Raw genomic sequence first — 115,343 nt, forward strand, 5'->3', positions numbered from 1 at the left:
CACTTGTTTTTACTCCTGTGCATGGCTTGCTCCATGGCTCAGGCCGCAGAAAAAACCAGCGCAAACGACGCTCATGACCTGGCGTACAGCCTGGGGGCAAGCCTGGGTGAACGTCTGCGCCAGGATGTGCCCGACCTGCAGATCCAGGCTTTGGTCGAGGGTCTGCAACAGGCCTATCTGGGCAAACCGCTGGCCCTGAAAGATCAGCGCATCGAACAGATACTGGCCGACCATCAGGCACAGTTGACGTCGTCACCGGCGACGCCGCAGATCGAAGCTGCACTGAAAAAGGAGCAGAAATTCCTTGATGAGGAAAAAGCCCGGCCCGGCGCACAGCAACTGGCAGATGGCATCCTGCTGACCGAACTCAAGCCCGGCAATGGCGCCAAGGCCGGGCAACACGGCAAGGTCCAGGTGTTGTATGTCGGTCGATTGCCGGACGGCAGCGTATTTGATTCCAACGGGCAGGCCCAATGGTTCAGTCTCGACAGCGTGATTGACGGCTGGCGCAGTGCGTTGCCGCAAATGCCGGTTGGCGCGAAGTGGCGGCTGGTGATTCCGTCGACCCTGGCCTACGGTGCCGAGGGAGCCGGGGATGTCATCCCACCGTTCACCCCGCTGGTGTTTGAAATCGAGTTGTTGGGCGCGACAACCTGAGTCCGACCCAACGAAAAACGGTGCGCAATGCGCACCGTTTTTTATGCCGGAAAGTCCTTCACGCCTGGACTGCAGTGACTTCCTTGTGGGCGTTGTGCAGCACCTCGATCAGGCAGTCTTCCAGCTCGAAACGCTCGTGCAGCAAGCCACCCAGCTCCTTGAATTTTTCTGCTACGCATTTGCCTTCATCGCACAGATCGTTGAAGGCCAGCAGCTTTTCGGTGATGACATCGATACGCGGATAGATTTGCTCGGCAAGCTCCAGGCCGCGTTTGTCGTTGAAGGCCTTGGCCTCGCTCGTCAGTTGTTCGTATATCTCGAAATGGCCGGCAGACACATAGTCGACCAGCACACCGCAGAACTCTTGCAATGGCTTGCGGCTTTCACTCAGCGCTTCAGGCTTGTCACCGAGAGCATCATAGGCCCGAACCAGTTCGTGACGCTCCTGCAACCAGCGGTCGATCAGCAGATGCACCCCACCCCAGCGTTCCTGAGCATTCTGACAACTTTCGAGCATGGTGATTTCTTCCCTTGTGAGTCATGCCCCTCGCAGCCTGTGCACCGCCTGAAATGATCAGGGACAAGCCAGACACAACATGATCGAGCGGCATAATTCCAATAACACGTGCGGGCCAGATTATGCCCGCACGACAACCGCTTCAAGGTACGCAGGAGATAAAGTTCATACAAGTGTTTAATCCATGACCCGGACCAGCTGCGACGTTGTGCCGCTGAGCGGTCGTATCAGGGCGTTCCAGACAAGGCGCAACAGCAGATAGGACATCACAATAGACACGGCAAGAAAAAACAGCAGGCTCCATTCGGGCAGACTCAGGTCGAACAGCGTCCAGGTGACACTCGCGCAGTCGATTGCACCGTCGAGCACACGATGTACGGCACCCCACCACGAATCAGCTCCCTTCAGGTGAGCGATACAATCGGGTAACTGCTCGAGCGAATTGCTTTGCACCAGAACCTGACGCCATGCCAGCGTCAATCCTGCCGACGCGAAAACCAGCCCCATCGCTCCGTAGAAGATGCTGCCCTTCTGGCCAGGACCCTGCAGACATGCAGCGAGACAGTTCATCAAGAACAGCGTCAGGCACAGACGCTGCAAAACACACAGGCTGCAAGGCGTCAGACCTACCGTGTATTCCAGATAACTGGCGATGCCCAAAACCAGGGCGGAGGCGACGAAAGCCATGAAAAACAAGAAGCGTGAGCAGGCCAAAGACATGGCAGTTCCGTAACAGAAGAGACAGGCAGTTACGGTAGAGGAAAGCCCTTGAGCCTTTCAAGGCGGGCCCGTGCAGACACTTCACCAGGGGTGTAGGGAATTCCCGACAGACAAGAGCAGATTAAGCGCGGTTTGCTGTAGGACTTTACCGAAGGCATTGCTAAAGCCTTTAGGGGCGTCAATAAACACGTGGCGAGGGAGCTTGCTCCCGCTGGGTGGCGCAGCCGCCCCCCAAACCATTCAGCCCGGTCCATCGAGAGGGAAACAGCCGGCAGGTTTACGACTGCTGCGCAGCCGAGCGGGAGCAAGCTCCCTCGCCACGATGATTCATATCGAACTCAAGAACGATTTCCTTCTCTCAGGTGGCCAAGACCTGAGCCGGGGCCGGCAGCGGCGCGGCAAGCAAACGCTCGTCCAGCAACCCCAACCCTTCCTGGAAGAGCTGATTGCTGCGCTCGGCATCCCCCAGTTGCGCCAGCAATCGCGCCAGTTCGGCGCAGGCCTCGGGATTGCGCTGCAGGCGCAAACTGCTTTCCAGATAATCCCGTGCCTTGCCCCACAAACTGTTTTGCAGGCACAGGCGCCCCAACGTCAGCAGCAGACCAGGGTCGCTCGGATGATCCTTGAGCCAACCTTCGGCCGCTTGTAGTTGACGGCCTGGATCATTGCCGCGGACCAACCCGTACAAGCGCGCCAGGTGACTGTCATAGTGACGCTTGAGCGCAGCCCGCAGCACCTCTTCGGCCTCGGCCTGCGCTCCGAGTTGGCGCAGTTGCTCGGCATAGGCCAGCACCAGAGCCGATTCCTGACGCTGCGCAGATGTCAGTTGCTGCCAGGCACGGTTAAGCGATTGCAACCCGACACTGCCGTCTTCGTCACGGTGGGCCGCCAGGGTAAGGTTTTCGCCCCAGGCCCGACGCTCCAGTTCAGCCAGCTCAGCCGGCGGCAGGACCTTGTCCTTGCGCAGCTCCGGCAACAGCCGAACCACCGCCGACCAATCACCGCGCTGCTGGTGCAGGCGCTGCAACTGGCGCAGGGTCTGGGCGTTATGTGGGTGGCGCTCATGCATGGTCTGCAGCGTACTCAACGCACCGTCGGTGTCGCCGCGGTCCATCTGCAGTTGTGCGTGCGTCAGGGCAATTGCCAGTTCAGCCTGGGGCTGACGCTCAAGGGCACGTTCCAACAGGCCGTCGCTCTGTTCGTAAAGACCCTGCTCATTGGCCGCCCGGGCCGCGCCGAGGTAATACAGCAATGGTTGGCGCTCGGCTTCGGCGGCACGATGCAGGTGCCGTTGGGCACTGGCCCAGCGACCTTCGGCCAGGTCCAATTGACCGTGCTCAATTGCCACTTGCACACGACGACTGCGGTTGCGTCGCGACCACGGGTTGACCACGCCAGTGGAGGTCGTCACCAGCCCGATCAAGGCGCTAAGGCCCCGCCACACCAGCCAGAGCACCGCCACCAATGCCAGGGTGACCCATAGGCCGGCTTCGTAACGGAAGTTCTTATATGCCACCAACACGTAACCCGAATGCTCGGCGATCGCCACGCCCAGCAAAGCAGCAACAGCGATGACCACGAACACAATCACGTAGAGCCGCTTCATGGCGCGGTCTCCTGCCCATCAGGTTTGGCCAGCGGCTTGACCGACTCTTCGGCGTTCAGGTTGCGGCGCTCCAGATAGGCCTGAACGCTGCTCAGGGTTCCTGTGAGGTCTGGGGTCACCACCGTCACCGGTTGTTCGGCCAGCTCGACCACGCGCTCGAGCATGACTTTGCTTTGCGGGTTGTCCTGGTTGAAGTTGTTCTTGAGCACGTCACGCGCTTGAGCCAGCGCCTGGGTGTACACCGGAGCCTGGCCGTTGAGAGCCGCCCATTGCGCCTGCTCCAGGGCCAGGCTCAAGGCCAGGCGCACCTGCACCAGACTCTGTCCGGCCAGGAGCGGACGGACGTTCTCATCCGCGTTGAAGTCGATACGGATATAGCGCGATATCTGGTCCCACCACTGTGCCCAGCGGCTGGCGCCATCGCCATCGGCGGTCAAACCCAGCAACGACTCACCACGATCCTTGTATTCGGGTGCCAGCTCCGTGAGTTGCAGCACCTGGTCACGCAAAGCCCCCAACTGCAGGAAAAGCCCGGTGCGATCTGGCTGTTCGGTGCTGCGCAGCGCAGCAAGGGTCTTGGCCAGTTGCTCACGAGCGGCGAACGAGCCAGGGTCGTTCTGCTCACGCAGGATTTCGTCAGCCCCCTGGACCAGCGCCTGGGCACTGCTGATGTCTTGCAGGGCGGAAAGACGCAGGCTGGCCAGGCGCAGCAGATGTTCAGCTTCAGCCAGGCGCCAGTCCTTGCGGCTGGCCCCGAGCACGGTTTCCAGGCGCTGGTTCAGCCGCTGCTGATCACCCTGCAACTGGGCGACCTGACGCCGACGCTCTTCCAGCTCTTGCGCCGCCGGCAATTGAGCCAGGCGTTCACTCAGGCGTTGCTCATTGAGCTTGAGGGCCTGGGCCTGATCGTTAAGCGCCTGAACCTGGGTGGACTGCTGCTGGTTATTGGCTTGCAGGTGACGTACCTGCCACACGCCCCAACCACCCACGGCCACGCCGGCGGCTCCCAATAACAATGCGACAATGGCCAGCCCGTTGCCGCGACGCGGCGCCTTCGCAGCCGGGGTTTCAACCGGCGTATCGATCGCGGGTTGGTCTTGATCTTTTGGCAAGGCTGTTTCGCTCACGTATCCATCCTTTGCATTAGAAAACGGCACGGACTGATCCCGTAACGCCGCCAGCAAAGCCGCGGCACTGGCACCACGGCAATCCACAACTGTCAGGGCCCCGGCGGCACGGGCCATCTCGGCGACCCTTGGGCTTGGAACAAACAACGGCAACCGCGCCAACGCGGGCCACGCGTCGCCAGCCAGCCGCTGCAGATGCTCGAAACTCTGCCCACTGCTGACCACCAGCGCGTTCAAGCGTTCCGCTTTGACTCTTGCCGCCAACTCACCTTCTCGGTAATGCGGCAGGCTGCGCCGGTACAGTTCCAGATAATCGACACTAGCACCTTGCTCGCGCAAGCGCTCCGCCAGCAAGCCGCGCCCGCCCTCGCCGCGCACAATCAAAACCTTGGGATTGGGTCGGGTGATCGCCTGGCGTAGCACCAGATGCTCCAGCAAGGCTTCGCTGTCATCGCCGTTGTCGGGATAAAACACAGTGAGGCCGGCGTCGACAAGGATCTGCCCGGTCGCCGCCCCCACGCTGAACCATGGCTGGTCTGGCGGCTGGGGCCAATATTGGCGCAGCAACTCCACACACAATCGTGCGGCGGGCTTGCTGACCACAATCACGGCACAGTACTGGTCCAGCCGTTGAAAAGTCTCCCGCATGGCGTCGGACATAGCGACCGGCTCGATATCCAGCAACGGCAGGCTGCTGCTGTACACCCCTGCCTCTGCCAGGACAGCCGCCAGGGCCGACGACTCGTCAACCGGTCGGGTCAGCAGCAGCCGCCAGCCCGTCACGCGTGGCCCGCCTCGCCGTAGACCTTCTTGAGAATGTCGTCAGCGCCCTGACGGAGGAGGTCTTCGGCTACCCGCACACCCAGCGCCTCGGCATCACGGCGCGGCGCCCGGGCCTCGGCGCTGAGCAGTCGGCCACCGTTCGGATCACCCACCAAGCCGCGCAACCAGACCTGCTCGCCTTCGAGCACGGCGTAACAGGCGATCGGCACCTGGCAACCGCCATTGAGGTGTTTGTTGAGGGCGCGTTCGGCGAAGACCCGGGTGGCCGTGTCGTCGTGATGCAGCGGTGCCAACAGGGCATGGATTTCGCTGTCGGCGCTGCGACATTCAATGCCCACCGCTCCTTGACCACCGGCTGGCAGGCTGTCATCGACGCTGATGGCCGCAGTGATGCGATCTTCAAAGCCGAGGCGGATCAGGCCGGCGGCGGCAAGGATAATTGCGTCGTACTCACCGGCATCGAGTTTGGCCAGGCGCGTGTTGACGTTGCCCCGCAGGAAACGGATTTGCAGGTCTGGGCGGCGGGTCAGTAACTGCGCCTGGCGACGCAGGCTGGAGGTGCCGACCACGCTCCCGGCAGGCAGCGCATCAAGGCTTGCAAACGTGTTGGATACGAACGCATCACGCGGATCTTCACGCTCGCAGATGCAAAACAGGCCCAGGCCTTCAGGAAAGTCCATGGGCACATCTTTCATCGAGTGCACGGCGATATCGGCTTCGTTGTCCAGCAGCGCGGTTTCCAGCTCCTTGACGAACAGACCCTTGCCGCCGATTTTCGACAGCGGCGAGTCCAGCAGCTTGTCGCCGCGACTGACCATGGGCACCAGCGTCACGATCAGGCCGGAATGAGCCTCCTCCAAACGGGCTTTGACGTATTCGGCCTGCCAGAGGGCCAGGGCACTTTTACGGGTGGCGATGCGGATCTCGCGAGGGGACATGGATCAATCCGTACTTAAAAGATACGGCGGATAATAACAGCTCAGCCAAATTCGCTTTGACTTGAATCACGACCCCAAGGCCTCCCTGGCCGCCAGTGTCCTGGTAATGGAACGCGCTGAACGGGGTGAACGCCTTGGAGCTTCGAGCTAAAGCTGTTGCATCATCTTCCGTACGCCGGCCACATGCCGCCGGCTGACAATCAGCGCATCGCCATTGAGGCCTTTGAGAAACAGCTGGAAATGCCCAAGCGGTGTGCGCTGCAAACGCTCAATACGCTCGCGAGCCACGAGGGCGTTGCGGTGGATGCGCACGAAGCGTTCACCGAACTCGTCTTCAAGGGCCTTGAGTGGCTCGTCCAGCAGCACCTCGCCGCTCTCGTGACGCAAGGTCACGTATTTATGGTCGGCGATAAAATAGACCACCTGATTCAACGGGATCAGTTCGATGCCTTTGCGTGTACGCGCACTGATGTGGCTGCGCGGGCCGCTGCCGCTTTCGGCAGCCGGACGGGTCAACGCCGCCAGTTGCACCCGGTTGGGCCGCTCGGCCTTGCGCAACGCCTCGACCAGCGCCTCGGCAGAGACTGGCTTGATCAGATAGCCCACGGCGCCGGCCTGCAACACCTCGGGCGGGAAGTCGTCTCGCGTGGTGCAGAACACCACCGCAGGCGGTGACTCGCGCTCGCACAACTTCGCCGCGACCTGCAAACCGTCCAGGCCAGGCATGCGTATGTCGAGCAGCACGATATCCGGCTTGTGGCTGTCAATAAGGGCCAACGCCTCTTCGCCATTGGTGGCGCTCGGCTCCAGGACACTGTAACCCTCAAGTTCGCCAACCATTCGGCTCAGGCGCTCACGGGCCAGTGGTTCGTCATCAACGATCAGGACATTCATATTGCGCTGGATTCCTGCGTGAGTCTCGCACAAGGATAGCGTAGACAGGGGAAGTGACATCCGTCACCGCGATCCACGCTAAGACTCGCTCGAGGGCCAAAAAGTGCCGCGAGGCAGTTGCCTATCTTTACCAGCGCCTGCCGATCAATGCTCGAGGCCTGTTGTCGCACGGCGTCGCCGTAGGAATTGTTAACACTCCATCTGACCAATACGAGCCCCCCTCTTCTGTTCGTCCAATGCTCCATGGATGGAAAAGTAAAAGTCCTACAGTCCACTGTAGACGGTTGCCACGCCGATATTGCTCAATCGAAAAATATCGTTGAGCACAAACCCTGTGAAATGCTCGGGTTGTGTGCAAAAAAACCTGCCGACCAGTGCCAGCGCCAGCCCCGGCAACCCTGTTATCATCCGTCGCAGCCTTTAACCGCTACTTTTTCCACAGCCGATCACGAGCGAATTCATGAGCACTGACAAGACCAATCAGTCCTGGGGCGGCCGCTTCAGTGAACCCGTCGACGCCTTCGTCGCCCGCTTCACCGCCTCCGTCAACTTCGACCAGCGCCTGTATCGCCACGACATCATGGGCTCGATCGCCCACGCCACCATGCTGGCCAAGGTCGGCGTTCTGACCGATGCCGAGCGCGACAACATCATCGATGGCCTGAAAACCATCCAGGGTGAAATCGAGGCCGGCCAGTTCGACTGGCGCGTCGATCTCGAAGACGTGCACATGAACATCGAAGCGCGCCTGACCGACCGCATCGGCGTGACCGGCAAGAAGCTGCACACCGGCCGCAGCCGAAACGACCAGGTGGCCACCGACATTCGCTTGTGGCTGCGCGATGAAATCGACCTGATCCTGGGCGAAATCACCCGCCTGCAAAAAGGCTTGCTGGAGCAGGCCGAGCGCGAGGCCGAGAGCATCATGCCGGGCTTCACACACCTGCAAACCGCTCAACCGGTGACCTTCGGGCACCACATGCTGGCGTGGTTCGAAATGCTCAGCCGCGACTACGAGCGCCTGGTCGATTGCCGTAAACGCACCAACCGTATGCCCTTGGGCAGCGCCGCGCTGGCCGGCACCACGTACCCGATCGATCGTGAATATACCGCGCAGTTGCTGGGCTTCGACGCCGTGGGCGGCAACTCGCTGGATAACGTCTCGGACCGCGATTTCGCCATCGAATTCTGCGCCGCCGCGAGCATCGCGATGATGCATCTGTCGCGCTTCTCCGAAGAGCTGGTGCTATGGACCAGCGCGCAATTCCAGTTCATTGACCTGCCGGACCGTTTCTGCACGGGTAGCTCGATCATGCCGCAAAAGAAAAACCCTGACGTGCCAGAACTGGTACGCGGCAAGAGTGGCCGGGTATTCGGTGCGCTGATGGGCCTGCTGACCCTGATGAAAGGCCAGCCGCTGGCCTACAACAAGGACAACCAGGAAGACAAGGAACCGCTGTTCGACGCCGCCGACACCCTGCGTGATTCGCTGCGGGCCTTTGCCGACATGATCCCGGCGATCAAGCCCAAGCATGCAGTGATGCGCGAAGCGGCCTTGCGCGGCTTTTCCACTGCCACCGACCTCGCTGATTACCTGGTACGCCGTGGCCTGCCGTTTCGTGACTGCCACGAAATCGTCGGCCATGCCGTGAAGTACGGTGTGGACAACGGCAAGGACCTGGCGGAGATGAGCCTGGAAGAACTGCGCAAGTTCAGCGAGCAGATCGAGCAGGACGTATTTGCAGTGCTGACCCTGGAAGGTTCGGTCAATGCCCGTGACCACATCGGCGGCACAGCCCCTGCCCAGGTCAAGGCAGCCGTGGTGCGCGGCCAGGCGTTGCTCGCCAGCCGCTAAAAGCATCGCGAGCAAGCCCGCTCCCACATTGGATCTCCATGCCCAAAAGATTTTGAGTTCACTGAAGATCTAGTGTGGGAGCGGGCTTGCTCGCGAAGGCGTCCTCAAAGCGCTGAAAAACTCACTTCTTGGCCGCGATCATCGCCAAAAACCCCGGCATCGCCGCATCTCTGTCGGCCGCAATCCGCTGCACGTGCGGGTTCTGCTCCAGGCGCTCCATCAGCCCCTTGGCCGCCGGCATGTCCGCCAGCAAGTCGATATCGAACACCTTCCGGCCCACTTGGCACGCCAGCGACACACTGTAGAGAAAATACAGATCGGCCAGGCTCAGGCTGTCGCCCGCCACGTAGGGTGAGAATTTGCCGTGTCTGTGGAGAGAGGCGAAGCCCAAGAGCAATTCGCTCTTGGTTTTTTCCTTGATGGCGTCGGGTACCGACATGCCGAAAAACGCCTCAGCGTAGCAGGCTCGTCCCGGCAGCTCGATGTACAACTCGATCTCCCGGCACAAAGCCAGGACCTGGGCACGCTCGAACGGATCGCTGGGCAACAGGGCTTTGCCCGGCTGGGTTTGCTCGATGTATTCGAGGATCACGCTGGTTTCGTTGATAAACCCTTGCTCGGTTTTCAACACCGGTACCTTGCCCCGTGGACTGATGGCCAGCGCATCGGGGGTCTGACTGCCGTAGAACGGCACTTCTTCGAAGGGCAGACCCTTCTCCAGCAGCGCCAGCTTGACCATATTGTAATAATTGCTGACGGAAAAACCATAAAGCTTGAGCATGACAAAGCCTCCAGGCCGTGCAGGGTTGGCAGCCTTGCGTTATAGACCGTCGAGCCGTTTCTTGCCAGACGCATCACTGCGCTGAATGCAGGTAAACTGGCGACCTTTCTCCAAGGAGCCTGCCATGAGCGAGCCAACCGACATCGACAACGACGAAGAAGAGTTCGTCGAGAACACGCTGATCCAGGCCATCGAAAACCAGATCGAAAATGACAACCCGCCAGCGGCCAAGGCCATTTTCAATAAATTGACCCTGGTGGGTTACGAGCGCGAAGAAATTCTCAACCTGATGGCCCATGTGCTGGCAGTGGAAATCGACGCGATCCTGGAAGAGGACCGTGCGTTCGATACCCAGTGGTACGAAACGGCGTTGCGCGCTCTTCCCGAGTTGCCGCCAGAAAAGAAATAAGGTCTCACCGACTGTGGCGAGGGAGCTTGCTCCCGCTCGGCTGCGCAACAGCCGTCAAGCTATCGGGACCGCTTCGCGCTCCAGCGGGAGCAAGCTCCCTCGCCACAACGAATTACGCCTGCGGTCACCCAAAACAAAAAAAGCATGACACTGACACTGGACAGCTCGGCCGAGTGCGCTCACTTTAGTGGCGCTGTCGTCCAAATTCCTAGAAAGTCTGGAGTCCTTATGTCGCTTACCCCTGAGCTGGTTGCCGAACTGGAAATCCTTGCACTCTTCAACCTGGACAGTTCCCAGGAAGGTCTGAAAATCCATCAGACCGCTGCCCCCTCTGCCATCGCTGCCGCTAAACGCCTGTTCGAAAAAAGACCTGATTACCCAGTCCGACGGTGGTTATCTGACCAGCCTGGGCCGGGATGCCGCCGAGCATGTGCAAAGCCTGCTGACCATTCTCAACGTCGTAAAAGAAGCCGCCTGATTCCTCCTGTCGCCCACGGAAATCTCCTTCATCGAGGTTTCCGCAGGCGCCTTGGCGCACCGTGTAAATATTCTGACGCCAAAATTATACTCAGCTTAAGAAATCCGGGGTTCGGGCGCTAAACTGCCACCACCTGTGATCTCCCACGTTCGACGCCGCGAGCCGGTTTGAGCTGACATGACCCGCAATCACGAAATACGCCCCGATCTGGACGAGGGAATCGACCGCAAGGTCCTGAGCCAGTTGCGCGCACGTTTTCTCAAACTCAACACCGTACGGATGGATCGTGCCCTGGAAGGTCTGTCGACCCGCCAGCAAAGCGTGCTGACGCTGTTGCCGCTGTTTTTCCACGTCAACCATCCGCTCCTGCCCGGCTATGTCTCGGGCAGCACGCCTGCCGGGTTGTCCAACTACGAGCCCGACGCCAGCGTCCTCGTCGAAGCACAGCGGCTGACCCGCTCGTTCTCCTACAAGCCGCGCCACGGCAGCAATCCGCCGCGACCGATTCTGGGGCTGTTCCTGATGGGCAGCCTCGGCACCCTCGCCCAAGCTGATCAAAGCGACATGGATGTGTGGGTCTGCCATGGTCCGGACCTGAGCGAGGACGAACTGGCCGAACTGCGCAAAAAATGTCTGCTGCTGGAAACCTGGGCGGCGACCCAGGGCGCTGAAGCGCATTTTTTCCTGATCGACCCGGCACGGTTTGTCCGCGGCGACCGGGACACTCAGCTCAGTTCCGACGATTGCGGCACAACCCAGCATTACCTGCTGCTGGACGAGTTCTACCGCACGGCGATCTGGCTGGCCGGACGCACGCCGATCTGGTGGCTGGTGCCGGTCTATGAGGAAGAAAACTATGAGCAGTACACCCACACGCTGATTTCCAAACGCTTCATCCGCGCCGATGAAACGCTCAACCTGGGGCATCTGGCCTATATCCCGCCGGGAGAATTCATCGGCGCCGGCCTCTGGCAATTGTTCAAGGGCATCGAGTCGCCCTACAAGTCAGTGCTCAAGCTGCTACTGATCGAAGTCTATGCCAGCGAACATCCGAACGTGCGCTGCCTGAGCCTGCGCTTCAAACAGGCGGTGTTCGCCAACCGCCTGGACCTGGAAGAGCTAGACCCATACATGGTGGTTTACCGTCGTATCGAGGAGTACCTCAACGCCCGGGGTGAATCCGAACGCCTGGAGCTGGTGCGAAGAGCGCTTTACCTGAAGGTCAATCGCAAGCTGACCGGCCAGGGGCGCAGCACTGGCTGGCAACGGGTTCTGCTTGAGCGTCTGGCCCGGGAATGGGGCTGGGACCCACGGCAATTGGCGCTGCTGGACAGCCGTAGCCAGTGGAAAGTGCGTCAGGTCAGCAACGAACGGCGTGCGCTGGTCAACGAGCTGACCTACAGCTACCGCTTCCTGACCCAGTTCGCCCGCACCGAAAAAACCGTCAGCCTGATCAACAAGCGCGACCTCAACGTCCTGGGCCGGCGGTTATATGCCGCATTCGAACGCAAGGCCGACAAAGTCGAGTTCATCAACCCCGGCATCGCCCCGGACCTGGCCGAAGACACCCTGACGCTGGTGCAGTCACCGAACAAGAAAGAACCCGGGCAAAACCAGTGGGGCCTGTATAACGGCAGCCTCAACGCCCTGGAATGGGAAAACTTCGCACCGATCAAACGCTGCCGCGAGTTGTTGGAATTGCTGACTTGGTGCCATCGCAACGGCGTGATCGACAGCAGTACGCGCCTGGCGCTGCACCCAGGTAGCAGCGATCTGAGTGAGTTCGAACTGTTCAACTTGCTGGGCAGTCTGCAACAGTCCATCGCCCTGCCGCTGACCACGGTGGATGAAGAACAGCTGTTACGCGCCAGCGTGCCCAGCGAAGTGCTGATTCTGGTGAACGTCGGTGTCGACCCGCTCAAGCATCACCGCGACCTCAATATCCTGATGACCACCGAGCGTACCGATTCCCTGAGCTACGCCGGGGTTCGAGAGAATCTGGTGCTGACCCTGGATCAGGTCACACTCAACAGTTGGAACGAAGTGCTCGTCAACCGCTTCGACGGCGAGCACGCCCTGCTCGACTGCCTGCGCGATTACCTCAACGACCTGCCCGTTACGCAGCGCCAGCCGCGTTTGCAGGTACGCTGTTTCTGCCACAACCGCGCGCAGTTCATTGCCCGACGGGTGGAGGAAGTCATCGAAACGGCTCAGACCTTGCTATTAAGCAGGCTCAACCACCGCTATCTGCTTCAGGTCCAGCAGCACTACCACGTGCTGGAGCTGGTGCCGGGCCAGGTCAATCACGTGGCGCTGGGCAGCCTGTCGGCGCTGATGGATTACCTGGGCGAGGAGCTGACGGCCTACAGTCCGCTGCATCTGGACCCGATGGCTCTGGAGGACCACGACCTGGCGCTGATCCTGCCCATGGGGCAGCCCGAGTGCATTCAGGTGTTCTACCGAGTCAACGAGAACGACGCTGAGCTATACGTGCTCGATGAGCTCAATGCCCTGTGGCAACAACGCTTGCCTTATCACGACGAGCACAGCCTGCTGGTGCCCTTGCAGCGCTTCCTGCAATCGGTGCTGTACCGTCGTGACGCACTGCTGCCGATGGATGCCACCCAACCATTGCCCGTGGAAACCCTGTACTACCAACTCCTGCCCTCGGGTAGCGGGCGGGCACGGCGGATCGAGGCGCGGCAGGCGCCGCAAACGCCAGTGAACAAGCCATTCTATGACGTGCAGGCAATCATCGGCAAAGCGACCCATGGGCAGGTACACGTCACCCTGTATTGCGATCAGCGGGAGTTTTCGGAGCTGGAACATGGCGACCAGCTGTTCCGCGTGGTCGCCAGGGAGATCGTCGAACAGCGCCGCGAGGCCGAACGCTATCGCTGCTACATCACCGACCTGGACCTCTCGGGTCTTGTGGGTGATGGGGCCTGCTCAAGTAATTTGTACCTGCGTTACAAGGCTGACCTGGAACGCGCCCTGAACGAGGCGCTGGCCTTGGTCTGAAGCGCTTAGAGGTGGAAATCGCCGCCCGCTTCCGGCTGGTATTCCACGGCCAGCAACGTCAGTTTCAGCGTCTTGCCACCTGGCGCCGGCCAGTCGATGTGCTGGCCGACCTTCAGGCCCAACAGTGCGCTGCCCACCGGGGCGAGGATTGATATCTTGCCTTCGTCGGCATTCGCGTCCTGTGGATAAACCAGGGTCAGGTGATAGTCCTTGCCGCTGCTTTCTTCGCGGCAGTGCACACGCGAGTTCATGGTCACGACATCAGCGGGCACGTCATCGTGGCTTACCAGGGTGTCGGCACGATCCAGTTCGGTTTGCAACGCAATCACGCCCGGCAGCGTTTCATCAAGGCTATCTATCAGGCGCTCCAGACGTTGTACGTCCAGGCGTGTAAGGGTGATGGAAGGTACGGTCATGATTCAGGCAGACTCCTTTGTTCTGCACGAAAAAAGCAAAACCCCGCCACAAAAAGACGGGGTTTTCACGGGCCTCGATGAGTTGAGGCGTATCCGGACACTATCACAGCTCAATAAATAAACAACCCGGGCCAAATCTACCCATTGTCATGGGGAGCATAATTACTGTGGCGCGGGGATTGTGGGAGCAAGGCTTGTGTGGGAGCAAGGCTTGCCCGCGATGAATACAGCGAGGTCTCTCTGGAACCGAGGCGCTTGTATCGCGAGCAAGCTTTACTCCCACAGGGTTGCTAGGCAAGCCTTGCTCCCACACAGTGGGCGATTACACCAGAGATTTGCGTTTAGCCGCCTCGGCGCAGATGACCCGCCGCCGCTCGTCGTCGGCCGAGCGCCACTCACGGATGTCTTCCACATGTCGGAAACAGCCGAGGCAGACCTTTTGCTCGTCAAGCCGGCACACGCTGGTACATGGCGACGACACCGCAGGGCTGACATTGCTGTAGAGCGGTTTGGGCGGCCGCGCCGGGGTGTTCTGGCTCACGCTGTCAAAGGCCCTCGAAATCCAGTTCCGCCCCGGCCTGCTGCAACACGATGCGCTCAAGCATCTCGCCCAATTGCTCTTCGCTCTTGTCGCACATCCAGCGCTCGCTTTCCTCGTCGTAGTCGAAGTGGAAACCGCCGGACACCGCCGCCAGCCACAACTGCCGCAACGGCTCCTGGCGGCTGAAAATCAACTGGCTGCCATTTTCGAACTTGACGGTCAGTACACCGGCGGAGCTTTCCAGGTCGATGTCCAGCTCGCTTTCGTCGAATACATCCTCCAGCGTTTGCTGGGTCGCATCGACCAGATCGTGGAAACGGGCTTCAGTCAAACTCATTGCGGCAACCTCGAAAATGTCTGCTCATGCTCAAGCGCCGCAAGATACGGGCGCTTCCCGGCGATTGCAAAGGATATACCGACCGACGACAGCCGGCCTTGCGAAATGCCCCCCCTGCGCCGGACGGGGGGGCCCGTTGCATAGGCAAGCTGTCGGGTGGCCGGTATACTCCGGCGCAATTAACGCATTTTCAAGGATTTCGCCATGAAGCGCCTGATCTCTTCCCTCGCTGCGCTCGTCGCGGTTGCTTGCCTTGTGACAGCCTGTGGTCAAAAAGGTCCGCTGTACCTGCCCGATGACAGCAAATCCCCTGAAGAACAGGCCAAGTCGTCGCAATCCAAGTCCCACGCGCACGATACCCACACCACTTATTAAGGGAACGCCATGGACGCTTTTAACTACCGTGGCGGGGAGCTGTTCGCGGAAGGGGTTGCCCTGTCCGCGCTCGCGGAACGTTTCGGCACGCCAACCTACGTTTATTCCCGTGCACATATCGAAGCTCAATATCTGGCCTTCGCCGATGCGCTCGTCGGCATGCCGCACCTGGTGTGTTTCGCCGTAAAAGCCAACTCCAACCTCGGTGTGCTCAACGTCCTGGCCCGCCTGGGCGCCGGTTTTGACATCGTGTCCGGTGGTGAACTCGAACGCGTGCTGGCCGCCGGCGGCAGCGCCGACAAGATCGTTTTTTCCGGCGTCGGCAAGACCCGTGAAGACATGCGCCGCGCCCTGGAAGTGGGGGTGCACTGCTTCAACATCGAATCGACCGATGAGCTGGAGCGCCTGCAACTGGTCGCCGCCGAACTGGGTGTCCGCGCGCCGATCTCCCTGCGCGTGAACCCGGACGTCGACGCCGGCACCCACCCGTACATTTCCACCGGCCTCAAGGAAAACAAGTTCGGCATCGCCATTGCCGACGCCGAGGATGTGTACGTACGCGCCGCCCAACTGCCAAATCTGGAAGTGCTGGGCGTGGATTGCCACATCGGCTCGCAACTGACCACCCTCGAACCTTTCATCGATGCCCTCGACCGCCTGCTGGCGCTGGTCGACCGCCTCGGCGACTGCGGCATCTACCTGCGTCACATCGACCTGGGCGGCGGCGTTGGCGTGCGCTACCGCGACGAAGAGCCACCACTGGTGGCCGACTACATCAAGACTGTGCGCGAACGCCTCGACGGTCGCGACCTGGCCCTGATGTTCGAACCGGGCCGCTACATCGTTGCCAATGCCGGCGTACTGTTGACCCAGGTCGAATACCTCAAGCACACCGAGCACAAGGATTTCGCCATCGTCGATGCGGCGATGAACGACCTGATCCGCCCGGCGCTGTACCAGGCCTGGATGGACGTCACCGCAGTGCGCCCTCGTGATACCACCGCCCGCAGCTACGACATTGTCGGCCCTATCTGCGAAACCGGTGACTTCCTGGCCAAGGGCCGGGAACTGGCGCTGGAAGAGGGCGATCTGCTGGCCGTGCATTCGGCCGGTGCCTACGGGTTTGTCATGAGTTCCAACTACAACACCCGCGGCCGCTGTGCCGAGGTGCTGGTGGACGGTGATCAGGCGTTCGAAGTGCGTCGCCGCGAGACGGTAGCCGAGTTGTTTGCCGGCGAAAGCCTGCTACCGGAGTAAAACCATGCTGCTGCGTTTTACCAAGATGCACGGCCTGGGCAATGACTTCATGGTCCTCGACCTGGTCAGCCAGCACGCGCACATCCTGCCCAAGCATGCCAAACAATGGGGCGACCGGCACACCGGTATCGGTTTCGACCAATTGCTGATCGTCGAAGCGCCCAATAACCCGGACGTGGACTTCCGTTACCGGATCTTCAACGCCGATGGTTCGGAAGTCGAGCAGTGCGGCAACGGCGCGCGCTGCTTCGCCCGCTTTGTGCTGGACAAGCGCCTGACCGCCAAACGGCAGATTCGCGTCGAGACTAAAAGCGGCATCATCGAACTGGATGTACGCAGCGACGGCCAGATCGGCGTCAACATGGGTGCCCCGCGCTTGATACCGGCGGACATTCCGTTCGAAGCGCCGGCCCAGGCCTTGAGCTATCAGTTGGAGGTCGACGACACCACAGTGGACTTGGCGGCCGTGTCCATGGGCAACCCCCATGCCGTCTTGCGAGTCAGCGATATCAACAACGCGCCGGTGCATGAGCTGGGACCGAAGATCGAAAATCATCCGCGCTTCCCCGCGCGGGTGAATGTCGGTTTCCTGCAGGTCATCGACCGTCACCGTGCGCAATTGCGTGTCTGGGAGCGCGGTGCCGGGGAAACCCAGGCGTGCGGCACCGGCGCCTGCGCGGCGGCAGTCGCCGCGATCAGCCAGGGGTGGATGGATTCGCCTTTGCTGATCGACCTGCCCGGCGGACGCCTGTCCATCGAATGGGCAGGCCCCGGTCAACCGGTGCTGATGACCGGACCGGCAGTACGTGTATACGAAGGACAAGTTCGTCTTTGAGTGAGTCAAACCCATGACCGACAAGCCACAGGTTCCAGCCCCACAGCCCGACGAATCCTCCAGCCATCCGGATGCCGCAGCGGTGGCCGTTTATCTGGAGGCTCACCCGGACTTCTTCGTCGAGCATGAAGAACTGCTGGCGACGATGCGCATCCCCCATCGACGCGGCGACACCGTGTCGCTGGTCGAGCATCAGATGAAGATCCTGCGCGAGCGCAACATCGAAATGCGCCATCGTCTTTCGCACCTGATGGACGTGGCCCGGGATAACGATCGGCTCTTCGACAAGACCCGTCGGTTGATCCTGGCGCTAATGGATGCCAGCACCCTCGAAGACCTGGTGATGAGTGTCGAAGACAGCCTGCGCCAGGATTTCCAGGTGCCTTTTGTCAGCCTGATCCTGTTTGGCGATAACGCCATGCCAGTGGGGCGCTGGGTAACCCACGCCGATGCACAGACAGCCATCGGCGGCTTGCTCACGGAAGACAAGAGCGTCAGCGGCAGCCTGCGCGAACATGAGCTGGACTTCCTCTTCGGCGAAGAACAGCGCAAGCAGATCGGCTCCACCGCTGTCGTCGCCATCGCCCACCAGGGCGTACATGGCGTGCTGGCCATTGCCAGCCGTGACCCGCAACACTACAAAAGCTCGGTGGGCACATTGTTTTTAAGCTACATCGCCGAAGTCACCGGCCGGGTCCTGCCGCGCATGACTGGTTCACTGCGCTCGGTACGCTGATGATGGAACGACAGCTGGACGCCTACTGCGAACACCTGCGCAGTGAGCGCCAGGTGTCGCCTCACACGCTGTCGGCCTATCGCCGCGACCTGGAAAAAGTCTTGGCCTGGTGCCAGAAGCAAAACATCGCCAGTTGGGCAGCCCTGGACATCCAGCGCCTGCGTAGTCTGGTCGCCCGCCTTCATCAACAAGGGCAATCTTCCCGCAGCCTGGCGCGACTGTTGTCAGCAGTGCGAGGGCTATACCACTACCTCAACCGCGAAGGGCTGTGCGATCACGACCCGGCTACCGGCCTGGCACCGCCCAAGGGCGAACGCCGGTTGCCCAAGACGCTGGACACCGACCGGGCCCTGCAATTGCTGGAAGGCGCCGTCGAGGATGACTTCCTGGCGCGACGGGACCAGGCGATTCTCGAATTGTTCTATTCCTCCGGCCTGCGGCTTTCCGAACTGACGGGGCTTAACCTGGATCAACTGGACCTGGCCGATGGCATGGTCCAGGTGCTGGGCAAGGGTAGCAAGACACGTTTGCTGCCCGTTGGCCGCAAAGCCCGTGAGGCCCTGGAGCTGTGGCTGCCGTTGCGAGCGCTGACCAACCCGGCCGACGACGCGGTATTTGTCAGCCAACAAGGCCGGCGCCTCGGCCCGCGGGCGATCCAGGTGCGGGTCAAAGCCGCTGGTGAACGCGAGCTGGGACAAAACCTGCATCCCCACATGCTCAGGCATTCCTTTGCCAGCCACCTGCTGGAGTCTTCCCAGGACCTGCGCGCCGTCCAGGAGCTGCTCGGTCACTCGGACATCAAGACCACACAGATCTATACCCACCTGGACTTCCAGCACCTGGCGACGGTCTATGACAATGCCCATCCCAGGGCCAAACGCATCAAGGGCGACGAATCATGACCATCGAGCTCATCACTTTCGACCTCGACGACACCCTGTGGGACACAGCCCCGGTGATCGCCAGCGCCGAAGCCGTATTACGCCAATGGCTGACCGATAACGCCCCTACCCTGGGCAGCGTGCCGGTGGAGCACCTTTTTACCATTCGCGAGCAAGTGCTGCGCGAAGAACCCGGCCTGAAACACCGCATCAGCGCACTGCGCCGACGGGTGCTGTTCCGTGCATTGCAGGACGCCGGTTATGACCAGTGGCAAGCCTCGGAACTGGCGGACGAAGCGTTCGAAACGTTCCTGCACGCCCGTCACCAACTGGAAATCTTTCCCGAGGTGCAGCCTACCCTGGAAGTTCTGGCCAACCATTTCGCCCTCGGCGTTGTCACCAATGGCAACGCCGATGTACGTCGCCTGGGACTGGCGGATTATTTCAAGTTCGCCCTGTGCGCCGAGGACATCGGCATCGCCAAGCCTGACGCCAGGCTGTTCCATGAAGCCTTGCAACGCGGCGGCGCCACGGCGCAAACCGCCGTACACATTGGCGATCATCCGGGTGACGACATCGCCGGCGCCCAACAGGCTGGCTTGCGGGCAATCTGGTTCAATCCGGCGGGTAAAGTCTGGGATGCAGAGCATGCACCGGATGCAGAGATTCGCAGCCTGACCGAGCTGCCGGGGTTGCTTACGGGGTGGCATAGCCAACCCTGAACCGCCTGCTTTGTGGCCACCGGAGCCCAAATTGTGGGAGCGAGCCTGCTCGCGATAGCAATGGCACATCCAGCATCGATGTGACAGATAGATCGCTATCGCGAGCAGGCTCGCTCCCACAAGGGGTGTGCCTGGCTTGGAAATAGAATCACGCCCATGAAAAAGCCCGCAGCGACGGCGGGCTTTTTCAGCAAGCAAGAAGCAGATGCTCAGATCGGGCGGCTGCCGTACTTGTTGTCCGGTTTCTTGGGCGGATCCGCAACAACGTTGGCCTCCACTTCCTGCACCTTGCCGCCTCTGGCCAGGAACTCTTCCATGGCCTTGGCGAGTGCATCACGCTCCTTGTTCTTGGCCTCTACGCTCGGCAACTCGTCGACCGAAACCGCCGCCTTGGCCTTGCCTTTAGCGGCTGGCGCCGGTACATCGGCCCCGTCATCGTCAGCAACGTCTTCAGCCGCCGCTTCCAGGCCTTCTTCGGCCTCGTCTTCGTCACCTACTTCGAGGTCGTCGTTTTCCAGATCATCGTCGCTCATGTTCTACCTCATGACTTGCGAAAAGCAGATTAGTTATAGCCCAGCTTCGCCGTCTGTCGAAGGCTGCCAGAAAAAATTCAACATCCGCCGGCAATCAGCGGTTACGCCCCATCACCGTACAAAGTGGCGAGGACTTTACGAGCACCGCCATGATCACGGTGCTCGCCCAGATAAACACCTTGCCAGGTACCCAATGCCAACCGTCCCGCCGTGACCGGCAAACTAAGCTGACACCCCAGCACGCTGGCCTTGAAGTGCGCCGGGAGGTCGTCCAGGCCTTCGTCGTTGTGTTCATAATCGGCGCTTCCTTGTGGGATCAGCCGATTGAAAAATCGTTCGAAGTCTCGACGCACCGCCGGGTCGGCGTTCTCGTTGATGGTCAACGAGGCCGAGGTATGCTGCAGCCACAGATGCAACAGACCGACACGACATGCCCGGAGTTCAGGCAGGCCGGCGAGCAACTCGTCCGTTACCAGGATGAAAGCCCCGAGGCCTTGCCCGCAGGGTTATCAGCGTCTGTTGCCACATACAGATCTCCGCACGTTCGGCGCGCATTCTAGCGCGCTCTGGGAAAAAACAAAGGGCCTAATACCCCTGCTTTGGTGTAAGCCGATAGCGGTAGAAAAACCCATGTCGCGTCCATAACAAAAGACGTCGGAAAAACCGGCACATCCTGTGAGCAATGACAAACTCCAGACAAAAAAATGCCCGGCGAACCGGGCATTTTTTATTGCGTGTGCTTACAGATTGTAGCCACGTTCGTTGTGCTGGGCCAGGTCCAGGCCGACCGCTTCTTCTTCCTCGGAGACGCGCAGACCCATCACGGCGTCCAGGACCTTGAGGATGATGAAGGTGACGATCGCGGTGTAGATCACCGTGAAGCCTACACCCTTGAGCTGAATCCACACTTGTGCGCCGATATCGGTCACGGTGCCGAAGCCACCCAGGGCCGGGGCTGCGAATACACCGGTGAGGATCGCGCCCAGGATACCGCCGATACCATGCACGCCGAAGGCGTCCAGGGAGTCGTCATAGCCCATTTTGCGCTTGAGGGTAGTGGCGCAGAAGAAGCACACCACACCCGCCGCCAGACCGATCACCAGGGCGCCCATCGGGCCCACGGTGCCGGCAGCCGGAGTAATTGCAACCAGACCCGCCACTACACCCGAGGCAATGCCCAGTGCGCTTGGCTTGCCGTGGGTGATCCACTCGGCGAACATCCAGCCCAACGCCGCAGCGGCGGTTGCAATCTGGGTGACCAGCATTGCCATGCCGGCGGTGCCGTTGGCCGCGATGGCAGAACCTGCGTTGAAGCCGAACCAGCCAACCCACAGCATGGCCGCGCCCATCAGGGTGTAACCCAGGTTATGCGGCGCCATCGGGGTAGTCGGGAAGCCCTTGCGCTTGCCCAGTACCAGGCACGCCACCAGGCCTGCGATACCGGCGTTGATATGCACCACGGTGCCGCCAGCGAAGTCCAGCACGCCCCAATCCCACATCAGGCCGCCGTTACCGGACCAGACCATGTGCGCAATCGGTGCATACACCAGGGTGAACCACACGGCCATGAAGATCAGCATCGCGGAGAACTTCATCCGCTCGGCAAACGCACCGACGATCAGGGCCGGGGTGATGATGGCGAACGTCATCTGGAAGGTAATGAACACCGCTTCAGGGAACAGGCCAGTCAGGCTATCGGGCGTGAGGCCCGCCAGGAATGCCTTGTTCAGACCGCCGACGAACGAATTGAAGTTGACGACGCCCTGCTCCATCCCCGTGGTGTCGAACGCAATGCTGTAGCCGTAAATGACCCACAGAATGCTGATCAGCCCGGTAATGGCAAAGCATTGCATCATCACCGAAAGAATGTTTTTCGACCGAACCATACCGCCATAGAACAGCGCCAGGCCGGGAATGGTCATGAACAGTACAAGAATTGTGGCAGTGAGCATCCAGGCGGTGTCGCCGGAGTTCAGGACTGGGGCTGCCGCTTCTTCTGCCATGGCCAGGCCAGGCGTTACGAAGGACAACAGGGCTCCTAGCCCTGCGAATTTACGCAGAGTCATATTGTTTTCTCCTGGGGCGTTGGGTTTGGCGGCTTAGATTGCGTCGGTATCGGTTTCGCCGGTACGGATGCGAATAGCCTGTTCCAGATTGACCACGAAGATCTTGCCGTCACCAATCTTGCCGGTGTTGGCGGCTTTGGTGATCGCCTCGATAACCCGGTCCAGATCCTTGTCGTCAATGGCGACATCGATCTTCACCTTGGGCAGGAAATCAACCACGTATTCCGCGCCGCGATACAGCTCGGTGTGACCTTTCTGCCGACCGAAGCCTTTGACCTCAGTAACGGTAATGCCCTGCACGCCGATTTCGGACAGCGACTCGCGCACGTCGTCCAACTTGAACGGCTTGATGATGGCAGTGACTAGCTTCATGAAACTTTCTCCCGAATTGGTGGACTTGCCCCAGGAAAACAAACCCGACTCAAGTCTAAGCGCAGTGCCTGGCTTTGTAACGCATCGTCGGCCCAAGTTGCCCGACCGGTGCCAGCTAACCACTCTGACGAAGCTCCCCGCTCCGCCGGCTGCACTGCATTCGTCACAGCGACTGCATCAGTGCATGGGTCATCAGCCACTAAGCAGAAACCTTGCCATCTGTGCCCAAACCTTCTGATTTCAGTCTCTTACCCACTGTGCCGGCTTACGCCGCACCCCAATCCGGAACAATACGCACAACAACAGTGCGACGATGCCCGATCCGGTGCGCGAAAAGCGTGCACTCCTTGCTCGCCAATTGAATATAGACGCTGCGTGTTACACTGCCCCCATCGTTTTCAGGACACCTGCCATGCTTGCGCCCAAAGACCTCCTCGACGCCCTGAGTGGCCACGCCTCCCGCCTCTTGAGCGGCGATACCCCCCTGCCCAAAAGCGAAATCGAAAGCCAGTTCAAGGCGCTTCTGCAAAGCGGGTTCAGCAAGCTGGATCTGGTGAGCCGGGAAGAATTCGACAGTCAGATGGTCGTACTGGCCCGGACCCGGGCGCGGTTGGAGAGTCTGGAGGCGAAGGTGGCGGAGTTGGAGGCGAAGGTAAGTCCACCGAGCGAATAACGTCCCCTGGAGCTGCTGAAGGCTGGGATTTTTTGACTCGCCGCATTGCCCCCCCCCTATTGCCTCGCAAAGTTGGCGTTCCAGTATACAAGGCCGTGCGTATTCTAATGGTGCCGGGGAGGCCCCCATCACCCGTGCAAATGATCACGCCCGGCAGGCTAAACCAAATGCTTTCTAGTGGCCCATCGCCATTGCATTTTTACACCGCCGTGCTATACAACGCTGGCTAACGTGCTGTTTGCTGTTGAAACTAGGTTTACGATCATGCTTAAAACCACATGAAAACGCGGCTAGTGGGCTAATACTAGTCAACCCTATAAGTTTGGTAGTGCCTGGAACGTCAAAAAAGTAACCACGGAGATTCAATGACTCTACCTGACGATTTTTCCCCTGATAAGTATTTAGAGTTACACCCCGATGTGCTTAAGGCAGGATTAAATCCAGCGCTGCATTACTTGAAATTCGGCATACCGGAAGGACGAGCTTACAAGGGTGCCGCACGTTACGTTGAAAAAAAATACAATCCATTACACCCAAAAATTGATGAAACCTATCATCACGATGGTTTAGCGTCCCGACACAACCATGACTTCATGATTGACCCCGCTTTCAGGGCCGCCTATGGTCGGGGCGTAGCTGCCGCGGGCATGGATTACAATTGGTTCTGGAGAGTTCATGTTGGGCTTTGGGCCGCGAGATCTGCTGCGAAACTCACAGGTGATTTCGTGGAGTGCGGTGTGAATCGTGGATTTTTAAGTTCCGCAATTATGCATGACTTGGACTGGAACAAAACCAACCGAGTCTTTTATCTCTTAGACACTTTTGCCGGTCTCGATGAGCGTTATCTATCAGATGAAGAACGGGAGGGCGGTGTGTCTGAGCGTAACCGCAGAGAGATAACCTCCGGTTTCTATACAACCAATCTCGAGTCAGTGAAACAAAATTTTGCAGAGTGGCCAAGAGCAACCATTATTCAGGGCAGCATTCCGGACACGCTCCCCCAAATTGATTCGACCCAAATCGCATTCCTGCACATTGACTTGAACTGCACGATACCTGAAGTGGCGGCCATTGATTACTTGTGGGATCGCTTGGTACCTAATGCGTTTGTTTTGTTAGATGATTACGCCTACTTTGGCTATCAGCCGCAAAAAGAAGGCATGGATCAATGGGCAGAAAAAATGAATTTGTCGATTTTGAGTTTACCTACCGGTCAAGGTCTGTTGATCAAGCCTTGAGCTCGTATGAGGGAGATACGTCCAAGCATATGAGTAACAAAACTCTCGGTATCTATTGAGCGTTCAGGTAGCGGCGGTCCGAGAGACTGCCCTCCCTTATACCTTCCCCCTGCAACGTTTCCACGCCAGGGTTAGGGTGGGACAATTTCTTCTACGCGTCATTCATTTGCAACATCCGGTCCATATTTGACGGCTACATCCTCACGCTAACTCGCCATATCGCTACTACCCTTCCCAAACCGCAGGACGCGGTTTTTGCCCCCACCAAAGGAACTATCCATGTCTCTGGCCATTGTCCATAGCCGCGCCCAAGTGGGTGTGGAAGCGCCCGCCGTTACCGTTGAAGTCCATCTGGCCAATGGCTTGCCGTCGCTGACGATGGTCGGTTTGCCTGAAGCGGCGGTGAAGGAAAGCAAGGACAGGGTACGTAGCGCGATCATCAATTCGGGGCTGAATTTCCCGGCGCGGCGCATCACCCTGAACGTCTAAAGGTCATCAATGAGGGGTATGGACACGGTTTTGAGCCCGCACTCAGGGGCCGTAGCATCTTAGGTATGGACGTCAATGGCTGCGGCGACGTCCACGCTGATTTCTGTAATATTGAGATAGCCAATCTCACTAGCTCGCTGCGTAGGCAGGCGCGTCAACACATCCTTCAGGTAGGCATAGCCGGGCACGCCTGCTCCAAGTGGCTACTTCGATCTTGATGTAGCAGTGAGCTGCTATCTCTCGGGCGACCTCCAGCGTAGGCTTCAGGTTATGCAGGACGCAATCAGGCAACCGCCAAGGAGTTCACATGTACCTCACGATCATGAAGCCACAAGCGCTTCAGCAAATCGCTGTATTAGCCCGTGGATTATGGATCGTTGAAGGCCCTGAGGGCTCCGTGCTGGTAATCAAGGCAGGGAAAGAGCTGATCCTGGCCGCTCAGCAAAGGCGTGAACTGAAGCTTTACCTCGCGCCATACAAGGCAGACGAAACGACGGGACTTACGCTTCTCACTGCCTGCTTTGATGACCCACAAAGCCCGCTATTGATCAAAACCCCACTCATCCCTGGTGACCCTCTCACCGAGGCACTGCAGAGCCTCCCTGACGAGTTCAGTGTGTGCTTTTTCGACGAGCACAACCGTGAGCTGTTCAGTTGTAAGGCCCAGGCGAAGCTTGGTCAGCTCCGCAAGGAGCTCGGTACACTCAGCCCCATTGGTGCAGATCACTGGCCCAAGATGTATGAGCAGGCGGACAGATGGTTCAGCCTCACGACCTATGAGGACGACGCTCATGCCACAACGGTGTTCCTAGAGGAGGATCTGTTCCCTTCGGACTATTTGATCACCGACCTTACCCGCCAGGACTTTCGAGGCTCCAAAGGCTTCTCCAATACACAGTTGGAGCGCACTGAGCCGGGTACGTTTCAGGAGCTAGATATCATCTATCTGCTCCAGCGGGCATATACCTCCAAGCGGATCATCCATGGCCCCTTGAAGGTCTCCGATGGCGAGGAGCTGGCTGACGTAGTGGTGATGGGCGATGAAGTGACTTTACTGCTGCAGGCGAAAGACAGTCCCAATACGCCAGCGATGATGAACACAACGCTTGAGAGAAAGCGGAAGAAGGCCATAGGTCAGTTGAAGAACGGCCTTCAGCAACTACGCGGTGCTATCTCAACGATCAGGCGAGAAGGCAATCCAGCCTTGGCGCTTGTGGACGGCACGCCCTTGGACATTGATCTTGCTGCACGCCCCCTAGTGGGGGTTGTCGTGGTCAGAGAGTTTTTTATCGACAACTACGATGAATACAGCACCATGATTTTGAAGTTCATGGATGAGGTCGGTGTCCGCGTCCTAGCGTTCGATTACAACGAGTTCGAGGTCATGACCCGCCACTGCCCTTCGGAAGATGCACTGCTGTCAGCGTTCTTCCAGATTTCCAAATGCGCTGAGGAAAGGCGGATCTATCCTAGGCTGCGCTTCACTGATCTGCCGCCGCGCTAAATCGAATCGGACAAGTGGAGAGCTTCTCTGCTCGTACCCCACAACTCCCTTTCTAGCCAGGCAGGTCTTTGAGCCAGTAACGCCTGACAGTCGCTTCAGGCAAACCCAGCGCTCGACTCACCTCCGCCTTCGACATGCCACTGGCCTTGAGCTCTAGCACAGCTCGGATTCGGTCTGGACTGCTGGGTTTGCCTCGCGTGCGCTTTACCAGCCCTTCACCCGCGTCCCAGTGCCTCTTCAGGCCCTGCAAGCCTCCCTCGGCTATGAAGCCCTCCAAATCCTTCGAAGCCTTCGCCATGACATCGATAGGTGATGACCCATCCTGGAGGGCCTGACACAGTGCGACCAGAGCCACGAGGTCGAAATCTAGGCTCAGCGCGATCTTGCTCAGCTTGACCAAAGATACCTGCGTTTTCCCTTGCTCCAATCGCGACAGATTGGCTTGGGAACTGATCTCGGCGAGCTCCTCCTGGGCCGATCCTCTAAGGTCGCGCAGAGCTCGGACTATTGCTGCTATCTCGTTCTGCATGCTGAGCGCTCAAAACGAAGAATAGGGCCACAGCGCTACGCGTCGATAAATATCGAAAACTGGCAATAATGGCGATCATCGTTTATCGTGGGCCTACAGATGACAGCCTCGCCGCGTCCGGGCGACCGGGCCAGGGAATGATCAATTTATTAGAAAGTCGACGTCAGCAGGTTGGGATGAAGCTTCATATACTGTCTGATCTACATTGTGAGTTTGCCGATTTCGTCCCCCCTGTGGTGGACTGTGACGTGGTCGTATTAGCCGGCGACATCCACGTGAAGTCCAGGGGGGCCAGATGGGCCAGCCTGACCTTCAGCACGCCTGTCGTATATGCCATGGGCAATCATGAGCACTACAGCGGGAATATAGATCGAACCCACAGCAAGCTGCTTGACGCTGCTGAGGAGCACGTCCACGTCTTGGAAAATCAGGTTTTAGAGTACGGTGATGTGCAGTTTCTCTGTGCTACGGCTTGGACAAGTCTGGCCGCAACCGGAGACCCAGTAGCTGCTTCTTGGTGTGCTCGTGACTCACTGAATGACTTTCGCGCCATCCGTGTCGGTGAACAGTATCGGCGTTTGCGCCCTGATGACCTGATCGCGAGAAATCGAGAGACGAAGGAGTGGTTAGAGGCTCAGCTGTCGCTGCCATTCAACGGTAAGCGTGTAGTTGTGACTCACCATCCGCCTCTTATGAAGTTCGTGAGTGACCAAGGAGCCGATCCTCACTTGCGAGCAGCCTATGGCAACAATTGGGATGGCCTGATGAATTTTAAGATCGATCTATGGATCTTTGGCCATACCCACGAAGCCGTGGATGAGGTGGTTAACGGCATCCGGTTTGTGAGTAATCCTCGTGGTTATCCCAATGAAGAAACTGGCTTTCGGCCAGACCTAGTTGTCAGTGTATGAAGATTGACAGGGCTGCCGGCGTTTAGCTTTTTTCAGTAAGTGAGTAGGTTTCAAATTCGAACGTGATGGAGAATCCATGAGTTGTCTGAATTCCCAGGACTGGACGGCTGAGGGCGGAATACGACTGCCCAGTCTGGTGTCAGCCAAGTTGGCGATTGCGCAGGCCCATGATTGGGGTGCACTAGTGGACGCGTACCTGGTAGATGCAGCTGAAGTTGGCGATCGTTTCGTTGCGTATGTGTATGGCGATCTTTCTGGGCAACTGGTTGATGGGATGACAATTGTCACACCCCCCCTAGCGAGGTGATAGCAGAGGTCGCAGGCATGGCGTTATTGCGGACAGTGTCAGGCAACGATCATTACGTCATGGTCAGCCGATTGCCTGCCGCCGCTTGAGTGCCCCCGCGTTGTCGAGGCCGCTGTCTCAGCCTGCTTCATTAGGCCCCACCGTCATCTAATTCATTAATAGTTAATGTGTGTTTAAGGGAAGAAGCATGTCCGAGTTAAAGAAACTGACATTGACTGTTAAGAACTATGATGCTCAAAGCGAGCGGTGATCTAGACGCTCTCTATCGACGTGTTAGATATGAAGATGAGCACGGCGCTACGCTCTATTTCAAAGAGGTTGTGATGCTGAAGTATCTTGCGAAGCATGGTGCTTTGGCGACTGATGTTCCGCGAACTTGGTACTATAAGCATGCCTCAAAGAAATCGATAATTGTTGTCGCTTTTGAGAAGGCTGGTGGGAAAGTTGAGTGCGACTTGGATGATCTGCGAATTATTGCAAGGTCGACTTTGATAAAGGGTGTGGTTATTTCGCTAGTAGCGGTTCCAGCTGGGATTATTGCTGCAACGGCCACCTTTGGAATTGGGCTTGTCATTATTCCTATGTTTTTGTGGCATGGGTACAGGAACGTCTTCAAGCTTCCGAAAATGCTGGGTCGAAAAACGCTGGTGGATGAATTTTCAAAGTTTGGCGTTACTCTTCGGTAGCTTGGTTATTTGGTTGTTGAGCTTGATTCTCGTTAGAGTGGCTGGCTGTCTTGCGGACGGTGACCAGCGAAGGAAACTCAGATGAAGACCAGTGCCGTAATCTTTGATGCCTTCGGAACGCTGGTAGAGATACAGCAGCCGACACATCCGTTTCGACAGTTGCTTCGAGAGGGGCGACGCCAAGGCCGCTTGCCTCGCGCTGATGACATTCGAACGATCATGACCCGTTGCCTTTCTCTAAGCGAGGCTGCGCTGGCCTTTGGTATCAAGATCTCGCCCTCCCAACTCGCATTTCTTGATCAATGCTTGGAGGAAGAGCTGGCAAGCATTCAGCCTTATCCAGACGCGGTTGAGGCCGTTGGGCTACTGCAAGCTGCAGGGGTGAGACTGGCCGTATGTTCAAACCTGGCAATGGCCTACGGCCCCGTAGTGGAAAGGATTTTCCCGCACCTTGGGGCCTATGGTTTCAGCTATCGTATTGGTGTTATGAAACCGCAAGCCGCCATCTACCAGCACACCTGCGATCTGCTCAATGTCCGGCCAGAAAATGAGCTCAGCGGTCAGAGGCGGATCGTCATGATTGGCGACTCAGAAAGGTGTGATCGGGATGGGCCTGGCCATGTTGGTATCAAGGGTTACCTGTTGCGCAGGAATGGAGACGGGGCTTCCAATCTTTCCCATTTTGCACGATCAGTGCTGAGTGATAGGTAGCTGCGAGCAGATCTTCAATTCGATGGTAAGCGTTGCGTCTGAGCTAAAGGGCCGCGCCACGAGTTGGCCCTGCCGGGATGCCCCCTGCACAGAGTACGAGGGGCGACCAGACCAGTATCACCAGAGGGTGAAGCATGAATGAGCTTAGGATTGTCGGGCGATGCGTTCGCCCCCCGATTGGCTGCTGGAGTGCTACGCATCGCTGTTTTGAGACGCGTTACGAGCAGGTCTTCTCAATCGCACTTGAAGTATTTGGAAGCCGAAAGAAGGCGCAGCGATGGCTTGTAAGATCTGTGGTAGGTGTAGGCCGTCAGACACCCTGCAGGGTGCTGTGCACACCTATGGGATTCACAATTATCCATGACGAGATTATGCGGCTTGAACACGGCATACGTGCCTAATCCCGTTTAGCCTGTCGTTGCTCTCTATCGAGTTAGTGGTCGCCATCCCAGAAGCTGTGCGATCCGTGGTCTTGTGTGCCTATCCTCACTGCCGCTTTTTCCTATCTGGTTTAAGTACCTGCTGAGTGGGGTCGTAGGCGATCCAAATTCGCACTTGGTAAACCGAAATTCACCAGCTCTGGCATTTTGTCCTCGTTCAATGGCCTGTTTCATAGGTTTTCGAAGATTTTTGAGTAATAAATCAAATTGCCAAAGGGGCAATTCTTTTACCGTTCGTCGGCGATCACCAATTTATTCCCCCCCCCCTCTTGAAAATTTTTAAGCGAGACGGAGTTCTTTTATTTGAGAGCAAGAGAAAAGCTGCAGTGGCCCAGGCACCGCTTTTCTCACAGGATCCCACCGGCTTTTACGTCTGATATTTACGGCTTCTAGATCACACGGTTTGAGGGTCTGGTGTGAAGCTGAGGTTGGAATGGGTGGGCTGGGGGCCAGGGGGAAATCGCTTTCCTTTGCAGCCGCAGGCTGCTGCTTACGCTTTGACGTCAAACCAATAAGGCTCTTTTGTTGGGATCAGTCCGTCTGAAATTCCACCCCTCTCGGACAACAGGCTCGGCTGGCGTCCGTCGCCTTCAATGTTCCAGCAAGACGCACTCGGTGACCTACCAGGCGCTTCGAAAATTCGGATCTGTAAACTAAATTTTTGATCTGTAAACCTCGGCGGTTAACACGTCAAAAAATTGGTTTACAGGTGGATATGGATTCTGGTCGCGCTTGGGGCTATTTTGCCAATTTATTGATAAGGCGAGCCCGATGCCCCTACTGTCTGATGGTCAGCTCTGGTCTCTTGCTTGCAAAGCCTATGGGGATGATCTTCTTGGAATCCTTGGGTCGATTGTGAGCGCCTACGAGCGTCGTCCGGGGCTGAACAATCCTATCCGTGTTCCACAGTCGGTTATCGGCGTTGATGGCTTTACAGCGCTCCGAGAAACCCTTACTACGCAGCGCTCTAGCTTCCATCAGCTCGAAGGTTGCTTGGAGATCCGCGAGCCTCTGGCGTGGCATCTCGTACGCCATCTGCAGCATAAGCTGATAATCGATGGGCATGCCTCTGCTTCAATCCGAGATCAGTGTTTTGCGGGAGACCTGGGACTTTAATCTTGACCCGGTTAGGCTGCTAGTCGTGCATTTGGTGGAGACGAGCCTGATCGTGTTCGGTTGTATCGCTTTATTTTCCCGATTTCGATTGAAGCTATGCAGACATCCACTCGCCCGCTTCGCTGAAGTCTTGCATCATTCCTGCGAGCTCCGGAGGCGTCAGCAGCCCAGAGCCTTTCTGATCTTGCATGGCGCTTCCTTGTAGGCTCGGCAGCGCCTCAGATCGTCATCGGTTAATCTCCACTGACCACAGAACGGAGTCGACCTCGTGACTAGAAATCCAGTTGAGCGGGCCCTTATGGCACGAGGGGTAGACAGTGCGTTGGCCAGGAAGCTGAGGGAGGAGAAGTGGACGCTTGCGAAGCTCCAACTACAGCGTCCGGAGAAACTGCTCGAACTGGGGTTCACAGAATCCGTCGTGCCCAAGATCCTCGGCAAAAGCAGGCCGCCAATACCACCGGATGTCCTCATCAAGACGCTTTATGACAACCGCTGGGTTTGCTGTGTCTGTCGAGATGCTGAGCGCCCGGTAGTCGTGCATCACATCAAGTCATGGGCGGAAAGTCGCGATCACTCTCCGGCCAACCTCGCAGTGCTTTGCTCTATCCATCATGGGGAGGCGCACTCCACGCATGCTCTGGAGCTTACGCTCACCGCTGACCGGCTCAAGGCGGAAAAGGCGGTGTGGGAACAGGATGTGAGCCGGCTCGATCCTTTGGCCATATTCAAAGCCACTCAGCTAATGAGTTGCCAGTGGTGGTACTTCAATCACCTCAGGGTTTTCGAAATTGCCGAACACGTCGGAGTGGAGATCACCCAGCTCAAGGGGTTCCAGGGCGCCCTGCGCAATGGCGCGTGTGACGACGAAGGTTACCTTTGTTCCAGTGAGGGCCTCGTGTACGTCGGCCAGGCTCGGTCACTCTCGCTGTACCGGTATATGAGCAACATGCTGAAGGCCGCCATAGAGCATACCTGCGTCCGTAACATTTCGGATGACCTAGATCGGGGCACACTCGATATTCTGGTTACACCTGGCGATCTGGTGTTCGTACAGGGTTCGTATCACTTCGCAGATATGCCTCCTGACGGTTCCGGCGCTGACATGGTTCGGGGGCGGCGAAGCGTCAACAAAGTCGAAATCACGTTCGTCTTCGACAGGAACGAAGGTACGTCCGGCTCAGCACGTTCGGAGTGGCTTCTTGGAGTACGCTCTTTGGGCTGTTTGCTACGTGCGAACAAGCTAGAAAGAGACCTCAAGGGCACCTTGCATATCGAAGCTACAGTGCTGGCGATTCGCAGCGCCCATGAGGAATTGAAGACAAGAATGTATGAAATTGGCCTCTATCAAAGCGGCCTGATAGGTCATGAGGTGGAGGATGAGGAATTGGAAGATTTCGATCCTGATTACGATGAGGACGATGGTCGAATTGATGACTCACTTTACTCGTAGCTCGGGCATGACTTGAGCTCACTCCTTTATAATTTGATTCGATCACTGCGCGTTGAACGTCCCGGCCTCAAGTCAGGCGAGCGTTGATTCCACTGTTCTATCCCAGGCCAGGGATGTCAGGCATTATCGAACTGGCTCGCTATGGCGATGTGCCGGTGGACTAGGTCAGGCGGAGACTAAGGATGAAGGATTCATTTTCAAGGCGTCACGGTTTCTCGCAGGTCGATGAGGCCGAGATCACCGTACGAGAGGATGCACCGCAAGCGCTGCAGGAATATCTGATTCAATTGAGCTACGAATGTGGTCTCAAACCATCAGGACTGCGCGAAATCATCTGCCAGACTTTGAAGGTATTGCCTGACAGGGGGAACTGGAGCGAGACGCCCAATATCCACGAGGAGAATGTCCAGCGCCTTGAGCAATGCAAGTGGTTCAAAGTGTATGACGTCATCGAGCGGCTTGATGCCTATTTCGGCAACCGAAATTACGACGGCGACGTTTATGAGCACTTCACGACTGAGCTGAACGAGTTCTTCATCGAGCACGGCATAGGCTGGAAGCTGCTCGGTGGCCGCATCGAAATGCGTGGCTCTGAATCCTTTGAGCAGGTTTTGACTTCTGCGAAAGAAACTGAGCATCAACACGGTCACGTCACGGCCAGCAAGGAATTGCACCAGGCGATAGCTGACCTCTCACGCCGGCCATCCCCAGACCCGACGGGAGCAATTCAACACGCCATGGCCTCGCTGGAGTGCGTTGCTCGACAGGTCACTGGGGATCAACAGGCAACCCTGGGCAGGATCATGAACGATTGCCGAACGCTAATTCCAGCACCATTAGATCAGGCAGTTATCAAAACTTGGGCGTACGCGTCGGAGTTCGGACGGCACATCCAAGAGGGTCGCGAACCGTCCTTCGAAGACGCTGAACTCATTGTTGGCCTGTGCGCCTCGGTCAGCAGCTACCTGATCAAAAAATCGAAGTGACTGAAATCGTCGTTTGGCCCTCGGCAGGGGCTAGCCATTAGTGCAGGGTCGCTCGGATGTTGGATGACGGTGGCCGCTAGTATCTCCGGTCGCAGCTAGCCCGGCATCGGTTGTCCATATGGTAGAAGGGGGCAGTGGCCAAAGAGGTCGTCCAAGCGATCACTTCACTTCGGTAGACGCTGTGTGCCTGTTCAGCGACGCTTTCGGCTTTACGAGGAAAATCCCTCTTCGAGCGCTGCCATATCCAAACATTCGCTGCGCGCGGGCTCGATGAGAGCTATTGGCATCCCTTCCAAGAGGGGCTTCCGCCGCCCTGCAGCCATGCTATATGATGTCATTACGCCATCATCCTATCGCTGGATGAGACGAGCCGGGCCCCTTTCACAAGGATAGTTTTGGTCATGACGTACATTAACCTGCCCAGTAATCAGCAATCAGCAATCTGCAATCTGCAATCAGCAATCAGCAATCAGCAATCAGCAATCAGCAATCAGCAATCAGCGACGTTGATGAGACAGCGCTTCGGGCGCAGTGCGCAAGTGCCTCGATGAAGAGCGTATAGGGCCTATTCATGGCCTTGGGCTCAGTGACTGTGGCCCCTACGTGAGTACCAAGCTCCATGGGTTTCAGCAAGCGATCACTGAGTACAGCAAGGCCAAGGCCCACGCCAAGCGTGAACGCACTCGGCAGGATGCTCTGTATGCCGGCAATGATCTCATTCATGCTTTGCAGCAGATGAAAGGGCGGCTCGAAACTGAGCGTAAAGAGGGCGAGCTGTTCTTCATTGATGATCAGATCACGCCGCCTTTCCATCTCAGCAAGCGGCTATCGGTGCCTGTGTCGTTTCGCTGGCGAGCGTCGCCATCTGCGGACTGGAAGCACGGCTATGTGACGTTCGTCTACGATTTCTCCCCTCAGCCGAGTTACACTTCGTTGCCCAAGCGTAAACCCAGCGCGGCACAGGTAGAGAGGGATCTTGAAGACAGTCGCTACCGAGAGTGGGAGGGTTTGAAGGCCCAGGCACTCTTCTCGATGAGGGAGTTCTTCCGCGATGGCGGCGATGGCGATGCTGTGCCGGAGGTGTTCGCGGTGAGGCCTAGTCCCTACGGTGGGGGCCTTAATAACTTCAGCTGTAATTTCTGGCAGCCCGAGAGGCCGGCACCATAAATCTGGCAAGCCATCAGCCCCGGTAACTGGGGCCGATGTGTACAACCTTTGGCGTACCAAGTCTGCGTGGGCCGGGGAGCGCTAGGCAATTTTTGTCTCAACTGGAGTGGTTTTTGCCCCGGTTTTGTTGGCATACGCTTCATCTGAAATAGCCGATCCTCACTTCCCATCATGGGATTTCACCTTGTGTAACGCAGGTCGTGACGCTATAGTGGGTGTGCGGGAAATAAGAGCAGGGCTCCGAGATCATCAGGCGAAATTGGATCTGGAGTGTGGATTGCACGGAGACGCCATCCGTGTGGTAGCGGCATCAGACTTCGGTCTGTTGGCATGTGACCCAACCCCTAGGGGTTAGCTAAGCAAGCGCTGCGACTACCATCCCGCATATCTTCTTCAGTCAAGGGCGCCAAATCTGGCGCCTTTGGCGTTTCTGGGATTTGAAAACCCTCAATCATCCCGACAGCTTTCCCGTTCGGCGTGCGGTTGCGATAAGCCGTCACCACGCTGTAATAGAGCTGGTCATCGCCGATAGGCCAAGCTGCTAATACTGCACACCCTTTGCGACCCCGGAGCACGATCAGTCGCTCGTTCCCCTTCATCGAGTCAAACTCACAAACGATGTTTGTGCCATGCACGATGATGTCGGACACAAAACGCGGTACATCATAGACCGTTGGGTAGCCCCACTTTACCAGGTCATGCCCACGCTCTTGCCAGATGTGGCGTACACCGAAGCCTTTGTGGGGCCCGATGTGCTTGCCCGCCCTGAGGTAGATATCCCCGCCGGGCTGTTGCAATAACTGGCTGGTGACCTTCACCAATCCCCAGGATTCCAGGCCTGTGGTGGGGTGAGCAATGTTGAAATCTTCGTGATGGTCGAACTCGACCGGTATCGCCTGAGGCGGCGGCGCCTTAAAACGTGACATGCCAGCAATCCTTAACTACCTGATGGCTCCATTCTCACGTCACGACTGGCCGTGTCAGAACCGCACTCTCCCATTTTATAGAATTTAGCGATGCTGGTGGTCACTAAGTGTCTGCGGCGAGGGCTCCAGATGAAGAAGCTAAGCCGGGGGATTCTTAGAATCGTGCAGGTGGCTCGACGACTCAATAGGTTTGGGTTACGGACTTGCAGAGGCTTGTAGCGGACGAGCTCATTTGTGATAGCCCAAGCGCTGAGGTTTACGGGTATAGCTTGAAGTCACTGCCCTCATGCCACTGGCTAAGATCGATCTCAGTGATTTCTAGCCCGTAGGTACGTAGCAGCCAGCGTGTTTGCTCGCCGTATTCACTTCCAGGCTCACTGCGACCATGTAGCGCAATGCGATTGTTCACCAAGGCGATATCACCTGGCTGCAAAGGAACAGCGATCGCGCAATCAGCGCATGCGTGCTTCAAGGCGTCCATCGCTTCCTGCGCCGATTTGTGGCCGATGTCAGCAATCTGCGTGTTGCTGTGGCTGAACCTGATCCACCAGCTCCCATTCATTTGGAAGAGAAGCTGTGCATCATCGACATCGAGCTCGTCGCCCAGGATGTCTACCATTCCATCCCGGAAGGTCAGCTGTGAACCGATGATGTACTGAGGCTTCTGGAGCTCCTCAATATGCTCTTCGCTCAAGCGCGCCATAAGGTGGTCGAGAGGCATAACCGTGGTCGGCACTTGCTTTGGGTTACGCAGGGCCGACAAGCACACGAAGTCTGGAGAGGGGGCAATGCGTTCATTCAGGGGGTCGCGGTATCCCCGCAACGGGAAGGTCACGCCATCCGTGTGCCCACTCATCTTGTCCGCCGATTTGACTGTGTATTTTCCTCGGCCAGGCGGGAACACCACCAAGTTAACGAACAGGTCGCCTCCGTTCTCGGAGCCGTAGGAAACCGTGGCGGAATTGATAGCCGCAAGGCACGCGATCGCAGTTACTCGGGCAATGACCGTGCCTTCTGCTTCAGGCACCGGGCAAAAATCAATGGGGGTATCGGGTAGGTCATCTGGCCGGAAGATACCCTCCAGCGTCAGGCAAGGCTGTGCCCATGCAAAGGCTTGCACCTCTGCACAGCTGCTCCCCCGGATATTGAGCTCGCGTTCGATCGCAGGCTGCAGCTCACGCCCCAGATCGCCAGGGCGCGCCAGGTACTCAAGCACTTGCTCATAGGTCACGTTCGCTCGCCATTCGCTGACTGCGACACGCACTGCTTCTGTAAAGATTGCCTGGATCAATTGTATCCCTACACGCGCGAGTGATATAAAAGTGATGTACGTCAGCGTGATTATCACGCACGATCCCACCAGCGACTAAATTCGTCTATGAAAATGCCCAAGCTTCAGCCTGCCGATTATCTCCAAGGGTGCGCTAGTTTCCTAGCCTGCCTTAAGCCATTCATGCACTTGCGGGAGACCTCCCAGGGCATTGAGTGTGAGATGACTCTGGCTAATGGCCAGCCTGTAGTGGTCACCGGCAAGGACGAGCCGCACCTGCTGCTTGGCTTGATGTCCGTACTCGTCGAACTGATTCCAGCTGACGAACGGTCAGCGATGCCACCTGTCTCACGCACAGTGCCTGCGGATAAGCAGACTTTGGAGGCGACCATGCAACCTACCGCTACTACCAAAATCACCGATGAACGAACCCAAGCTGCCCGCTTGCAAATTGGTTTAACTACCAAGGTCTCGCTTCACGAATTGGTAAGACGCGTAGCAAAACGCCGTGGGGTATCGCTGTCGATCGCTGCGCGAGATCTGGTGCAGGACGGGCTGACCCGGTTCGATAAAGAATCAAGGACAGTAGACCCTTCGGAACTGCTGACTGATTACGAGCGCACTGCCAATGATTACGAAGGTGCCGATTCGGAGAGTTGGATTATCCGGGCTGACAGGCGTCTGGTGATGAGAACGCGTTTACGCGCAGGTGAATATGAGCGCTCGTTGTCATCATTCACCAACTTCCTTCTCGCCAACGCGTTGAGCCATTGCCCTCACGCTGCCGCTGTGCGTGAGGCAACGACTAGTTCGATTACCAGTGATGAGGCTGTCGTAGAGGCTATCAAGGCGATCGAGCGGGTCAGTGGGGTCAAAGCCCGTGCTCTCGCTCCTCAGATCGATCTAGGTGAGCAACGCGGCCTGACCAACATGATCCTTGGTGGTTCGGTACTGGCGCCTGCGCGAGTCCTGGCGAAGCTGGCCGTCGTTCTGAAAAAGCCTTTGGACGTTGTGTCGGTAGCCTTGGAGCGTCGGTTCGCCACCCAATGCGTTCCAGCTTTCAAAGCGACTGATGGAAAACCCACCGTGCAAGCGGAACGCAAGGCGTGGAGTGTCGCAGTCAAAGAGCTTCAGCTGCCGGCTGAGGAACAAGAGCGTCTCCTGAACCTAGAGGGCTAAGTGTGAATCCGTTCGACCGGGCACGTCGGCAAGCATTCGAAACCCGAGAAGCCCTGGTCGGATTGGCCGCTTCTCTAGGTGGCGTCAGCTCCTCTGAGCTCTTGGCTCATGTTGAGGACACGCTCGAAATCGCGATTGAGCGCTTACCTTTCGGGCACCCAGAGTTGGGTGGCGGCAGCGGGGTGCTCAAGCGAGAAATTCAAACTATCTACATCCGCAACGACGTGTCTCCAGGAGAAACGGCCTATCTCATCGCCCATGAGTTGGGTCACTGGTATCTCGACGGCGATCGCCCCGCACAGACGGTCGCTCATCTGACCAGCATGACGGATTCCTATGGGAGCCAGGCTACGGTGGCGGTAGAAGCATACGGTGCTCGTGAACGCTTGGAGCTTCAAGCCAACGTTTTTGCCCGTGAGCTTCTGCTACCCCGTGGTGTCGCAAGCCAACTGTTCCATGGCGGTAATGGTGCCACGGTCATCGCGGTCACTCTGGAGGTACCGCTGGAGATCGTTCGTCTTCAGCTATTCGACGGCATTTTGCTCCCCATATTGCCTCCTGCTCCACCTCCTCCTCTGCCGCTTATGACGCAGGGACAGCACGACGCTGCTACCGCGTCCGAAACCTTCGTCAACGTTGTTGCCGGGCCGGGTACTGGTAAAACGACGACACTGATCCATCGCATCAAGCACCTGGTCGAGCGCGGTATCCCTCCCAGCCAAATCTTGGTGCTGACCTTCACGAACAAGGCGGCTCATGAATTGGTGGAGCGCCTGAAGGTATCTGGCATCGCCGGAGCCGCCGACGTGTGGGCCGGAACTTTCCATGCATTCGGGCTCGAATTCCTTCGCAAATACCATCAGATTTTCGGACTGGAGTCCGACGTTCGGCTCGCAGATCCGCTGATGCAAGTTCGCCTGATGGTGAGCACGCTGCCCAAGGTGCGGCTCAAGTATTACCTGAGACTACAGAACCCGTACGATTGGTTACCTGGCGTTCTTGGCCATATCAAACGTCTCAAGGAAGAATGCCTCACGGTTGCCGACTACCGAGCACGTCTGGCTGCACTGCCGCCCTGCGAGCCCGATGTAGCCAATGAGCGCGAAGACATCGCCACCCTGTTTGAAGCCTACGAAACAGCAATGCGAGCTGAGCATCTGGTCGACTACGTTGACCTCATTGCCCTCCCTGCATCCCAGGCCAAGCGGGATCGGACAAGCGTTGCTCAGTACATCGACCATTTCTCGCACGTACTAGTGGACGAATATCAGGATGTCACCGAGGTGATGGTCGACCTCCTTCGGCAATTGGCTCTCAATGCTCAATCGTTCTGGGTCGTTGGTGACGTGCGCCAAGCCATCCACCATTGGCGAGGCGCATCGATCCGTAGCTTGATGCACTTCGACGCCACGTTCCTGAGCACCATTCCAGGAGCAACGGTGCGCCGCTACGCCCTCGACCTGAATCGGCGAAGCACCCCTGAGATCTTGGAGCTATTTTCCTGCGCAGGCATCCATCATGCACTGAATGACCGGATGCCTCTGGAACCAGTCACGGCGTATCGTCCCTCGATCGGGGTCATACCTACCCTCTATGAATGCGACTCCAAGCCCTCCCAAGCCGTCACCATCGCTCAGCGCATTGATGGGCTGGTGCAGAGGGGTGTCCCGTACAGGGATCAAGTCGTGATCAGCCGCAAATCGGCAAACGTTGAGCAAATTGTTGAAGCGCTTGAAAACCTGAATGTGCCAGTGCTGCACATCGGCGATGTCTGCCAGCGCCCTGAAATAAAGAAGCTGCTGTGCCTTATGGAACTGCTGTGCATGCGACAGCCGCGCTCACTGGTCGGGCTGATCTCTGAGCCAGCGTTTCGAATGCCACCCCAAGATATTGAGCACCTCATATTCCTGACCCGCAAAGGCGCAGGATTGAGCATGCAGCGAGGCCGGTGGCTATGGCTGCCTACGCCAGGCCTCTCGCCCGCTGGCCAGCAAGCTAAGTCAAATTTGGCGTTGCTGTTGAGAGGGCTCAAGCGGAATTCAAGGCCTTGGGATTTTGTCGCCAAAGTACTGCTCGATCAGCGCTACGGTCTTCCAAACCCTGCTGATCAAACCATTCAGGCCCATACTCAGCGCTTGGCAACATGGCTGTTCGTCTATGCCGTACGCAATGGTGACGGAGATATCCGCCAGGCACGGCTTTCCCAGTTCCTACTTCGCGAGGAGCTACGCCGTAGGATCGGAGAAAAGCTAGGGGATCGTGGTTTACCGCCTGAAGCGCGAGTCCTGGATGCGGTGAGCGTTATGACCGTGCATTCCAGCAAGGGGGCTTGAGTACCCAGCAGTTCACGTCACCGATGTTGACGACGCGTCATACGGCGCCAATCGACCCTATGCATACGATGTGCGGGGGTTAGATCTCATCCCTCCCGAAGTTTTGAACAGCACTGGATCAGAGTTCATGTTTGAAGAACGGGTGGAGCGCAATAACCTGCTCTACGTCGCTCTGTCTCGGGCCCGTGATTACCTGTATCTCTATGAGATCAGCGGGTGGCCACGTCCAGTTCCGCTCAATCGCGCTGCTGCCACGAGTCTGGTTAAGCGCTCAGGGGTGAAGGTACCGCCCGCACCCATCATGCCGGTGCCGTTGGCTAGCAGCACCGTGGTACCCACTGTGAGCTATGAGGCGTTCCAGGCCTACATGAGCTGTCCCCTCCAGTACCACTATCGCCATGAGCTAGCGCTCACTGCCGAGCAGGAAATCGATGTCTCGATCCGTGCCCGCTGGGCGATTACGGACATGCTGTTGGCCGTGGCGAGGGATGGCACTGACCCCAACACGGCATTCCAAGCCGCATGGGCGTTACACGGACTTCCAGATAGGGCAGAAGACCCTGGCTTGATGGATGATGCGATTGCTGCCGCCAAGCGTGGGCTGGTGGTGGTTAACAGCGTCGGCGGTGCCGTCGAAGAAGGGATGGTTTCCGAAGTCAACGGTGTGCGCATTGAGCTCCCTTGGATGCTCGTCGATAAAGGGCAGCTGCACTGGATTCGAGCTCAGACGGGAATCCAGTACACCCTCAGTCACCTACGGCCCATGATGCTTGATATCAATGGCTCTCGAAGGCCGAGTGCGAAGATCTACTCCATTATCACTGACCAGCACGTGATGGATGGCCCTTCCAAGCAGGCCGCGAGCACGTCCGTTTACAAGATGGCTCAACGTTTTGCTGCAGGTGATCGATCTGCTTCCAGGGGCCGGCATTGTGGGCGCTGCGCGTATCTGAGCATCTGTGCCAATATCCCCTGATTGACCTCCGCGGCCCCGATTTTGAGTGGCTGGCTTGAACTTGAATAGGCTGTTCTCCTGTTTACCTGGCAATAGGATGACTATGTGATAGGCAACATTTTCAACGTTTTTTCTCGAAGGAAGGAAAACAAGTCGGTGGCTAGAAAACCACTGACAGACGGATTCAGGCGTCGGACGCTCATGTTGCTGCGCGACGCAAATGGTGGAAGCTTGTATGAAACCCTTGAGTTTCTTCACGGAAAGCTGACCTATTTAGTTGGGCGAGTCCCGCTCACTCAGACCAAGGTTGACTCAATTGTGGAGGACGCCATGCAGTTCCTCCGAACGTGCAGTGACGCTCACTTTCTCGATGCTGTGGAATACATTGTCCACTCAGACGCACACCGTTGCTTGGGCGGCCAGCAAGAGAAGGTCGTGGAAAGGCTCAATGAATTTTTGAGTGTTGACGATCTGCCTTATTTCATCACCAAGCAGATTTGGGAGTCGTGGCAGAGTGACGACTTTGGCGGCCAATCCATTCGGTTGCTCGAAGAGTCCAAGGTGATTCCGAAAGACAGCCAGGTGATTCATGAGACAGCCATCGAGCCAGCTCTTGAGCTGCTTCGGCAGCCCGCCTTCCGCCATGCCAATGCTGAATTCATGGCTGCGCTAGAGGACTACAGGCACCAGAAATTCGGAGACTGTGTCACCAAGTGCAACTCCAGTTACGAAAGCGTGATGAAGGTGATTTGTGGCCAGAAGGGCTTCGGGTATACCCAGGGCGATACCACCTCGAAGCTCTTGAGAACGATCATGGGGCAGACTCAAATGGATAGCTTTTGGGAGTCGCCACTGCTGATCGTGGGCACTCTCCGTAACAAGCTTGGCTCTGCCCACGGAGCAGGAGAAAAGGCGAAGGTAGTGCCCGAGCATGTGGCAAAGTACGCGCTCAACGTGACAGCATCCGCCATGGTGTTCCTAAATGACCAGGCTTATAAGTAGGATCTGATTTTTCCAATACACAAACCCGAAATATCACTTGCGCAAAGGATTGTTATGCAAAGTTATAAAGATGTTGTTGAGGATTACATCAAGCGGCAGATTTTCTCGGAAACTGGCGAAGCGTTTCTCGATCTTTCGATCCAAGAGGATGTAATCTATTCTGAGTTTGATTTTCTCGGTCGAATGCTGTGTCAGAAATATATAGAGGGTGATTCGAGCTTCTATCTATTAGACAGCGTGCAAGTCCAAGCCGCAGCTGTTCATGGTCATCAAGCGGTTTTAGTTTGTAAGGGCATGCTTGATCTTATATTTCGCACCTCAGCTATGATGGTGGGGGCAGAGCGGCGTCAGAAATCCCCAGAGGATGAATTCTACGAGCCCTGGGTAAACAATTTAAGCTACTGGTTTAAGAGCGCTGAATTCGATTGGTCGGATGAAAGGTATTGGTGGCTTTATCAGGACGATTATAGGAAAGCTTTCGAAATGCTTGCCGAAGGCTTGTTTGTATTTCTTGTGTTGCATGAAATAGGACATCTCCATAATTTGCACGGGGACAGACGAGCCGGAAATTCAAAATCTGCACCCCCTTCCTCATCATCAAGCACTGATGAAGTCTTTGTGCATGAGGCGATGAGTGGAGGTGAGGCGATGAGTGAGGCCGATAGGCTGGCTGCACACACTCGTGAAATCATCGCAGATACTTATGCATTTCAGTTCATGCTTGTCGAGCTTAGAGAAAGCTTGCTTCCGGAGTCGGAGTATATTGGCTATGACGAAGGAGCGCTCCGCTCAGTGCATTTTGGCGTATGTATTTACATGGTAGCTTCCTTGTTCTGGGCGTTCAGCTTCCAGCGGCCAATGCGGAATGACACCCAAGAAGATGATTACCCCTCTCATCTTTTCAGACTGCAAAGCATTGAGGCTACCTCTCTTGAGCATCAACTGGCTGGTGGTAATAAAGAAACTTATGACGGTATGGCGCTCGGAATACAAACTTACACCCAAAAATTAATTTGTGCTGCTGGAGATGAGGGCTTTGTTTCTTGGCGTATGGCGGCTAATCTCCCAGCGAATCACGAGCACTACAAGAAGGTTTGTGAAATGACGGATGAGTGGTCAAATATTAAGTTTGGTGTGCGCAATGAGGATTGGCTTCGCTGGCCATTCTGAAGTTTTGAGCAGGTAAACCTAAATAACCTCACCGTGCGGTGGCATCTCAAACGGCCACCTTCTGGGGTGAGGGATAGGCGGAAAGTTGCCAGTGGCTTTAGCCCAAGATGAGGCGGTGGCTAGACCTCTTACAAGGAAAGTTGTGGTTATGACGTACATTAACCTGCCGAGTGATCAGCAAGCTGCAATCAGCGACGTGGATGCTGTGCCTGAGGTGTTCGCGGTGAGACCTAGTCCCCACGGTGGGGGGTTGAATAACTTCAGCTGCAATTTTTGGCAGCCCGAGAGGCCGACACCCTAAATTCGAGCGAGCATCAGCCTAGGTTGCTATGGCCGATGTGAGCAATCGCTCGCGTACCGAGTCTGCGTGGGTCGGGGATCACTAGGGAATTCGAGCCTCAACTGAGAATGCCTTGCTATGCATTCCTTCTCCGAGTAACCGGGAAGACAAATGGCTTTTCTTGAGTTAAATTTATTTCGTTTAGCTTATATTTAAACCTAATATCACTACAACTAAATCGTCGAATTAGATTTTTCACTTCAGTATCATTTAGCTCGTAATTCCAAGGCTGAATTATAGATCCACCCCTAACTTTATCGAAACCATACTTTTGCCCCAAGGCTACGGTGATAGTATTTTCAATTTCCGTAACCCAGAAACAATCGCCAATTGATCTAAAAACTGCATGTAAATGAGTTGCTTTTCTCTTTCCCGTGAGGCCACTCTCCATATATTCGACGGCGCCCTTTTTCTTTAATTTAGAGTAAGGGCTTTTCTTACCATGGCTTCGCAGCCTTGATCTCAACCCCTTAGCTGTGCCCACGTACCATGAGTTCAGTTCAAGCTTCAAAATATAGATATACCAATTTCTAATTTCTTCACTCATTTTCCGGGATCAAATTATGCATAACGATTAAGCTAATTCGTCTGAGACACTACCCGATTCGCACTGAGCGTGTCTATTGCAAGTGGGTTACGCCGCACGGCAGGAATAGGTTTGCTGAGGTCGAAGCGTCACATGCAGATATCTACCGGAGCGAGGGGTAGCCCAAAAACGTCCGCTCTTGGCCGATCAGGGTCGGCCAGCGGACTGGTCAAATCCGACGCAAACGACTGGTCAAGTCAAATGCAAATGGTGGTCAAGTCCATGCAATTACTCAGCGGCGGCAGTTGGATACCAATAGGGGATCTGTGAGGCCCCTGGCTTATCCAAGACAATCGCCACGCTTTGCTCGGCCCGTGTGACCGCTACATAAAAATCGGCTGCGGATAGGGGCAAGAGATACTCCCCTTTGCTGATGAACTTGCCGATAGGTTCGGTTGGATAAATCAGCACGCGGTTGAAGGTTTGCCCTTTGGACACCCCAAAATTCATGTAGTTGAGGTCGAACTCTGTGCCCGAGCGAATGCTGTTGCGCAGGCACTGGGGCTGGAATGTCTCAACGTACTGACGTACGTGAGTCTTCTTCACGAGGAAAACGCCGTCGTGGGGTGTGATCGCGTGATTCTGTGAGGTCGTTTTCGGAAACTCCCAGATCGCCTCAAAGATGGTGTCGGAAAAGGTAGCTATTGTCTGGCAGCACCTCCACGTGACAGAGCTGTAGTTGATTTCCAGACGGCCAGCTTTCTGCTGTTTTTTGAACCATGCAATGGATTTCGAGTAGGCAAAGGCTTTCTTCATCTGACCACGAGGATTGGTGGACAAGACTGCCTGACGGACATCTCCGACGAGCCGTATCTCAATGCGTGTGCCGAACAGCGCCTCCAGGATGTCCCAGTCGTAACCCGAAAGATCCTGAACCTCGTCGATGAGTATTTCGTCGTAAAGGCATTCGAGGCGTTGAATCAAGGCCCCGCCGCTTTGGCCAATCAGTTGGTGGGCCAAGCGTGCTAATTCTTTCCCATACACACTGTCCGACGAATCGAAAAAACGATTCTCACCGCTGGCATATCGCCCTGGATCACCTTCGAAATTGAAGCCCTTGCAGCGCTTGCCGGGAAATGCAAACGGGACGAAGGGTTTGACGAAATGACGTATTAGGAAGCTGAACCAGCCAGAGACCTCCAAGCCTGGTCGCTCGCCGGCGTACCGCCTTACACGCTCGCGCAACTCGATCTGATTGGTCTGTGCGAATGTGATGAGCAGAACTTTACGATCGGCTGGTAATGCCTTGCAATGCTCCACTAGGCCTTGTGTCTTGCGAGCGCCCGCAACTGCCAGGGTCAGGTAATTTTTAGCCATGAATGAACGCCGCTGCCGCTGCCATATAAGGTGGCGGAGTGATCGCCTCCTTGGATTTGGCGATGAGAAGTGCTGCTTCCGTTTTCTCTCTCGACATCCATTTCTCAAGGCTGGCCCGATCAGTGACTCCAAGAATCTTGCGCAGAGACTCTTCGCTGTTGCACGCCCGCAATTGTGGCTCCAATGTCCTGCCAGCTTCCTTTGCGCCAATGAAGAGCTCTCGCTTTCCTGTTTCTAGTAGTTCGTTGACGGTTTCCTTAAGGATTTCTGGGTCTTCCCCATCGTTGTCTCGAAGCACTGCAACTGGGCGATCGATGGCAGTACACAGTTCCAGGCAGCGCCTCAACGTCAGCCCATGCATGCTCATCACATCAATCCCCAGCTCCATCGGGTGCTTACCGTAGAGGTCGCTGAAGAATCGCTCAAACAGAATCTCGTCCGAAGGGCCCTCCACTAGGACGAGCTTGTGAGCCAGCACCATCCGCAACGTGTCGAAGCCTGGGAGCTTTTGGAAATAGCCGACGGTGTCCGGATCAAGCGTTTCTATGTGAGATGCCTTGCCGCGATGCAGGAGGAGCAAGGAGCTCAGGCCGAGGCGATTCAGCACATAGGCACTGTGGGTCGAGATGAACAGTTGACGCTCACCTGCAGCCTCCTCGATGCGCGACAGCAGCGTGGTCAAGCTCGTATGCGACAGATGATTCTCTGGCTCTTCAATCATCACGATGCTGGTCTGCTCGGACAAGCGCTGCATGGCCAGCGAAATCTTGATCGAAGCCTGCTGTCCCTGGCCAGCCAAGGCGAACGGCACATGATCCACGTGTGGTGTGACCGACCCTTCCCAGGAGGATTGAGCACTTTGATCCATGGCCAAGGCCATCACCTGATTATCCAGTGGCGCTCGAATATTCTTGAGGCGATCATTCACGCCTCCCAGGGAGTTAGATGTCATGGACTCTTTGATCTCGCGGTAATGCTGGGAGATCTTGGCTTTCTCGACCGGCTCCAAATGGTCACTTAGGATTTGACGCAGGTGGTAGTCAACGCCTGAGGTCGAGCGGACGGTACGGGAATCGATAGTCGCAACGGCGAGCTGCCGGGGGCGCCTAGTCAGTACCTCATCCCCAAAGGTACGCCATTCAATCTTGTAGTACTCGACGGGGATCAGCGCGCTGGGGTTGATACGCCATTGGGTGAGTTCCTCGTCATACTCAGGGTTGGGAATGACCTTGAATGAGATGCCAGGGCAGGCATTTGTCTTCCTGTCGCTATTGATCGCGCCACAGAGAAATTGCAGCTCAGGTCGATTTTCAAGAAATAGCTCAATCAGGATTTCTGGCAGTGCTGGGTTATCATCCCAATCGCAGTCCTCCAGGAATTGATTAACGAGCTCTTTGTTGAACCAATAGGGGTTTAACTCCTCCTGAGCGGAGCGGCCACCGATACGTCCGTTTAATGCCAGACCAATCGCCTCCATCAGGGTCGATTTTCCCGCGTCATTACCGCCCACAAGGATGTTGAGATCTTTGTTTGGCAGCAGCGTGAAGTCGCCGTAGATCCGATAACCCTGGATTTTGATCTTCGTGATCATCTGCTGTCCTTAGGTGGTGGGTGGAGACATGGTAGTTGTGGTGTTTTGATTTCGGATCTCTAATGTTCCCATGCGCTTTGCAGGAGGTTTAAAAACCAGTGTCAAGAAACAGTTGCTTGAACAACCAAGTTTGCAGGACTGAAGAAGTACAACACTGCAAAAACAGCTAGAGCACCGCCAGCTCGTAGCCATTTTTGGAAGCGAACTTCCATAAAGCCTGGGATCACTGCGCCTATACCTGCGCCTGCCAAGGCTAGAATAGTCCTAAAGACGTTGTATTGGAAATCTGTCGGTGACGGGACAAATAGTGCGATTACCAGAATGGCAGTTAGGAAAATAGCGCCAAAAACAAACGCCAAAATTTTATCTACCATAATAAAGTTTTTTGCCTTCTGTTGAAAACCGTATACCGGGAGTTGGTTGTCTTTAAACTTATTATAAAGTGCTTCTTTTCTGTCGGGCGTAAGGTACAGGCAAACCATTCTTTGCATGTTAGCATAAGCTGTTGGTGTTGGCTCTATGCTGGAAAGATCATTCAGTCCAAGGTTTTTAAATTCAGTTCTAAGAAGCTCTAGGTGCTGTGGTATCGATTCGAGTATCGCAAAGCAATCTTCCGCAAAGCCCTGCGCCCAGTGTTTGCTTTCCCTTGCACCTAATAGTTCGCTATCGCCTACGAAAGTTTCAGCGCTGTTGAAGTAGGCTGTAGCTTTTCTCTGATAGGCTAGAAGAGCATCGCGTTTTTTAGTCTTGTTGGTTCTGTCTTCAGATAGAAAGCTATGTAGTGAAGTGATTAGATCGCTTCGAAACTCGCTGAGTTTTGCACGAATCCCAACTACCTCTAGCTCTTTGATCATCTTGAGGCTGCCTTGGCATCGGCAAGTGCCAAAGTTAGTAGTGTGTTGTAGTCCGAATTGTCGGCTCCACCAAGGGCTAAGAATTTGTGGGCAGGAAAATGCCGTTGAAAGATGATTAAAGCTTGTGTCTGTGTTTTAGGGGCCTTTTGAGAAAAATCTGCTGCCAGACGGGCCAGTTGATCTGGAGTCGGATTCCATTGCCACGGATGGAGAATTCTTTCGATCTTGGCTTTGAACGCCGCCAGGTTGTTGGCTTCCATGGCTAGCCCCTCCTCGCGTCGGCCAGTGCCAGCGCGAGCAACGTGTTAAGGTCTGAGTTATCCGCTCCCTTATATACCCATTCACCGAACCCAGGGCAGTAGCTCTTAACCACTTCAGCCCAATCCGTCTGATTGGCTGTCCGGCCTAGATCCCTGATCCGCTTGATTGCAGCTTTGATGCTGGCAAGCTGAGAGTCTGTAGGCTGGGTAGGTGGAAGGCCGAATCGCATACGCAGGGCGTGTGCTAGTTCTTGGTTTGCAGTCATAAAGCGTCCTTGTTCGATGTCATTCCCTAGATGCAAAAAACGGCAGCGAGGGATAGGTAGTGGGCTTCTACAGCGAGCAAAAGCAGACCTTTGGGCTTTTCCCGCAGCTAGTGCCATTATGATGGCAAATAATTTCGAATCAATGGCTACTATGAGTCCAGCAATTTCGGCGCGAGCGTTCCATGCCTAGCGGTGCGCAGCATGACGGAGTAAGGTCGGCCAGGGATGAGCAGGTGAGGATAGTAAACACTGGCCCAAGCTTCTATCGGGCGCATCCCCAGCCTCTGGCAAGATGGTCATGATGCAGGTACGGGCTTGTGGCCGTCGACGACCGGATGCTTTTTCGCGTGAGAAGCTTCAACTGTCTGTCTATAATCCGCGCATGTTGAATCCAACCGAAATCCGCCCAATACTCAAGCAGTGGGTCGCGAAAGCGATGCCCCATGAAGAGAGTGACGTCTTCATCGAGGAGTTGTGCTTCATCGATAAGGCCAGACGCGCCGATCTCGTTCATGCTAATGGGAAGCTAACCGCTTTCGAGATCAAGTCCCATGCTGACACCTTGACACGCTGGGAGGGTCAGCAGCGGGCCTATATGGCGTGCTTTGACGAAGTCTGGCTATGCTGCCATTCAAAGCACTTGGTAAAGGCTCTTGAGTCATGTCTGCCGCATGTTGGCGTACTCGTCGTCGATGACTATTCCGGCATGGCGATGATTCGAAAGGCGAAGCCCAACAAGCTCCAGGATAAATTCCACCTTACGGGGTTTTTGTGGCGTAGTGAGTTGGATGCACTCGCGAACCAGCATGGGGTGCCAACGAAAAGTCGCGACCTCATAAAAGAAGTGCGCCGCCAGCTCAGCGACGCCCTTCCCATGAATGTGATCAGGTCACATGTATTGGTCAGCCTGAAACAACGTTACCGTTAGAGCAAGTCATCGGCATCGAGGTCATCGATGTCGTCAGTATCTACGATGGACTGGATCATGGCGCAGATATGCTGATTGATCCTGTATCCATTCCATGTTCCGTTGTTCCCGTAGCCGGTAGATGTGGCGACAATTCTGCTGTACTCACGAGTAGCCCAGCAAAAATCATCACCGTGGTAACCCGGCAGCCCTCTGATTTCTTGGGCGATTTCAATGTACCGCACAAATTCCTTGTCCGAACCTTTGCGTCGTTGCCACCATTCTGTTGGTGTGTAATAGCAGGCGAAAGGAAGCACAGGCATGCCTCGTATGTATTCCATCGAGGCGGTTGGATTAGTGGCGGCGTAATCCCCATAGACAATATCCGACGCTATGCCGCTGGTATCGACCCTTGCTTGCCACGCAACGTCGTAACAGGCGGAGGAACGTGAAGTGTTTGAGGCCGGCTTATCGATAGGGAAGGAGGTGCTCATCAGCACCAGATTCGGTATCTGATAGGTATTCAGTTGACGCAGCGATACATTGAAATCCGAACCTGAGGCAGTATTGGCCGGGGCTGTGGCGCCGAAATCCAAAATCACCGTCGCGGTGTCTGGGCTTTCAAGAGCATCAAGGATTGATAGTAATCTGTTCCACGAAGTCGCAGTCGGGTTTTCCGGACAGGTAACCCTGATAGCTATATGTGGGAAATCGCGTTGAAGAGCGAGTGCACTTTGGATGACTGCTCGTTGGGGGTCATCATCAACCCAGGAAACCACTGGTATAACGTTCTGGTTGATGCCTGCCACATCTGAGAAGAATCGACGTTTGTTCTCAAACGCACCATGAGGATTATGCAGGTCATTCGTAGTAATGAAGGCCTCAGCAACGTCCTTCGCTACTCTTGAAACGTCCAGAAAAAAAGGATGCTCAGTCCAATTCGCCAGGAATGTTTGTAGGTGTCTGTCCTCGTCGCCTCGCATGTCCAACAGCGGAGCTACGACGTCCCGCCTGTGGTCTTCCAGATTTATCAGCGCCTTAACGTCATTCTGACCAACTCGTAAACAAGCCACGTATTGCATCTTGCACTCCTTGCATGCTGTGAAAAACGGCTTCGCCGTGACGCTGATTGCATAACGAGTAAAGGGCCCCGGCGATCAGCGAGCGTCGACATGCGGAACATATCGGTTTTGCTCACTGCCACTGGCCGACGTCATGCTTCCAGCGGGACGGCAGGTGGAGATTGGTAAGATATCACTTGGCCACTCAATAAAAGCTTTAATGCGCTGTTTTGGGATATGGGGTGCGCCTATGTCCGATAAGTCGGTGCGTTACTCGTAGTGGAGTTCACCAAACAGTCCGATCATGAGGTCACCATCCAGGATCTCAAAAGGGAGGGTGACGTACTGGTCAGGATGACGAGGCAGCGTTTGGGTGCTGATCGCGACCCTCACGGTTACAGCCACCTTCTCGGGGCCCCCGCCTTTCCTGCCTGAAGGCTTCGGCGCCGGCGAACGCTACTTAAGCGACCACATGCAGTTGCTCGCGGTGGTGTTCCTGGGGCTCTCGCGTTTGGCTGCCTTGTCAAAGCGGCCTCAGAAGTAGCTGATCAAACGACTGAAGCGTGAGCATGGCCTCAAGGTGAAGCCTACGTGGAAGGCAGGCATCGCGGCTGGGAGATATCTGAATGGCGCGGCCTTGCTGATCCTCGCCTCCTACCACACACAAGCCCTGGAGGCTCTTGCCTGGCTGGTACAGATGACGCTGCCTGTTTGACCTCTGAGTCTATCGGGAAAAGCTTCCTGTCCGGTATATGGCAGGACGCTCGGACGGCTCAGCCAGATGAATCAGGCCTGACGGCCACAAGTGCCGTCAGCTGGCCTTGCTGCGAAACTCTCTGCGCCTCCTTCGAGCGGCACAGCTGGACGGATCTGGACGGCAAGTCGGTATCACTCACCTTGTCGGTTGGCGCACTCGACATAACCTAGGTGAACACAATAGGAGCCGAGCCTTTGCCTGCATTGCCGTCTTCTTTGATTTTTGATGTCAGAAGTAGGATTCTGTCATTTGCTATCAAAAGCTTGGACAGCAGTAGGTCGCGTTCTTCTCGAAGGGAGTCCAGTTGGAGCATTGCATCCGCTAGCTGGGATTCAAAATGTGGATCCTTCTCCTCCGCAATCACCACCTTTGTGGACGTGCCCGTCGTTGTGGAGGCCTTCATTACAATCCAAGCCTGGATGTCTGCGACAAGCTTAGGATATCGAGACTTCCTCAAGGCAGAAGGGTCTCTACCGGCCTCCCTAGCAACGTTATTCTGAGAGACCGGGCTGCCGGGTGGAAGGATCAGGGTGTTTCCATACTTAAGCCTCTCGAAGGACGCACTGAAACCAAGCTCCGCCTTACCCATTATCATCACTCCGGAGAGTTTTGAGGGCTGCATCTATAGCCTTAATTTGGAACTCCATGGAAATATAATCCAAATCACCTGACTTGAAATCAACGAGGCGAGAAGTTAGTTCATCTTTAAGAGCGACTAATACAGCAACTTTACGTTTATCCCCCAGACCCTCTGCGCAGGTACCGCAATCGCCTACAAAAGTAATTCCACCTGATGAACAATAGCCTTTTTTCAAACATATACCGAAGAATGTTTCTCGGATCGAAAAAGACCTTGTGTCGGCAGTCTCGCCCAGGTCTTTGATGTCGGTCAAATCTACGAATTCGATGAGCTTCGCTTTATGCTCCTGACCATAGACAGAAACAAAATGATTTTCTTTAAGGCCCACAGCAGTTCTTGATAAACTTGCAACAATTTCAGCCATTAAGCCCTTACGCATTTCAGCGCTAAGATTGCTCTGAAAATTTGATATATAATAGCGAGTCATCGATGTATCCCGGTGTTTCGCTTGATACTGAGTTGATGACCTGCTTACCCCAGATTCAGTGGCGTCTATCAGTAGCGTACGTCTCAGCTGATGAAGAGCAAAAGGCCAAATATTGCCAACGGCAAATTCTTGTATGTCCAATGACGGGGTATACTTTTTGGCCAACAGGAAGTCTTCTTCAGTAATAGTGAGCACTCTTGTATCAAAAAGGTTAGGGCATACCCCCTGCCAGCCATTGTAGGAAAAATCCTTACAGAGTTCGACGCTCTTATCTAATGCTTCACCCCTAGCACGGCCCCAAGGCTCATAAGCACGTAGGAGCAGAAGAGGGTTGAGCATATCGGCGCCTACGACATCGCCCCGATTAAAAATTTTTGCGCACCTCAATCTCATTGCTGAAACGGCACCCAGCGCCTTTACGACCTCACCACTATATTCATCAGTTACCCAAAGAGCATTGGGGTCATTGATTGTCTTTGATGTGCCGCCACAAAGAAAGTAAGCCTTACCTAGAACTTCATCATCATCTGAAATAAAGCAGTTTGCTCTCAACTTAGAAAGCTCGCCTCTTCGCATGCCGGAATAGTTAGCAAGATAGAGCAAGCCCACATAAGAAACAGCGGTCAAATACGATGAAAAAATTCTCGCCCCATCTTGAGAGATAATCGTATCAAGATCTCTCCCAAAAGGCACCATCCACTTTCTCAATAACGGAGACAATCTATAGAAAGTAGAATAATGGTGAAAGGTTAAATACCTATGGCCATCTTTACCCAATGGCTTGATATTATGCGTGTCGCTGGTGACGCGCCCCTTAACCCGCTTTCGCTTATAATCAGACCCTTCGTAAAGATCGATCAAACGGTTTTGGAGCCTATCTAGCCGCTCTGATGATGAGATGAAATCATCCATAAACTCCTTAAGCCGATCTTTCTGGTAATTCCAAATCCGCCATGGAATACATGGCGTTTGTTGAAACTCTACTGGCTCAAGCATTCGCTGCACCAAGGTGCTCTCCCACGGCGCCAAAAAATAAAAGCCTAAGCGACCACGTCCAACATACAAAACGGCAATGAGCTGAAGCATAACGCTAGCGCGACGGTGAAGCCCGAACACCTTGCAGGCCTGATCCTCATTCATTGGGGCTTTAAGCACATCCACGTTATGCGAAGTCATTATGACGAAAAGGGCACGAAACTGCTTGTAGTAGTAGCTGTAAGTCTCAATCGAGATCGAGTGCCCACGGTTAATCCACAAGTACGCCATAACCATCTTAAACGCTTTCCATCCCGAAGCAGAAATTTCCCCCTTCGCTGAATTTGAAAGCCTATAAAAATAGAAGTTTTTTATTGTTCCAGACACACTTGAAAAATCCCATCGATCTTGACTATAAGTGACAAGCACCTGATCCTGTCCCGTGGACTCGTCCTTTTTGACCAAAATAGGATAGTCGTTATCTAGCGGAAACTTGAGCCCTGCCCCCAAGCCTTGTAATGCTTCCAGACTCTCCAGACCTTCCGAGCTTTCTGGGCTCTCTAGGCTTTCTAGGCTTTCTAGGCTTTCAAGACCATTGAACAACTCAGGATCCAACGCGCTCATAAACTGGCCACGTCTAACAAATGAATAAAGCCGCTCCACCGAGGGTGGTAATTTCCCATCTGCGTCTGCTGCGCAGCTTTTGTTAACCATCCCGCACATTTCTTTCCAGCGGTCTCAAACGCGCCAATGATTTGGTCAAGGCGACTTATTGCAGAATCCAACCCAGAAACATCCGCATTACTGCGCAGGGAAACTAACTTTTCACGCTCGCGTAAAATCTTATAAGAAAGAATAGACCATATATAAGAATATGTTTTTATGCCTTTGTAACTAATACAGAAAATGCAAAGATTCGGATTGACGCAATTTGGCTTCTCAAAAGCCGCAGGTAACTCTTTTACAGGAATAGGCTGGCCAGTACATTCTCCCACGAGTGCAGCGCGCTTAGCCTTTGCACTATTTCTATAGTAGTTCGACCACTCAGTGGTCGCTGCCTGGTGGTTTGGGCGCTCATAATATCTACCGAAAGTTTCCAAATCATGCTGGCCTATCTCAGCGGCGAGGGCGGGATCACCTGCTTTTCGGGCTAACCAGTTCTGCCGGGTTTTCCGGAGCTCTCCCGCTATAACAAACGGACGCTCCAGCTTCTTCATCAAACGAATTAGTGAACGAGGGTTAGGATTGTCGCTAACAGTTCTTCCGGCCTGTGGCAACTTACCGAATAACAGGTTGGTATGTTCGCTGATGCCCAGCGCTTTTCTGAACGCAAGAAAATCCAAGAAATAAGGCTTATACTCACCGTAAGCCGTGAATATAACTTCGCCTTGTTTTCGGCCTTTGTATGTGCGCGCTTCAAAACTGGCACCAACTGTGTAGAACTTTAGCTCCTGAAATTTGAGCCCTGCAGCGTCCGACAAGTTCATGGACGTCTGACTTATAAATAACATCAATTCAGTTTCCACTCGGACATTATATAAGGCATACCGAACTCTTAAACTTACATTTGCAAGCTTATCAGCCAGTAATTGTTCATGCTGAGTTAGGCCACTGTACAGCATTATCTCCTGACCATTTGACATCTTAAGCTGCGCTGGCAGAGGTCGCTGAAATGCTTCGATTCCTAAGCAGTTACGAATATCCATCAAGTCATCGATAAAGCGCTTAGCACTGCCAAGGTTTTGCTTATCTATTTGGGGGAATGCATTTTTTTTGCTAGGGGCCGTTAGCCCAGCATTTAATACAAAAAATTCCCGGCCCAGGCCTGTAGCGTTTCCGAGCAACGTCGCCATGCCACTAGCTTTCCCGTAACAGCCGTCCTCTTTAGCATCACCGCTATTAACACTTTTATAGAGGCTTTTGACCCATCCACAATATAGGCTGCAAGCATTTGCCTTGGTTGGGTCGATACCTAGTCCGTCACTGTACATATAAAAAGCCCGTACACGAGACACACCGCCTTCCAAAGTTCTGGGACTACCCCCTGATGAAACAATCCCGTTCAATTCCGAGTGAAGGGCGTAGACGAGCGGGATGCGTGCAGTCACCACGAGCCCAAGGACGTTACCCAGACGATATTCTTCAAATTTCTTTGTATGGCAGCCAGCGCCATTCACGTAAAGGCAAGACCTCAACGTCAGTGGGATTCGCTCCTCCCCATAAACCACACCGTCAAATTCAAGATCGTCTATCATTTACTGCGCTCGTTATATCTGCCCATCATTGCTGCAGTGTATTCATTGGCATATTTGGCTTTGATTTTTGAATTTTGCAGAAACCTAACGTATTTCATTGTGGTTTCGACGTCTTTATGGAGAAGACAGTCCCTTGCGAAGCTCAAGATATCTGACAGTGGTATGCTGGGTTCGCATTCCATCCCACACTGAACTATCGCCACACCGAAGGTTGCACGAGCTCGATGAAAGTGAAAATCATCGAAGTTCAAACCCATCTTCCTCGCCTTTTCTTTTGCCGCAAAAACAAGAGAGTTTATGGCGCTGCGATCAGTATCCGAACGACGACCGTAGGAGTTTCCATTTTTTGTTATGAATAACAGCTCGCCACAATCCTCAGATGCTCTATTTTCTCTAGTGATTCGCCGTATGGATTTGCAATATTCTTTCAGCTCATCTAAAAGCGCTGTGCCAATCATGACGGCCCCCTGCACCCCGAACTTAGTTGCAACAGGCGCGCCATCCACATTGGGCCCCACCTGTAACCAAGACAGCTCCGCATCAAAAAAATCAGGAGTGCCCCAGTTGACAGTATTGACTTTTAAATTACAGATCGACTCAATCCGTAGACCAGATTCAAACGCAATTCTAAGCATTAGATATAGGTCATAACTTAGATGATCGCGTGCAAAATCAATCAGCTCATTTCTATAGTCTATCGAAACTGGCATCAGCCCGCCTTCAACTCGATCTGCCGAGGCTTTGCGATTAGGAATAGCCAAGTTCGAAAAACTTACACTTACGGCTAACTCCCGGCCATATTGGTCAGGAACCTTAACTACCTTAACTCCGGTTACCTCAAAAGCAACGGCGCTAATGATCTTGTTTATCTGGGCCCATCTAAACAAGCGCAGCACGACAGACATTTTTGCGGAGACAGTTGATGGTGCTAGCTCACCGCTCTCTCTGGCGTCGATCAGGTGCTTTCTGTACCTGTTTATTGTCCTATCTGCAGGAATCAAGGGAAGATAATTCCATGGGCGCCCTTCGCTCTCTACAAATCGCATAAAAGTTATCAGGGCATAGGCCAAAGACCTTATAGACTTAATTCGTATGCCCTGAGTAGGGATGCTTTGGGCAAGAGCACCTAGCCAAAGATTCGCCTCATCCCATAACGCGCCTGTCGACCACCGCAGGATCGGGAACCCTAGGACGACGTAATTCTTCTGCCGCTTGAGGTCATGCGCGAATGGAAGGGCGTAGGAGGCGACACCTGGAGCCACTGTGATGTGAAAAAGGGTGAGGGTAATGAACTCCACGTAAGCCACGCATTTCGAACCTTTAGCCATATATTGACAACGCCATACCCTTACCGTACCATTAGATTATCCGGTCTATTCTGGAGATATCTGCTCGACCAAAGAAACGTATATTTTACGCCAGATTCACTCCTCGTCAATCTTGTAATTACCTTGACTTCTATATCAAAATCAAGGGTTTGGCTTGAGAAAAGCCTGATATGCCGCTCCGCATTCCCATCTCGCATTCCCATCTTGCTGCCTTAGTACAGTAGCCATCCAAGATTCAAGTACGCGGATTTCGCTAGGCTGCTCGTCGATCCTGACGATATTTGCCCTCCACACCCCCGACCCATCTACAGAACTTCTTAGATCTGCTTGCTGGCTCATCTCGATCCTCATCTCCAGCAAAAGCCGCCAGTTATCGCAGCGACAACACTTCAGTTTGGGTCACTGGAAATCCCTTGGGATCATCGAAACTTTATTGGTTAATTAGGGCTGGGCTGGAAGGTGTCCATATGGACATTTGTACTCTAGATGTCCATACCCCGGTATTGACCTGTAAACCTGGCGCCGGCGGATCTGCCGAAGGACGGCGGGCGGTTTGACCTGGCGATTGCCTTGGGGATCCTGGCGGCCAGCGTGCAGGTGCCGACCCTGATGCTGGACGATGTGGAATGCCTCGGTGAGTTGGCGTTGTCCGGCGCGGTGCGCCCGGTGCGCGGTGTGTTGCCCGCGGCGCTGGCGGCGCGCAAAGCCGGGCGTACGCTGCTGGTGCCGCGAGCGAATGCCGAGGAAGCCTGCCTGGCGTCGGGGTTGAAGGTGATCGCGGTGGATCATTTGCTCGAAGCGGTGGCGCACTTCAACGGCCACACCCCGGTGGAACCTTATGTTTCCAACGGGTTGCTCTCGGCGAGCAAGCCCTACCCCGACCTGAATGAAGTACAAGGCCAGGTCGGGGCCAAGCGGGCATTGCTGATCGCCGCCGCGGGGGCCCATAACCTGCTGTTCAGCGGGCCACCGGGCACCGGCAAGACCTTGCTGGCGAGTCGTTTACCGGGGTTGTTGCCGCCACTGGCTGAAAGTGAAGCCCTGGAGGTCGCCGCAATTCAGTCGGTCGCCAGTTGCGTGCCGTTGAGTCATTGGCCGCAGCGCCCGTTTCGCCAGCCGCATCACTCGGCGTCCGGCCCGGCGTTGGTGGGTGGCGGCTCAAAACCGCAACCTGGGGAAATCACCCTAGCCCACCATGGCGTGCTGTTTCTCGATGAACTGCCGGAGTTCGACCGCAAGGTCCTGGAAGTCTTGAGGGAACCGCTGGAGTCCGGACACATCGTGGTTTCGCGCGCTCGTGACCGGGTGCGCTTTCCGGCGCGCTTCCAGTTGGTGGCGGCGATGAATCCCTGCCCCTGTGGATATCTTGGCGAGGCCAGCGGCCGATGCTCGTGTACGCCTGACATGGTGCAGCGCTACCGCAATAAACTCTCAGGCCCTTTACTGGACCGCATCGACCTGCACCTGACCGTCGCCCGGGAAGCCACGGCGTTGAGCCCCAAAAGCAAACCCGGTGACAATACAGCTACCGTAGCCGAGCAGGTGGCCGAGGCCCGCGAACGCCAGCAAAAGCGCCAGGGTTGTGCCAACGCGTTCCTGGATCTGCCGGGGTTGCGTCGGCATTGCAAGTTATCCACAACCGATGAAACCTGGCTGGAAACCGCCTGCGAACGACTGACCCTTTCGCTGCGAGCGGCCCACCGCCTGCTCAAGGTCGCCCGCACGCTGGCTGACCTTGAGCGGGTGGATCGAATCAGCCGAGAGCACTTGGCCGAAGCATTGCAGTACCGGCCCGCGACGCCCTGAAGGGCATCATGGCTTGCTCAGGTCCACCAGCGGCGTATTTCGCACCTCGGTTTCCTGGGCGCCCTGGATTTCATCGATACGTTTGAGGGCTTTATCCACGGCGCCTTTATCCGCTAACAGGCTGTAGTGGATCTGGAACTGTTTCTGCTCTTTTGGCGCGATGGTGGGTACCAGGCCCAATGGCCGTTGATACCGGCGGTTATAAGAGAAACTGGTGCCCGGCTCCAGCCCGGTCACGTAACCCTGACCTTGGGTATCGGTGTTTTTCCACAGGGAGAACACGGGGAGCGTGCCGGTGTTGAAGCCCACCGATACACCGAGGCTACCGGCCTTGTTGTGCAGCACGGTGAGCGTGTCGCCCTTGGCATCGGCATAAGGCACGACGTTGTAGACGGTTTCGTCGTAGTCCTTGGTTGGTGCCCGGTAGGTTTGCCAATCCGCCAGATCGCCCTTGGCCTTGTCGTTGAACGGCGAGACCTGCTTGACCGGTGCCGCGAAGCGAGCCCCCTGCTCCAGGAACGGCGTACTGAAATTGCTGTGGTAGAGCGCCTGGTATTCCTTCGGATAGTCACCGTTGTTGGTCAGCGTGTCCTTGAGCGCGAAGGTCACGCTGCCGGGCTCGGTCAGCAGTTCGGTTTGTACCGAGAAATCGACTTTCTTGAAGGCTTGCTCCTTCAACTCGCCCCGCAGAGTAATCGCATAGGGCGGTTTTTCATCGATGTGCAGAGTCACTTTGTTGGCCGGGATGTTGGCGGCGCGGCCATGCAGGGTCAGCAGTTCGCCGTTGTCCATGCCGGGATGGCCGACCCATTCGTAGCCACAGCGGGTCACCAGTTCATTGAAGCCTTCGAGCCAACCCAACCCGCCGCGACCGTTGAGCTCGATGAACGACGGATTGACCACTTCCTTGACCGGCGAATCCCAGCCCATACGCACAGTCCCGACCGACGCTTGCAGCACGTTCATGCCCCGCGTCGGGACGACCGAGAGCTTCATGGTGCCGTTGTCGATATCGACGATGCTGACGCCTTCCTGTCGACCACCATGCAGAGTGCGCATCGTCACGGAAAAGGGCTTGTCGGTTTTCACGCCTAGCTGCTGGCTGGTGATTTTCCAGGGCTGAGCGGCTTTATCGGTGTCGAGCAGGACGTAATCCCAGGCCATGGCGTGGGACGTAGCGCTCAGGGCGCTGAGGGCAATGACAAGTTTGAGCGGAGTCATAGGAGCAGCCTTTTCTTGGAGTTGTGCGGTTTTTATAGACTTGAAGAAACGTTTCAGCAAGCTTAAAAACAGCGATAACCTTGAAAAAGGCAATGCTTGAACAAATTGCTTTTGCGGGGGGACGGGCTTGCTTTGCGATAGCGATAGGTCAGTTGCGCTGATGTTGGCTATGCCGCCGCCTTCGCGAGCAAGCCCGCTCCCACACTGATCGAGGATGACCGCAAAATGTTTGTCCACCGCCAAGCCCTATGAGAGCGCGCCTGCTCACGATAGCGGTAGGTCAATTGCGCTGATGTTGGCTATGCCGCCGCCTTCGCGAGCAAGCCCGCTGCCACACTGATCGAGGATGACCGCAAAATGTTTGGCCGCCGCCAAGCCCCTGTGGGAGCGAGCCTGCTCGCGATAGCGGTAGGTCAGTGGCGCTGATGCTGGCTATGCCGCCGCCTTCGCGAGCAAGCCCGCTCCCACATTGATCGAGGATGACCGCAAAATGTTTGGCCGCCGCCAAGCCCCTGCGGGAGCGAGCCTGCTCGCGATAGCGGTAGGTCAGTGGCGCTGATGTTGGCTATGCCGCCGCCTTCGCGAGCAAGCCCGCTCCCCTATGGATCCCGGGTGAACTTGCTCGCGACAGGACCAGCAGGACGCCTCAGCGGAACCGGTCAACCTCTTTGCGCAGGTCCTGCGCCAGTTTTTCCAGTTCCTTGGCGGTGATCGCCAGATTAGAGACCACTTCGCGCTGTTCGCTGTTGGCCATGGCGATGCTTTGCAGGTTGCTGCTGAGCAGGGTCGCGGTGCTGCTCTGCTCCTGGGTGGCGGTGGTGATCGCCGCAAATTGCTGGCCGGCCGAACGGCTTTGCTCGTCGATGCGCGCCAAGGCCGAGGCCACGTTGGCATTGCGCGACAAGCCTTCTTGCATCAACAAGTTGCCTTTTTCCATCGTGCTGATGGCGTTACCGGTTTCCTGCTGGATGCTGTTGATCATGCCGGAAATTTCGTCAGTGGCCTCACGGGTACGAGACGCCAGGCTACGGACTTCGTCAGCCACCACGGCAAAACCCCGGCCCTGTTCGCCCGCACGGGCGGCTTCGATGGCAGCGTTGAGCGCCAGCAGGTTGGTCTGCTCAGCGATCGAAGTGATGACACCGACGATGCCGCCGATTTCCTGGGACCGCTGGCCCAAGGTGTTGATGACCGTAGCGGTGCTGTTCAGGGCGCCAGCAATTTGCTCCAGCGACGAGGACGCTTCATCCATCGACGTACGACCGATGCGGGTTTGCTGGGCATTATCCTGGGCCAGACGCTCGGTGTTACCCATGTTATCGGCGATGTTCAACGAGGTAGCGCTGAATTCTTCCACTGCGCCGGCCATGCTGGTGATTTCGCCGGACTGCTGCTCCATCCCCTCATACGCCCCACTGGACAATCCGGACAGGGCCTGCGCGCGGCTGTTGACCTCTTGAGAGGCCTTGCGGATATGTTCGACCATGGTCGACAAGGCCTGGCTCATCTGGTTGAAGGCACGAGCCAGTTGACCGATTTCGTCGTGGCTCGACACGTTCAGACGCACGCTCAGGTCGCCGGCGCCCAGCGCCTCGGCCTGGCGCACCAGATCGCCCAGCGGTGCCAGTTTGCTGCGCAGTAGCCACACCGCCGAGCCAACGGCCAACAACATCGCCAGCAAGCTGCCGATAGCCAGTTGTGTACCGACACTCCAAGTCACGGCGCGAATCTCGGCTTTCGGCATGCTCGCCACCACCGCCCACGGACCGTCCTCGAACGGCACGGCGACGCTGTAAAAGTCTTCGGCGGTATCGCTCCAGAACGCACCTTTGCCCGGCTTCTTGACCAGCTCCTTGATGGTCGTGGTCGCCTTCTCCAGCGCCTGCACACCCGCTGGAGGAACCAACCATTTGTTTTGTTCATCCAGCACGGCCAGCGAACCGGTCTGACCGATACGGAAGCGCTTGAGGTTCTCGAACTGGGCGTTCTGTGCGTCGGTGTAATCGAATCCCACATACAACACGGCAATGATCTTACCGCTGCTATCGCGTACGGGTGTGTACTGCGACATGTAGAAGCGCCCGAAAAGCAGGGCGCGACCAATGTAGCTCTGCCCACTCATCACCGGGGCATAAGCCGGGCCGGCACGGTCGAGCAAGGTACCGATCGCCCGCGTACCATCCTGCTTGGTCAACGAAGTGCTCACGCGAATGAAATCATCGCCGCTGCGCACAAACACCGTCGCCACCCCGGCGGTTGTCTGCTTGAAGTCATCAACTTCCTTGAAGTTGTTGTTCAGCACTTCGCTGCCCAGCCTCAGGCTTGGAGCCTGCACGCCTGCTACCGCGACCGGCTCGTCCGGGTGCACGCTCAGGCCCACGCTGAAGCGCTTATCGAATAGCCCGCTCAATCGCTGCGTGCTTTCACGCAGGGTGCCATGGAAGGTATTGAGCTGGTCGGCCATCAGGCGCGCTTCGCTGGCCAGGTGTTCTTCACGGGTCGCGAGGTTGGCGGAGTCCAGCGAGCGCAAGGCAAAGACGGTGCTGCCGGAGATCACGATCGCCAGTATCACGGCAAGGGCGAGGCCCAGCTGTGAGGCGATTCGGGCACGAGGTTGAGACATGACGGCTCCTGGCCAAGTGACCGGATCATCCTGATCACGTCGCACACTCGGCAATTTTATTCGGGTGATGTGTAGGCAGTCCCTTTCTAATACGAAAGTACTACTTCCACACATTCGGCGGCGAAACCGAATACTTGAGCGGTTTGGAAGGAATAATGCCGGGTGGCTGGCACGCAAGCTTCAACGATTCAGCCAAGACGCTTTACGTCGGGCAATTGCATGGCCTTGACTTCACTCTGGAGAAAATCGCTCAAACGGCGCAAACGTTCACCTCCTGGCCGGGTTTTCGGCCAGACGAGGTAATAGTGCTCGCCGCTGGCGACGGCGGTAGGCCATGGCAGGCTCAAGCGCCCCTGGGCCACGTCCTCGGCCACCATCAACAGATCCCCCATGGACACGCCGTAGCCGCGCGCGGCTGCGATCATGCCCAGCTCCAGCGTATCGAACACCTGCCCGCCCTTGAGCGAGACCTGATCGGACAAGCCCATGCGCAAAAGCCAGTTGCGCCAGTCACGACGGTCCGGCGTGGGGTGCAGCAGTTCTGCGCTGGCCAACCGCGCCACATCCCAGGGCTGGTCGTTCAGCAGGTTCGGCGCACCTACCGGGATCAGTTCCTCGGGAAACAGCAAACTGGCCTCCCAGTCGGTAGGAAAATGCCCATTGCCCAGTAATACCGCGCAATCGAAAGGTTCGGTGTTGAAGTCCACCGAATCGACGTCCATCCAGGCACTGGTCAGTTGCACCTCATTGCCGGGTTGCAGATGCCGGAAGCGACTCAGGCGCGCCAACAGCCAGCGCATGGTCAGTGTGGACGGCGCCTTCATGCGCAGGATGCCATCTTCGCCATGCAAGGTATGACAAGCCCGTTCCAGCGCCATGAACCCCTCACGCACGCCCGGCAGCAGCAACCGCGCCGCTTCGGTCAACTGCAGGTTACGGCCACTGCGCTGGAACAGCCGACAGGCAAAGTGCTCTTCGAGTGTACGAATATGCCGGCTGACGGCACTTTGAGTAATCGACAGTTCTTCGGCGGCCCGGGTGAACGAGCTGTATCGCGCTGCCGCTTCGAATGCCCGCAACGCATAAAGAGGAGGGAGACGACGAGACATCGGGAAAGCTCCTATGGCGATATTACGCACCCTATCAGAAAGCTCTCAGCATGAGTTTTAATCATGCCAGTGATCGCTTTTATCCTTTTGTGCAAATCGCTGAGAGCGCCGAGAATCGCCGTTTTACAGCCTTGTTTGAACATGGAGTGTGATGATCATGCGGCATCCGGTGCGAATCGAACTGTGGGCTATCCTGCGGCTGGCAGGGCCGTTGATTGCCTCGCAGTTGGCGCACATGCTGATGGTCCTGACCGACACCCTGATGATGGCGCGCCTGAGCCCCGAAGCATTGGCCGGCGGCGGGCTCGGGGCAGCGACCTATTCGTTCGTCTCGATTTTCTGCATCGGGGTGATCGCCGCGGTGGGCACGCTGGTGGCGATCCGTCAGGGCGCCGGAGATGTCGAAGGCGCCACCCGACTGACTCAAGCCGGGTTGTGGCTGGCCTGGTTGATGGCGTTGGTGGCCGGACTCCTGCTGTGGAACCTCAAGCCGGTACTGTTGCTGTTCGGCCAGACCGAAACCAACGTCCTCGCTGCCGGCCAGTTCCTGCTGGTGCTGCCATTCGCCCTGCCCGGCTATCTGAGCTTCATGGCCTTGCGCGGCTTCACCAGCGCCATCGGCCGGGCCACGCCAGTGATGGTGATCAGTCTCGGCGGCACGGTGGCTAATTTCCTGCTCAATTACGCGCTGATCACCGGCATGTTCGGCCTGCCAAAATTGGGCCTGATGGGGATCGGCCTGGTCACGGCCATCGTCGCCAACTGCATGGCACTGGCGCTGGCCTGGCATATTCACCGACATCAAGCCTACCGCGCTTATCCGTTGCTCAATGGTCTGTCGCGACCCAATCGTCAGTACCTCAAGGAACTGTGGCGCCTGGGCCTGCCAATTGGCGGGACTTACGCGGTGGAAGTCGGGCTGTTCGCGTTCGCCGCGCTGTGCATCGGCACCATGGGCAGCACGCCATTGGCGGCGCACCAGATCGCTCTGCAGATTGTCTCGGTGGCGTTCATGGTCCCGGCGGGGATGTCGTATGCGATCACCATGCGCATCGGCCAGCACTACGGCGCCGGGCAACTGCTGATGGCGCGGCTGGCCGGTCGGGTCGGAATTGGCTTCGGCGCAGCGGTCATGCTGGCGTTCGCCATGGTGTTCTGGCTGTTGCCACACCCGTTGATCGGCTTGTTCCTGGACCACGACGACCCGGCGTTTCGCGGGGTGATCGACCTGGCGGTGAGCCTGTTGGCGGTAGCGGCGTGGTTCGAACTGTTCGACGGCGCGCAAACCATTGCCATGGGCTGCATCCGAGGGCTCAAGGACGCCAAGACCACCTTCCTGGTGGGCCTGGGTTGTTATTGGCTGATTGGTGCACCGGCGGCATGGTGGATGGCCTTTCACCTGAACTGGGGGCCGACCGGCGTCTGGTGGGGCCTGGCCCTGGGACTGGCCTGCGCGGCGGTGAGCCTGACGCTGGCATTCGAGTGGAAGATGAAGCGGATGATCCGCAGTGAGCCTGGGCTCCGGCGTTTCGAAAGCATCCAGGCCGAATGAGACTCCCTATGTGGGAGCGAGCAAGCCCGCTCCCACAAGGGGTTGTGTTAGACCACGAGGACCTGCGTCGACTGGCTGCCGTCAAGCGTCAAGTATTCAACCAACTCAGGCAACGGCAACGGCTTGCTGATCAAAAAACCCTGCACCTGATCGCAACCGTAACTTCGCAGCAAATCCAGTTGCTCCCGGGTTTCCACACCTTCGGCCACTACTTCCAGGTTGAGGTTGTGGGCCAGGTTGATCATCGCGTGGACCAACTTGCGATTCTCTTCGCGCTGTTCCATGCCACCGACGAAGCTCTTGTCGATCTTGAGCAAGGCGATGGGCAGGCTGTTGAGGTGCACGAACGAGGAGAAGCCGGTGCCGAAGTCATCCAGGGAAAAGCGTACCCCCAGGCGACCCAGGGCATCCATGGTCTGTTTGACCAGTTCGCTGCGGCGCATGACGGCGGTTTCGGTGAGTTCGAATTCCAGCCATTGAGCCTCAACCCCCCGCTCAGCGATCAAACGGCTCAGGGTCGGCAACAACTGACTGTCCTGAAACTGCCGGAACGACAGGTTGACCGCCATGTGTAACGGCGCCAATCCCCGCTCGCGCAGCGATTGCATGTCCCGTAGCGCCCGGGAAATCACCCAATAGCCCAGCGGCACGATCAGGCCGCTTTGTTCGGCCAGCGGCACGAACTCACTGGGGGGCAACAGCCCGCGTTCGCTATGACGCCAGCGCACCAGGGCTTCGAGGCCGACGATGGTGCCGCCATCCAGGCTCAGCCGGGGCTGGTAATGCAATTCCAGCTCGTCGCGACGCAGCGCCCGGCGCAGTTCGCTTTCCAGGTCAGCGAGACTGCGGGCATTGCGATTGATGCGTTCGTTGAAGATATGAAAGGTGCAGCCCTGTGTGCTCTTGGCTTGCTGCATGGCGATATGGGCGTGCCACATCAGCGGGTCCGCGCCGGCCTGGGCCCGGGCATGGGCGATCCCCAGGCTGCAACCGATCAGCAGGCTTTCGCCGTCTACCCAATAGGGTTCGGCCATGGCTTCGGTGATGCGCTCGGCCATCCATTCAGCCCGCTGAGGCGCCCGGCGGGTGTCGATCAACAGCGCGAATTCGTCGCTGCCCAAGCGCGCCAGTTGATCGCCGGCCTCAAGCGAACCTTTGAGCCTCGACACTACTTGCAGGATCAAACGGTCACCGGCCTGGTGGCCAAGGGAGTCGTTGGCGTGGCGGAAGTTATCCAGATCCAGATGACCGAGCGCCAGGCCACGGCCTTCGTTTTCAGCCAGGCGCGCCGTCAGCAGGGTCTGGAAGCCCTGGCGATTGGCGATGCCGGTCAGCGGATCCTGTTCGGCGAGACGCTGCAGTGTGTTTTCCAGCACGCCACGTTCGCGCACATGGCGCAGGCAACGGCGCAGAGTAGCCCCATCGAGTACATCACGTACCAGCCAATCGCTGACGCCATCAGGCGGGATCGTAGGCTCGTGCTCGAGCAACAGGACAGTCGGCAAACGGCAACGACCGGGTGCCGGTTGCAGCGCCGCAACAGTCAGCAGTACCGCGTTGTGGGTGTCTTCGAACAGGCTGCTGACCGACTCCCAGTTCGGGGCACTGATCAACACGACCGACGGCCCCATGGGGGTCAGGCACTCGCGCAAAATCGCTGACCATACCGGCTCTTCGGCCAATAGCAGCAAACGCAAGGGTTCGACAGACGTTGACAAGCTGACTCCCTAGACTCTGCAAGGTAATAGGCGCGGGGCATTATGACCTGCTGACCGCTAATGACCAATGCCAGTGGTTCTCAAACACTTGCTTTAGACGGCTTTTTTTACGTTCAAAGTCGAACGTTAGACGCAAATTCGCCCCACATCCTGCGTGAAAGTAGCAAAAGCGGCAAATGACAATACTGTGTTACGTCACAAGTCGGACAGAGCAGCACAATTCTCTGAGCCTGTTAAAATGCCGGCCCATTTCGCAAACGACTCCCTGACCCTGTCATGTCCCGACTCAATCCCCGGCAGCAAGAAGCCGTGAACTATGTCGGCGGCCCTCTTTTGGTGCTCGCCGGTGCAGGCTCCGGCAAGACCAGTGTGATCACCCGCAAGATCGCGCACCTGATCCAGAACTGCGGTATCCGCGCCCAGTACATCGTCGCCATGACCTTCACCAACAAGGCCGCCCGGGAAATGAAGGAACGGGTCGGAGGCCTGCTGCGCGCCGGTGAAGGTCGTGGCCTGACGGTCTGCACTTTCCACAACCTGGGCCTGAACATCATCCGCAAGGAACATGCACGGCTGGGCTACAAGCCGGGTTTCTCGATTTTCGACGAGACCGATGTCAAGGCGCTGATGACCGACATCATGCAAAAGGAATATTCGGGCGACGACGGCGTCGACGAAATCAAGAACATGATCGGCGCCTGGAAAAACGATCTGATCCTGCCGCCCCAAGCCCTGGAAAACGCCCGCAATCCCAAGGAACAGACCGCCGCGATCGTGTACGCCCATTACCAGCGCACGCTCAAGGCGTTCAACGCGGTGGACTTCGACGACCTGATCCTGCTGCCGGTCAAGCTGTTCCAGGACCACGCCGACATCCTCGAAAAATGGCAGAACAAGGTCCGCTACCTGCTGGTGGACGAATACCAGGACACCAACGCCAGCCAGTATTTACTGGTGAAGCTGCTGATCGGCATCCGTAACCAGTTCACCGTGGTGGGCGACGACGACCAGTCGATCTACGCCTGGCGCGGCGCGCGGCCGGAAAACCTGATGTTGCTCAAGGAAGACTACCCGTCGCTCAAAGTGGTGATGCTGGAGCAGAACTACCGCTCCACCAGCCGCATCCTGCGTTGCGCCAACGTACTGATCTCCAACAACCCCCACGAGTTCGAAAAGCAACTGTGGAGCGAGATGGGTCACGGCGACGAGATCCGCGTGATTCGCTGCCGCAACGAAGACGCCGAAGCCGAGCGCGTGGCCATGGAAATCCTCAGCCTGCACCTGCGCACCGACCGGCCGTACAGCGATTTTGCCATCCTGTATCGCGGCAACTACCAGGCCAAGCTGATCGAGCTGAAGTTGCAGCATCACCAGATCCCCTATCGCCTGTCGGGGGGCAACAGCTTCTTCGGCCGCCAGGAAGTGAAGGACCTGATGGCCTATTTCCGCCTGATCGTGAACCCGGACGACGACAACGCCTTCTTGCGGGTGATCAACGTTCCGCGTCGGGAAATCGGCTCGACCACTCTGGAAAAACTTGGCAACTACGCCACCGAGCGCAAAATTTCGATGTACGCCGCCACCGACGAAATCGGCCTGGGCGAGCATCTGGACAGCCGCTTCACCGACCGTTTGGCGCGCTTCAAGCGCTTCATGGACAAGGTGCGCGAACAGTGCGCCGGCGAAGACCCGATCTCGGCGCTGCGCAGCATGGTCATGGACATCGACTACGAGAACTGGCTGCGTACCAACAGCTCCAGCGACAAGGCAGCGGACTACCGCATGGGCAACGTCTGGTTCTTGATCGAGGCGTTGAAAAACACCCTGGAAAAGGACGAAGACGGCGACATGACCGTCGAGGACGCCATCGGCAAACTCGTGCTGCGGGACATGCTTGAACGCCAGCAAGAAGAGGAAGACGGCGCCGAAGGCGTGCAGATGATGACTCTTCACGCCTCCAAGGGTCTGGAATTCCCCTACGTGTTCATCATGGGCATGGAAGAAGAAATCCTGCCCCACCGCTCCAGCATTGAAGCCGACACCATCGAAGAAGAGCGACGCCTGGCCTACGTCGGTATTACCCGCGCCCGTCAGACGTTGGCCTTTACCTTCGCCGCCAAACGCAAGCAATACGGCGAGGTGATCGACTGCGCCCCGAGCCGCTTCCTCGATGAGCTGCCGCCGGACGACCTGGCCTGGGAAGGCAATGACGACACACCGACCGAGGTCAAGGCCGTTCGCGGCAACAGCGCCCTGGCCGATATACGAGCGATGCTCAAGCGTTAGAATCGACTACTTTTTACCGAACTTTTTTCCAAATCCAGGGGCGCCGAAGGCGTCATTAAAGGAGGCTTGATGGAAGCCCTGCACCAGAAAATTCGTGAACACGGCATCGTACTTTCCGACCAGGTTCTGAAAGTCGATGCTTTTCTGAACCATCAGATCGACCCGCAATTGATGAAGCTGATCGGCGACGAATTTGCCGCGCTGTTCAAGGATTCGGGCATCACCAAGATCGTCACCATCGAAGCCTCGGGCATTGCCCCGGCGATCATGACCGGCCTGAATCTGGGCGTTCCGGTGATTTTCGCCCGCAAGCAACACTCCCTGACCCTGACGGAGAACCTGTTGTCCGCGACCGTGTATTCGTTCACCAAAAAGACCGAAAGCACCGTGGCCATCAGTCCGCGCCACCTGACCAGCAGTGACCGGGTGCTGATCATTGATGACTTCCTGGCCAACGGCAAAGCGTCCCAGGCGCTGATCTCCATCATCAAGCAGGCCGGCGCCACCGTGGCCGGCTTGGGGATCGTGATCGAGAAGTCGTTCCAGGGTGGACGTGCGGAGCTGGATGCCCAGGGGTATCGGGTTGAATCCCTGGCCCGCGTGCAATCGCTGGCCGGTGGGGTCGTGACCTTCATCGAATAATCGCCCTGCATCCGGCCTGTGGGAGCAAAGCTTGCTCGCGAGGCGGCCTGACAGCCGGCCTGGTTCTTTCGGCTGTATACCCATCGGACCTGCTTGAGCAGAACCTGCATCCCTGTGGGAGCGAGCAAGCCCGCTCCCACAAGGGATCTGTGGCGGTCATTGGATAGCGGTGATCTTGAGACCGGCGAGCAACAAGCGCTGGCCCAGCTCTTCTTTCAGCCCTTCAGGGCTCGCCAGCTGCATCCGCTCCAAATGCTCGGGAAATTCCGATGGCGGCGGCGCATCCAGCGCCGCCTTGCCCAGCTCCAGCATTTCGGTGAGCTTGAACTTGCTCTTGAGCCAGTTGAGCGCCCGCAGCAGGTCCCGTTCTACACCGTCAAAATCGCAACCCAGGGGGTATTCCGGAAACAGATTCGGATGCCGCGCCTCGATGGCGTGCAAGCGCTCCGAGGTGTTGTCAGTGAACCTTGGATCAAGGCGGAAATCCTTCGGCAACTTGCCGGCATTTTGCGCCTGCTCGATCAGCTCCGGCTGGAAGCGTGAGTCGCTGATGTTCAGCAGCGCCTCGATCACTGCGGCATCAGTCTTGCCTCGCAGGTCAGCGATACCGTATTCAGTCACCACGATGTCTCGCAGGTGCCGGGGAATGGTGCAATGGCCGTATTCCCAGACGATGTTCGAACTGATCTCGCCCCCCGCTTCACGCCAACTGCGCAGGAGCAGAATGGAACGTCCACCCTCAAGCGCATGGCCCTGGGCAACGAAGTTGTACTGCCCGCCCACGCCGCTGAGTACCCGACCATCTTCCAGTTGATCCGCCACCCCGGCGCCCAGCAAGGTCATGGTGAAAACCGTGTTGATGAAGCGTGCGTCGAGTCGCTGCAGGCGCTTGAGTCGTTCCTGGCCGTACAGCTCGTTGATGTAACTGATGCGGGTCATGTTGAATTCGAGGCGCCGACTCTGGGGCAGCTCGCGCAAGCGCTGGTAAAAACTGCGCGGGCCGAGGAAGAATCCACCGTGGATGCAAATGCCGTCGGGTTGGGCCGCCTCGTCGAGGGTGCCGGCATTGGCCTGTTCCTGGGTCGGCTCGTCGGGATAGACCTTACGCCGGATGATCCCGGCCTCCGCCAGCACCAGCAAGCCGTTGACGAACATTTCGCTGCAGCCGTACAACCCTTTGGCAAAGGGCTCGACCCCGCCCTCGCGCTCGATCAACTGCGCCCACTGGCTGAGATTCAGCTCCGCCAGCAACGCCTGATAAGCGGCATTGTCGGCTTGACGCGCCAGCAGCGCCGCCGTCAACGCATCGCCCATTGAGCCGATGCCGATCTGCAACGTACCGCCGTCTCGCACCAGAGTACTGGCGTGCAAGCCGATCATATGATCCTGAAACCCCACCGGCATGTTCGGCGTGGAAAAAAGCGTGTGGCTGTCCTTTTCATCGATCAGCAGGTCGAACGTGTCGATGCCAACTTCCGCATCACCGGGCATGTAGGGCAGATCGCTGTGCACCTGGCCCACCATGAGGATGGTCTCCCCCGCCGCACGCCGCTTGGCGATCATCGGCAACAGGTCGAGGGTGATGTCCGGATTGCAACTCAGGCTCAGGCGGTCCGGATGCTGCGGATCGCTCGCTACCAGTTGCGCGATCAGGTTCAAGCCGGCGGCATTGATGTCCCGCGCGGCGTGGCTGTAGTTGCTGCTGACGTAATCCTGCTGGGCCGACGCGCTGTGTAACAGGCTGCCCGGTTGCAGGAAAAATTGCTGGACGTGGATGTTGGCCGGCAGGCTGTCGCGGTGCAGATCGGCGAGGTAATCCAGTTCCGGATAATCGCCAAAGACCCGTTCGATAAAGGGTTCGAGAAAACGCTTCTGCAACCCATCACCCAGGTTTGGTCGGCCCAGGCTCAGGGCCGTGTAGATGGTCAGGCGTCGCTCGGGCAATTGCGCGATACGCCGGTACAGGGCGTTGGCGAACAGATTGGGTTTGCCCAACCCCAAGGGCATCCCCAGATGAATGTGCGCTGGCAGGCGCGCGAGTACGTCATCCACCGCCTGTTCGATTGAACACAACTGCACCATCCGACCCTCCGGGACATTCCATGAATGTGGGTTGGACCGAGCTTGCCGGGTCTTGGTTGCGATGAACAGTCTTTGTAAAACCACCGGGCACAAAAAAGCCGCTCGTAAGCGGCTTTCTTGTGGAAGATGCGGGTTATTACAGACCCGACATCTCTTTGATGGCGCCCTTGAGTTCGTCATCCGAGCAATCGGCGCAAGTACCTTTAGGCGGCATGGCATTGATGCCAGAGATCGCTTTGGCAAGCAGCCCGTCAAGGCCACCCTCTTTCTTGGCACGTTCACCCCACGCTGCTGCATCGCCGATCTTCGGAGCATCCAGCAGGCCGGTGCCGTGGCAAGCGTTGCAGTGTTTTGCAATAACATCCTTCGGCGTCTTGGCTCCACCGCCGCCAGCCGAAGCCACGACTTCCATGCCCTTGCATTCCTGCCCCTGAACGCAGACCTGGCCGACCGGTTCAAGGCGCTTGGCGATTTCGTCGTTGGGCGCCGCTTGGGCGCTGGCTGCCCATAGGGCCAATACGGTTGCTGGTACAGCCAGCATTTTCATAATTAGATTCACGCGTACACCCTCAATGGTGGCTAGTCACGCCTGCGGCCACGGTTTGCAGGCGGGCGCAAGTATAGCGGTAAGGCCGTCACACTGAAACAACCCCAAAGTCGCAAGGGTCTTGTTTGTCATGACAGCTTATCTTTCGGGCGCCTTTGCCGTGCAGGCCCGGCGCCTCTTTTCCTAGAAATTGGCCGGTGTGGCTGCGCTGATCAGTCGCGCCGGCGCATCGAACGGATTACGGAAACGATGTGGCTTGGTGCTCTCGAAATAGTAGCTGTCGCCCGCTTCGAGTACGAATGTTTCGACGCCGACCACCAATTCCAGCCGCCCTTCCACCAGGATCCCGGTTTCCTCACCCTCATGGGTAAGCATCTCGTCACCGGTATCGGCGCCAGGTGGGTAGATTTCGTTCAGAAAGGCAATCGCCCGACTCGGGTGCGCCCTGCCCACCAGCTTCATGGTGACGGCGCCGTCGGAAATGTCGATCAGTTCATTGGCTTTGTAGACGATCTGGGTCGGTTTCTCCTGAAGGATTTCTTCGGAGAAAAACTCGACCATGGACATGGGAATCCCGCCAAGAACCTTACGCAGCGAGCTGATCGAGGGGCTGACACTGTTTTTCTCGATCATCGAAATGGTGCTGTTGGTGACGCCCGCGCGCTTGGCGAGTTCACGCTGGGAAAGGCCTTTGAGTTTACGAATGGATTGCAGTCGTTCACCGACGTCCAATGCTGGAGCCTCCAGGGAATCAGGTTGTGTGGAAAGTGAGCGTTATCATGGCGACAGCGTTCAGTATTTACAACACTTTGACCCCAATCCCGTGCGGTGAAGCGACTTTCGGTAGATTGCGCTGTGCGTCAGCCCCCGCAATAGAGCCGTGGCACCCGTCGCAGGTTGCAGAAAATCTGATAAGGAATCGTGCCGGCCGCTTTCGCCACATCGCTGGCCAGGATCGTCTTGCCCCACAGTTCCACGGTCGAACCGAGCCCGGCCTGGGGGATATGCGTCAAGTCGACACACAGCATGTCCATGGAGACCCGACCGACCAGTTGACTGCGCTGCCCGTGCACCAGCACCGGCGTACCGTTCGGCGCCTGGCGCGGGTAACCGTCGGCGTACCCCATGGCAACCACGCCGACCCGCGTCGGTTGCGCGGTGACAAAACGGGCGCCATACCCCACCGGCTCGCCGGCGGGCAATTCACGCACGCTGATGATCTTCGACTCCAGCGTCATGACCGGCTGCAGGCGCGCAGCGACGGCGTTGGCTTCCTCGAAGGGTGTCGCACCGTACAGCATGATGCCCGGCCGCACCCAGTCGCTTGGCATTTGCGGCCAGCCCAGCACTGCTGGGGAGTTACGCAAACTGATCTGCGCCACCAATCCCTGGCGCGCCGCCTCGAACACCGCCAGTTGCTCGGTGCTGCTGGGATCGTGCAGTTCATCGGCGCGGGCGAAGTGACTCATCAACACGATCTTCGCCACCTTGCCGCTGGCCAGCAGTCGACGATAGGCCGCCTGATAATCCGCTGGATGCAGCCCCACCCGATGCATCCCCGAATCGAGCTTGAGCCAGACCGTGATCGGCTTGTTCAGGGTCGCGTTTTCAATCGCTTCGAGCTGCCACAACGAATGCACCACACACCAGAAATCGTGCTCGACGATCAGCGACAGTTCATCGGCCTCGAAGAAACCCTCCAGCAGCAAGACCGGCCCACGAATCCCGCCGGTGCGCAGTTCCAGCGCTTCTTCGATGCACGCCACGGCAAACCCATCGGCCGTGTCCTGCAAAGCCTCGGCGCAGCGCACCGCGCCGTGCCCGTAAGCGTCAGCCTTGATCACCGCAAGAGCTTTGGCCCCCGTGACTTCGCGGGCCAATTGGTAGTTGTGACGCAAGGCTTGAAGGTCGATCAGGGCACGGGCAGGACGCATGGCGGCAGGCTTCTAGGCGGTCTAGGTAAAAAAACCGGCGCCGGCTGACGGCTTGAACCACCAACGGCACCGAAAGAGGGATCGTTTTCCGGATTCAGGGCAGCGCCGCCACGACGGACAGTTCCACCAGGATTTCCGGTTCGCACAGCTTGGCTTGCACAGTGGCCCGGGCCGGCGCGACGCCGTTGGGCAGCCATTTGTCCCAGATCGCGTTCATGCCTTCGAAATGGGCGTCGATGTCTTTCAGGTAAATCGTCACCGACAGCAGATGGTTTTTGTCGGTCCCGGCCGAGTCCAGCAAACGCTCGATATTGGCCAGGGTTTCACGAGTCTGCTGCTCGATACCGGCACTCATGTCCTTGCCAACCTGCCCGGCCAGGTAAACGGTGCCGTTGTGCAGGACGACCTGACTCATGCGGTCATTGGTGAGCTGGCGCTGGATTGACATGTTTTGCAGACTCCTGGTGTTTACTGCCATAACGGGAAATATCGAGGCCTTCGGCGCTGATCTGTGGTTTTTTCTTCGCCATCAGGTCCGCCAGCAAGCGCCCGGAACCACAGGCCATGGTCCAACCGAGGGTGCCGTGGCCGGTGTTCAGGAACAGGTTCCTGAACGGGGTGGCGCCCACGATCGGCGTGCCATCCGGGGTGGTCGGGCGCAGACCGGTCCAGAAACTGGCCTGGGCCAGATCGCCGCCCTGAGGATAAAGGTCGTTGACGATCATCTCCAGGGTTTCACGTCGACGGGGGTTGAGAGACAGGTCAAAACCGGCGATTTCCGCCATGCCGCCGACGCGGATGCGGTTGTCGAACCGGGTAATCGCGACTTTGTAGGTTTCGTCGAGAATGGTCGAGGTCGGTGCCATCGCCGGGTTGGTGATCGGCACGGTCAGGGAATAGCCCTTGAGCGGATACACCGGCGCACGAATGCCCAGCGGCTTGAGCAATTGCGGCGAATAGCTGCCCAGGGCCAGGACGTAGCGGTCGGCGGTTTCCAGCTTGCCGTCGATCCAGACGCCGTTGATACGATCACCGGCGTAGTCCAGGCGCTGGATATCCTGGCCAAAGCGGAATTGCACTCCGAGTTTCACGGCCATTTGCGCCAGACGCGTGGTAAACATCTGACAGTCGCCAGTCTGGTCATTGGGCAGACGCAAGGCTCCAGCCAGGATGTCGGTGACATTGGCCAACGCCGGCTCGACGCGGGCAATGCCTTCACGGTCTAGCACTTCGAAAGGCACACCCGACTCTTTCAGCACGGCGATGTCTTTGGCCGCACCATCAACCTGAGCCTGGGTACGGAACAATTGGGTAGTCCCCAGACTGCGGCCTTCGTAAGCAATCCCGGTTTCGGCGCGCAGTTCGTCGAGGCAGTCGCGGCTGTACTCAGACAGGCGCACCATGCGTTCCTTGTTGACGGCATAACGATTGGCGGTGCAGTTGCGCAGCATCTGCGCCATCCACAGATACTGGTCGATGTCGGCGGTGGCTTTGATCGCCAGCGGTGCGTGGCGCTGCAGCAGCCACTTGATGGCCTTGAGTGGCACACCTGGCGCGGCCCACGGCGAGGCATAACCCGGCGACACCTGGCCGGCGTTGGCAAAACTGGTTTCCATGGCTGGCGCCGGCTGACGATCAACCACCACGACTTCAAACCCGGCACGGGCCAGGTAGTAAGCACTGACGGTACCGATGACGCCGCTACCCAAGACCAGAACGCGCATGTTGAAGCCCTCATCGCGGATAGCCGCTGACGTTTTGTTGTACAGACCCTAATGTGCGCAGTTTAGAAAAGATCAGGCAGTGCTTTTCACTATATAAATGCCTATATTTGGCGAGAATTCTCGGCAAAAACCCTTTTCACGGAGGCGCATCACCTGTGCGAACCAACACTCAGACCAAACGCGAGCTGGACAAGATCGATCGCAACATCCTGCGCATCCTCCAGGCGGATGGACGGATATCCTTTACGGAGCTTGGGGAAAAGGTCGGCCTCTCCACCACGCCCTGTACCGAGCGGGTGCGCCGCCTGGAGCGCGAGGGCATCATCATGGGCTACAACGCCCGGCTCAATCCGCAGCATTTGAAGGGTAGTCTGCTGGTGTTTGTCGAAATCAGCCTCGACTACAAGTCCGGCGACACCTTTGAAGAATTCCGGCGCGCGGTGTTGAAATTGCCTCACGTGCTCGAATGCCATCTGGTGTCAGGGGATTTTGACTATCTGGTGAAGGCGCGGATTTCCGAGATGGCTTCGTACCGCAAGCTGTTGGGCGACATCCTGCTCAAGCTGCCCCACGTGCGCGAATCCAAAAGCTACATCGTGATGGAAGAAGTGAAGGAGAGCTTGAACCTGCCGATTCCGGATTGACGGCAGCCTTCTGGCAATGGTCGTCTGGATGGCCGCTTCGCGAGCAGGCTCGCTCCCACATCGGGCGGTGAGCAACGGAGATCCATTGTGGGAGCGAGCCTGCTCGCGAAAGCTCCGACTCGGTATCCCTGCTTGCTAAACCAACACCTGCCGGGTGCTGGCCATATATTCGTGAATTTGCTTCTCGACCCGGGGATGGATCAACTCCACCGGCCGTCGTCCGTTGGGGCACGGCAGGGTTGCGGTGGTGCCGAACAACCGGCAGATCAGCGGTCGCTCGTCATAGACAGTGCAGCCATTGGGCCCCAGGTGTACGCAGTCGAGCGCCTCCATGGCCGCGTCCTGTTCGGCACGGGTCTTGCGCGGCAAGCGGGCCATTTCCTCGGGCGAGGTGGTCACTGGCCCGCAGCAGTCATGACAACCCGGTACGCACTCGAACGAGGGAATCTGTTGGCGTAGCGTGCGGATTTTTTGACTGTTGCAGCTCATCGAGGCGGCTACCAAGGCGGGACAATCCAGGATTTTGCACGAAAAGCCCTATCCCAGACAGCGCCAACCGACCGGTGTTGCCCCTGGATGAATCCCCGGCTTATGCTCCGTAAAATTTCTCAAACACAATAATCAGGATTACGCACATGAACGCCCGTGTTCAGCAACCTGTCCCGAGCCATTCGCACGCCGCCTCTTACTATGCCGCCAGCAGCCTGCCGCAACCGGACCATCCGCGGCTGCAAGGCGAACTGGTGGCGGATGTCTGCGTGGTAGGTGGCGGGTTCTCGGGGTTGAATACGGCGATCGAACTGGCCGAGCGCGGCATGAGTGTAGTGCTGCTGGAAGCGCACAAGATCGGTTGGGGGGCCAGCGGGCGCAATGGCGGCCAACTGATTCGCGGCGTCGGTCATGGCCTCGATCAGTTCGCCCCGGTCATCGGTGCCGACGGCGTACGCCAGATGAAGCTCATGGGCCTTGAGGCGGTGGAAATCGTCCGACAACGGGTCGAGCGTTTTCAGATCCACTGCGACCTCACCTGGGGTTATTGCGACCTCGCTAACAAGCCGGGCGACCTGGAAGGCTTCGCTGAGGATGCCGAGGAGCTGCGCAGTCTGGGTTATCGCCATCAAACCCGGCTGCTGCAAGCCCACGAAATGCACAGTGTGGTGGGTTCGGATCGCTACGTCGGCGGCCTGATCGACATGGGCTCGGGCCATCTGCATCCGCTGAACCTGGCCCTTGGCGAAGCCAGCGCCGCGCAGCAACTGGGGGTCAGGCTGTTTGAACAATCAGCGGTCACACGCATTGATTACGGTCCTGAAGTGAAGGTGCATACCCAACAGGGCGCGGTCCGGGCCAAGACCCTGGTGCTGGGCTGCAACGCTTACCTCAACGGACTGAACAACGAACTCAGCGGCAAAGTACTGCCCGCCGGCAGCTACATCATCGCCACCGAACCCTTGAGCCAGACTCAGGCCCAGGCATTATTGCCGCAGAACATGGCGGTCTGTGATCAACGGGTGGCGCTGGATTACTACCGGCTTTCAGCGGATCGGCGCTTGCTGTTCGGCGGGGCCTGCCACTATTCCGGGCGCGACCCGCAAGACATTGGCGCGTATATGCGTCCAAAAATGCTCAAGGTGTTCCCGCAACTGGCGCAGGTGAAAATCGACTATCAATGGGGCGGGATGATCGGCATCGGCGCCAACCGCTTGCCGCAGATCGGCCGACTCAAGGATCAGCCCAACGTGTACTACGCCCAGGCCTACTCTGGCCACGGCGTGAATGCCACGCACTTGGCCGGCAAGCTATTGGCCGAGACCATCAGCGGGCAGCAAGGCGGTGGCTTCGATCTGTTCGCCCAGGTGCCGCACATGACCTTTCCCGGCGGGAAACATTTGCGTTCGCCTCTGCTGGCGCTGGGGATGTTGTGGCATCGGTTGAAAGAGTTGGCCTAAAGAACTTCAGCACTACGGATGACGCTATCGCGGGCAAGCCTTGCTCCCACAGGTCAATTTCAAATCTGTGGGAGCAAGCATATCTGTGGGAGCAAGGCTTGCCCGCGATAGCAATCTCAGGACCCACACCGCTTTAAAGCCGCCAGAACGGCTTCAAACCCTCCTCCCGCGCCTGCTCCCGGCTGAGCCCGATATCACGCAACTGTTCGGGTGTCAGCTCCAACAAGGCCTTGCGTGTATGCAGGCGACGCCAGAACAGGGCCCAGCGGCTCAGACCGGACGGGGCATTGTGCAACATCGCATTGCGCAGCTCCTTTTCCTGCCCCGCCGCCAGTTCCTGGCTGTGTAACGTCAGCCGCACATCGCTCAAGCCGTTCATTTTGATCGCTCCTGTTTACTTGGGTAGCCAGAGCTTTCATGATGCGCGGACGGCCATAATCAATACAGATTCAAATAATGTGTTTTCCATGCATACAGATTGCGGCTTTTCGACACTGAATTGTCTTTTTCCGTCGCAACTGTATTGGTTGCCGTTGTCCACTTCATCGAGAGCGCGCCATGACCCTTTATGTGAACCTCGCCGAATTGCTCGGCACCCGCATCGAACAGGGCTTCTACCGTCCCGGCGACCGGCTGCCGTCAGTGCGCGCACTGAGCATGGAACACGGCGTCAGCCTGAGTACGGTGCAGCAGGCCTACCGCGTGCTGGAAGACAGTGGGCTGGCGATGCCAAAACCCAAATCAGGCTATTTCGTCCCGGCCAGCCGTGAATTGCCGGACCTGCCGGTAGTGGGTCGCCCGGCCCAACGGCCGGTGGACATTTCCCAATGGGACCAAGTGCTGGAGCTGATACGCGCGGTGCCACGCAAGGACGTGGTGCAACTGGGCCGTGGCATGCCGGATATCAACTCGCCGACCATGAAACCGCTGCTGCGCAGCCTGGCGCAGATCAGCCGCCGGCAAGACATGCCGGGCCTGTATTACGACAACATCTACGGCAACCTCGCGTTGCGCGAACAGATTGCTCGCCTGTCGCTGGACTCCGGTTGCAAACTGGGCGCCGGCGACCTGATCGTCACCACGGGCTGTCACGAAGCGCTGTCGGTCAGCATTCGCGCCACCTGTGAACAGGGCGATATCGTCGCGGTGGACTCACCCAGCTTTCACGGTGCCATGCAAACCCTCAAGGGCCTGGGCATGAAGGCCCTGGAAATCCCTACCGACCCGCTCACCGGCATCAGCCTGGAGGCACTGGAGTTGGCGCTGGAGCAGTGGCCCATCAAGGCCATGCAGTTGACGCCCAGTTGCAACAACCCGCTGGGCTACATCATGCCCGAGGCCAATAAGCGCGCCTTGCTGACCTTGGCGCAGCGCTTCGATGTGGCGATTATCGAGGACGATGTGTACGGGGAACTGGCCTACACCTATCCACGGCCCCGCACGATCAAATCCTTCGACGACGATGGTCGCGTCCTGCTCTGCAGTTCTTTTTCCAAGACATTGGCTCCGGGCTTGCGAGTTGGCTGGGTCGCACCGGGCCGCTATCTGGAACGGGTGCTGCACATGAAATACATCAGCACCGGCTCCACCGCACCACAACCGCAGATTGCCATTGCGGAGTTTCTCAAGGGCGGACATTTCGAACCGCATTTGCGCCGGATGCGCAGCCAATACCAACGCAACCGCGACGTCATGATCGACTGGGTCAGCCGCTATTTTCCAGCGGGTACCCGCGCCAGCCGCCCGCGGGGCAGCTTTATGCTCTGGGTCGAGTTACCCGAAGGCTTCGACACACTCAAGCTCAATCGGGTCCTGCATGACCAGGGCGTGCAGGTCGCGGTCGGCAGCATATTTTCAGCCTCCGGCAAGTACCGCAATTGCCTGCGCATGAACTACGCTGCCAAACCAACGGCACAGATCGAGGACGCCGTACGCAAGGTCGGCGCCGCGGCCATTGCGTTGTTGAACGAAACCCGACTCGACGCCGTCTGAGCTTTACTCAGGGAAGCAGCACCCACAAGCCGATCAACGCAAACAAGCGGAACGAGCCTACGTGAGACCCAGACCCATCCTGCCTGTGCTCCTGCTAGTTGCCTCGTTACTGGGCGGCTGCGCCAGTTTTGACATCACCCGCGAACCCTCCCAAGCGCTACCGGCAACCGAATCTTCGTTTGGCCGCTCGGTACAGGCCCAGGCCGCTCCACACGAGGGACGCTCGGGCTTTCGCCTGCTATCTGACAGTACCGACGCCTTCTCCGCCCGGGCCGAGTTGATCCGCAACGCCCAAAGCAGCCTGGATTTGCAGTACTACATCGTTCATGACGGCATCAGCACGCGAATGCTAGTGGATGAATTGCTCAAGGCCGCTGACCGGGGCGTGCGCGTGCGCATCCTGCTGGATGACACCACCAGCGATGGCCAGGATCAGACCATCGCAACCCTCGCCGCTCATCCGCGGATCCAGATCCGCCTGTTCAACCCACTCCATCTGGGGCGCGCCACCGGGGTAACCCGCAACCTGGGACGGCTGCTCAACCTGTCACTGCAACACCGACGCATGCACAACAAACTCTGGCTGGCGGACAACAGCATGGCCATCGTCGGCGGTCGCAATCTGGGGGATGAATATTTCGATGCCGAACCCAACCTGAACTTCACCGACATCGACCTGCTTGGCGTTGGACCGGTGGCCGAACAATTGGGGCACAGTTTCGACCAATACTGGAACAGCGCCCTGAGCAAACCCATCGAACAATTCCTGTCCCGTCGGCCAACCCCCCAGGACCTGGCCAACAGCCGCCTGCGCCTGCAAGAGTCTCTTGAGCAGACGCACAAGGAAAATCACACGCTTTACCAGCAGTTGACTTCCTACCGGACCCAACCGCGCCTGGACACCTGGCGCAGTCAGTTGATCTGGGCCTGGAACCAGGCGTTGTGGGATGCACCCAGCAAAGTACTGGCCAATGATGAGCCGGACCCGCAGTTGTTGCTGACCACACAATTGGGCCCGGAGCTGACGGGGGTCAAGGAAGAACTGATCATGATTTCGGCCTACTTCGTGCCCGGCCAGCCTGGGCTGGTGTACCTGACCAGCCGCGCCGACGCCGGGGTGGCGGTGAGTCTTTTGACCAACTCCCTGGAAGCCACCGACGTACCGGCGGTGCACGGCGGGTACGCGCCGTATCGCAAGGCTTTGCTGCAACATGGCGTACGGCTGTACGAACTGCGCCGCCAGCCCGGGGATACGGGTGGCAGCAGCCCACACTTGTTCTACAGCAAGTCCTACGGCGAATCGGACTCCAGCCTGCATAGCAAGGCGATCATCTTCGACCGGCAGAAATCCTTCATCGGCTCGTTCAATTTCGACCCGCGTTCAGTGCTGTGGAACACTGAAGTCGGTGTGCTGGTCGACAGCACGGAACTCGCAGGCCAGGTCCGCGAACTGGCCTTGCAGGGTATGGCGCCGGCCCTCAGTTACCAGGCCCGCCTGAAGGACGGGAAGCTGGTATGGACCACCGAAGACAACGGCCAACTGCATGACCTGGAACGCGAACCCGGCAGCTGGTGGCGCCGCTTCAACGCCTGGTTCGCCATGACCGTTGGGTTGGAGCGAATGCTGTAGGAGCCACAGGTTCACCACGCCCCCCAAGGCTCCACGTTGTTCAAGCAGGTTGCGTGGCCCCAAACGCCCCTTGGCGCAACAACAGAATCACCAACCCGAACGCCCCCGCCGCCATGAACAAGGGCAGCGCATGCCCACTGACCCATTGACTGCCCGCCCCTGCAGCCAGCGGACCAATCAGGCAACCGATCCCCCACAACTGCGCAATATGGGCGTTGGCCCGCACCAGTGCATCGTCGCGATAACGCTCGCCGATCAGGATCAGTGACAAGGTGAACAACCCGCCTGCGCTGGCGCCAAACAGCACCCACAGTGGCCAGATCAGCAAGGTATCAATCAGCAGAGGAACCGCCAGGCTCGACAGCATCAGCGCCACCGCGCAGCCAGTGAACAAGGACCGGCGCGACAAGCGGTCAGCAAGGGCGCCAATGGGCAACTGCAACAAGGCATCACCGACCACTACCGTACTGACCATCGCCAGCGCGATGTCGGCGCTGAAGCCCTGACGCAGACAGTAAACCGGCAGCAAGGTCAGGATCATTGCCTCGAACGCCGCGAACAAGGACACCGCCCAGGCGATTGCCGGCAACCCCCGACAAAACGCCCATAGATCCTTGAAAGTAACGCTGCAGGCTTCACTGGTGGGCGCGCCGCTACGTCCCAGCAACAGCAATGGCGAGACCAGCAGCAGACCGACACCCACCCAGAAGCCGTAATCGTGATCAGTCCCCAGCGCGCCCAGCAGCAAAGGGCCGGACAACTGACTCAAGGCGTAGCTGCTGCCGTACAGCGCCACCAACCGTCCGCGCCATTGCTCGATCACCAGTTGGTTGATCCAGCTTTCGCCAAGAATGAACACCAGGGTCAGGACTACACCGATCATCAGCCGCAGCGCCAACCAGACCGGATAACTGGGCAACAGCGCCAGCAACCCGATGGATAGCGCCCCACCCCATAGGCACAAGCGCATCAACGCCGCCGTGCCAAAACGCGCCGCGAGCCGGCTCGACACCTTGGCCCCGACCAGCACCCCCACGGCCGGCATGGCAGCCATCACCCCGATGGCAAACGAACCATAACCCCAACCCTCCAGACGCAGCGACACCAGCGGCATGCTCACGCCCAGGGCCAGGCCGACACTCAGGACAGATGCCAACACGGCGAAATAGGTCGCCCAACGCATTTCCACGCTCCTGTGGATGGTTATTGATTTTCAGGCATCACCACAAAACACTGTGGGAGCGAGCCTGCTCGCGATAGCGGAGCAACATTCAACAGAGTCGTCGACTGTCACACCACTATCGCGAGCAGGCTCGCTCCCACAGGGGACCAGCACTGCATGCAGCCCCGAACAGGATCCGGGGCCGTCCCTGTCAGAGTTTGATCCAGGTCGCCTTCAGTTCGGTGTACTTGTCGAATGCATGCAGCGACTTGTCGCGGCCGTTACCCGACTGCTTGAAGCCCCCGAACGGTGCGGTCATGTCACCGCCGTCATACTGGTTGACCCATACGCTGCCAGCACGCAGCGCCTTGGCGGTCAGGTGAGCCTTGGAAATATCCTTGGTCCATACCGCTGCGGCCAGGCCGTACGGCGTGTCGTTGGCGATCTGGATGGCCTCTTCGGCGGTGTCGAAAGCGATGACCGACAACACCGGACCGAAAATCTCTTCCTGGGCGATTTTCATGGCGTTGCTCACACCGTCGAAAATCGTCGGCTCAACATAGGTACCGCCGGTTTCTTCGAGGATCCGCTTGCCGCCGGCCACCAACTTGGCGCCGTCGCTGTGACCGGCCTCGATGTAGGACAACACGGTGTTCATCTGCTGGGTATCCACCAGAGCGCCGACATTGGTAGCCGGATCCAGGGGGTTGCCAGGTTTCCAGCCTTTGAGGGCTTCAATCACCAGCGGCAGGAAGGTGTCCTTGATGGAACGCTCCACCAACAGCCGCGAGCCGGCGGTGCAGACTTCGCCCTGATTGAAGGCGATGGCGCTGGCCGCGGATTCGGCGGCGGCTTGCAGGTCCGGGGCATCGGCGAAGACGATGTTCGGGCTCTTGCCGCCGGCTTCCAGCCAGACACGCTTCATGTTGGATTCGCCCGAGTAAACCATCAATTGCTTGGCGATTTTGGTGGAGCCGGTGAACACCAGAGTATCGACGTCCATGTGCAAGGCCAGGGCCTTGCCGACGGTATGACCGTAGCCAGGCAGCACGTTAAGCACGCCTTTGGGAATACCGGCCTCGACGGCCAGTGCGGCAATACGGATGGCAGTGAGCGGGGATTTTTCCGAGGGCTTGAGCACCACCGAATTACCGGTGGACAGCGCCGGGCCGAGTTTCCAGCAGGCCATCATCAAAGGGAAATTCCACGGCACGATAGCGCCGACGACGCCAACCGGTTCGCGGGTCACCAGGCCCAATTGATCGTGTGGGGTCGCGGCCACCTCGTCGTAGATCTTGTCGATGGCTTCACCGCTCCAACTGAGCGCTTGAGCCGCACCGGGGACGTCGATGTTCAGGGAGTCGCTGATCGGCTTGCCCATGTCCAGGGTTTCGAGCAGGGCCAGTTCTTCGGCGTTCTGCTTGAGCAGGCCGGCGAAACGGATCATCGTCGCTTTGCGCTTGCTCGGCGCCAGGCGCGACCAGACGCCGGAATTGAAGGTCGCGCGGGCGTTTTCGACGGCGCGCTGGGCGTCGGCGACGTCGCAACTGGCGATCTTGCCCAGCACACGGCCGTCCACCGGGCTGAGGCAGTCAAAGGTTTCGCCAGACACCGCATCGGTGTATTCGCCGTTGATGAAGGCACGGCCTTCGATGGTCAGGTCGCGGGCGCGTTGTTCCCAGTCGGCACGAGTCAGGGTGGTCATGCGAGTGTCCTCCTCTTATTGAGTACGAACGCCACGCTAGGCGCAGCGCTCCAAGAATTCTGCCCAGCCAGCCTGTTTTCAGCGCTGTTTTCGGCGCGGGGCACCCGCCACCCTAAACCAGCGGCTGGTAATGTTTCAATATATTTGACACAACGCTGGCAAACGGCCTTGCGATGTTCGTTTTAATAAACATAGACTTTGACTCCTACAGCCATTCGCGCCGTCATTACCGGGGTATTACCGCATGAGCATCCAGGACATCGTCGATTTCAGTCAGGCCAGTACTACCGCTGAACGCTATCGCCCGGACCCGGCCAAGGTGCTCAAGGGCGACCCCGAGCAAGCGGTGTTCAACCACTACAACAGCCCTTGCGGGCAAATGAATGCAGGTGTGTGGGAAGGTGCGGTCGGCCAGTGGACAGTCAACTACACCGAACATGAATACTGCGAAATCGTCCAGGGCGTTTCCGTGCTGCGCGACAGCGAGGGCAATGCCAAGACCCTGCGGGCCGGCGACCGCTTTGTGATCCCGGCGGGGTTCAAGGGCACTTGGGAAGTGCTGGAGCCGTGCCGCAAAATTTATGTGGTGTTTGAACAGAAGGCTTGAGGATTTGATCGTCAGACCTGGCCACATCGCGAGCAGGCTCGCTCCCACAGGGAATTGTGTTTGCCTAAAACTCAGGCATTACACAGCTGCAATGTGGGAGCGAGCCTGCTCGCGATGAGGCCCTGACAGGCAACAAAAATCCGGCAACAAAAAAGGCCCGTATCTCGCGATACGGGCCTTTTTCGTAAGAAGGGAAAAATCAATTACTTGATTTTGCCTTCCTTGTAGATCACGTGCTTGCGAACAACCGGATCATATTTCTTGATCTCGATTTTGTCCGGGGTAGTACGCTTGTTCTTGTCGGTAGTGTAGAAGTGACCAGTACCGGCGCTCGAGATCAAACGAATCAATTCACGCATGATTAGCTCCCTTAAATCTTGCCATCGCGGCGAAGTTCGGCGAGCACGACACTGATGCCACGCTTGTCGATGATACGCATGCCTTTGGCAGATACGCGCAGACGCACAAAACGTTTCTCTTCTTCAACCCAGAAGCGGTGATGCTGCAGGTTCGGCAGGAAACGACGACGGGTTTTGTTGTTTGCGTGGGAAATGTTATTCCCAGTCACCGGACCCTTACCGGTAACTTGACAGACTCTCGACATGCCTCAGCCCTCTAAAACCACATGCCCAACCCGGCATGGGTTGGCCGCTTAATCTCTCAGTCATTTGGCGCCAGGCGCCGCGTTTCTTTAAGGGTCTTACCGGCTACACCTACAGTGAAGGAACCGGGCCCCTAGAAAAGAGCGCTGCTTTATACCAGAAAGACCACAGCGCAACAACAGGCGGTGTGATTTGTCTTCGTTGGAAAGCGCCGAGCAACGCCCCCGAGCGGCTGGGGCACAGGCTGGCGCCGCCTTTGACCGCTCGTCGCTGCCGGCCGGTTTTTTTAACCGATGCCGAGCTAGAGCCGTTAATACTGCGGCGCAGGGTGCCGGAAAATGCAAAAAGGGGATAGTCATTTTCCAACGGGGCCACTAGGGTAGGTCTTTTCCAGACTGCACATGCAGATGGGCCTTCGACTTGCACAGGAAACCGACCATGCGCCTCGCTGCCCTCCCACTGTTGCTCGCCCCTCTGCTGATCAGCCCGCTGGCTCAGGCAGCCGCCCTGAGCGTTTGTACCGAGGCCAGCCCGGAAGGATTCGATGTAGTTCAATATAATTCGCTGACCACCACCAACGCATCCGCCGACGTGCTGATGAACCGCCTGGTGGATTTCGACACCGCCAGCGGCAAGGTCATCCCCAGCCTCGCCGAGAGCTGGGAAGTCTCGTCCGATGGACTGACCTATGTGTTCAAGCTGCGCCCGCAGGTCAAATTCCACCGGACCGAATACTTCACGCCGCGCCGCGATCTGACCGCCGAGGACGTGAAGTTCAGCTTCGAGCGCATGCTTGACCCGGCGAACCCCTGGCACAAGGTCGCCCAGAGCGGTTTCCCCCACGCCCAGTCCATGCAGCTACCGAGCCTGATCAAGAAAATCGACGCGCTGGACCCGCTGACCGTGCGTTTCATCCTCGATCATGCGGATTCGACCTTCCTGGCCACCTTGAGCATGGGCTTTGCCTCCATCTATTCGGCTGAGTACGCCGACCAATTGATGAAAGCCGGCACGCCAGAAGTACTCAACAACCAGCCCATCGGCACCGGCCCGTTCATTTTCAGCCGGTTCCAGAAAGACGCTTCGATTCGCTACAAAGCCAACCGCGACTATTTCGGCGGTAAGCCCCAAGTGGATCCACTGATCTTCGCCATCACGCCGGACGCGAATGTGCGCCTGCAAAAACTGCGGCGCAACGAATGCCAGATCGCTCTGTCCCCCAAGCCCCAGGACGTACAGGCCGCCAGGCAGGAGCCTACGTTGAAAGTGGCGCAGACCGACGCCTTCATGACCGCATTCGTGGCGATTAACAGCCAGCACCCGCCCTTCGACAAGCCCGAGGTTCGACAAGCCGTCAACCTGGCCTTCGACAAGGCCAGCTACCTCAAGGCCGTTTTCGAAGGCACCGCCGAAGCGGCCAAGGGCCCCTACCCACCGAACACCTGGAGCTATGCCAAAAACTTGCCCGGCTACGCCTATGATCCGGCCAAGGCCCGCGACCTTCTGGCCAGGGCGGGCTTGAAGGAAGGCTTTCAGACCACCATCTGGACCCGTCCTTCCGGCAGCCTGCTGAACCCCAACCCCAGCCTGGGCGCGCAACTGTTGCAGGCCGACCTGGCGCAGATCGGCATTCAGGCCGAGATCCGGGTGATCGAATGGGGCGAACTGATCCGTCGCGCCAAAGCCGGCGAACATGATTTGCTGTTCATGGGTTGGGCCGGCGACAACGGTGACCCGGACAACTTCCTCACGCCGCAGTTTTCCTGCGCGGCGGTCAAGTCCGGCACCAACTTCGCCCGTTACTGCAACCCGGAACTGGATAAAGTGATCAGCGCCGGCAAGACCACGAGCGAACAGGGTGTGCGCACCAAACTCTATGAGCAGGCCCAGGCGCAGATTCAGCAACAGGCCCTGTGGCTGCCCCTGGCGCACCCAACCGCCTTCGCCCTGACCCGCAAGGATGTGCAGGGTTATGCGGTGAGCCCGTTTGGGCGCCAGGATTACTCCAAGGTCAGCCTCAAGTAACCACAGCCCCACAGAGCCCCCCTGCGGGAGCCTGTGAGAGCCTGTGAGAGCCTGTGGGAGCAAAGCTTGCTCGCGATGCCGTCGTCACATACAACACCTCTGTTGGCTGTAAAACCGCTATCGCGAGCAAGCTTTGCTCCCACAAGGGATTATTCAAGCCTGACCGTGCCTACATCCACCCATACTCCGCCATGGACAGCGGCTCACCATCGCCGACGATGAAGTGGTCGAGCACCCGCACATCAATCAGCTCCAGCGCCTCCTGAAGCCGCTCAGTGAGTGCCCGGTCGGCCTGGCTGGGCTCGGTGTTGCCGGAGGGGTGGTTGTGGCACAGGATCAACGCTGCGGCGTTATGGGCCAGGGCGCGCTTGACCACCTGCCGGGGATAGACACTCGCGCTGTCGATGGACCCGCGAAACAACGCCTCATACGCCAGCACCCGATGCCGGGAATCGAGGAACAGGCATCCAAACACTTCATGAGGCTCATGACGCAACATGGCCTTGAGGTAGTCCCGCACGGCCAGCGGGCTCTCCAGCACCGAATCCCGCCGTAAATGTTCGGCCAGATGCCGACGGCCCATTTCCAGCACCGCCTGCAACTGCGCGAATTTCGCCGGTCCCAGCCCCAGTTGCGCGTTGAAGGTGCGCAGATCAGCCTCGAGCAAAACCCGCAGGCCACCAAATTGATGCAGCAGGTGTCGCGCCAAGTCCACCGCACTTTTACCGGACACGCCGGTTCGTAAGAAAATTGCCAGCAACTCGGCGTCTGAAAGACTTCCCGCCCCCAATGCCAGCAACCTCTCCCTTGGCCGCTCGGCCAGCGGCCAATCGCGAATACTCATAGCATCTCCCTGATTGTGGGCGCCGCTGTTCCGTAGCGGTCGCTGTGATATCGTAGCCCATCTTTTTTGCAGGCGATTTGCACCCAGGCAGGCTGCTGCCCCGGGGTTCGCCCTGCACTGACCACTGAAATCGAAAGGCAGGCCTATGCAGCGGCTGTATCGGAAACGCATCGTTCTGGGCGTCGGCGGCGGCATTGCCGCCTACAAGAGCGCCGAGCTGGTCCGCAGGCTTATCGACCAGGGCGCGGAAGTGCGGGTCGTCATGACCCGTGGCGGCAGTGAATTCATCACCCCGCTGACCATGCAGGCCCTGTCCGGGCACCCGGTCCACCTGGACCTGCTCGATCCGGCGGCTGAAGCCGCCATGGGTCATATCGAACTGGCCAAGTGGGCCGACCTGGTGCTGATCGCCCCGGCCACGGCCGACCTGATCGCCCGCCTGGCCCAAGGCATCGCTGATGACTTGCTGACCACCCTGGTGCTCGCCACCGACGCCGTGGTTGCCATCGCGCCGGCCATGAACCAGGCCATGTGGCGCGACCCGGCCACCCAGGCCAACCTGCAATTGCTTCAGAGCCGCGACCTGAAAGTCTTTGGCCCGGCTTCCGGCAGCCAGGCCTGCGGCGATGTCGGCATGGGTCGCATGCTCGAAGCCAATGACCTGGCCCAGTGCGCCGCCGACTGCTTCCAGCGCCAGGCGCTGACCGGCAAGCATGTGCTGATCACCGCCGGACCGACCCAGGAAAACATCGACCCGGTGCGCTACATCACCAACCACAGCTCCGGGAAAATGGGCTTCGCCCTGGCCGAAGCCGCCGTGGAAGCCGGTGCCCGGGTCACGCTGATCACCGGCCCCGTGCATTTGCCCACCCCTGATCGGGTGACCCGCATCGACGTGGTCAGCGCCCGGGACATGCTGGCGGCCTGCGAAGCGGCCATCCCGTGCGACCTGTTCATCGCCTCGGCGGCGGTGGCGGACTACCGCCCCGAAGTCGTCGCCCCGCAAAAATTGAAGAAAGACCCTACAAGCGGCGACGGCCTGTTGCTACAAATGGTGCGTAACCCGGACATCCTCGCTACCATTGCTACCCGTCCCGACCGTCCGTTCAGTGTCGGCTTCGCCGCCGAAACCGAGCACTTGCTCGATTACGCCGCGCGCAAGCTCAAGGACAAGAACCTGGACTTGATCGTCGCCAACGACGTCGCCAACCCGAGCATCGGTTTCAACAGCGAAGAAAACGCCTGCAGCGTGATCGACCGCCAGTTGCACGCCACCCTTTTCGCCCAGACCAGCAAGAGCAAGATTGCCCGCCAGCTGATCACTTTTATCGCCGAACGGCTGAACCAGGTTTAATTGACATGCACGCCCTACAAGCCAAAATCCTCGACCCTCGCATCGGCACCGAATTCCCCCTGCCGCAATACGCCACGCCGGGCTCCGCCGGCCTCGACCTGCGAGCGATGCTCAAGCAGGACACGATCCTCGAACCGGGCCAGACCTTGCTGATTCCAACCGGCCTGTCGGTGTACATCGGCGACCCGGGCCTGGCTGCCCTGATTCTGCCGCGCTCGGGCCTGGGCCATAAACACGGCATCGTACTGGGCAACCTGGTGGGCCTGATCGACTCCGATTACCAGGGCGAACTGATGGTGTCGTGCTGGAACCGCGGTCATACGACATTCAATATCGCCGTGGGCGAGCGCATCGCCCAACTGATGCTGGTACCGGTGGTCCAGGCCCACTTCGAACTGGTAGAAGAGTTCGACGAGAGCCAGCGCGGCGCTGGCGGCTTCGGACATTCCGGCAGCCACTGATCCTGCTGTTTCAGGCCGGGCGCCCTTCCCGGCCCGTTTATTAAGCTTCTGTTTCAGGACGAAAAATGCATCAAGGCTTGCTGCAAGGTTTCCCGCCCGGAATCAACGTATTAGGCGATGGACGTCGAGGTAACGCTGTCTCATGGCACTTTCCCACCACGAACTCTCTGTCAAAAACGCCGTCATACCCTTCAGTTTGAGCCTGCCGACGCGAACCGCCGGCCTCTCCAGTCATCTTCCTGATAGAGCACCTCGCCCATGAACACCCCAGCCGCAATCGCACCGATCTTCCCTGACAGCATCTTCCGCGCCTACGACATCCGTGGCGTGGTGCCGGAGACCCTCACCGCCGAAACCGCCTATTGGATCGGCCGCGCCATCGGCTCCCAGAGCCTGGCCCAGGGTGAACCGAACGTGTGCGTTGGTCGCGATGGCCGCTTGTCCGGCCCCGAGCTGGTTGAACAATTGATCAAAGGGGTTGCCGACAGCGGGTGCCATGTCAGCGACGTGGGCCTGGTGCCGACGCCAGCGCTCTACTACGCCGCCAACGTGCTGGCCGGTAAATCCGGTGTGATGCTCACCGGCAGCCACAACCCGTCGAACTACAACGGCTTCAAGATCGTCATCGCCGGCGACACCCTCGCCAACGAGCAGATCCAGGCCCTGCACACCCGCCTCAAGACCAATGACCTGAGCAGCGGCCAGGGCAGCGTCACCAAGGTGGATATCCTCGAGCGCTACAACGATGAAATCGTCAAGGACGTGAAGCTCGCCCGCCGCCTGAAAGTGGTGGTTGATTGCGGCAACGGCGCGGCCGGCGTGATCGCCCCACAACTGATCGAAGCCCTGAACTGCGAAGTCATCCCGCTGTTCTGCGAAGTGGACGGCAACTTCCCCAACCATCACCCGGACCCGGGCAAGCTGGAAAACCTGCAAGACCTGATCGCCAAGGTCGAGGAAACCAACGCCGACCTGGGCCTGGCCTTCGACGGCGACGGCGACCGCGTGGGCGTGGTCACCAACACCGGCAGCGTCGTGTTCCCGGACCGCTTGCTGATGCTGTTCGCACGTGACGTGGTGGCGCGCAATCCGAACGCCGAGATCATTTTCGACGTTAAATGCACCCGCCGCCTGGTGCCACTGATCAAGGAATATGGTGGTCGCCCGCTAATGTGGAAAACCGGCCATTCGTTGATCAAGAAGAAAATGAAGCAAAGCGGCGCCCTGCTGGCCGGCGAGATGAGCGGCCACATCTTCTTCAAAGAGCGCTGGTTCGGTTTCGACGACGGCATCTACAGCGCCGCGCGCCTGCTGGAGATCCTCAGCAAAGAGAAATCCACGGCCGAAGAGCTCTTCGCGACCTTCCCGAACGATATTTCTACGCCGGAAATCAATATCCATGTGACCGAAGAGAGCAAATTCAGCATCATTGATGCACTGCATGACGCTCAATGGGGCGAAGGGGCCGAACTGACCACCATCGACGGTGTGCGAGTCGACTATCCCCAAGGCTGGGGCCTGGTTCGCGCATCCAACACCACACCGGTGCTGGTGCTGCGTTTCGAAGCCGACAACGAAGCCGAACTGCAGCGCATCAAGGATGTGTTCCACACCCAACTCAAACGTGTTGCACCCGATCTTCAACTACCGTTCTGATTTTTGAAGCACCACCGGAGCCCTGAATGACCCTCGAACGCGAAGCCGCCGCCAATACCGCCAAGGTCCTGTCCGAAGCGTTGCCTTATATCCGACGCTATGTCGGCAAGACCCTGGTGATCAAATACGGCGGCAACGCGATGGAAAGCGAGGAGCTGAAAACCGGCTTCGCCCGCGACATCGTGCTGATGAAGGCCGTGGGCATCAACCCGGTGGTCGTTCACGGTGGCGGCCCGCAGATCGGTGACCTGCTCAAGCGCCTGTCGATCGAGAGCCACTTCATCGACGGCATGCGCGTCACCGACTCGCAGACCATGGATGTGGTGGAAATGGTCCTCGGCGGCCAGGTCAACAAGGACATCGTCAACCTGATCAACCGTCATGGCGGCAGCGCCATCGGCCTGACAGGTAAAGACGCCGAGCTGATCCGGGCGAAGAAACTCACCGTCACCCGCCAGACGCCGGAGATGACCCAGCCGGAAATCATCGACATCGGCCATGTGGGCGAAGTGGTCGGCATCAACACCGACTTGCTGAACCTGCTGGTCAAGGGCGACTTCATCCCGGTGATCGCGCCCATCGGCGTGGGCGCCAACGGTGAGTCGTACAACATTAACGCCGACCTGGTGGCGGGCAAGGTTGCCGAAGCACTGAAAGCCGAAAAGCTGATGCTGCTGACCAACATCGCCGGCCTGATGGACAAGACCGGCAAGGTCCTGACCGGATTGTCGACTCAACAGGTCGATGAACTGATCGCCGACGGCACCATCTACGGCGGCATGCTGCCGAAGATCCGCTGCGCACTGGAAGCAGTCCAGGGCGGCGTTGGCAGCTCCTTGATCATCGACGGCCGGGTACCGAATGCAATTCTGCTGGAGATCTTCACCGATACCGGCGTGGGTACGTTGATCAGCAATCGCAAACGTCCGTAAGCGACACCCATAAAAAAGACCCCGTTCAGCCAGACTGAGCGGGGTCTTTTTTACCCACCGATTCCCTGTGGGAGCGAGCCTGCTCGCGATAGCGGTGGATCAGCCAACATGAATGTTGAATGGAAAATGGCTATCGCGAGCAGGCTCGCTCCCACAAGGGAATGTGCAAATCTTTAAACGCCGAACTGCGCCCGATACGCCTCAACCGCCGGCAAATGCTGCTTGAGCTGCGGATCGTCGGCCAAAAACTCCAGCACCTGGGTCAGCGACACGATGCTGACCACCGGAATGTTGAAGTCACGCTCCACTTCCTGGATCGCCGACAACTCACCATTGCCGCGCTCCTGACGGTTCAGGGCGATCAGCACACCGGCGGCCTTGGCGCCTTCCTGGGAGCCGATGATCTGCATCACTTCACGAATGGCGGTGCCGGCGGTGATCACATCGTCGATGATCAGCACTTCACCGGTCAGCGGCGCGCCCACCAGGCTGCCCCCTTCGCCATGGGCCTTGGCTTCCTTGCGGTTGAAGCACCAAGGCAGGTCGCGGTCGTGGTGTTCGGCCAAGGCGACGGCGGTGGTGGCGGCCAGAGGAATGCCTTTGTAGGCCGGGCCAAACAGCACGTCGAACGGGATCGCGCTCTCGACAATGGCCGCCGCGTAGAAACGGCCCAGTTGCGCCAGGGCGGAACCGGTGTTGAACAGGCCGGCATTGAAGAAGTACGGGCTCGTGCGTCCGGACTTGAGGGTGAACTCACCGAAGCGCAAAACGCCGCGATCGATGGCAAAACGAATGAAATCGCGCTGATACGCCTGCATGAAAAAAGCCCCAAATACCACGGATTTAGCTAAATAGGTACACGCCGTGTATCATACACGCACGTGATTTTTGGGGCCATTTATGCGGATCATCAGTGTGAACGTCAATGGTATTCAGGCTGCAGTGGAGCGAGGGTTGCTCAGTTGGCTGCAAGCACAGAATGCCGACGTCATCTGCCTGCAGGACACCCGCGCCTCCGCCTTTGAACTGGACGATGCAGCCTTCCAACTGGATGGTTACTTCCTTTATGCCTGCGATGCCGAAGTCCCCGCCCAGGGTGGCGTGGCTTTGTACTCGCGGCTGCAACCGAAGGCTGTCATCAACGGTCTCGGTTTCGAGACGGCGGACCGCTACGGGCGCTACCTGCAAGCCGATTTCGACAAGGTCAGCATCGCGACCTTACTGCTTCCTTCGGGGCAGAACGGCGATGAAGATTTGAATCAGAAATTCAAGTTGATGGACGATTTCGCCCGTTATCTGGATAAACAGCGACGCAAACGTCGCGAGTACATTTATTGTGGCTCGCTGTACGTGGCGCAACAGAAGCTGGACATCAAGAACTGGCGCGACAGCCAGCAATCCCCGGGTTTCCTGGCGCCGGAACGGGCCTGGATGGACGAGATTGTCGGCAACATGGGCTATGTTGACGCCCTGCGGGAAGTCAGCCGTGAAGGCGACCAATACAGCTGGTGGCCGGATAACGAACAGGCCGAGATGCTCAACCTCGGCTGGCGTTTCGACTACCAGTTGCTGACGCCTGGTCTGCGCCGTTTCGTACGAAGCGCTCGCCTGCCGCGCCAGCCACGGTTCTCGCAGCACGCGCCACTGATCGTGGATTACGACTGGACGCTGACAATCTGAGTGTCGTTTCGCAGCCACAAAAAAACCGACAGCCATGTCGGTTTTTTACAGGCGCTGAAAAAACCAACTGTGGGAGCAACTGTCTTGGATGGTTTATTTAGCCATCTTTTTCAGAGGCAGCGAGCCTCCCACAGCTCTGGGCTATGCAATTGTCTGAGGGAACCGGAATCACAATCTACGCGACGTCTCCCTTCCACTCAGAACCATCCCGGATCATTGCGTTTAGACGTATCAACAAGATCCGCATACATGCGATGAGCGCAACCTTCGCGCATTTGCCTTTCTCGCGCAGCGCCTTGTAGCGTGCATTGAAGTCAGGCTGATACCTGATCACTGACCAGCAGGCCATGTACAGAGCGCGCCTGGCGGAGAACCTACCGCCGCTGATATGGCGTTGGCCTTTGTGCGTGCCGCTATCGTCGTTGTAGGGGGCGATGCCTGCTAATGCGGCTATCTGATGTCGCCCAACCTCGCCGAGCTCTGGAAGATAGGCCATTACGCTGGCTGCCGTGACGAGACCGATCCCCTTGACCGAGCACAGGCGAGTGACTTTTTCACTGTCCAGGCTTTCAGCGCTTTGACGGATCATCTTTTCTATCAACTTAATGGCTTCGCACAGGTAGTCGATATGACTCTGCAACGCGGGTTTAACGGCCTCAGATGAGGCCGTTTTAAATCTGCGTTTGTCGTCATCTCTCTGCTGAGTAAAGTTTTCCCGTTGCTGGACCAGTGCGCGCAAGTCGTCCTGTTCGGCACTTGTGATCCGGCTGTTAGCCGATTTGATGACCGCTGCAAATTGCGCCAGGAGGCGCGCATCTATCGGGTCGGTTTTAGCTTGTTGTCCCATTGCTTTGGCAAAGCTCTTGGCTCGGCAGGGGTTGATCCGAATGACCTCAAAACCTGCAGCCTGAAGCGCTTTCATGACGTTTCGCTCGTAACCGCCAGTGGCTTCCAACAACACACGGGTGACCTGATGGAGCAGCAGCCAACCAATTAATCCAGGAAAATCATCTTCAGCGTTAGGGCAACTCACCCCAACATCTAAGAGATCAACCTGAACCTGAAGACTGTCTTTTGAAACATCAATACCTGCTGGATAGGAAAACATGGCCAAACCCTCTTACACTCAAGGTGAGAGCGCTCTGGCTTGGCCCACGCTTGTAACTGTTCGAGGTGGGCTCGTTCAACTGTTCGGGCTCAATGACCAGAGTGGAGAGGTGAGTGGCAGCATGGGCTCCCACACGTGCTTTAAGCACTCCGGGCATTCAGCTTGCCACCCACCGCTCTCACCTTCAGTCTAAACGTAGCGCAAGACACAAGCGGGCTTGCTCGCGAAGGCGGAGTGTCAGGCACCTCAACGCGGACTGACCCACCCCATTCGCGAGCAAGCCCGCTCCCACAGGGGAGTACTCATCGATCGTTATTTGACCAGCCGCCAGGTAAACGGATACCGATACGGCAGCCCTTCATTGGCCTTCACTCCACCGATGATGGTCAGCACCAGCGCACCGATAGCCACCAGCCCGAACAGGAAGAAGCCGATCACCACGATCATCAATAGCAGGCTGATAGCCGAGGCAATTGCCACAGTGATCTGGAAGTTCAGCGCTTCCTTGCCTTGTGCATCGATGAGCGGGTCAGTTTCGCGCTTGAGCTGCCAGAGCACCAGCGGACCGATCAGCGTACCGAACGGAATCCAGATGCCCAACAAGGCGGACAAGTGACAGAACATCGCCCATTGGCGCGCCTCCTTGCTGGGCTGGGGCAGTAGGGTTTGCTCATCACTCATGACGTTCTCCTTGTCTGAAGCGCGAAACGATCAGTCAGCCAATGCGGCTTTTTGCAGTTCGAAAATCTCGTTCATGCCTTTCTTTGCCAATTCCAGCATAGCGCTCAACTCTTCCGGCTGGAACGGCGCGCCTTCGGCGGTGCCCTGGATTTCGATGAAGCCGCCGGCGCTGGTCATGACCACGTTCAGGTCAGTCTCGGCGGCGGAGTCTTCCAGGTAGTCCAGGTCCAGCACCGGCTCGCCCTGGTACATGCCCACGGAGACCGCGGCGATCATCTGCTTGAGCGGATCGCCGCCCTTGAGGCCGCCACGCTTCTTGATCACTTTCAAGGCATCGGCCAGCGCGACCATGGCGCCGGTGATGGACGCGGTGCGGGTGCCGCCGTCGGCCTGGATCACGTCGCAATCGACATACAGCGTCACGTCACCGAGCTTGGACATGTCCAGCGCGGCACGCAGCGAACGGCCGATCAGGCGCTGGATTTCCAGGGTACGCCCGCCCTGCTTGCCGCGGCTGGCCTCGCGCTGGTTGCGCTCACCGGTGGAGCGCGGCAGCATGCCGTATTCGGCGGTCAGCCAGCCTTGACCCTGGCCCTTGAGGAACCGTGGCACACCGTTTTCGACGCTGACGGTGCAGATGACTTTGGTATCACCGAATTCGACCAGTACAGATCCCTCGGCGTGTTTGGTGTAGTTGCGGGTAATGCGGATCGAGCGAAGCTGATCGGCAACGCGACCACTTGGACGTTTCATAGGGAACACCTGTACAAAGGACGGAAAACTGCCGAGCATTATAGAGCCGTGGGCCGCCATAGGGCAGTTTAAACGTCGCGCAGTTCTAAAAAACCGTTGCGCCAAGCCAAGCCCCTTTGACCCCAGACCGACGAGCCGCAGCGCTTTGTCACATGCACGGTTTGGGGGCGTGCGCCTCACTGCGCTACAATCCCGCGCCTTTGCTGCCCTTCGGCTTTTATCCACAGATACTAGGTGCTACGACTACCCGTTGCGAGCGCCTGCATTGCGAGGAATCTCCATGGTGCACAGCATGACCGCCTTCGCCCGCGTCGAGAAAGCCGGCATCCAAGGCACGCTGAGCTGGGAACTGCGCTCGGTCAACAGCCGCTACCTGGAGCCGCACCTGCGCCTGCCCGAATCCTTTCGTGACCTTGAAGGCAGCGTCCGTGAAGCCCTGCGCCAGGGCCTGTCCCGGGGCAAACTGGAATGCACCCTGCGCTTCACCGAAGAAAGCACCGGCAAGGCCTTGCAGGTGGACCGTGAGCGCGCCACGCAACTGGTGGCTGCCGCCGAAACCGTCGCCAGCCTGATCAAGCACCCTGCCGCCCTGAACCCGCTGGAAGTCCTGGCCTGGCCCGGCGTGCTGGTAGGTGATGCGAGCGACCCGCAGGCCCTGAATGCCGAAGCGCTGGCGCTGTTCAACCAAGGCCTGAAAGAACTCAAGGCCGGCCGCGAGCGTGAAGGCGCGGAGCTGGCCCGGTTGATCAACGAGCGTCTGACCTCCATAGAGGAAGACGTCGTCACCCTGCGCGAGCTGGTCCCGCAAATGCTCGCCACCCAACGCCAGAAAGTGCTCGACCGCTTCGCCGACATGAAGGCCGAGCTGGACCCGCAGCGCCTGGAACAGGAAATGGTCATGCTCGCGCAAAAGAGCGACGTGGCCGAAGAACTGGATCGCCTGAGCACCCACATCATCGAAGTTCGCCGGGTGCTCAAATCCGGTGGTGCGGCCGGTCGCCGCCTGGACTTCCTGATGCAGGAACTCAACCGCGAAGCCAACACACTGGGCTCCAAAGCCTTCGACCCGCGCAGCACCCAGGCTGCGGTCAACCTCAAGGTGTTGATCGAGCAAATGCGCGAACAAGTGCAGAACATTGAGTAAGGCTAACCCGACATGACCCACAGCACCGGCACTCTCTACATCATTTCCGCGCCTTCGGGCGCCGGCAAGACCAGCCTGGTCAAGGCGCTGATCGACGCCGAGCCGCAGATCCGCGTCTCGGTCTCGCACACCACCCGCGCCATGCGCCCGGGCGAAGTGGACGGGGTGAACTATCACTTCGTCGACCGCGAACAGTTCGTAAAAATGGCCGAGCACGGGGACTTCCTGGAGCGCGCCGAAGTCTTCGGCAACCTCTACGGCACCTCGCAAAGCTATCTGCAGCAAACCCTGGATGAAGGCCATGACCTGATCCTGGAAATCGACTGGCAGGGTGCCGAGCAGGTGCGCAAGCTGATGCCCCAGGCCCGTTCGATCTTTATCCTGCCGCCGAGCCAGCAGGCCTTGCGCCAGCGCCTGACCAATCGCGGCCAGGACAGCGACGACATCATCGAAGGCCGGATGCGCGAAGCGGTTAGCGAAATGAGCCACTACGTCGACTACGATTACCTGATCATCAACGACGATTTCGCCCACGCGCTGGACGATCTGAAGGCGATTTTCCGTGCCAGCCAGCTGCAGCAGAAACGCCAGCAGCAACGTTTCGGTAAGTTATTGGCCGAACTGCTGGGCTGAACAGCCCTTCCCAAAACCGCTGCGACGGCTTTACATTGGAGCTTGCAGCGGGTCGAGGGGCTGGTTAAAAAATCAGCGCTTCCCTAAACGCTGGCGTTTTTTTAAACTGTTGAGTCCGCTCGCCCAACCGGGCAGCGCGCATATTGCATTCGCTCCGAGGAATACCATGGCCCGCGTAACCGTTGAAGACTGCCTAGAACACGTGGAAAACCGCTTTGAGCTGGTCATGCTCTCTACCAAGCGTGCCCGTCAACTGGCCACCGGTGGCAAAGAGCCGTTGGTCCAGTGGGAAAACGACAAGCCTACCGTGGTAGCGCTGCGTGAAATCGCCGAAGGCCTGATGAGCTACGAGTTCATCGCCAACGCTGAAATCGTTGAAGACGAACCGCTGTTCGCAGCGTTCGAGGACGAGTCCAACGAGGCGGTCTAAGCCTATGCCTGGTCGACGTAGCACGGCGCGGGGTCACAGCAAACGGCAGGAGTCATTATCATGCCGAGCATAGACGCCCTCGCCGATCGCTTATCGGCCTACCTCGGCACGGACCAGGTCAACCTGGTCCGCCGAGCCTATTTCTACGCCGAACAAGCCCACGACGGCCAGCGCCGCCGCAGCGGCGAGGCGTACGTCACGCACCCGCTTGCGGTGGCGAACATTCTTGCCGACATGCACATGGACCATCAGAGCCTGATGGCGGCGATGCTGCATGACGTGATCGAAGACACCGGGATCGCCAAGGAAGCGCTGCAAGCGCAGTTCGGCGAAACCGTGGCCGAACTGGTCGACGGGGTCAGCAAACTGACCCAGATGAACTTCGAGACCAAGGCCGAGGCCCAGGCCGAAAACTTCCAGAAAATGGCCATGGCCATGGCACGCGACATTCGCGTGATCCTGGTCAAGCTCGCCGACCGCCTGCACAACATGCGCACGCTGGAAGTGTTGTCCGGTGAGAAACGCCGGCGAATCGCCAAGGAAACCCTGGAAATCTATGCGCCCATCGCCAATCGCCTGGGCATGCACGCGATCCGCATCGAGTTCGAAGACCTCGGCTTCAAGGCCATGCACCCGATGCGTTCGGCGCGGATCAACCAGGCCGTCAAGCGCGCCCGGGGCAACCGCAAGGAAATCGTCAACAAGATCGAAGAATCCTTGAGCCACTGCCTGACCATCGACGGCATCGAAGGCGAGGTCAGTGGCCGACAGAAACACCTCTATGGCATCTACAAGAAGATGCGCGGCAAGCGTCGGGCCTTCAACGAGATCATGGACGTCTATGCGTTCCGGATCATCGTCGACAAGGTCGATACCTGCTACCGCGTATTGGGTGCTGTACATAATTTGTACAAACCTTTGCCAGGGCGTTTCAAGGACTACATCGCGATCCCCAAGGCCAACGGCTACCAGTCGCTGCACACCACGCTGTTCGGCATGCACGGCGTACCGATCGAAATCCAGATCCGCACCCGTGAAATGGAAGAGATGGCCAACAACGGCATCGCCGCGCACTGGCTGTACAAATCCAGCGGTGACGAACAACCCAAGAGCACCCACGCCCGGGCCCGCCAGTGGGTCAAAGGCGTGCTGGAAATGCAGCAGCGGGCCGGCAACTCCCTGGAGTTCATCGAAAGCGTGAAGATCGACCTGTTCCCGGACGAGGTCTACGTTTTCACCCCCAAAGGCCGGATCATGGAGCTGCCTAAAGGCTCCACGGCGGTGGACTTTGCCTATGCGGTACACACCGATGTTGGCAACAGCTGCATCGCCTGCCGGATCAACCGCCGCCTGGCGCCGTTGTCCGAACCGCTGCAAAGCGGTTCCACGGTGGAAATCGTCAGCGCCGCCGGCGCGCGGCCAAACCCGGCATGGCTCAACTTCGTGGTCACCGGCAAGGCCCGCACGCACATCCGCCACGCCCTGAAGCTACAACGCCGCTCTGAATCCATCAGCCTGGGCGAACGCCTGCTCAATAAAGTACTGAACGGCTTCGACAGCTCCCTGGACAAGATCCCGGCCGAACGCGTGCAGATCATGCTCAGCGAATACCGCCTGGAACTGATCGAAGACCTGCTGGAAGACATCGGCCTGGGCAATCGCATGGCCTACGTCGTCGCCCGCCGCCTGCTCGGCGAAGGCGAACAGTTGCCAAGCCCCGAAGGCCCCCTGGCCATTCGCGGTACCGAAGGCCTGGTGCTCAGTTATGCCAAGTGCTGCACGCCGATCCCTGGCGATCCGATTGTCGGCCATTTGTCCGCCGGCAAAGGGATGGTGGTGCACCTGGACAACTGCCGCAACATCAGCGAAATCCGCCACAACCCGGAAAAATGCATCCAGCTCTCCTGGGCCAAGGATGTCACCGGCGAATTCAATGTCGAGCTGCGGGTCGAACTGGAGCACCAGCGTGGCCTGATCGCCTTGCTGGCCAGCAGCGTCAACGCCGCCGACGGCAATATCGAAAAAATCAGCATGGACGAGCGCGATGGCCGCATCAGCGTCGTCCAACTGGTGGTCAGCGTGCACGACCGCGTACACCTGGCCCGCGTGATCAAGAAGCTGCGCGCCCTGACTGGCGTCATCCGCATCACTCGCATGCGCGCATAGCTCCCCATCCATTACAAGGAGTCATAAATGACCAAGACCGTTATCACCAGCGACAAAGCCCCGGCCGCCATCGGTACGTATTCCCAGGCAATCAAGGCGGGCAACACCGTGTACATGTCGGGCCAGATCCCGCTGGACCCGAAAACCATGGAACTGGTAGAAGGCTTCGAAGCCCAGACCGTGCAGGTGTTCGAGAACCTCAAGGCCGTGGCCGAGGCTGCCGGCGGTTCGTTCAAGGACATCGTCAAGCTCAACATCTTCCTCACCGACCTGAGCCACTTCGCCAAGGTCAACGAGATCATGGGCAAGTACTTCGACCAGCCTTACCCTGCCCGCGCCGCCATCGGCGTGGCTGCCCTGCCAAAGGGTTCGCAGGTTGAGATGGACGCCATCCTGGTCATCGAGTAACAAGCCCGGCGCAGCCTCCCCCCGCTGCGCCGTTTTCGTTTAAGGATTCCACCATGCGCAAAGCGCTTGCTCTTTCGCTGGCTGCCCTGCTGTTGGGCGGCTGCGCCAGCGACCCTGCCGACCGTGATATCAGCGGCACCTGGATCAACCAGGCGGCGATCGACGCCGCCGCCAAGGGCGGCCCGCTGCGCGAGGCGCTGCAGGCCTATGGCCCGAACCTGGAATGGGACGTTAATACCCGGGCCGGCCAGGCGCGTTACACCAACGGCTTCGAGAATGTCGAAGGCAAGGTGCTGGGCGAAGCAGACGGTGCGTGGAAAGTCGATTTCTACGGCAGTTCCGCCAGCGAACTGCAACGCGACGGTGATCAGTTGAACCAGACCGCCACCGAGAACGAGCCGCAGCAAGTGTTCGAGCGCGCCCAGGTCCAGGTGCCGGAGGGTGCGCCGCTGGGCGCCAGTTTCGAGCGGGCGCTGTATACCGCCTACCTGGGCGGCACCTGGAACATCGTCAACGGCCCCGGCCAAGGCGCCAACGTGCAGTTCCAACCCGACGGCCAGATCACCGGGCTGCCAGGCGCCGACCGCTACGCCCTGTGCCTGGCCGGCGATTGCGCCTCCATGAGCGGCGGCAACGACAACATCTGGCTGCAACAGAACGGCCAGGGCAACACCTGGATCTTCTCCCGCGACGGCAAGAAGCTGGAAATTTTCCAGACCGTTAATGCGGCACTGGCGGATGAAATGCCTTCGTTCACGCCGGGTGACCGGCAGTGGGTGTTGGAAAAGCAGTAACGCGGACTCCCTGTGGGAGCAAAGCTTGCTCGCGATGACGTCGTCACAGACAACACCTCTGTTGGCTGTAAAACCGCTATCGCGAGCAAGCTTTGCTCCCACAGGCTCGTCGCTCCCACAGTTGTTTTTGGGGTGCCTGGAAGATCAGCAGCGCCCTTCCAGAATCGCCGCATACCCCTCACGAAAACTCGGATACCGCGGGGTCCAGCCCAAGGCCTTCGCCCGTGCATTGCTGCAACGCTTGCTGCCGGCGCGGCGCACGCTGGCGTTCTCGGCCCATTGGGTGACGCCCATGTAATCACGCAGCCAACCCACTACCTCGGCCAGCGCGGCGGGAGCGTCGTCGACGCCGATGTAGCAGTCTTCCAGGGTCTTGCCCTGGCGGTCGGCTTCCAGCAGGAAGGCCAGCAGGCCCGCCGCGTCGTCGGCATGGATGCGGTTGGCGTACAGCGGCGGGTCTTCCACCACGCTATAGCCCTGGCGCACCTGGTTCAGCAACCATTCGCGGCCCGGACCATAGATGCCGGTCAGACGCACACGGCTGGCCGGGATGCCGCTGTCCAGCGCCACCTGTTCAGCTTCGAGCATCAGCCGGCCGGAATAGCCACCGGCCACGGTGGGCGAGGTTTCATCGACCCACTCGCCACCCTGCTGCCCGTAGACGCTGCTGCTGGACACAAAAAGCAGTCGTTTTGGCTGCTGTCCGTGCTGCTTCAACCAGCTCAACACATGCTGCAAGCCTTGGACATAAGCTGCGCGGTAACCCGCTTCGTCATGCTCGGTGGCGGCGACGCTGTACACCAGGTAATCCAGCGCATCGGTGGGCCAATCAGCGGGACATTGCTCGCTGAACAGATCCCCCGCCACCCCGACCACCCCGGCCGGCAGCTGCGAAACGGTACGGCGCAAGCCGTAGACCTGCCAATGCTGGGCCCGTAACTGGCTCGCCAGGCGGCCGCCGATATCACCGCAGCCGGCGATCAAAACAGAAGGCGCGGACATCAAAATCTCCTTTCATAAAGCCGCAGACTAGCTGCCTGAGGGGACGAGCGGCTAGCAATGCAGGAAAAAAAGATACTGTATTACTTTTGTTAACAAGAATTACTTGCAATAATGCCCGCCACTTTTGTTCTCGGCCCCACGAGGCCTGGAAGAACATCAACCTTCTTTTTCTCTCAGGTCCGGCCAGCATGACACGCTATCTCTCCTCCGCTTCGCCAACCAACCGACCTCGCGCCTGGAGCGCCATGGCAGCCCTGCTGCTCAGCCTGCTACTGGCGCCCACCGCCGCGCTCGCCGATGCCCAAGCGCCAGCCACGACCCCGGCCACCGCACCCGCGGCCAGCCAGACGCCGGTCGATGCCGCCGAACCTGTAGCGGCCCCTCAGGCCACCGACCCGGCCCAGGCCGTCGAAGCCAGCGCCGCAGACACACCTCAAATGCTCGAAGCCGATAATACCCTGGGCATGGCCCACGATCTGTCGCCATGGGGCATGTACCAGAACGCCGACATTATCGTGAAAATCGTCATGATCGGCCTGGCCATCGCCTCGATCATCACCTGGACCATCTGGATTGCCAAAGGCTTCGAACTGATGGGCGCCAAGCGCCGCCTGCGCGGTGAAATCGTCAATCTGAAAAAAGCCACCACCCTCAAAGAGGCCAGCGCCTCTGCGGCGAAAGAAGGCACGCTCGCCAATCTGCTGGTTCACGACGCCCTCGAAGAGATGAGCCTGTCGGCCAACAGTCGCGAGAAGGAAGGCATCAAGGAACGCGTGAGCTTCCGCCTCGAGCGTCTGGTCGCGGCCTGCGGTCGCAACATGAGCAGCGGCACCGGCGTGCTCGCCACCATCGGTTCCACCGCGCCGTTCGTCGGCCTGTTCGGCACCGTGTGGGGCATCATGAACAGCTTCATCGGCATCGCCAAGACCCAGACCACCAACCTCGCTGTCGTGGCACCCGGCATCGCCGAAGCCCTGCTTGCAACCGCTCTGGGTCTGGTCGCGGCGATCCCGGCGGTGGTCATCTACAACGTGTTCGCTCGCTCCATTGCCGGTTATAAGGCCCAGGTCTCCGACGCTTCGGCCGAAGTCCTGTTGCTGGTCAGCCGCGACCTCGACCACCTGCCACCCGAGCGTGGCTCGCAACCGCACATGGTGAAAGTGGGGTAATCGGCCATGGGCCTGCATTTGAAAGAAGGCGCAGACGACGATCTGGCCGAGAACCACGAAATCAACGTCACGCCGTTCATCGACGTGATGCTGGTGCTATTGATCATCTTCATGGTGGCCGCTCCGCTCGCCACCGTGGACATCAAGGTCGACCTCCCCGCCTCGACGGCCAAGCCATCGCCACGGCCGGAGAAACCGGTATTCCTGAGCGTCAAGGCCGACCAACGACTGTTCCTGGGCGAAGACGAGGTCAAGGCCGATAGCCTCGGCGCGACCCTCGACGCCCGGACCCAGGGCAAAAAGGACACGACGATCTTCTTCCAGGCGGATAAAGGCGTGGATTACGGTGACCTGATGAACGTGATGGATGCCCTGCGCGCCGCCGGATACTTGAAGGTCGGCCTGGTCGGACTCGAGACGGCGCCCAAGAAATGATCACGACGCGCCAAAAGCTGACGCGTTACAGCGGTAGCCTGGCCGTGGTGCTGGGCGTGCATGCGCTCGCCATTGCCCTGGCGCTGAACTGGACGTCAAACCCGCCCATTGAATTGCCGCCCCAGGCGATGATGGTCGAGCTGGCGCCGGTTCCGGCTCCACCACCGCCCGCACCGCCTAAAGTCGTCACGCCACCGCAGCCTCCGGAGCCGGTCGAAGAACTGCCGTTGCCTAAAATCGCCGAAGTCGAGAAACCGGAAATTTCGGTGCCCAAACCGGTCAAGCCCAAGCCTAAACCGCCCAAGCCCAAGCCCAAACCCGTGGAGAAAAAACCGGAACCGCCCAAGGAAGAACCGTCAGAGCAAAAGCCCAGCGATACTCAGCCGACCAAGGCACCGACCGAGAAATCCGCACAGCCGGCGCCTGGCCCTTCCCCCGCGCAAATGGCGGCCAAGGCCAGCTGGCAAGGCACATTGCTTGCGCACTTGGGCAAGTACAAGAAATACCCTGCCAGCGCCCAGTCGCGCGGCAAGGAAGGCTTGAACCGTTTACGGTTCGTGGTGGACGCCGAAGGCAACGTATTGTCCTTCGAGCTGGTGAGCAAGTCCGGCAACGCCGCCCTGGACCGGGCGACCCTGGAAATGATTCGCCGCGCCCAACCGCTGCCCAAGCCACCGGCCGACATGCTGGTTAACGGCTCCATCGAAATCGTCGCGCCGTTCGTTTACTCCATCGACAAGCGTCGGCGTTAACCCATTGGCAAGCCCCTGTTACAGGGGCTTCTTGCTTCGGGTGAAGGGAACGTATCTGTAGAGCAAGGGACCTGTGGGAGCAAAGCTTGCTCGCGATACAGGCGCCTGGGTTCCAGAGAAGACCGCGTTAGCTTCATCGCGGGCAAGCCTTGCTCCCACAAATAAATCCATATTCATCGATAAATCCCCTCGCCACACCCACATTAGACAGTGTCACACCGCGCCCCCAGTCTGATAACGTGCGTCTATCGATTGCAGCCGGTATGCTTGGCTCGCAACTTCACGGACGCTTGCCATGACCCTCACAGAATTACGCTACATCGTCACCCTCGCCCAGGAGCAGCATTTCGGTCATGCGGCCGAGCGTTGCCATGTCAGCCAGCCGACGCTGTCGGTGGGCGTGAAAAAGCTTGAAGACGAGCTCGGTGTGCTGATTTTCGAGCGCAGCAAAAGCGCCGTGCGCCTGACCCCGGTGGGCGAAGGTATCGTTGCCCAGGCGCAAAAAGTCCTGGAACAGGCCCAGGGCATCCGTGAACTGGCCCAGGCCGGCAAAAACCAGCTGACCGCGCCGCTGAAAGTCGGTGCCATCTACACCGTCGGCCCGTACCTGTTCCCGCACCTGATTCCGCAACTGCACCGGGTCGCCCCGCAGATGCCGTTGTACATCGAAGAAAACTTCACCCATGTGCTGCGCGACAAACTGCGCAACGGCGAACTGGACGCGATCATCATCGCCCTGCCGTTCAACGAAGCCGATGTCCTGACCCTGCCGCTCTACGATGAGCCGTTCTACGTGTTGATGCCGGCCCAGCATCCGTGGACCCAGAAAAAATCCATCGACGCCGCCCTGCTCAACGACAAGAGCCTGCTACTGCTCGGCGAAGGCCACTGCTTCCGCGATCAGGTGCTCGAAGCCTGTCCGACCCTGACCAAAGGCAGCGAAGGCGCCAAGCACACCACGGTGGAATCCAGCTCCCTGGAAACCATTCGCCACATGGTCGCCTCGGGCCTGGGCATTTCGATTTTGCCGCTGTCGGCAGTGGACAGTCATCATTACGCCCCTGGCGTGATTGAGGTTCGCCCACTGACGCCGCCCGTGCCGTTCCGCACCGTTGCCATCGCCTGGCGCGCCAGCTTCCCGCGACCCAAGGCCATCGAGATCCTCGCTGACTCGATCCGCCTGTGTTCCGTGGCCAAGCCGCCCACTGCCAAGTAAGCCACGGCCATGACTGAGCTGTCGAAAGTGCCGGTCACGGCACTCAAGGGTGTCGGTGAAGCCATGGCCGAGAAGCTGGCCAAGGTCGGCCTGGAAAACCTTCAGGACGTGCTGTTTCACCTGCCGCTGCGTTATCAGGACCGCACCCGCGTCGTGCCCATCGGTCATTTGCGGCCGGGGCAGGACGCCGTGATCGAAGGCACCGTCAGCGGCGCCGACGTGGTCATGGGCCGGCGCCGTAGCCTGGTGGTGCGCCTGCAGGACGGCACCGGCGGGCTGAGCCTGCGCTTCTATCACTTCAGCAATGCGCAAAAGGAAGGCCTCAAGCGTGGCACCCGCGTGCGCTGCTACGGTGAAGCGCGGCCCGGTGCGTCCGGGCTGGAGATCTATCACCCGGAGTACCGCGCCATCACCGGCGACGAGCCGCCGCCGGTGGATGAAACCCTGACCCCGGTCTACCCGCTCACCGAAGGCCTGACCCAACAGCGCCTGCGCCAGCTCTGCCAACAAACCCTGACCCTGCTCGGCCCCAGTAGCCTGCCCGACTGGCTGCCCAACGAACTGGCCCGGGATTATCAACTGGCGCCACTGGCTGATGCGATTCGTTACCTGCACCATCCGCCGGCCGATGCCGATGTCGACGAACTCGCCCTTGGTCATCATTGGGCCCAGCACCGGCTGGCCTTTGAAGAGTTGCTGACCCATCAACTGTCCCAGCAACGTCTGCGCGAAAGCCTGCGTTCCCTGCGGGCCCCGGCCATGCCCAAGGCCAAGGACTTACCGGCCCGCTACCTGGCCAACCTCGGCTTTAAACCTACGGGGGCCCAGCAACGGGTCGGCAACGAAATCGCCTACGATCTGAGCCAGCCCGAGCCGATGCTGCGGTTGATCCAGGGTGATGTCGGCGCCGGCAAGACCGTGGTTGCCGCCCTCGCCGCGCTGCAGGCCCTGGAAGCCGGTTATCAAGTGGCGTTGATGGCGCCTACCGAAATTCTTGCCGAACAGCATTTCATCACCTTCCAGCGCTGGCTCGAACCGCTGGGAATCGAAGTCGCCTGGCTGGCCGGCAAGCTTAAAGGCAAGAATCGCGCAGCAGCCCTGGCGCAAATCGCGGCTGGCGCGCCGATGGTGGTCGGCACCCATGCCTTGTTCCAGGACGAAGTGCAGTTCAAGAACCTGGCGCTGGTGATCATCGACGAACAGCACCGCTTCGGCGTGCAGCAGCGCCTGGCCTTGCGGCAGAAAGGCGTGGGCGGGCGGATGTGCCCTCACCAATTGATCATGACCGCCACGCCGATTCCGCGGACCCTGGCCATGAGTGCCTACGCCGACCTCGACACCTCGGTCCTCGACGAATTGCCTCCCGGGCGCACGCCGGTCAATACCGTGCTGGTTACCGACACCCGGCGCGTTGAAGTGATCGAGCGCGTACGCGGTGCCTGCGCCGAAGGGCGACAGGCCTATTGGGTGTGCACGCTGATTGAAGAGTCCGAAGAGCTCACCTGTCAGGCTGCCGAAACCACCTATGAAGACCTCACCACCGCCCTCGGCGAACTCAAGGTCGGGCTGATCCACGGGCGCATGAAGCCCGCCGAGAAAGCGGCCGTGATGGCCGAATTCAAGGCCGGGGCGCTGCAATTGCTGGTGGCCACCACGGTGATTGAGGTCGGGGTCGATGTACCCAATGCCAGCTTGATGATCATCGAGAACCCCGAACGCCTGGGCCTGGCGCAGTTGCACCAGCTACGCGGCCGGGTCGGTCGGGGCAGTGCCGCCAGCCATTGCGTCTTGCTGTATCACCCGCCGCTGTCGCAGATTGGTCGCCAGCGTCTGGGCATCATGCGCGAAACCAACGACGGGTTCGTCATCGCCGAAAAAGACCTGGAGCTGCGCGGGCCCGGTGAAATGCTCGGCACACGCCAGACCGGCCTGCTTCAATTCAAGGTAGCCGACCTGATGCGCGACGCCGATCTGCTCCCCGCCGTACGCGACGCCGCCCAGGCGTTGCTGGAACGCTGGCCGGAGCATGTCAGCCCGCTACTGGATCGCTGGTTGCGTCATGGGCAGCAATACGGCCAAGTGTGAGCACGCTCTCAGTTTCTGGGCGCGCCCGCCCGGCAAGCTGGTTATACTGCTCAACTTGTAGGAAAACGGATACAGACCATGACAGAAGCTGCCCTCGTCCCCGAAACCCCGCACGCTCCGTCTGTTATTCGGCTGTTGCTCGAGAAACTGGGCATCGGCTTTGACGAAGTAATCGAACGACCGGGCCTGAACCCCGCCCGTAAAGTGCAGGCCGTTCTGTTACACGATGCCGTTGGCGCCCTCATGGTGCTGTTCCCGCAAAGCCAACTGCTGGACCTCAACCGCTTGGCCGAACTCACCGGTCGCAAACTCACGGCGGTGCCTACTGACCGTCTGGAGCGCATGCTCGGCAAGCACAACCTGAGCCTGCTGCCCGGTCTGCCGGCGCTGACCAGCTCCCCTTGCCTGTATGAAGAAAGCCTGCTGCGCGAGCCGAAGCTGCTGATCAACTCAGGCGAACCGGGGCTGCTGCTGGAAGTGACCAGCGAGGCCTTCAAGACCATGCTCACCAAGGCCAGCGCCGCGACGTTCGGCGAAGCCGTGAGCAACATCACCCCGAACCTGGACCGTCCGCACGACGACCGCGCGGAAATCACCCAGGCTGTGCAGGCGTTCACCGCCCGGCGCATCCAGCAACGGCTGGAAGAAACCATCGAAATTCCGCCACTGGCCGAAACGGCGCAAAAGATCATCAAGCTGCGGGTCGACCCGGACGCCACCATCGATGACATCACCGGCGTCGTGGAAACCGACCCGGCCCTGGCCGCGCAAGTGGTGAGCTGGGCCGCCTCGCCGTACTACGCCTCGCCCGGCAAGATCCGTTCGGTGGAAGACGCCATCGTCCGGGTACTGGGCTTCGACCTGGTGATCAACCTGGCACTGGGCCTAGCCTTGGGCAAAACCCTGAGCCTGCCCAAGGACCACCCGCAACACACCACGCCGTACTGGCATCAGTCGATCTACACCGCCGCCGTCATCGAGGGCCTGACCCGCGCCATGCCGCGCGCCCAGCGTCCTGAAGGCGGCCTGACCTACCTGTCCGGCCTGCTGCACAACTTCGGTTACCTGTTGCTGGCCCATGTCTTCCCGCCGCACTTCTCGTTAATCTGCCGGCACCTGGAGGTCAACCCGCACCTGTGCCACAGCTACGTGGAACAGCACCTCTTGGGCATCAGTCGCGAGCAGATCGGTTCATGGCTGATGCGCTACTGGGACATGCCCGACGAGCTGGCCACCGCCCTGCGCTTCCAGCACGACCCGCACTACGACGGCGAATACGCCGCCTACCCGAACCTGGTATGCCTGGCCGTGCGCCTGCTGCGCGCCCGGGGCATCGGCTCGGGTCCCGATGAGGAAATCCCCGACGCCCTGCTCGAACGCGTCGGCCTGAGTCGCGACAAAGCCAATGAAGTGGTGAGCAAAGTGCTGGAGGCTGAGGTGTTGTTGCGCGAACTGGCTTCGCAGTTCAGCCATGGTTGAAATAGCTCATGATCAAGCCAGCCTGGCAATCGGGCTGACGAGCCCTTTGTGGCGAGGGGATTTATCCCCGCTGGGCTGCGAAGCAGCCCTAAAAACCTGCTTCCCCGGTTAAGCAGGCTGAACACAGTCAGCCCTTTTTGGGTCTGCTGCGCAGCCCAGCGGGGATAAATCCCCTCGCCACAGGTACCGCAGCAACTCAAAACTAGGCTTTGGCCTTCTTCGGCTTCAAATACCGCATCAACCCCTGAAACCAGATCACCAGCGCCGGATTGCCCTTGATCTGGATCGACTTGTCCTGAATCCCGGTCATGAACGCCAACTGCTTGTTCTTGGCCTGCATCGTCGCGAAGCCATAGGCCGCGTCCTGGAAGGCGATGGCGAACGCAGGTTCCGGGTAGGTGCCGGACTGGCTGGTGATGCGCTGGTCTTTCACCGTGAAATGCCGGGCGACCTTGCCGTCCAGGGTTTGCAGTTGAAACACCAGCTCCTTGTCGCCCAACTGCTGCTGGAACGCCGGATTGGTCCGACTGGCCCTGCCCATCAACAACCCCAGCATCCACAGCAGAAAGCGAAATTTCATGGGCACGGCCTCGTAAGAAAGATGAATGGCGGGGGCAGTTTAGCGATTCCACGGTGGAACGCCATCATCGGATCGCTTTAGCGGAAGATAAGCTTGTTTTCACGAAAGATGACCGCCAAGTCACAAAACCAAAAATCAAAAGATCGCAGCCTTCGGCAGTCCCTGCACTCATTTCCCGCAGGAGCTACCGGAGGCTGCGATCTTTTGCTCTTTTCCCCCGCCACACCCTCGGACATTTCCTTCAAAACGCCGCGCTGTTCATGAACTAGGCAGCGCTTTCGAGCGGCGATAACCTTTGTCCGTCATCGCAAAAAACGGTGACACGGACGTGCAAGTCCGATCTAGGAACGCATTCGTTATGGCTATTCGCCGAGCATTTTTCTATGCTCGCCGATTGTTATGGCGGCTGCGCGTGGGAGACTTTCGAGTCTGCCGGGTTCCTGGACCGGTCTTGCACACCTACGTACAGCTGCCACCTTTTTTCGAAGTGCAATCGAAGGGTGTCGGCTCCACCTCCAGGGAAATCATTATGTTCAAAGCAACACCAAATCCGCCGCAAAGCGGCCACAAATCCCGCGTCGAAGCCCTCGAAGAAAAGAAGCTTGAAGACGCCGCCACCCGCGCTCTCGATTACTACCTCAAACCCCAACCTTCCTCACCGCCCGAACCCGACAAACACCAGCTTTTCATCGTCTCCCCTCACATCGACACCGAAACCCTGCTCGCCAACGCCTCCGAAGACCTGCTATCCATCAGCACCATCGCCGCCGACCTGGCCGATGATGTCGATGACTCACGCCGCTGCGTAGCCCTGGCGATCAGCCGCATGGCTGATGGGGTTCAGTTGTTGGTTGAGCGGGCGTTGGATCATCTGGATACAAAAGAGATGGCGGCGCCTGGGAGCAAGGGGTAGCGCTTTGCTTTGATGCAAGCTGTGCCGACGCCTTCGCGAGCAAGCCCGCTCCCACAATTGGATTGAGGTACGACCAGAGAGACAGGTCGGCTACCAGGCCGCCTCGCGAGCAAGCTTTGCTCCCACAGGTTCTGCTCAAACAAGTCGGATGGGTGTACACCCGCTAAAGCCAGGCCGGCTACCAGGCCGCCTCGCGAGCAAGCTTTGCTCCCACAGGCTCTGCTCAAACAGGTCTGATGGGTGTACACCCGCTAAAGCCAGGCCGGCTGTCAGGCCGCCTCGCGAGCAAGCCTTGCTCCCACAGGCTCTGCTCAAACAGGTCGGATGGGTGTACACCCGCTAAAGCCAGGTCGGCTACCAGGCCGCCTCGCGAGCAAGCTTTGCTCCCACAGGTTCTGCTCAAACAGGTCGGATGGGTGTACACCCGCTAAAGCCAGGCCGGCTATCAGGCCGCCTCGCGGTGGACGTTGATCTTGGGGCCCCGTTAACCACGCTGGCCGAACGCAGGTATTGCGCAGTGGGCATCCCGGCATGGATGCCGGGATAGCCGCGCTGGGCCATGGATGGCCCTTCGCGGCGGGCCCACGGAGCAATGCCTGCGTTCGGGCATGCCGAGCCTAGGCGAGGCACCAAGTGGTGGGGCAAGACCTTTTGGTTACTTTTGGGGCGTTTGCCAAAAGTGACCCGCCGTAAGGGCGGAACCCTAAGCCGCCGTTACCGCAGCAACGGATATGTACCCAGTCAACCAAATCCTGGCTGGCTATCAGACCGCCATCGCGAGCAGGCTCGCTCCCACAGTTTGATCGGAGTACAACCGGGAGAGCCAGGCCGGCTGTCAGGCCGCCTCGCGAGCAAGCTTTGCTCCCACAGATCTGACGGGCGTACGACCGGGAGAGCCAAGTCGGCTGTAAGGCCGCTTCGCGAGCAACCTTTGCTCCCACAGGGGATTAAAGGTTGTCGCGGATACTTCAGCCAGCACAAAACAAATGTGGGAGCGAGCCTGCTCGCGATGGCGGCGTATCAGTCAACATTGATGTCAACTGAACCGACCCTATCGCGAGCAAGCCAGCTCCCACAGGTTTGGTGCAGTGATCACTCCCGAGGGGATGATCAACAGCGTTCACTCAATCAAACATTCGGGCAAGGCACCGGTGCCCAGTCACCCAGGTCCGGGTTTTTGCACATGCTGTTGACCTGGCTGGTGCCGGCGCTGGCAACCTGCTTGCTTTCATCCTGCTTGGCCTTGGCGGTCTGCAGGGTTTTCTCGGTGGTGACCGCTTCTTTCGGCACGCTTGGCAACACCGGTTTTTTCGCCGGCTTCACAGCTTTTTTGGTCTTGGTCGAAGCCACAACCGGCTTGGTTTCCGCGGTCGCCACGGTCACCACGTCAGTACGCTGCACACCCACTTGTTGCAGGTCTTTTTCATAGGCCTGGGTGTAGTTGTTCAGGTCTTCGGCGGCTTTGCCGTTGACCGCGACGATCAGGTCGTTGGACTCTTTCAGGCCAGAGACGATTTCTGCCAGGCGCTTGCGGCCTTCAGTTTCGTTGACGGTCTTGGCCTTGCGGTCAGCCACCAGCTTGGTGAACGCGCTCTGGTAGCACTGCTGCGAAGCCTTGGCGTACGCGGTGCTGCGGTCGATGTCG

Annotated in this window: 100 protein-coding genes and 8 pseudogenes (2 of these 108 cut by a window edge); 56 read left to right on the forward strand and 52 right to left on the reverse strand. The window is 58.2% G+C overall.

The features are described 5' to 3' along the window. Positions 1-657, forward strand: the 3' portion of a protein-coding gene (locus PSH57_RS27855) for an FKBP-type peptidyl-prolyl cis-trans isomerase (RefSeq protein WP_305386792.1). 9 nt of this gene lie to the left of the window's left edge; only the last 657 of its 666 coding nucleotides appear in the window; its start codon lies off the left edge, out of view; its stop codon occupies positions 655-657. 58 nt (positions 658-715) lie between these two features. Here the strand turns inward: PSH57_RS27855 and rsd are convergent, their stop codons facing one another. The 7 genes and pseudogenes from rsd to PSH57_RS27890 all read right to left on the reverse strand — a co-directional run bounded on the left by rsd (position 716) and on the right by PSH57_RS27890 (position 7,242). Continuing rightward, on the reverse strand, positions 716-1,174 hold the full coding sequence (gene rsd / locus PSH57_RS27860; protein WP_305386794.1) for a sigma D regulator: 459 nt from the start codon (positions 1,172-1,174) through the stop codon (positions 716-718). A gap of 177 nt (positions 1,175-1,351) precedes the next feature. Further along, positions 1,352-1,894 carry a disulfide bond formation protein B gene (locus PSH57_RS27865; protein ID WP_305386795.1) on the reverse strand — a complete coding sequence of 181 codons (543 nt, stop codon included), beginning with the start codon at positions 1,892-1,894 and terminating at the stop codon, positions 1,352-1,354. A 358-nt stretch (positions 1,895-2,252) separates the two neighbouring features. After that, positions 2,253-3,500: a heme biosynthesis protein HemY gene (locus PSH57_RS27870; RefSeq protein ID WP_305386797.1), complete on the reverse strand. Its 1,248-nt coding sequence runs from the start codon at positions 3,498-3,500 to the stop codon at positions 2,253-2,255. After that, positions 3,497-4,627, reverse strand: coding sequence for a uroporphyrinogen-III C-methyltransferase (locus tag PSH57_RS27875; RefSeq protein WP_305390492.1), 1,131 nt, complete (start codon positions 4,625-4,627; stop codon positions 3,497-3,499). The genes PSH57_RS27870 and PSH57_RS27875 overlap by 4 nt, the downstream gene beginning before the upstream one ends. Before the next feature lie 84 nt (positions 4,628-4,711). Further along, positions 4,712-5,410 (reverse strand): annotated as a pseudogene (locus PSH57_RS27880) (uroporphyrinogen-III synthase); the annotation flags it as partial. Continuing rightward, positions 5,407-6,348, reverse strand: coding sequence for a hydroxymethylbilane synthase (gene hemC / locus PSH57_RS27885; RefSeq protein ID WP_305386799.1), 942 nt, complete (start codon positions 6,346-6,348; stop codon positions 5,407-5,409). The pseudogene PSH57_RS27880 and the gene hemC, both read right to left, overlap by 4 nt. A 147-nt stretch (positions 6,349-6,495) precedes the next feature. Beyond that, the gene (locus PSH57_RS27890; RefSeq protein WP_305386801.1) at positions 6,496-7,242 is read right to left on the reverse strand and encodes a LytR/AlgR family response regulator transcription factor; all 747 of its coding nucleotides are present in this window, start codon (positions 7,240-7,242) and stop codon (positions 6,496-6,498) included. Between the two features lie 460 nt (positions 7,243-7,702). Between PSH57_RS27890 and argH the strand changes: the two genes are divergently transcribed. Then, complete coding sequence (gene argH / locus PSH57_RS27895; RefSeq protein WP_305386802.1) at positions 7,703-9,097, forward strand: argininosuccinate lyase; 1,395 nt, start codon at positions 7,703-7,705, stop codon at positions 9,095-9,097. A gap of 121 nt (positions 9,098-9,218) precedes the next feature. Here the strand turns inward: argH and PSH57_RS27900 are convergent, their stop codons facing one another. Beyond that, on the reverse strand, positions 9,219-9,878 hold the full coding sequence (locus PSH57_RS27900; RefSeq protein WP_305386803.1) for a glutathione S-transferase family protein: 660 nt from the start codon (positions 9,876-9,878) through the stop codon (positions 9,219-9,221). 124 nt (positions 9,879-10,002) lie between these two features. On the opposite strand from PSH57_RS27900, the gene PSH57_RS27905 reads away from it, so the two are divergent. The 3 genes and pseudogenes from PSH57_RS27905 to PSH57_RS27915 all read left to right on the forward strand — a co-directional run bounded on the left by PSH57_RS27905 (position 10,003) and on the right by PSH57_RS27915 (position 13,786). Further along, positions 10,003-10,287, forward strand: coding sequence for a hypothetical protein (locus tag PSH57_RS27905; protein WP_186655236.1), 285 nt, complete (start codon positions 10,003-10,005; stop codon positions 10,285-10,287). Positions 10,288-10,515: 228 nt separating this feature from the next. After that, positions 10,516-10,765 (forward strand): annotated as a pseudogene (locus PSH57_RS27910) (TIGR02647 family protein). Positions 10,766-10,942: 177 nt separating this feature from the next. Beyond that, positions 10,943-13,786: a class I adenylate cyclase gene (locus tag PSH57_RS27915; RefSeq protein ID WP_305386806.1), complete on the forward strand. Its 2,844-nt coding sequence runs from the start codon at positions 10,943-10,945 to the stop codon at positions 13,784-13,786. Between the two features lie 5 nt (positions 13,787-13,791). On the opposite strand, the gene rnk is transcribed toward PSH57_RS27915, so the two are convergent. The 3 genes from rnk to cyaY all read right to left on the reverse strand — a co-directional run bounded on the left by rnk (position 13,792) and on the right by cyaY (position 15,080). Further along, positions 13,792-14,202: a nucleoside diphosphate kinase regulator gene (rnk, locus tag PSH57_RS27920; RefSeq protein ID WP_305386808.1), complete on the reverse strand. Its 411-nt coding sequence runs from the start codon at positions 14,200-14,202 to the stop codon at positions 13,792-13,794. Between the two features lie 322 nt (positions 14,203-14,524). Continuing rightward, a complete protein-coding gene (locus PSH57_RS27925; protein ID WP_305386810.1) occupies positions 14,525-14,743 on the reverse strand; it encodes a DUF1289 domain-containing protein in 219 nt (72 codons plus the stop codon). Positions 14,744-14,747: 4 nt separating this feature from the next. Then, positions 14,748-15,080 (reverse strand): iron donor protein CyaY, encoded by a 333-nt coding sequence (gene cyaY / locus PSH57_RS27930; RefSeq protein ID WP_305386812.1) that lies wholly within the window; start codon positions 15,078-15,080, stop codon positions 14,748-14,750. Positions 15,081-15,284: 204 nt separating this feature from the next. Here cyaY and lptM point away from each other — a divergent pair, with 204 nt between their 5' ends. The 6 genes from lptM to PSH57_RS27960 are packed head-to-tail and all read left to right on the forward strand — an operon-like array spanning position 15,285 to position 19,886. Beyond that, positions 15,285-15,455: an LPS translocon maturation chaperone LptM gene (gene lptM / locus PSH57_RS27935; protein ID WP_047226132.1), complete on the forward strand. Its 171-nt coding sequence runs from the start codon at positions 15,285-15,287 to the stop codon at positions 15,453-15,455. A 9-nt stretch (positions 15,456-15,464) separates the two neighbouring features. Then, positions 15,465-16,712: a diaminopimelate decarboxylase gene (gene lysA / locus PSH57_RS27940; RefSeq protein ID WP_305386814.1), complete on the forward strand. Its 1,248-nt coding sequence runs from the start codon at positions 15,465-15,467 to the stop codon at positions 16,710-16,712. Between the two features lie 4 nt (positions 16,713-16,716). After that, positions 16,717-17,547, forward strand: a complete 831-nt coding sequence (gene dapF / locus PSH57_RS27945; protein ID WP_305386815.1) for a diaminopimelate epimerase — start codon at positions 16,717-16,719, stop codon at positions 17,545-17,547. 13 nt (positions 17,548-17,560) lie between these two features. Beyond that, positions 17,561-18,283 (forward strand): DUF484 family protein, encoded by a 723-nt coding sequence (locus PSH57_RS27950; protein ID WP_305386816.1) that lies wholly within the window; start codon positions 17,561-17,563, stop codon positions 18,281-18,283. Between the two features lie 2 nt (positions 18,284-18,285). Further along, entirely contained in the window at positions 18,286-19,185 is a 900-nt protein-coding gene (xerC, locus tag PSH57_RS27955) for a tyrosine recombinase XerC (protein WP_256230013.1), read from the forward strand. After that, on the forward strand, positions 19,182-19,886 hold the full coding sequence (locus PSH57_RS27960) for an HAD family hydrolase (protein WP_305386818.1): 705 nt from the start codon (positions 19,182-19,184) through the stop codon (positions 19,884-19,886). Before xerC ends, PSH57_RS27960 begins: the two co-directional genes overlap by 4 nt. A 209-nt stretch (positions 19,887-20,095) precedes the next feature. On the opposite strand, the gene sutA is transcribed toward PSH57_RS27960, so the two are convergent. From sutA to glnK, 4 genes and pseudogenes are all read right to left on the reverse strand, one after another. Continuing rightward, positions 20,096-20,419: a transcriptional regulator SutA gene (gene sutA, locus PSH57_RS27965; RefSeq protein ID WP_256229789.1), complete on the reverse strand. Its 324-nt coding sequence runs from the start codon at positions 20,417-20,419 to the stop codon at positions 20,096-20,098. 101 nt (positions 20,420-20,520) lie between these two features. Then, positions 20,521-20,947: pseudogene (locus tag PSH57_RS27970) on the reverse strand (secondary thiamine-phosphate synthase enzyme YjbQ). Positions 20,948-21,159: 212 nt separating this feature from the next. After that, positions 21,160-22,485 carry an ammonium transporter gene (locus PSH57_RS27975; RefSeq protein ID WP_305386820.1) on the reverse strand — a complete coding sequence of 442 codons (1,326 nt, stop codon included), beginning with the start codon at positions 22,483-22,485 and terminating at the stop codon, positions 21,160-21,162. Positions 22,486-22,518: 33 nt separating this feature from the next. Continuing rightward, a complete protein-coding gene (glnK, locus tag PSH57_RS27980; protein ID WP_002555808.1) occupies positions 22,519-22,857 on the reverse strand; it encodes a P-II family nitrogen regulator in 339 nt (112 codons plus the stop codon). Between the two features lie 412 nt (positions 22,858-23,269). Between glnK and PSH57_RS27985 the strand changes: the two genes are divergently transcribed. From PSH57_RS27985 to PSH57_RS28000, 4 genes and pseudogenes are all read left to right on the forward strand, one after another. Next, entirely contained in the window at positions 23,270-23,530 is a 261-nt protein-coding gene (locus tag PSH57_RS27985) for an accessory factor UbiK family protein (RefSeq protein ID WP_305386821.1), read from the forward strand. 365 nt (positions 23,531-23,895) lie between these two features. Then, complete coding sequence (locus PSH57_RS27990) at positions 23,896-24,768, forward strand: TylF/MycF/NovP-related O-methyltransferase (protein ID WP_305386822.1); 873 nt, start codon at positions 23,896-23,898, stop codon at positions 24,766-24,768. A 279-nt stretch (positions 24,769-25,047) separates the two neighbouring features. Then, a pseudogene (locus PSH57_RS27995) lies at positions 25,048-25,254 on the forward strand (magnesium chelatase domain-containing protein); the annotation flags it as partial. Positions 25,255-25,564: 310 nt separating this feature from the next. Beyond that, positions 25,565-26,761 carry a hypothetical protein gene (locus PSH57_RS28000; RefSeq protein WP_305386824.1) on the forward strand — a complete coding sequence of 399 codons (1,197 nt, stop codon included), beginning with the start codon at positions 25,565-25,567 and terminating at the stop codon, positions 26,759-26,761. 52 nt (positions 26,762-26,813) lie between these two features. On the opposite strand, the gene PSH57_RS28005 is transcribed toward PSH57_RS28000, so the two are convergent. Beyond that, the gene (locus PSH57_RS28005; protein ID WP_305386825.1) at positions 26,814-27,290 is read right to left on the reverse strand and encodes a helix-turn-helix domain-containing protein; all 477 of its coding nucleotides are present in this window, start codon (positions 27,288-27,290) and stop codon (positions 26,814-26,816) included. Positions 27,291-27,466: 176 nt separating this feature from the next. On the opposite strand from PSH57_RS28005, the gene PSH57_RS28010 reads away from it, so the two are divergent. The 7 genes and pseudogenes from PSH57_RS28010 (at position 27,467) to PSH57_RS28035 (ending at position 35,064) form a co-directional block, all read left to right on the forward strand. After that, positions 27,467-28,201, forward strand: coding sequence for a metallophosphoesterase (locus tag PSH57_RS28010; RefSeq protein WP_032856874.1), 735 nt, complete (start codon positions 27,467-27,469; stop codon positions 28,199-28,201). A 494-nt stretch (positions 28,202-28,695) separates the two neighbouring features. Then, positions 28,696-29,194, forward strand: a pseudogene (locus PSH57_RS28015) (hypothetical protein). Between the two features lie 81 nt (positions 29,195-29,275). Continuing rightward, positions 29,276-29,905: an HAD family hydrolase gene (locus tag PSH57_RS28020; protein WP_305386831.1), complete on the forward strand. Its 630-nt coding sequence runs from the start codon at positions 29,276-29,278 to the stop codon at positions 29,903-29,905. Between the two features lie 134 nt (positions 29,906-30,039). Next, positions 30,040-30,306: an antitoxin Xre/MbcA/ParS toxin-binding domain-containing protein gene (locus PSH57_RS29430; protein ID WP_422766061.1), complete on the forward strand. Its 267-nt coding sequence runs from the start codon at positions 30,040-30,042 to the stop codon at positions 30,304-30,306. A gap of 1,423 nt (positions 30,307-31,729) precedes the next feature. Continuing rightward, complete coding sequence (locus tag PSH57_RS28025; protein WP_305386833.1) at positions 31,730-32,911, forward strand: hypothetical protein; 1,182 nt, start codon at positions 31,730-31,732, stop codon at positions 32,909-32,911. Positions 32,912-33,093: 182 nt separating this feature from the next. After that, positions 33,094-33,897 (forward strand): AbiJ-NTD4 domain-containing protein, encoded by an 804-nt coding sequence (locus PSH57_RS28030; RefSeq protein ID WP_305386835.1) that lies wholly within the window; start codon positions 33,094-33,096, stop codon positions 33,895-33,897. A gap of 475 nt (positions 33,898-34,372) precedes the next feature. Further along, positions 34,373-35,064, forward strand: a pseudogene (locus PSH57_RS28035) (hypothetical protein). A 344-nt stretch (positions 35,065-35,408) separates the two neighbouring features. Here PSH57_RS28035 and PSH57_RS28040 read toward each other — a convergent pair. Together PSH57_RS28040 and PSH57_RS28045 are read right to left on the reverse strand one after the other, a co-directional pair. Next, the gene (locus PSH57_RS28040) at positions 35,409-35,990 is read right to left on the reverse strand and encodes a hypothetical protein (RefSeq protein ID WP_024647667.1); all 582 of its coding nucleotides are present in this window, start codon (positions 35,988-35,990) and stop codon (positions 35,409-35,411) included. A gap of 256 nt (positions 35,991-36,246) precedes the next feature. After that, the gene (locus tag PSH57_RS28045; protein WP_305386837.1) at positions 36,247-37,338 is read right to left on the reverse strand and encodes a TauD/TfdA family dioxygenase; all 1,092 of its coding nucleotides are present in this window, start codon (positions 37,336-37,338) and stop codon (positions 36,247-36,249) included. Between the two features lie 144 nt (positions 37,339-37,482). On the opposite strand from PSH57_RS28045, the gene PSH57_RS28050 reads away from it, so the two are divergent. From PSH57_RS28050 to PSH57_RS28070, 5 genes are all read left to right on the forward strand, one after another. Then, positions 37,483-38,439: a hypothetical protein gene (locus tag PSH57_RS28050; RefSeq protein ID WP_305386838.1), complete on the forward strand. Its 957-nt coding sequence runs from the start codon at positions 37,483-37,485 to the stop codon at positions 38,437-38,439. A 2-nt stretch (positions 38,440-38,441) separates the two neighbouring features. Then, entirely contained in the window at positions 38,442-40,772 is a 2,331-nt protein-coding gene (locus PSH57_RS28055; protein ID WP_305444802.1) for a UvrD-helicase domain-containing protein, read from the forward strand. 127 nt (positions 40,773-40,899) lie between these two features. Further along, positions 40,900-41,748: a hypothetical protein gene (locus PSH57_RS28060; RefSeq protein WP_305444803.1), complete on the forward strand. Its 849-nt coding sequence runs from the start codon at positions 40,900-40,902 to the stop codon at positions 41,746-41,748. A 180-nt stretch (positions 41,749-41,928) separates the two neighbouring features. After that, entirely contained in the window at positions 41,929-42,729 is an 801-nt protein-coding gene (locus PSH57_RS28065) for an abortive infection family protein (protein WP_305386842.1), read from the forward strand. Positions 42,730-42,783: 54 nt separating this feature from the next. Next, entirely contained in the window at positions 42,784-43,899 is a 1,116-nt protein-coding gene (locus PSH57_RS28070; RefSeq protein ID WP_305386843.1) for a hypothetical protein, read from the forward strand. Between the two features lie 416 nt (positions 43,900-44,315). On the opposite strand, the gene PSH57_RS28075 is transcribed toward PSH57_RS28070, so the two are convergent. The 5 genes from PSH57_RS28075 to PSH57_RS28095 form a co-directional block, all read right to left on the reverse strand. Further along, the gene (locus PSH57_RS28075; protein WP_305386845.1) at positions 44,316-44,786 is read right to left on the reverse strand and encodes a GIY-YIG nuclease family protein; all 471 of its coding nucleotides are present in this window, start codon (positions 44,784-44,786) and stop codon (positions 44,316-44,318) included. Between the two features lie 267 nt (positions 44,787-45,053). Next, complete coding sequence (locus PSH57_RS28080; RefSeq protein ID WP_305386846.1) at positions 45,054-46,142, reverse strand: UvrD-helicase domain-containing protein; 1,089 nt, start codon at positions 46,140-46,142, stop codon at positions 45,054-45,056. Beyond that, on the reverse strand, positions 46,135-47,733 hold the full coding sequence (locus PSH57_RS28085; RefSeq protein WP_305386848.1) for an ATP-dependent nuclease: 1,599 nt from the start codon (positions 47,731-47,733) through the stop codon (positions 46,135-46,137). Before PSH57_RS28085 ends, PSH57_RS28080 begins: the two co-directional genes overlap by 8 nt. Before the next feature lie 101 nt (positions 47,734-47,834). Beyond that, positions 47,835-48,587 carry a hypothetical protein gene (locus PSH57_RS28090; RefSeq protein WP_305386849.1) on the reverse strand — a complete coding sequence of 251 codons (753 nt, stop codon included), beginning with the start codon at positions 48,585-48,587 and terminating at the stop codon, positions 47,835-47,837. Beyond that, on the reverse strand, positions 48,584-48,847 hold the full coding sequence (locus tag PSH57_RS28095; RefSeq protein WP_305386850.1) for a hypothetical protein: 264 nt from the start codon (positions 48,845-48,847) through the stop codon (positions 48,584-48,586). Before PSH57_RS28095 ends, PSH57_RS28090 begins: the two co-directional genes overlap by 4 nt. 564 nt (positions 48,848-49,411) lie before the next feature. Between PSH57_RS28095 and PSH57_RS28100 the strand changes: the two genes are divergently transcribed. After that, a complete protein-coding gene (locus PSH57_RS28100) occupies positions 49,412-50,041 on the forward strand; it encodes a sce7726 family protein (protein WP_305386852.1) in 630 nt (209 codons plus the stop codon). Here the strand turns inward: PSH57_RS28100 and PSH57_RS28105 are convergent. The 5 genes from PSH57_RS28105 to PSH57_RS28125 all read right to left on the reverse strand — a co-directional run bounded on the left by PSH57_RS28105 (position 50,038) and on the right by PSH57_RS28125 (position 57,463). Beyond that, positions 50,038-51,102: a beta family protein gene (locus PSH57_RS28105; RefSeq protein ID WP_305386853.1), complete on the reverse strand. Its 1,065-nt coding sequence runs from the start codon at positions 51,100-51,102 to the stop codon at positions 50,038-50,040. The two genes, PSH57_RS28100 and PSH57_RS28105, sit on opposite strands and share 4 nt — an antisense overlap. Positions 51,103-52,004: 902 nt before the next feature. After that, positions 52,005-52,427 (reverse strand): hypothetical protein, encoded by a 423-nt coding sequence (locus tag PSH57_RS28110; protein ID WP_305386854.1) that lies wholly within the window; start codon positions 52,425-52,427, stop codon positions 52,005-52,007. Then, positions 52,420-54,504 (reverse strand): hypothetical protein, encoded by a 2,085-nt coding sequence (locus PSH57_RS28115; RefSeq protein WP_305386856.1) that lies wholly within the window; start codon positions 54,502-54,504, stop codon positions 52,420-52,422. Before PSH57_RS28115 ends, PSH57_RS28110 begins: the two co-directional genes overlap by 8 nt. Continuing rightward, positions 54,501-56,135 (reverse strand): hypothetical protein, encoded by a 1,635-nt coding sequence (locus PSH57_RS28120; RefSeq protein WP_305386857.1) that lies wholly within the window; start codon positions 56,133-56,135, stop codon positions 54,501-54,503. Before PSH57_RS28120 ends, PSH57_RS28115 begins: the two co-directional genes overlap by 4 nt. Continuing rightward, positions 56,132-57,463, reverse strand: a complete 1,332-nt coding sequence (locus tag PSH57_RS28125) for a tyrosine-type recombinase/integrase (protein ID WP_305386858.1) — start codon at positions 57,461-57,463, stop codon at positions 56,132-56,134. Before PSH57_RS28125 ends, PSH57_RS28120 begins: the two co-directional genes overlap by 4 nt. Positions 57,464-57,973: 510 nt before the next feature. On the opposite strand from PSH57_RS28125, the pseudogene PSH57_RS28130 reads away from it, so the two are divergent. Beyond that, positions 57,974-59,269: pseudogene (locus PSH57_RS28130) on the forward strand (YifB family Mg chelatase-like AAA ATPase); the annotation flags it as partial. A gap of 6 nt (positions 59,270-59,275) precedes the next feature. Here the strand turns inward: PSH57_RS28130 and PSH57_RS28135 are convergent. The 3 genes from PSH57_RS28135 to PSH57_RS28145 all read right to left on the reverse strand — a co-directional run bounded on the left by PSH57_RS28135 (position 59,276) and on the right by PSH57_RS28145 (position 64,222). Further along, positions 59,276-60,490 carry an aldose 1-epimerase family protein gene (locus tag PSH57_RS28135; RefSeq protein ID WP_305386860.1) on the reverse strand — a complete coding sequence of 405 codons (1,215 nt, stop codon included), beginning with the start codon at positions 60,488-60,490 and terminating at the stop codon, positions 59,276-59,278. A 646-nt stretch (positions 60,491-61,136) separates the two neighbouring features. Continuing rightward, positions 61,137-63,113: a methyl-accepting chemotaxis protein gene (locus PSH57_RS28140; protein ID WP_305386862.1), complete on the reverse strand. Its 1,977-nt coding sequence runs from the start codon at positions 63,111-63,113 to the stop codon at positions 61,137-61,139. Positions 63,114-63,301: 188 nt separating this feature from the next. Then, positions 63,302-64,222, reverse strand: coding sequence for a LysR substrate-binding domain-containing protein (locus PSH57_RS28145; protein WP_214913953.1), 921 nt, complete (start codon positions 64,220-64,222; stop codon positions 63,302-63,304). 157 nt (positions 64,223-64,379) lie between these two features. Here PSH57_RS28145 and PSH57_RS28150 point away from each other — a divergent pair, with 157 nt between their 5' ends. Then, complete coding sequence (locus PSH57_RS28150; protein WP_305416714.1) at positions 64,380-65,774, forward strand: NorM family multidrug efflux MATE transporter; 1,395 nt, start codon at positions 64,380-64,382, stop codon at positions 65,772-65,774. 47 nt (positions 65,775-65,821) lie between these two features. Here PSH57_RS28150 and PSH57_RS28155 read toward each other — a convergent pair whose 3' ends face one another. After that, positions 65,822-67,492: a putative bifunctional diguanylate cyclase/phosphodiesterase gene (locus PSH57_RS28155; RefSeq protein ID WP_305386864.1), complete on the reverse strand. Its 1,671-nt coding sequence runs from the start codon at positions 67,490-67,492 to the stop codon at positions 65,822-65,824. A 276-nt stretch (positions 67,493-67,768) separates the two neighbouring features. Between PSH57_RS28155 and rep the strand changes: the two genes are divergently transcribed. Both rep and PSH57_RS28165 read left to right on the forward strand, forming a co-directional pair. After that, on the forward strand, positions 67,769-69,778 hold the full coding sequence (gene rep / locus PSH57_RS28160; protein WP_047226146.1) for a DNA helicase Rep: 2,010 nt from the start codon (positions 67,769-67,771) through the stop codon (positions 69,776-69,778). A gap of 69 nt (positions 69,779-69,847) precedes the next feature. Then, entirely contained in the window at positions 69,848-70,420 is a 573-nt protein-coding gene (locus PSH57_RS28165) for a xanthine phosphoribosyltransferase (RefSeq protein WP_047226147.1), read from the forward strand. Between the two features lie 156 nt (positions 70,421-70,576). On the opposite strand, the gene PSH57_RS28170 is transcribed toward PSH57_RS28165, so the two are convergent. The 6 genes from PSH57_RS28170 to dadA all read right to left on the reverse strand — a co-directional run bounded on the left by PSH57_RS28170 (position 70,577) and on the right by dadA (position 76,707). Continuing rightward, positions 70,577-72,502: an acetyl-CoA hydrolase/transferase C-terminal domain-containing protein gene (locus PSH57_RS28170; RefSeq protein ID WP_305386865.1), complete on the reverse strand. Its 1,926-nt coding sequence runs from the start codon at positions 72,500-72,502 to the stop codon at positions 70,577-70,579. Between the two features lie 136 nt (positions 72,503-72,638). Further along, positions 72,639-73,061 (reverse strand): c-type cytochrome, encoded by a 423-nt coding sequence (locus PSH57_RS28175; RefSeq protein WP_256229778.1) that lies wholly within the window; start codon positions 73,059-73,061, stop codon positions 72,639-72,641. Between the two features lie 171 nt (positions 73,062-73,232). After that, entirely contained in the window at positions 73,233-73,781 is a 549-nt protein-coding gene (locus PSH57_RS28180; protein WP_256229777.1) for a cupin domain-containing protein, read from the reverse strand. A 128-nt stretch (positions 73,782-73,909) separates the two neighbouring features. Further along, positions 73,910-74,983 (reverse strand): alanine racemase, encoded by a 1,074-nt coding sequence (gene alr, locus PSH57_RS28185; RefSeq protein ID WP_305386866.1) that lies wholly within the window; start codon positions 74,981-74,983, stop codon positions 73,910-73,912. A gap of 94 nt (positions 74,984-75,077) precedes the next feature. After that, entirely contained in the window at positions 75,078-75,431 is a 354-nt protein-coding gene (locus tag PSH57_RS28190) for a RidA family protein (protein ID WP_305386868.1), read from the reverse strand. Then, positions 75,403-76,707, reverse strand: a complete 1,305-nt coding sequence (gene dadA, locus PSH57_RS28195) for a D-amino acid dehydrogenase (RefSeq protein ID WP_305386870.1) — start codon at positions 76,705-76,707, stop codon at positions 75,403-75,405. Before dadA ends, PSH57_RS28190 begins: the two co-directional genes overlap by 29 nt. Before the next feature lie 155 nt (positions 76,708-76,862). On the opposite strand from dadA, the gene PSH57_RS28200 reads away from it, so the two are divergent. Then, positions 76,863-77,351, forward strand: coding sequence for an Lrp/AsnC ligand binding domain-containing protein (locus PSH57_RS28200; RefSeq protein WP_003206849.1), 489 nt, complete (start codon positions 76,863-76,865; stop codon positions 77,349-77,351). A gap of 135 nt (positions 77,352-77,486) precedes the next feature. On the opposite strand, the gene PSH57_RS28205 is transcribed toward PSH57_RS28200, so the two are convergent. Further along, entirely contained in the window at positions 77,487-77,840 is a 354-nt protein-coding gene (locus tag PSH57_RS28205) for a YkgJ family cysteine cluster protein (protein WP_003206850.1), read from the reverse strand. A gap of 146 nt (positions 77,841-77,986) precedes the next feature. On the opposite strand from PSH57_RS28205, the gene PSH57_RS28210 reads away from it, so the two are divergent. Then, complete coding sequence (locus tag PSH57_RS28210; RefSeq protein WP_305386872.1) at positions 77,987-79,300, forward strand: NAD(P)/FAD-dependent oxidoreductase; 1,314 nt, start codon at positions 77,987-77,989, stop codon at positions 79,298-79,300. Positions 79,301-79,433: 133 nt separating this feature from the next. On the opposite strand, the gene PSH57_RS28215 is transcribed toward PSH57_RS28210, so the two are convergent. Then, positions 79,434-79,679, reverse strand: coding sequence for a DUF1127 domain-containing protein (locus PSH57_RS28215; protein ID WP_305386873.1), 246 nt, complete (start codon positions 79,677-79,679; stop codon positions 79,434-79,436). Positions 79,680-79,858: 179 nt separating this feature from the next. Between PSH57_RS28215 and PSH57_RS28220 the strand changes: the two genes are divergently transcribed. Then, positions 79,859-81,292 (forward strand): aminotransferase-like domain-containing protein, encoded by a 1,434-nt coding sequence (locus tag PSH57_RS28220; protein WP_305386874.1) that lies wholly within the window; start codon positions 79,859-79,861, stop codon positions 81,290-81,292. Positions 81,293-81,353: 61 nt separating this feature from the next. Next, positions 81,354-82,922, forward strand: a complete 1,569-nt coding sequence (locus tag PSH57_RS28225) for a phospholipase D family protein (RefSeq protein ID WP_305386876.1) — start codon at positions 81,354-81,356, stop codon at positions 82,920-82,922. Between the two features lie 40 nt (positions 82,923-82,962). Here the strand turns inward: PSH57_RS28225 and PSH57_RS28230 are convergent, their stop codons facing one another. Both PSH57_RS28230 and PSH57_RS28235 read right to left on the reverse strand, forming a co-directional pair. Continuing rightward, entirely contained in the window at positions 82,963-84,105 is a 1,143-nt protein-coding gene (locus tag PSH57_RS28230; protein ID WP_305386878.1) for an MFS transporter, read from the reverse strand. A gap of 190 nt (positions 84,106-84,295) precedes the next feature. After that, on the reverse strand, positions 84,296-85,789 hold the full coding sequence (locus PSH57_RS28235; RefSeq protein ID WP_107321363.1) for an aldehyde dehydrogenase: 1,494 nt from the start codon (positions 85,787-85,789) through the stop codon (positions 84,296-84,298). 244 nt (positions 85,790-86,033) lie between these two features. Here PSH57_RS28235 and PSH57_RS28240 point away from each other — a divergent pair, with 244 nt between their 5' ends. Next, on the forward strand, positions 86,034-86,396 hold the full coding sequence (locus PSH57_RS28240; protein ID WP_305386879.1) for a cupin domain-containing protein: 363 nt from the start codon (positions 86,034-86,036) through the stop codon (positions 86,394-86,396). A gap of 203 nt (positions 86,397-86,599) precedes the next feature. Here the strand turns inward: PSH57_RS28240 and rpmG are convergent, their stop codons facing one another. Beyond that, entirely contained in the window at positions 86,600-86,755 is a 156-nt protein-coding gene (gene rpmG / locus PSH57_RS28245) for a 50S ribosomal protein L33 (RefSeq protein ID WP_003177274.1), read from the reverse strand. 11 nt (positions 86,756-86,766) lie between these two features. Beyond that, entirely contained in the window at positions 86,767-87,000 is a 234-nt protein-coding gene (gene rpmB, locus PSH57_RS28250; RefSeq protein ID WP_003229474.1) for a 50S ribosomal protein L28, read from the reverse strand. Between the two features lie 436 nt (positions 87,001-87,436). Between rpmB and PSH57_RS28255 the strand changes: the two genes are divergently transcribed. Beyond that, positions 87,437-89,023: an ABC transporter substrate-binding protein gene (locus PSH57_RS28255; protein WP_305386880.1), complete on the forward strand. Its 1,587-nt coding sequence runs from the start codon at positions 87,437-87,439 to the stop codon at positions 89,021-89,023. A gap of 169 nt (positions 89,024-89,192) precedes the next feature. Here the strand turns inward: PSH57_RS28255 and radC are convergent, their stop codons facing one another. Next, on the reverse strand, positions 89,193-89,867 hold the full coding sequence (radC, locus tag PSH57_RS28260; RefSeq protein ID WP_305386881.1) for a RadC family protein: 675 nt from the start codon (positions 89,865-89,867) through the stop codon (positions 89,193-89,195). A gap of 145 nt (positions 89,868-90,012) precedes the next feature. On the opposite strand from radC, the gene coaBC reads away from it, so the two are divergent. The 4 genes and pseudogenes from coaBC to argB all read left to right on the forward strand — a co-directional run bounded on the left by coaBC (position 90,013) and on the right by argB (position 94,270). Further along, positions 90,013-91,221 carry a bifunctional phosphopantothenoylcysteine decarboxylase/phosphopantothenate--cysteine ligase CoaBC gene (gene coaBC / locus PSH57_RS28265; RefSeq protein WP_305386882.1) on the forward strand — a complete coding sequence of 403 codons (1,209 nt, stop codon included), beginning with the start codon at positions 90,013-90,015 and terminating at the stop codon, positions 91,219-91,221. A gap of 5 nt (positions 91,222-91,226) precedes the next feature. Further along, the gene (gene dut / locus PSH57_RS28270) at positions 91,227-91,682 is read left to right on the forward strand and encodes a dUTP diphosphatase (RefSeq protein ID WP_305386883.1); all 456 of its coding nucleotides are present in this window, start codon (positions 91,227-91,229) and stop codon (positions 91,680-91,682) included. Between the two features lie 273 nt (positions 91,683-91,955). Further along, positions 91,956-93,338, forward strand: a pseudogene (locus PSH57_RS28275) (phosphomannomutase/phosphoglucomutase); the annotation flags it as partial. Between the two features lie 26 nt (positions 93,339-93,364). Continuing rightward, on the forward strand, positions 93,365-94,270 hold the full coding sequence (gene argB, locus PSH57_RS28280; protein WP_092394989.1) for an acetylglutamate kinase: 906 nt from the start codon (positions 93,365-93,367) through the stop codon (positions 94,268-94,270). 173 nt (positions 94,271-94,443) lie between these two features. Here argB and pyrE read toward each other — a convergent pair whose 3' ends face one another. After that, on the reverse strand, positions 94,444-95,088 hold the full coding sequence (gene pyrE / locus PSH57_RS28285; RefSeq protein WP_305386884.1) for an orotate phosphoribosyltransferase: 645 nt from the start codon (positions 95,086-95,088) through the stop codon (positions 94,444-94,446). Between the two features lie 82 nt (positions 95,089-95,170). On the opposite strand from pyrE, the gene PSH57_RS28290 reads away from it, so the two are divergent. Next, positions 95,171-95,950 carry an exodeoxyribonuclease III gene (locus PSH57_RS28290; RefSeq protein WP_003177265.1) on the forward strand — a complete coding sequence of 260 codons (780 nt, stop codon included), beginning with the start codon at positions 95,171-95,173 and terminating at the stop codon, positions 95,948-95,950. Between the two features lie 175 nt (positions 95,951-96,125). Here the strand turns inward: PSH57_RS28290 and PSH57_RS28295 are convergent, their stop codons facing one another. From PSH57_RS28295 to rph, 3 genes are all read right to left on the reverse strand, one after another. Then, complete coding sequence (locus tag PSH57_RS28295; RefSeq protein ID WP_305384149.1) at positions 96,126-97,058, reverse strand: transposase; 933 nt, start codon at positions 97,056-97,058, stop codon at positions 96,126-96,128. A 312-nt stretch (positions 97,059-97,370) separates the two neighbouring features. After that, on the reverse strand, positions 97,371-97,739 hold the full coding sequence (locus PSH57_RS28300) for a DUF4870 domain-containing protein (RefSeq protein WP_305386885.1): 369 nt from the start codon (positions 97,737-97,739) through the stop codon (positions 97,371-97,373). A 30-nt stretch (positions 97,740-97,769) separates the two neighbouring features. Then, entirely contained in the window at positions 97,770-98,492 is a 723-nt protein-coding gene (gene rph, locus PSH57_RS28305) for a ribonuclease PH (protein WP_305386886.1), read from the reverse strand. A gap of 280 nt (positions 98,493-98,772) precedes the next feature. On the opposite strand from rph, the gene PSH57_RS28310 reads away from it, so the two are divergent. From PSH57_RS28310 to PSH57_RS28335, 6 genes are all read left to right on the forward strand, one after another. Next, the gene (locus PSH57_RS28310; RefSeq protein WP_305386888.1) at positions 98,773-99,636 is read left to right on the forward strand and encodes a YicC/YloC family endoribonuclease; all 864 of its coding nucleotides are present in this window, start codon (positions 98,773-98,775) and stop codon (positions 99,634-99,636) included. Between the two features lie 12 nt (positions 99,637-99,648). Next, on the forward strand, positions 99,649-100,269 hold the full coding sequence (gmk, locus tag PSH57_RS28315) for a guanylate kinase (protein ID WP_047226171.1): 621 nt from the start codon (positions 99,649-99,651) through the stop codon (positions 100,267-100,269). Between the two features lie 166 nt (positions 100,270-100,435). Continuing rightward, positions 100,436-100,699: a DNA-directed RNA polymerase subunit omega gene (gene rpoZ / locus PSH57_RS28320; protein ID WP_003177259.1), complete on the forward strand. Its 264-nt coding sequence runs from the start codon at positions 100,436-100,438 to the stop codon at positions 100,697-100,699. 60 nt (positions 100,700-100,759) lie between these two features. Further along, positions 100,760-102,865, forward strand: coding sequence for a bifunctional GTP diphosphokinase/guanosine-3',5'-bis pyrophosphate 3'-pyrophosphohydrolase (gene spoT / locus PSH57_RS28325; protein WP_047226172.1), 2,106 nt, complete (start codon positions 100,760-100,762; stop codon positions 102,863-102,865). 27 nt (positions 102,866-102,892) lie between these two features. After that, positions 102,893-103,273, forward strand: a complete 381-nt coding sequence (locus tag PSH57_RS28330; protein ID WP_003229509.1) for a RidA family protein — start codon at positions 102,893-102,895, stop codon at positions 103,271-103,273. Positions 103,274-103,326: 53 nt separating this feature from the next. Continuing rightward, positions 103,327-104,067: a hypothetical protein gene (locus PSH57_RS28335; protein WP_305386891.1), complete on the forward strand. Its 741-nt coding sequence runs from the start codon at positions 103,327-103,329 to the stop codon at positions 104,065-104,067. A gap of 144 nt (positions 104,068-104,211) precedes the next feature. Here PSH57_RS28335 and PSH57_RS28340 read toward each other — a convergent pair whose 3' ends face one another. Further along, positions 104,212-105,069: an SDR family oxidoreductase gene (locus tag PSH57_RS28340; protein WP_305386892.1), complete on the reverse strand. Its 858-nt coding sequence runs from the start codon at positions 105,067-105,069 to the stop codon at positions 104,212-104,214. A gap of 188 nt (positions 105,070-105,257) precedes the next feature. Here PSH57_RS28340 and exbB point away from each other — a divergent pair, with 188 nt between their 5' ends. The 6 genes from exbB to PSH57_RS28370 all read left to right on the forward strand — a co-directional run bounded on the left by exbB (position 105,258) and on the right by PSH57_RS28370 (position 112,205). Then, the gene (exbB, locus tag PSH57_RS28345; RefSeq protein WP_305386894.1) at positions 105,258-106,238 is read left to right on the forward strand and encodes a tonB-system energizer ExbB; all 981 of its coding nucleotides are present in this window, start codon (positions 105,258-105,260) and stop codon (positions 106,236-106,238) included. Between the two features lie 6 nt (positions 106,239-106,244). Further along, a complete protein-coding gene (exbD, locus tag PSH57_RS28350) occupies positions 106,245-106,673 on the forward strand; it encodes a TonB system transport protein ExbD (protein WP_256229750.1) in 429 nt (142 codons plus the stop codon). Continuing rightward, entirely contained in the window at positions 106,670-107,425 is a 756-nt protein-coding gene (locus tag PSH57_RS28355) for an energy transducer TonB family protein (RefSeq protein ID WP_305386895.1), read from the forward strand. Before exbD ends, PSH57_RS28355 begins: the two co-directional genes overlap by 4 nt. Before the next feature lie 295 nt (positions 107,426-107,720). Further along, positions 107,721-108,641 (forward strand): hydrogen peroxide-inducible genes activator, encoded by a 921-nt coding sequence (locus PSH57_RS28360; protein ID WP_092394970.1) that lies wholly within the window; start codon positions 107,721-107,723, stop codon positions 108,639-108,641. A 9-nt stretch (positions 108,642-108,650) separates the two neighbouring features. Next, positions 108,651-110,726, forward strand: a complete 2,076-nt coding sequence (gene recG, locus PSH57_RS28365; RefSeq protein ID WP_305386897.1) for an ATP-dependent DNA helicase RecG — start codon at positions 108,651-108,653, stop codon at positions 110,724-110,726. A 78-nt stretch (positions 110,727-110,804) separates the two neighbouring features. Beyond that, positions 110,805-112,205 carry an aminoacyl-tRNA deacylase and HDOD domain-containing protein gene (locus tag PSH57_RS28370; RefSeq protein ID WP_305386898.1) on the forward strand — a complete coding sequence of 467 codons (1,401 nt, stop codon included), beginning with the start codon at positions 110,805-110,807 and terminating at the stop codon, positions 112,203-112,205. A gap of 202 nt (positions 112,206-112,407) precedes the next feature. Here PSH57_RS28370 and PSH57_RS28375 read toward each other — a convergent pair whose 3' ends face one another. Further along, the gene (locus tag PSH57_RS28375; RefSeq protein ID WP_305386900.1) at positions 112,408-112,785 is read right to left on the reverse strand and encodes a helicase; all 378 of its coding nucleotides are present in this window, start codon (positions 112,783-112,785) and stop codon (positions 112,408-112,410) included. Positions 112,786-113,314: 529 nt separating this feature from the next. Between PSH57_RS28375 and PSH57_RS28380 the strand changes: the two genes are divergently transcribed. Beyond that, complete coding sequence (locus tag PSH57_RS28380; protein ID WP_305386902.1) at positions 113,315-113,698, forward strand: DUF6124 family protein; 384 nt, start codon at positions 113,315-113,317, stop codon at positions 113,696-113,698. Between the two features lie 1,128 nt (positions 113,699-114,826). On the opposite strand, the gene tagQ is transcribed toward PSH57_RS28380, so the two are convergent. Next, positions 114,827-115,343, reverse strand: the 3' portion of a protein-coding gene (gene tagQ, locus PSH57_RS28385; protein WP_305386903.1) for a type VI secretion system-associated lipoprotein TagQ. The gene runs 413 nt beyond the window's last position; 517 of the gene's 930 nt are visible here — the last part of the coding sequence; the start codon falls outside the window, past its right edge; the stop codon is at positions 114,827-114,829.

The organism is Pseudomonas hefeiensis, assembly GCF_030687835.1.
In the GTDB taxonomy this organism is placed as follows: domain Bacteria; phylum Pseudomonadota; class Gammaproteobacteria; order Pseudomonadales; family Pseudomonadaceae; genus Aquipseudomonas; species Aquipseudomonas hefeiensis.

Coding starts and splice junctions, on each gene's coding strand:
- rsd (WP_305386794.1), bottom strand. CDS start 1,174: ATGCTCGAAAGTTGTCAGAATGCTCAGGAACGCTGGGGTGGGGTGCAT.
- PSH57_RS27865 (WP_305386795.1), bottom strand. CDS start 1,894: ATGTCTTTGGCCTGCTCACGCTTCTTGTTTTTCATGGCTTTCGTCGCC.
- PSH57_RS27870 (WP_305386797.1), bottom strand. CDS start 3,500: ATGAAGCGGCTCTACGTGATTGTGTTCGTGGTCATCGCTGTTGCTGCT.
- hemC (WP_305386799.1), bottom strand. CDS start 6,348: ATGTCCCCTCGCGAGATCCGCATCGCCACCCGTAAAAGTGCCCTGGCC.
- PSH57_RS27890 (WP_305386801.1), bottom strand. CDS start 7,242: ATGAATGTCCTGATCGTTGATGACGAACCACTGGCCCGTGAGCGCCTG.
- argH (WP_305386802.1), top strand. CDS start 7,703: ATGAGCACTGACAAGACCAATCAGTCCTGGGGCGGCCGCTTCAGTGAA.
- PSH57_RS27900 (WP_305386803.1), bottom strand. CDS start 9,878: ATGCTCAAGCTTTATGGTTTTTCCGTCAGCAATTATTACAATATGGTC.
- PSH57_RS27905 (WP_186655236.1), top strand. CDS start 10,003: ATGAGCGAGCCAACCGACATCGACAACGACGAAGAAGAGTTCGTCGAG.
- PSH57_RS27915 (WP_305386806.1), top strand. CDS start 10,943: ATGACCCGCAATCACGAAATACGCCCCGATCTGGACGAGGGAATCGAC.
- rnk (WP_305386808.1), bottom strand. CDS start 14,202: ATGACCGTACCTTCCATCACCCTTACACGCCTGGACGTACAACGTCTG.
- cyaY (WP_305386812.1), bottom strand. CDS start 15,080: ATGAGTTTGACTGAAGCCCGTTTCCACGATCTGGTCGATGCGACCCAG.
- lptM (WP_047226132.1), top strand. CDS start 15,285: ATGAAGCGCCTGATCTCTTCCCTCGCTGCGCTCGTCGCGGTTGCTTGC.
- lysA (WP_305386814.1), top strand. CDS start 15,465: ATGGACGCTTTTAACTACCGTGGCGGGGAGCTGTTCGCGGAAGGGGTT.
- dapF (WP_305386815.1), top strand. CDS start 16,717: ATGCTGCTGCGTTTTACCAAGATGCACGGCCTGGGCAATGACTTCATG.
- PSH57_RS27950 (WP_305386816.1), top strand. CDS start 17,561: ATGACCGACAAGCCACAGGTTCCAGCCCCACAGCCCGACGAATCCTCC.
- xerC (WP_256230013.1), top strand. CDS start 18,286: ATGGAACGACAGCTGGACGCCTACTGCGAACACCTGCGCAGTGAGCGC.
- PSH57_RS27960 (WP_305386818.1), top strand. CDS start 19,182: ATGACCATCGAGCTCATCACTTTCGACCTCGACGACACCCTGTGGGAC.
- sutA (WP_256229789.1), bottom strand. CDS start 20,419: ATGAGCGACGATGATCTGGAAAACGACGACCTCGAAGTAGGTGACGAA.
- PSH57_RS27975 (WP_305386820.1), bottom strand. CDS start 22,485: ATGACTCTGCGTAAATTCGCAGGGCTAGGAGCCCTGTTGTCCTTCGTA.
- glnK (WP_002555808.1), bottom strand. CDS start 22,857: ATGAAGCTAGTCACTGCCATCATCAAGCCGTTCAAGTTGGACGACGTG.
- PSH57_RS27985 (WP_305386821.1), top strand. CDS start 23,270: ATGCTTGCGCCCAAAGACCTCCTCGACGCCCTGAGTGGCCACGCCTCC.
- PSH57_RS27990 (WP_305386822.1), top strand. CDS start 23,896: ATGACTCTACCTGACGATTTTTCCCCTGATAAGTATTTAGAGTTACAC.
- PSH57_RS28000 (WP_305386824.1), top strand. CDS start 25,565: ATGTACCTCACGATCATGAAGCCACAAGCGCTTCAGCAAATCGCTGTA.
- PSH57_RS28005 (WP_305386825.1), bottom strand. CDS start 27,290: ATGCAGAACGAGATAGCAGCAATAGTCCGAGCTCTGCGCGACCTTAGA.
- PSH57_RS28010 (WP_032856874.1), top strand. CDS start 27,467: ATGAAGCTTCATATACTGTCTGATCTACATTGTGAGTTTGCCGATTTC.
- PSH57_RS28020 (WP_305386831.1), top strand. CDS start 29,276: ATGAAGACCAGTGCCGTAATCTTTGATGCCTTCGGAACGCTGGTAGAG.
- PSH57_RS29430 (WP_422766061.1), top strand. CDS start 30,040: ATGAATGAGCTTAGGATTGTCGGGCGATGCGTTCGCCCCCCGATTGGC.
- PSH57_RS28030 (WP_305386835.1), top strand. CDS start 33,094: ATGAAGGATTCATTTTCAAGGCGTCACGGTTTCTCGCAGGTCGATGAG.
- PSH57_RS28040 (WP_024647667.1), bottom strand. CDS start 35,990: ATGTCACGTTTTAAGGCGCCGCCGCCTCAGGCGATACCGGTCGAGTTC.
- PSH57_RS28050 (WP_305386838.1), top strand. CDS start 37,483: ATGACTCTGGCTAATGGCCAGCCTGTAGTGGTCACCGGCAAGGACGAG.
- PSH57_RS28060 (WP_305444803.1), top strand. CDS start 40,900: ATGTTTGAAGAACGGGTGGAGCGCAATAACCTGCTCTACGTCGCTCTG.
- PSH57_RS28065 (WP_305386842.1), top strand. CDS start 41,929: ATGTTGCTGCGCGACGCAAATGGTGGAAGCTTGTATGAAACCCTTGAG.
- PSH57_RS28070 (WP_305386843.1), top strand. CDS start 42,784: ATGCAAAGTTATAAAGATGTTGTTGAGGATTACATCAAGCGGCAGATT.
- PSH57_RS28075 (WP_305386845.1), bottom strand. CDS start 44,786: ATGAGTGAAGAAATTAGAAATTGGTATATCTATATTTTGAAGCTTGAA.
- PSH57_RS28080 (WP_305386846.1), bottom strand. CDS start 46,142: ATGGCTAAAAATTACCTGACCCTGGCAGTTGCGGGCGCTCGCAAGACA.
- PSH57_RS28085 (WP_305386848.1), bottom strand. CDS start 47,733: ATGATCACGAAGATCAAAATCCAGGGTTATCGGATCTACGGCGACTTC.
- PSH57_RS28090 (WP_305386849.1), bottom strand. CDS start 48,587: ATGATCAAAGAGCTAGAGGTAGTTGGGATTCGTGCAAAACTCAGCGAG.
- PSH57_RS28095 (WP_305386850.1), bottom strand. CDS start 48,847: ATGGAAGCCAACAACCTGGCGGCGTTCAAAGCCAAGATCGAAAGAATT.
- PSH57_RS28100 (WP_305386852.1), top strand. CDS start 49,412: ATGATGCAGGTACGGGCTTGTGGCCGTCGACGACCGGATGCTTTTTCG.
- PSH57_RS28105 (WP_305386853.1), bottom strand. CDS start 51,102: ATGCAATACGTGGCTTGTTTACGAGTTGGTCAGAATGACGTTAAGGCG.
- PSH57_RS28110 (WP_305386854.1), bottom strand. CDS start 52,427: ATGGGTAAGGCGGAGCTTGGTTTCAGTGCGTCCTTCGAGAGGCTTAAG.
- PSH57_RS28115 (WP_305386856.1), bottom strand. CDS start 54,504: ATGAGCGCGTTGGATCCTGAGTTGTTCAATGGTCTTGAAAGCCTAGAA.
- PSH57_RS28120 (WP_305386857.1), bottom strand. CDS start 56,135: ATGATAGACGATCTTGAATTTGACGGTGTGGTTTATGGGGAGGAGCGA.
- PSH57_RS28125 (WP_305386858.1), bottom strand. CDS start 57,463: ATGGCTAAAGGTTCGAAATGCGTGGCTTACGTGGAGTTCATTACCCTC.
- PSH57_RS28135 (WP_305386860.1), bottom strand. CDS start 60,490: ATGACTCCGCTCAAACTTGTCATTGCCCTCAGCGCCCTGAGCGCTACG.
- PSH57_RS28140 (WP_305386862.1), bottom strand. CDS start 63,113: ATGTCTCAACCTCGTGCCCGAATCGCCTCACAGCTGGGCCTCGCCCTT.
- PSH57_RS28145 (WP_214913953.1), bottom strand. CDS start 64,222: ATGTCTCGTCGTCTCCCTCCTCTTTATGCGTTGCGGGCATTCGAAGCG.
- PSH57_RS28150 (WP_305416714.1), top strand. CDS start 64,380: ATGCGGCATCCGGTGCGAATCGAACTGTGGGCTATCCTGCGGCTGGCA.
- rep (WP_047226146.1), top strand. CDS start 67,769: ATGTCCCGACTCAATCCCCGGCAGCAAGAAGCCGTGAACTATGTCGGC.
- PSH57_RS28165 (WP_047226147.1), top strand. CDS start 69,848: ATGGAAGCCCTGCACCAGAAAATTCGTGAACACGGCATCGTACTTTCC.
- PSH57_RS28170 (WP_305386865.1), bottom strand. CDS start 72,502: ATGGTGCAGTTGTGTTCAATCGAACAGGCGGTGGATGACGTACTCGCG.
- alr (WP_305386866.1), bottom strand. CDS start 74,983: ATGCGTCCTGCCCGTGCCCTGATCGACCTTCAAGCCTTGCGTCACAAC.
- PSH57_RS28190 (WP_305386868.1), bottom strand. CDS start 75,431: ATGTCAATCCAGCGCCAGCTCACCAATGACCGCATGAGTCAGGTCGTC.
- dadA (WP_305386870.1), bottom strand. CDS start 76,707: ATGCGCGTTCTGGTCTTGGGTAGCGGCGTCATCGGTACCGTCAGTGCT.
- PSH57_RS28205 (WP_003206850.1), bottom strand. CDS start 77,840: ATGAGCTGCAACAGTCAAAAAATCCGCACGCTACGCCAACAGATTCCC.
- PSH57_RS28210 (WP_305386872.1), top strand. CDS start 77,987: ATGAACGCCCGTGTTCAGCAACCTGTCCCGAGCCATTCGCACGCCGCC.
- PSH57_RS28215 (WP_305386873.1), bottom strand. CDS start 79,679: ATGAACGGCTTGAGCGATGTGCGGCTGACGTTACACAGCCAGGAACTG.
- PSH57_RS28220 (WP_305386874.1), top strand. CDS start 79,859: ATGACCCTTTATGTGAACCTCGCCGAATTGCTCGGCACCCGCATCGAA.
- PSH57_RS28230 (WP_305386878.1), bottom strand. CDS start 84,105: ATGCGTTGGGCGACCTATTTCGCCGTGTTGGCATCTGTCCTGAGTGTC.
- PSH57_RS28235 (WP_107321363.1), bottom strand. CDS start 85,789: ATGACCACCCTGACTCGTGCCGACTGGGAACAACGCGCCCGCGACCTG.
- PSH57_RS28240 (WP_305386879.1), top strand. CDS start 86,034: ATGAGCATCCAGGACATCGTCGATTTCAGTCAGGCCAGTACTACCGCT.
- rpmG (WP_003177274.1), bottom strand. CDS start 86,755: ATGCGTGAATTGATTCGTTTGATCTCGAGCGCCGGTACTGGTCACTTC.
- rpmB (WP_003229474.1), bottom strand. CDS start 87,000: ATGTCGAGAGTCTGTCAAGTTACCGGTAAGGGTCCGGTGACTGGGAAT.
- PSH57_RS28255 (WP_305386880.1), top strand. CDS start 87,437: ATGCGCCTCGCTGCCCTCCCACTGTTGCTCGCCCCTCTGCTGATCAGC.
- radC (WP_305386881.1), bottom strand. CDS start 89,867: ATGAGTATTCGCGATTGGCCGCTGGCCGAGCGGCCAAGGGAGAGGTTG.
- coaBC (WP_305386882.1), top strand. CDS start 90,013: ATGCAGCGGCTGTATCGGAAACGCATCGTTCTGGGCGTCGGCGGCGGC.
- dut (WP_305386883.1), top strand. CDS start 91,227: ATGCACGCCCTACAAGCCAAAATCCTCGACCCTCGCATCGGCACCGAA.
- argB (WP_092394989.1), top strand. CDS start 93,365: ATGACCCTCGAACGCGAAGCCGCCGCCAATACCGCCAAGGTCCTGTCC.
- pyrE (WP_305386884.1), bottom strand. CDS start 95,088: ATGCAGGCGTATCAGCGCGATTTCATTCGTTTTGCCATCGATCGCGGC.
- PSH57_RS28290 (WP_003177265.1), top strand. CDS start 95,171: ATGCGGATCATCAGTGTGAACGTCAATGGTATTCAGGCTGCAGTGGAG.
- PSH57_RS28295 (WP_305384149.1), bottom strand. CDS start 97,058: ATGTTTTCCTATCCAGCAGGTATTGATGTTTCAAAAGACAGTCTTCAG.
- PSH57_RS28300 (WP_305386885.1), bottom strand. CDS start 97,739: ATGAGTGATGAGCAAACCCTACTGCCCCAGCCCAGCAAGGAGGCGCGC.
- rph (WP_305386886.1), bottom strand. CDS start 98,492: ATGAAACGTCCAAGTGGTCGCGTTGCCGATCAGCTTCGCTCGATCCGC.
- PSH57_RS28310 (WP_305386888.1), top strand. CDS start 98,773: ATGGTGCACAGCATGACCGCCTTCGCCCGCGTCGAGAAAGCCGGCATC.
- gmk (WP_047226171.1), top strand. CDS start 99,649: ATGACCCACAGCACCGGCACTCTCTACATCATTTCCGCGCCTTCGGGC.
- rpoZ (WP_003177259.1), top strand. CDS start 100,436: ATGGCCCGCGTAACCGTTGAAGACTGCCTAGAACACGTGGAAAACCGC.
- spoT (WP_047226172.1), top strand. CDS start 100,760: ATGCCGAGCATAGACGCCCTCGCCGATCGCTTATCGGCCTACCTCGGC.
- PSH57_RS28330 (WP_003229509.1), top strand. CDS start 102,893: ATGACCAAGACCGTTATCACCAGCGACAAAGCCCCGGCCGCCATCGGT.
- PSH57_RS28335 (WP_305386891.1), top strand. CDS start 103,327: ATGCGCAAAGCGCTTGCTCTTTCGCTGGCTGCCCTGCTGTTGGGCGGC.
- PSH57_RS28340 (WP_305386892.1), bottom strand. CDS start 105,069: ATGTCCGCGCCTTCTGTTTTGATCGCCGGCTGCGGTGATATCGGCGGC.
- exbB (WP_305386894.1), top strand. CDS start 105,258: ATGACACGCTATCTCTCCTCCGCTTCGCCAACCAACCGACCTCGCGCC.
- exbD (WP_256229750.1), top strand. CDS start 106,245: ATGGGCCTGCATTTGAAAGAAGGCGCAGACGACGATCTGGCCGAGAAC.
- PSH57_RS28355 (WP_305386895.1), top strand. CDS start 106,670: ATGATCACGACGCGCCAAAAGCTGACGCGTTACAGCGGTAGCCTGGCC.
- PSH57_RS28360 (WP_092394970.1), top strand. CDS start 107,721: ATGACCCTCACAGAATTACGCTACATCGTCACCCTCGCCCAGGAGCAG.
- recG (WP_305386897.1), top strand. CDS start 108,651: ATGACTGAGCTGTCGAAAGTGCCGGTCACGGCACTCAAGGGTGTCGGT.
- PSH57_RS28370 (WP_305386898.1), top strand. CDS start 110,805: ATGACAGAAGCTGCCCTCGTCCCCGAAACCCCGCACGCTCCGTCTGTT.
- PSH57_RS28375 (WP_305386900.1), bottom strand. CDS start 112,785: ATGAAATTTCGCTTTCTGCTGTGGATGCTGGGGTTGTTGATGGGCAGG.
- PSH57_RS28380 (WP_305386902.1), top strand. CDS start 113,315: ATGTTCAAAGCAACACCAAATCCGCCGCAAAGCGGCCACAAATCCCGC.